Source organism: Streptomyces sp. OR43 (assembly GCF_008042275.1).
In the GTDB taxonomy this organism is placed as follows: domain Bacteria; phylum Actinomycetota; class Actinomycetes; order Streptomycetales; family Streptomycetaceae; genus Streptomyces.
In genome coordinates, this window is record NZ_RDBK01000043.1 from 2,195,182 (window position 1) to 2,291,239 (window position 96,058).

At 71.3% G+C, this 96,058-nt stretch carries 93 protein-coding genes and 2 pseudogenes; 46 read left to right on the top strand and 49 right to left on the bottom strand.

Going from position 1 to position 96,058, the window contains the following annotated elements; genetic code table 11:
* Nucleotides 1-147: 147 nt before the first annotated feature.
* A complete protein-coding gene (locus tag EAO72_RS28745) occupies nucleotides 148-957 on the bottom strand; it encodes a HEAT repeat domain-containing protein (protein WP_187285254.1) in 810 nt (269 codons plus the stop codon).
* Between the two features lie 105 nt (nucleotides 958-1,062).
* On the opposite strand from EAO72_RS28745, the gene EAO72_RS28750 reads away from it, so the two are divergent.
* A complete protein-coding gene (locus tag EAO72_RS28750) occupies nucleotides 1,063-1,515 on the top strand; it encodes a DUF3224 domain-containing protein (RefSeq protein ID WP_148020064.1) in 453 nt (150 codons plus the stop codon).
* Between the two features lie 108 nt (nucleotides 1,516-1,623).
* Here the strand turns inward: EAO72_RS28750 and EAO72_RS28755 are convergent, their stop codons facing one another.
* Both EAO72_RS28755 and EAO72_RS28760 read right to left on the bottom strand, forming a co-directional pair.
* Nucleotides 1,624-2,364: a DUF4232 domain-containing protein gene (locus EAO72_RS28755; RefSeq protein ID WP_148020065.1), complete on the bottom strand. Its 741-nt coding sequence runs from the start codon at nucleotides 2,362-2,364 to the stop codon at nucleotides 1,624-1,626.
* Nucleotides 2,365-2,416: 52 nt separating this feature from the next.
* Nucleotides 2,417-3,157: a DUF4232 domain-containing protein gene (locus EAO72_RS28760; protein ID WP_148020066.1), complete on the bottom strand. Its 741-nt coding sequence runs from the start codon at nucleotides 3,155-3,157 to the stop codon at nucleotides 2,417-2,419.
* Nucleotides 3,158-3,574: 417 nt separating this feature from the next.
* On the opposite strand from EAO72_RS28760, the gene EAO72_RS28765 reads away from it, so the two are divergent.
* Nucleotides 3,575-5,020 carry a helix-turn-helix domain-containing protein gene (locus tag EAO72_RS28765; protein WP_148020067.1) on the top strand — a complete coding sequence of 482 codons (1,446 nt, stop codon included), beginning with the start codon at nucleotides 3,575-3,577 and terminating at the stop codon, nucleotides 5,018-5,020.
* Nucleotides 5,021-5,109: 89 nt separating this feature from the next.
* Here EAO72_RS28765 and EAO72_RS28770 read toward each other — a convergent pair whose 3' ends face one another.
* The 3 genes from EAO72_RS28770 to EAO72_RS28780 all read right to left on the bottom strand — a co-directional run bounded on the left by EAO72_RS28770 (nucleotide 5,110) and on the right by EAO72_RS28780 (nucleotide 8,071).
* On the bottom strand, nucleotides 5,110-5,907 hold the full coding sequence (locus tag EAO72_RS28770) for a DUF4253 domain-containing protein (RefSeq protein WP_148020068.1): 798 nt from the start codon (nucleotides 5,905-5,907) through the stop codon (nucleotides 5,110-5,112).
* 9 nt (nucleotides 5,908-5,916) lie between these two features.
* Nucleotides 5,917-7,428, bottom strand: a complete 1,512-nt coding sequence (locus EAO72_RS28775; RefSeq protein WP_148020069.1) for a hypothetical protein — start codon at nucleotides 7,426-7,428, stop codon at nucleotides 5,917-5,919.
* A 268-nt stretch (nucleotides 7,429-7,696) separates the two neighbouring features.
* Nucleotides 7,697-8,071, bottom strand: coding sequence for an ATP-binding protein (locus EAO72_RS28780; RefSeq protein WP_410090546.1), 375 nt, complete (start codon nucleotides 8,069-8,071; stop codon nucleotides 7,697-7,699).
* Nucleotides 8,072-8,370: 299 nt separating this feature from the next.
* On the opposite strand from EAO72_RS28780, the gene EAO72_RS28785 reads away from it, so the two are divergent.
* Nucleotides 8,371-8,799, top strand: coding sequence for a hypothetical protein (locus EAO72_RS28785; protein WP_148020071.1), 429 nt, complete (start codon nucleotides 8,371-8,373; stop codon nucleotides 8,797-8,799).
* Between the two features lie 98 nt (nucleotides 8,800-8,897).
* On the opposite strand, the gene argS is transcribed toward EAO72_RS28785, so the two are convergent.
* On the bottom strand, nucleotides 8,898-10,670 hold the full coding sequence (gene argS, locus EAO72_RS28790; protein ID WP_148022097.1) for an arginine--tRNA ligase: 1,773 nt from the start codon (nucleotides 10,668-10,670) through the stop codon (nucleotides 8,898-8,900).
* Nucleotides 10,671-10,838: 168 nt separating this feature from the next.
* Here argS and lysS point away from each other — a divergent pair, with 168 nt between their 5' ends.
* Nucleotides 10,839-12,605: a lysine--tRNA ligase gene (gene lysS, locus EAO72_RS28795; protein WP_148020072.1), complete on the top strand. Its 1,767-nt coding sequence runs from the start codon at nucleotides 10,839-10,841 to the stop codon at nucleotides 12,603-12,605.
* A 146-nt stretch (nucleotides 12,606-12,751) separates the two neighbouring features.
* On the opposite strand, the gene EAO72_RS28800 is transcribed toward lysS, so the two are convergent.
* Both EAO72_RS28800 and EAO72_RS28805 read right to left on the bottom strand, forming a co-directional pair.
* Complete coding sequence (locus EAO72_RS28800) at nucleotides 12,752-13,690, bottom strand: ACP S-malonyltransferase (RefSeq protein ID WP_148020073.1); 939 nt, start codon at nucleotides 13,688-13,690, stop codon at nucleotides 12,752-12,754.
* A 288-nt stretch (nucleotides 13,691-13,978) separates the two neighbouring features.
* A complete protein-coding gene (locus tag EAO72_RS28805) occupies nucleotides 13,979-14,809 on the bottom strand; it encodes a UbiA family prenyltransferase (protein ID WP_187285255.1) in 831 nt (276 codons plus the stop codon).
* Between the two features lie 826 nt (nucleotides 14,810-15,635).
* On the opposite strand from EAO72_RS28805, the gene EAO72_RS28810 reads away from it, so the two are divergent.
* From EAO72_RS28810 to EAO72_RS28820, 3 genes are read left to right on the top strand one after another with little or no spacing between them, the layout of a single operon-like run.
* The gene (locus EAO72_RS28810) at nucleotides 15,636-16,283 is read left to right on the top strand and encodes a 4'-phosphopantetheinyl transferase family protein (RefSeq protein WP_148020075.1); all 648 of its coding nucleotides are present in this window, start codon (nucleotides 15,636-15,638) and stop codon (nucleotides 16,281-16,283) included.
* A 53-nt stretch (nucleotides 16,284-16,336) separates the two neighbouring features.
* Nucleotides 16,337-17,437, top strand: a complete 1,101-nt coding sequence (locus EAO72_RS28815; RefSeq protein ID WP_187285256.1) for a sensor histidine kinase — start codon at nucleotides 16,337-16,339, stop codon at nucleotides 17,435-17,437.
* Nucleotides 17,421-18,095, top strand: coding sequence for a response regulator (locus tag EAO72_RS28820; protein WP_261991659.1), 675 nt, complete (start codon nucleotides 17,421-17,423; stop codon nucleotides 18,093-18,095). Before EAO72_RS28815 ends, EAO72_RS28820 begins: the two co-directional genes overlap by 17 nt.
* Before the next feature lie 159 nt (nucleotides 18,096-18,254).
* On the opposite strand, the gene pdxR is transcribed toward EAO72_RS28820, so the two are convergent.
* Nucleotides 18,255-19,655: a MocR-like pyridoxine biosynthesis transcription factor PdxR gene (gene pdxR / locus EAO72_RS28825; RefSeq protein ID WP_148020077.1), complete on the bottom strand. Its 1,401-nt coding sequence runs from the start codon at nucleotides 19,653-19,655 to the stop codon at nucleotides 18,255-18,257.
* Nucleotides 19,656-19,762: 107 nt separating this feature from the next.
* Between pdxR and EAO72_RS28830 the strand changes: the two genes are divergently transcribed.
* From EAO72_RS28830 to EAO72_RS28900, 15 genes are all read left to right on the top strand, one after another.
* The gene (locus tag EAO72_RS28830) at nucleotides 19,763-21,103 is read left to right on the top strand and encodes a nucleotide sugar dehydrogenase (protein WP_148020078.1); all 1,341 of its coding nucleotides are present in this window, start codon (nucleotides 19,763-19,765) and stop codon (nucleotides 21,101-21,103) included.
* Nucleotides 21,103-22,257 (top strand): anthranilate phosphoribosyltransferase, encoded by a 1,155-nt coding sequence (trpD, locus tag EAO72_RS28835; protein ID WP_148020079.1) that lies wholly within the window; start codon nucleotides 21,103-21,105, stop codon nucleotides 22,255-22,257. The genes EAO72_RS28830 and trpD overlap by 1 nt, the downstream gene beginning before the upstream one ends.
* The gene (locus EAO72_RS28840) at nucleotides 22,257-23,054 is read left to right on the top strand and encodes an indole-3-glycerol phosphate synthase TrpC (protein WP_148020080.1); all 798 of its coding nucleotides are present in this window, start codon (nucleotides 22,257-22,259) and stop codon (nucleotides 23,052-23,054) included. The genes trpD and EAO72_RS28840 overlap by 1 nt, the downstream gene beginning before the upstream one ends.
* Entirely contained in the window at nucleotides 23,051-24,238 is a 1,188-nt protein-coding gene (trpB, locus tag EAO72_RS28845; RefSeq protein ID WP_148020081.1) for a tryptophan synthase subunit beta, read from the top strand. The genes EAO72_RS28840 and trpB overlap by 4 nt, the downstream gene beginning before the upstream one ends.
* Nucleotides 24,235-25,032 carry a tryptophan synthase subunit alpha gene (gene trpA, locus EAO72_RS28850; protein ID WP_148020082.1) on the top strand — a complete coding sequence of 266 codons (798 nt, stop codon included), beginning with the start codon at nucleotides 24,235-24,237 and terminating at the stop codon, nucleotides 25,030-25,032. Before trpB ends, trpA begins: the two co-directional genes overlap by 4 nt.
* Nucleotides 25,029-26,189, top strand: a complete 1,161-nt coding sequence (locus EAO72_RS28855; protein WP_148020083.1) for a DegT/DnrJ/EryC1/StrS family aminotransferase — start codon at nucleotides 25,029-25,031, stop codon at nucleotides 26,187-26,189. Before trpA ends, EAO72_RS28855 begins: the two co-directional genes overlap by 4 nt.
* Nucleotides 26,186-27,310, top strand: coding sequence for a DegT/DnrJ/EryC1/StrS family aminotransferase (locus EAO72_RS28860; RefSeq protein WP_187285257.1), 1,125 nt, complete (start codon nucleotides 26,186-26,188; stop codon nucleotides 27,308-27,310). Before EAO72_RS28855 ends, EAO72_RS28860 begins: the two co-directional genes overlap by 4 nt.
* Nucleotides 27,311-27,315: 5 nt before the next feature.
* The gene (locus tag EAO72_RS28865; RefSeq protein WP_148020085.1) at nucleotides 27,316-28,218 is read left to right on the top strand and encodes a sugar phosphate isomerase/epimerase family protein; all 903 of its coding nucleotides are present in this window, start codon (nucleotides 27,316-27,318) and stop codon (nucleotides 28,216-28,218) included.
* Nucleotides 28,211-29,518 carry a M20/M25/M40 family metallo-hydrolase gene (locus EAO72_RS28870; protein ID WP_148020086.1) on the top strand — a complete coding sequence of 436 codons (1,308 nt, stop codon included), beginning with the start codon at nucleotides 28,211-28,213 and terminating at the stop codon, nucleotides 29,516-29,518. The genes EAO72_RS28865 and EAO72_RS28870 overlap by 8 nt, the downstream gene beginning before the upstream one ends.
* Before the next feature lie 46 nt (nucleotides 29,519-29,564).
* Complete coding sequence (locus EAO72_RS28875; protein WP_187285258.1) at nucleotides 29,565-30,680, top strand: Ldh family oxidoreductase; 1,116 nt, start codon at nucleotides 29,565-29,567, stop codon at nucleotides 30,678-30,680.
* 53 nt (nucleotides 30,681-30,733) lie between these two features.
* Nucleotides 30,734-32,047, top strand: a complete 1,314-nt coding sequence (locus tag EAO72_RS28880; RefSeq protein ID WP_148020088.1) for a Gfo/Idh/MocA family protein — start codon at nucleotides 30,734-30,736, stop codon at nucleotides 32,045-32,047.
* Nucleotides 32,044-32,709: a phenylalanine--tRNA ligase beta subunit-related protein gene (locus tag EAO72_RS28885; protein ID WP_148020089.1), complete on the top strand. Its 666-nt coding sequence runs from the start codon at nucleotides 32,044-32,046 to the stop codon at nucleotides 32,707-32,709. Before EAO72_RS28880 ends, EAO72_RS28885 begins: the two co-directional genes overlap by 4 nt.
* Before the next feature lie 144 nt (nucleotides 32,710-32,853).
* Nucleotides 32,854-34,350, top strand: a complete 1,497-nt coding sequence (locus EAO72_RS28890) for an anthranilate synthase component I family protein (protein WP_261991660.1) — start codon at nucleotides 32,854-32,856, stop codon at nucleotides 34,348-34,350.
* Entirely contained in the window at nucleotides 34,347-34,946 is a 600-nt protein-coding gene (locus tag EAO72_RS28895; RefSeq protein WP_148020090.1) for an anthranilate synthase component II, read from the top strand. The genes EAO72_RS28890 and EAO72_RS28895 overlap by 4 nt, the downstream gene beginning before the upstream one ends.
* On the top strand, nucleotides 34,916-35,581 hold the full coding sequence (locus EAO72_RS28900) for a flavodoxin family protein (RefSeq protein WP_148020091.1): 666 nt from the start codon (nucleotides 34,916-34,918) through the stop codon (nucleotides 35,579-35,581). The genes EAO72_RS28895 and EAO72_RS28900 overlap by 31 nt, the downstream gene beginning before the upstream one ends.
* Before the next feature lie 121 nt (nucleotides 35,582-35,702).
* Here EAO72_RS28900 and EAO72_RS28905 read toward each other — a convergent pair whose 3' ends face one another.
* The 8 genes from EAO72_RS28905 to EAO72_RS28940 form a co-directional block, all read right to left on the bottom strand.
* Entirely contained in the window at nucleotides 35,703-36,974 is a 1,272-nt protein-coding gene (locus tag EAO72_RS28905; RefSeq protein ID WP_148020092.1) for an amidohydrolase family protein, read from the bottom strand.
* On the bottom strand, nucleotides 36,971-37,693 hold the full coding sequence (locus tag EAO72_RS28910) for a type 2 periplasmic-binding domain-containing protein (protein ID WP_148020093.1): 723 nt from the start codon (nucleotides 37,691-37,693) through the stop codon (nucleotides 36,971-36,973). Before EAO72_RS28910 ends, EAO72_RS28905 begins: the two co-directional genes overlap by 4 nt.
* Nucleotides 37,690-39,102: a phenylacetate--CoA ligase family protein gene (locus EAO72_RS28915; RefSeq protein ID WP_148020094.1), complete on the bottom strand. Its 1,413-nt coding sequence runs from the start codon at nucleotides 39,100-39,102 to the stop codon at nucleotides 37,690-37,692. Before EAO72_RS28915 ends, EAO72_RS28910 begins: the two co-directional genes overlap by 4 nt.
* A gap of 186 nt (nucleotides 39,103-39,288) precedes the next feature.
* Nucleotides 39,289-39,891 carry a phosphoribosylanthranilate isomerase gene (locus EAO72_RS28920; RefSeq protein WP_148020095.1) on the bottom strand — a complete coding sequence of 201 codons (603 nt, stop codon included), beginning with the start codon at nucleotides 39,889-39,891 and terminating at the stop codon, nucleotides 39,289-39,291.
* 86 nt (nucleotides 39,892-39,977) lie between these two features.
* Complete coding sequence (locus tag EAO72_RS28925; RefSeq protein ID WP_148020096.1) at nucleotides 39,978-41,255, bottom strand: MFS transporter; 1,278 nt, start codon at nucleotides 41,253-41,255, stop codon at nucleotides 39,978-39,980.
* Nucleotides 41,242-42,525, bottom strand: a complete 1,284-nt coding sequence (locus EAO72_RS28930) for an ATP-grasp domain-containing protein (RefSeq protein WP_148020097.1) — start codon at nucleotides 42,523-42,525, stop codon at nucleotides 41,242-41,244. The genes EAO72_RS28925 and EAO72_RS28930 overlap by 14 nt, the downstream gene beginning before the upstream one ends.
* 39 nt (nucleotides 42,526-42,564) lie before the next feature.
* Nucleotides 42,565-43,779: an ATP-grasp domain-containing protein gene (locus tag EAO72_RS28935; protein WP_148020098.1), complete on the bottom strand. Its 1,215-nt coding sequence runs from the start codon at nucleotides 43,777-43,779 to the stop codon at nucleotides 42,565-42,567.
* Nucleotides 43,776-44,792, bottom strand: coding sequence for a Gfo/Idh/MocA family protein (locus EAO72_RS28940; protein WP_187285259.1), 1,017 nt, complete (start codon nucleotides 44,790-44,792; stop codon nucleotides 43,776-43,778). The genes EAO72_RS28935 and EAO72_RS28940 overlap by 4 nt, the downstream gene beginning before the upstream one ends.
* Nucleotides 44,793-45,056: 264 nt before the next feature.
* Here EAO72_RS28940 and EAO72_RS28945 point away from each other — a divergent pair, with 264 nt between their 5' ends.
* Entirely contained in the window at nucleotides 45,057-45,827 is a 771-nt protein-coding gene (locus tag EAO72_RS28945; RefSeq protein WP_148020100.1) for a 3-oxoacyl-ACP reductase family protein, read from the top strand.
* Between the two features lie 71 nt (nucleotides 45,828-45,898).
* Here EAO72_RS28945 and EAO72_RS28950 read toward each other — a convergent pair whose 3' ends face one another.
* From EAO72_RS28950 to EAO72_RS29010, 13 genes are all read right to left on the bottom strand, one after another.
* The gene (locus EAO72_RS28950) at nucleotides 45,899-47,575 is read right to left on the bottom strand and encodes a phytoene desaturase family protein (protein ID WP_148020101.1); all 1,677 of its coding nucleotides are present in this window, start codon (nucleotides 47,573-47,575) and stop codon (nucleotides 45,899-45,901) included.
* 50 nt (nucleotides 47,576-47,625) lie between these two features.
* A complete protein-coding gene (locus EAO72_RS28955) occupies nucleotides 47,626-48,750 on the bottom strand; it encodes a beta-ketoacyl synthase N-terminal-like domain-containing protein (RefSeq protein ID WP_148020102.1) in 1,125 nt (374 codons plus the stop codon).
* A complete protein-coding gene (locus EAO72_RS28960; protein ID WP_187285260.1) occupies nucleotides 48,747-49,970 on the bottom strand; it encodes a beta-ketoacyl-[acyl-carrier-protein] synthase family protein in 1,224 nt (407 codons plus the stop codon). The genes EAO72_RS28955 and EAO72_RS28960 overlap by 4 nt, the downstream gene beginning before the upstream one ends.
* On the bottom strand, nucleotides 49,963-50,229 hold the full coding sequence (locus EAO72_RS28965) for an acyl carrier protein (RefSeq protein WP_148020103.1): 267 nt from the start codon (nucleotides 50,227-50,229) through the stop codon (nucleotides 49,963-49,965). Before EAO72_RS28965 ends, EAO72_RS28960 begins: the two co-directional genes overlap by 8 nt.
* Before the next feature lie 81 nt (nucleotides 50,230-50,310).
* Nucleotides 50,311-50,745, bottom strand: coding sequence for an ester cyclase (locus EAO72_RS28970; RefSeq protein ID WP_148020104.1), 435 nt, complete (start codon nucleotides 50,743-50,745; stop codon nucleotides 50,311-50,313).
* An 81-nt stretch (nucleotides 50,746-50,826) separates the two neighbouring features.
* Nucleotides 50,827-51,531 (bottom strand): 3-oxoacyl-ACP reductase FabG, encoded by a 705-nt coding sequence (gene fabG / locus EAO72_RS28975; RefSeq protein ID WP_148020105.1) that lies wholly within the window; start codon nucleotides 51,529-51,531, stop codon nucleotides 50,827-50,829.
* A gap of 106 nt (nucleotides 51,532-51,637) precedes the next feature.
* Complete coding sequence (locus tag EAO72_RS28980; RefSeq protein ID WP_148020106.1) at nucleotides 51,638-52,294, bottom strand: HAD-IA family hydrolase; 657 nt, start codon at nucleotides 52,292-52,294, stop codon at nucleotides 51,638-51,640.
* Entirely contained in the window at nucleotides 52,287-53,333 is a 1,047-nt protein-coding gene (locus EAO72_RS28985; protein WP_148020107.1) for an AfsA-related hotdog domain-containing protein, read from the bottom strand. The genes EAO72_RS28980 and EAO72_RS28985 overlap by 8 nt, the downstream gene beginning before the upstream one ends.
* A gap of 49 nt (nucleotides 53,334-53,382) precedes the next feature.
* Nucleotides 53,383-54,819 (bottom strand): MFS transporter, encoded by a 1,437-nt coding sequence (locus EAO72_RS28990; protein ID WP_148020108.1) that lies wholly within the window; start codon nucleotides 54,817-54,819, stop codon nucleotides 53,383-53,385.
* Complete coding sequence (locus EAO72_RS28995; RefSeq protein WP_261991661.1) at nucleotides 54,816-55,901, bottom strand: SMP-30/gluconolactonase/LRE family protein; 1,086 nt, start codon at nucleotides 55,899-55,901, stop codon at nucleotides 54,816-54,818. The genes EAO72_RS28990 and EAO72_RS28995 overlap by 4 nt, the downstream gene beginning before the upstream one ends.
* A 385-nt stretch (nucleotides 55,902-56,286) precedes the next feature.
* Nucleotides 56,287-57,723: a DUF2637 domain-containing protein gene (locus EAO72_RS29000; protein ID WP_148020109.1), complete on the bottom strand. Its 1,437-nt coding sequence runs from the start codon at nucleotides 57,721-57,723 to the stop codon at nucleotides 56,287-56,289.
* A 178-nt stretch (nucleotides 57,724-57,901) separates the two neighbouring features.
* Entirely contained in the window at nucleotides 57,902-58,711 is an 810-nt protein-coding gene (locus tag EAO72_RS29005; protein WP_148020110.1) for a DUF3558 family protein, read from the bottom strand.
* 127 nt (nucleotides 58,712-58,838) lie between these two features.
* Entirely contained in the window at nucleotides 58,839-59,726 is an 888-nt protein-coding gene (locus tag EAO72_RS29010; protein ID WP_148020111.1) for a DUF3558 domain-containing protein, read from the bottom strand.
* A gap of 170 nt (nucleotides 59,727-59,896) precedes the next feature.
* Here EAO72_RS29010 and EAO72_RS29015 point away from each other — a divergent pair, with 170 nt between their 5' ends.
* The gene (locus tag EAO72_RS29015) at nucleotides 59,897-61,090 is read left to right on the top strand and encodes an RtcB family protein (protein ID WP_148020112.1); all 1,194 of its coding nucleotides are present in this window, start codon (nucleotides 59,897-59,899) and stop codon (nucleotides 61,088-61,090) included.
* Nucleotides 61,091-61,135: 45 nt separating this feature from the next.
* On the opposite strand, the gene EAO72_RS29020 is transcribed toward EAO72_RS29015, so the two are convergent.
* From EAO72_RS29020 to EAO72_RS29030, 3 genes are all read right to left on the bottom strand, one after another.
* Nucleotides 61,136-62,020, bottom strand: coding sequence for a hypothetical protein (locus tag EAO72_RS29020; protein WP_148020113.1), 885 nt, complete (start codon nucleotides 62,018-62,020; stop codon nucleotides 61,136-61,138).
* A 158-nt stretch (nucleotides 62,021-62,178) separates the two neighbouring features.
* Nucleotides 62,179-62,940, bottom strand: a complete 762-nt coding sequence (locus EAO72_RS29025) for an SDR family NAD(P)-dependent oxidoreductase (protein ID WP_148020114.1) — start codon at nucleotides 62,938-62,940, stop codon at nucleotides 62,179-62,181.
* A 54-nt stretch (nucleotides 62,941-62,994) separates the two neighbouring features.
* A complete protein-coding gene (locus tag EAO72_RS29030) occupies nucleotides 62,995-63,330 on the bottom strand; it encodes a YnfA family protein (RefSeq protein WP_148020115.1) in 336 nt (111 codons plus the stop codon).
* Nucleotides 63,331-63,418: 88 nt separating this feature from the next.
* On the opposite strand from EAO72_RS29030, the gene EAO72_RS29035 reads away from it, so the two are divergent.
* Both EAO72_RS29035 and EAO72_RS29040 read left to right on the top strand, forming a co-directional pair.
* Complete coding sequence (locus EAO72_RS29035) at nucleotides 63,419-63,940, top strand: hypothetical protein (protein WP_187285261.1); 522 nt, start codon at nucleotides 63,419-63,421, stop codon at nucleotides 63,938-63,940.
* Between the two features lie 42 nt (nucleotides 63,941-63,982).
* The gene (locus EAO72_RS29040; protein ID WP_148020116.1) at nucleotides 63,983-64,471 is read left to right on the top strand and encodes a MarR family winged helix-turn-helix transcriptional regulator; all 489 of its coding nucleotides are present in this window, start codon (nucleotides 63,983-63,985) and stop codon (nucleotides 64,469-64,471) included.
* Nucleotides 64,472-64,485: 14 nt separating this feature from the next.
* On the opposite strand, the gene EAO72_RS29045 is transcribed toward EAO72_RS29040, so the two are convergent.
* The 5 genes from EAO72_RS29045 to EAO72_RS29065 all read right to left on the bottom strand — a co-directional run bounded on the left by EAO72_RS29045 (nucleotide 64,486) and on the right by EAO72_RS29065 (nucleotide 68,670).
* Complete coding sequence (locus tag EAO72_RS29045) at nucleotides 64,486-65,241, bottom strand: Mut7-C RNAse domain-containing protein (protein WP_148020117.1); 756 nt, start codon at nucleotides 65,239-65,241, stop codon at nucleotides 64,486-64,488.
* 62 nt (nucleotides 65,242-65,303) lie between these two features.
* A complete protein-coding gene (locus tag EAO72_RS29050; RefSeq protein WP_148020118.1) occupies nucleotides 65,304-66,143 on the bottom strand; it encodes an NAD(P)H-binding protein in 840 nt (279 codons plus the stop codon).
* A gap of 303 nt (nucleotides 66,144-66,446) precedes the next feature.
* Nucleotides 66,447-67,172 (bottom strand): hypothetical protein, encoded by a 726-nt coding sequence (locus EAO72_RS29055; protein WP_148020119.1) that lies wholly within the window; start codon nucleotides 67,170-67,172, stop codon nucleotides 66,447-66,449.
* A gap of 113 nt (nucleotides 67,173-67,285) precedes the next feature.
* The gene (locus EAO72_RS29060) at nucleotides 67,286-67,819 is read right to left on the bottom strand and encodes a GNAT family N-acetyltransferase (protein WP_148020120.1); all 534 of its coding nucleotides are present in this window, start codon (nucleotides 67,817-67,819) and stop codon (nucleotides 67,286-67,288) included.
* 29 nt (nucleotides 67,820-67,848) lie between these two features.
* On the bottom strand, nucleotides 67,849-68,670 hold the full coding sequence (locus EAO72_RS29065) for a helix-turn-helix domain-containing protein (RefSeq protein WP_148020121.1): 822 nt from the start codon (nucleotides 68,668-68,670) through the stop codon (nucleotides 67,849-67,851).
* 90 nt (nucleotides 68,671-68,760) lie between these two features.
* On the opposite strand from EAO72_RS29065, the gene EAO72_RS29070 reads away from it, so the two are divergent.
* Nucleotides 68,761-69,333 carry a TIGR03086 family metal-binding protein gene (locus EAO72_RS29070; protein WP_148020122.1) on the top strand — a complete coding sequence of 191 codons (573 nt, stop codon included), beginning with the start codon at nucleotides 68,761-68,763 and terminating at the stop codon, nucleotides 69,331-69,333.
* On the opposite strand, the gene EAO72_RS29075 is transcribed toward EAO72_RS29070, so the two are convergent.
* The 4 genes from EAO72_RS29075 to EAO72_RS29090 form a co-directional block, all read right to left on the bottom strand.
* A complete protein-coding gene (locus EAO72_RS29075; protein ID WP_148020123.1) occupies nucleotides 69,266-69,583 on the bottom strand; it encodes a hypothetical protein in 318 nt (105 codons plus the stop codon). The two genes, EAO72_RS29070 and EAO72_RS29075, sit on opposite strands and share 68 nt — an antisense overlap.
* 170 nt (nucleotides 69,584-69,753) lie before the next feature.
* Complete coding sequence (locus EAO72_RS29080; protein ID WP_148020124.1) at nucleotides 69,754-70,305, bottom strand: DUF3291 domain-containing protein; 552 nt, start codon at nucleotides 70,303-70,305, stop codon at nucleotides 69,754-69,756.
* A gap of 60 nt (nucleotides 70,306-70,365) precedes the next feature.
* Entirely contained in the window at nucleotides 70,366-71,082 is a 717-nt protein-coding gene (locus EAO72_RS29085) for a helix-turn-helix transcriptional regulator (protein ID WP_148020125.1), read from the bottom strand.
* 82 nt (nucleotides 71,083-71,164) lie between these two features.
* A complete protein-coding gene (locus EAO72_RS29090; protein WP_003968390.1) occupies nucleotides 71,165-71,602 on the bottom strand; it encodes a hypothetical protein in 438 nt (145 codons plus the stop codon).
* 279 nt (nucleotides 71,603-71,881) lie between these two features.
* On the opposite strand from EAO72_RS29090, the gene hemL reads away from it, so the two are divergent.
* The 7 genes from hemL to ccsB all read left to right on the top strand — a co-directional run bounded on the left by hemL (nucleotide 71,882) and on the right by ccsB (nucleotide 79,816).
* Nucleotides 71,882-73,198: a glutamate-1-semialdehyde 2,1-aminomutase gene (gene hemL, locus EAO72_RS29095; protein WP_148020126.1), complete on the top strand. Its 1,317-nt coding sequence runs from the start codon at nucleotides 71,882-71,884 to the stop codon at nucleotides 73,196-73,198.
* On the top strand, nucleotides 73,195-73,896 hold the full coding sequence (locus tag EAO72_RS29100) for a histidine phosphatase family protein (RefSeq protein ID WP_148020127.1): 702 nt from the start codon (nucleotides 73,195-73,197) through the stop codon (nucleotides 73,894-73,896). Before hemL ends, EAO72_RS29100 begins: the two co-directional genes overlap by 4 nt.
* Nucleotides 73,897-74,235: 339 nt before the next feature.
* Entirely contained in the window at nucleotides 74,236-75,498 is a 1,263-nt protein-coding gene (locus tag EAO72_RS29105) for a polysaccharide deacetylase family protein (RefSeq protein ID WP_148020128.1), read from the top strand.
* Between the two features lie 67 nt (nucleotides 75,499-75,565).
* Nucleotides 75,566-76,174, top strand: a complete 609-nt coding sequence (locus EAO72_RS29110; protein ID WP_148020129.1) for a TlpA family protein disulfide reductase — start codon at nucleotides 75,566-75,568, stop codon at nucleotides 76,172-76,174.
* A 4-nt stretch (nucleotides 76,175-76,178) separates the two neighbouring features.
* Complete coding sequence (locus tag EAO72_RS29115) at nucleotides 76,179-76,940, top strand: cytochrome c biogenesis CcdA family protein (protein WP_148020130.1); 762 nt, start codon at nucleotides 76,179-76,181, stop codon at nucleotides 76,938-76,940.
* Between the two features lie 6 nt (nucleotides 76,941-76,946).
* Nucleotides 76,947-78,737 (top strand): cytochrome c biogenesis protein ResB, encoded by a 1,791-nt coding sequence (gene resB / locus EAO72_RS29120; protein WP_187285262.1) that lies wholly within the window; start codon nucleotides 76,947-76,949, stop codon nucleotides 78,735-78,737.
* On the top strand, nucleotides 78,734-79,816 hold the full coding sequence (gene ccsB / locus EAO72_RS29125; RefSeq protein ID WP_148020131.1) for a c-type cytochrome biogenesis protein CcsB: 1,083 nt from the start codon (nucleotides 78,734-78,736) through the stop codon (nucleotides 79,814-79,816). The genes resB and ccsB overlap by 4 nt, the downstream gene beginning before the upstream one ends.
* A gap of 68 nt (nucleotides 79,817-79,884) precedes the next feature.
* Here the strand turns inward: ccsB and EAO72_RS29130 are convergent, their stop codons facing one another.
* The 3 genes from EAO72_RS29130 to EAO72_RS29140 all read right to left on the bottom strand — a co-directional run bounded on the left by EAO72_RS29130 (nucleotide 79,885) and on the right by EAO72_RS29140 (nucleotide 84,082).
* Nucleotides 79,885-81,450, bottom strand: coding sequence for an ABC transporter substrate-binding protein (locus EAO72_RS29130; protein WP_148020132.1), 1,566 nt, complete (start codon nucleotides 81,448-81,450; stop codon nucleotides 79,885-79,887).
* On the bottom strand, nucleotides 81,443-83,563 hold the full coding sequence (locus tag EAO72_RS29135; protein ID WP_148020133.1) for a hypothetical protein: 2,121 nt from the start codon (nucleotides 83,561-83,563) through the stop codon (nucleotides 81,443-81,445). Before EAO72_RS29135 ends, EAO72_RS29130 begins: the two co-directional genes overlap by 8 nt.
* Nucleotides 83,564-83,686: 123 nt before the next feature.
* Complete coding sequence (locus tag EAO72_RS29140; protein WP_148020134.1) at nucleotides 83,687-84,082, bottom strand: PLD nuclease N-terminal domain-containing protein; 396 nt, start codon at nucleotides 84,080-84,082, stop codon at nucleotides 83,687-83,689.
* A gap of 527 nt (nucleotides 84,083-84,609) precedes the next feature.
* Between EAO72_RS29140 and EAO72_RS29145 the strand changes: the two genes are divergently transcribed.
* The 4 genes from EAO72_RS29145 (at nucleotide 84,610) to EAO72_RS29160 (ending at nucleotide 88,575) form a co-directional block, all read left to right on the top strand.
* On the top strand, nucleotides 84,610-85,326 hold the full coding sequence (locus EAO72_RS29145; protein ID WP_148020135.1) for a lytic polysaccharide monooxygenase: 717 nt from the start codon (nucleotides 84,610-84,612) through the stop codon (nucleotides 85,324-85,326).
* A 129-nt stretch (nucleotides 85,327-85,455) separates the two neighbouring features.
* Nucleotides 85,456-86,913 (top strand): menaquinone biosynthesis decarboxylase, encoded by a 1,458-nt coding sequence (locus EAO72_RS29150; RefSeq protein WP_148020136.1) that lies wholly within the window; start codon nucleotides 85,456-85,458, stop codon nucleotides 86,911-86,913.
* Complete coding sequence (gene mqnP, locus EAO72_RS29155) at nucleotides 86,910-87,827, top strand: menaquinone biosynthesis prenyltransferase MqnP (RefSeq protein ID WP_148020137.1); 918 nt, start codon at nucleotides 86,910-86,912, stop codon at nucleotides 87,825-87,827. Before EAO72_RS29150 ends, mqnP begins: the two co-directional genes overlap by 4 nt.
* Nucleotides 87,828-87,909: 82 nt before the next feature.
* Nucleotides 87,910-88,575, top strand: a complete 666-nt coding sequence (locus EAO72_RS29160) for a UbiX family flavin prenyltransferase (protein ID WP_148020138.1) — start codon at nucleotides 87,910-87,912, stop codon at nucleotides 88,573-88,575.
* Between the two features lie 11 nt (nucleotides 88,576-88,586).
* Here EAO72_RS29160 and EAO72_RS43390 read toward each other — a convergent pair whose 3' ends face one another.
* Nucleotides 88,587-88,721: a hypothetical protein gene (locus tag EAO72_RS43390; RefSeq protein ID WP_261991664.1), complete on the bottom strand. Its 135-nt coding sequence runs from the start codon at nucleotides 88,719-88,721 to the stop codon at nucleotides 88,587-88,589.
* A 132-nt stretch (nucleotides 88,722-88,853) separates the two neighbouring features.
* On the opposite strand from EAO72_RS43390, the gene EAO72_RS29165 reads away from it, so the two are divergent.
* The 6 genes from EAO72_RS29165 to EAO72_RS29190 all read left to right on the top strand — a co-directional run bounded on the left by EAO72_RS29165 (nucleotide 88,854) and on the right by EAO72_RS29190 (nucleotide 94,165).
* Nucleotides 88,854-89,309: an Lrp/AsnC family transcriptional regulator gene (locus tag EAO72_RS29165; protein WP_148020139.1), complete on the top strand. Its 456-nt coding sequence runs from the start codon at nucleotides 88,854-88,856 to the stop codon at nucleotides 89,307-89,309.
* 49 nt (nucleotides 89,310-89,358) lie between these two features.
* Complete coding sequence (gene mqnE / locus EAO72_RS29170) at nucleotides 89,359-90,522, top strand: aminofutalosine synthase MqnE (RefSeq protein ID WP_148022104.1); 1,164 nt, start codon at nucleotides 89,359-89,361, stop codon at nucleotides 90,520-90,522.
* A 122-nt stretch (nucleotides 90,523-90,644) separates the two neighbouring features.
* Nucleotides 90,645-91,169, top strand: coding sequence for a GNAT family N-acetyltransferase (locus EAO72_RS29175; RefSeq protein ID WP_187285263.1), 525 nt, complete (start codon nucleotides 90,645-90,647; stop codon nucleotides 91,167-91,169).
* A 145-nt stretch (nucleotides 91,170-91,314) separates the two neighbouring features.
* Nucleotides 91,315-91,569 (top strand): DUF4229 domain-containing protein, encoded by a 255-nt coding sequence (locus EAO72_RS29180; protein WP_148022106.1) that lies wholly within the window; start codon nucleotides 91,315-91,317, stop codon nucleotides 91,567-91,569.
* 410 nt (nucleotides 91,570-91,979) lie between these two features.
* Nucleotides 91,980-93,320, top strand: a complete 1,341-nt coding sequence (locus EAO72_RS29185; RefSeq protein ID WP_148020140.1) for a dicarboxylate/amino acid:cation symporter — start codon at nucleotides 91,980-91,982, stop codon at nucleotides 93,318-93,320.
* A gap of 206 nt (nucleotides 93,321-93,526) precedes the next feature.
* Nucleotides 93,527-94,165 carry a TetR/AcrR family transcriptional regulator gene (locus EAO72_RS29190; protein WP_148022107.1) on the top strand — a complete coding sequence of 213 codons (639 nt, stop codon included), beginning with the start codon at nucleotides 93,527-93,529 and terminating at the stop codon, nucleotides 94,163-94,165.
* Here EAO72_RS29190 and EAO72_RS29195 read toward each other — a convergent pair.
* Nucleotides 94,110-94,949, bottom strand: a complete 840-nt coding sequence (locus EAO72_RS29195) for a MaoC family dehydratase (RefSeq protein WP_187285265.1) — start codon at nucleotides 94,947-94,949, stop codon at nucleotides 94,110-94,112. The two genes, EAO72_RS29190 and EAO72_RS29195, sit on opposite strands and share 56 nt — an antisense overlap.
* On the opposite strand from EAO72_RS29195, the pseudogene EAO72_RS29200 reads away from it, so the two are divergent.
* A pseudogene (locus EAO72_RS29200) lies at nucleotides 94,920-95,222 on the top strand (dehypoxanthine futalosine cyclase); the annotation flags it as partial. The gene EAO72_RS29195 and the pseudogene EAO72_RS29200 overlap by 30 nt on opposite strands.
* Nucleotides 95,223-95,233: 11 nt before the next feature.
* Entirely contained in the window at nucleotides 95,234-95,878 is a 645-nt protein-coding gene (locus tag EAO72_RS29205) for an imidazolonepropionase-like domain-containing protein (RefSeq protein WP_148020141.1), read from the top strand.
* A 23-nt stretch (nucleotides 95,879-95,901) separates the two neighbouring features.
* On the opposite strand, the pseudogene EAO72_RS44330 reads toward EAO72_RS29205, so the two are convergent.
* Nucleotides 95,902-96,058 (bottom strand): annotated as a pseudogene (locus tag EAO72_RS44330) (DUF3152 domain-containing protein); the annotation flags it as partial.

The window sequence follows — 96,058 nt, forward strand, 5'->3', positions numbered from 1 at the left end:
CATTCAGCAGGGCGGAAACATTCAGCAGGGCGGAAATCGACGCGCATGTCGCCAAGCGTCTGGACCGGCAGGAAATCCTGCACCGAGACGTGCCGCCGGGGAAGATCGTGTGGTGCGAGTTCGGCTGAAGGGGGATCGGGCGGCTCGTCAGGCCGGGTTCAGGCGGTCGGTGAAGTCGACCGCTTCACGTACGTCCTCGTCCGGGTCCTCGGAGAGACGTGTGAGGAGCTCGTCGACTCCGGGGGTACGCCAGCGGGCCACGGCCTCGACCAGGGCCACGCGGACGTCCGCGTCGGGGTGGTCGGCGAGGTGGGCGAGTTGGTCGATCGGTCCGCGTCGGCGGAAGCCGAACCAGTGGAGGGTCGCGCAGAGCTGTGCGGCGTCGCCGAGGGTGCCTGCTTCGGCGATCCGGCCGAGGAGGACGGAAGGCGCGGGTGCGGGCCCGTCCAGCGGATGCGGCCTGCGGCGGCGCAGGCGCTGGGAGCCGTACTCACCGCGTACCCGGCAGCCGTAACAGGTGCAGGGCGCCGTGCCGTTGGAGCCGGGGAAGTAGCGCCAGCCGGTGACCTGGCGGACCGTGTGCACGCGGTGGATCTCGGCCCGGGTCGCGGCCCGGGGCACGAAGACCTCCCAGCCGCGCGGGTCCTCCAGGGCGGCCACCCGGCGCACGGCTTCGCTCGCCGTGGTGAGGGTGTGGGAACGTTCCGGGCGGTTGCTGTAGTGGCCGACCGTGACGGGTTCGTCGTCCGGCAGCCGCAGGTGGACGGCGACGAGGCCGCGCGGGCCGCCGTGGCGGGCGAGTTCGCGCAGCCACTGGTGGGTCAGCGTGTAGGACGGCAGGACCGGGAAGCAAAACAGTCCCCTGTCGCCGTCCGGGCCACGACTGGCCGCCCGTATCCCCGACTTGCGGATGCGGGCCGCGTTGGCTGCGGGTGTCAGGTGGACGAACATGGCCATGGCGCCGATGGTAGAGGGATCGGTAGGTGTGCCGCCGTTGGTGGATGCGGCCCGCGTCTGCGGGTTCTAACCGCGTACACCGGCCGTGTCCTTACGATCGACGTCATGAGAGCCTCCGGAACCTTCACCGTGACCACGTTCGTCCCGGCCGATCTGAAGCCCGACCCCGAGGTGACCACCGCGCTCCCCGTCGGCGTCGCGACCCTCGTGAAGAGCTTCGAGGGCGAGATCACGGGGCGTTCGACGACCCTGTTCACCGCCGCCTTCGACCAGGCCGCCGGCGTCGGGACCTACGTGGCGATGGAGTCCTTCGAAGGTGCGGTCGGGGGTCGCGCGGGCACGTTCAACTTCGTGCACTCCGCCTCGACGAGCGGCGACGACCGCAGCAACGAGTTCTTCGCGATCGCGCCGGCCAGCGGGACCGGCGCGCTGGCCGGGATCCGCGGGGGCGGCGGGCTGGTCGTCGACGAGGACGGTACGCACCGGATCTGGTTCGATTTCGACTTCGACCCCGGGTCCGGCGCCGATTCCGGACCCGGCCGCGGCCAGGGCAAGTAGCGTCGCCGCCATGCACCCGTGTCGCGCGTGCGGAGTGGGCGTGACCGTTACGCGGACGGACCGGCCCTGCCCGCACGTGGCGGGGGACCGGTCCGGCTGGGGCGGGGCTCAGTAGGTGAGCGCGTCCGCCCGCTCGGCCTGCCAGTAGGTGACGAAGCCGTTGTCGTCCCAGTAGGTGTCGGACGGGAGCGTCAGGTTGACCGGGGTGCCCGTGGAGCCCTCGCCGCTCCTGCCGGAGAAGTGCACCTGGAGCCGGGTGCCCTTGCGCGGGGCCGGGCCGGCGCCGGGCTCGCCGGTCAGGCCGATGGCGGCGTACGCGGACTGGCCCGGGTCGAGCGTCACGACGGCCTGCGGTTGGCTGCTGTCCAGGACCGGGAAGACGGCCTGGGCGTCGTCGAAGCGGAGCCCCGGCGCGTAGTACGCGTAGCAGGGGCGGTCGCCCGTGTTGGTCAGGGTCAGCAGCAGGTGGTTGAGGGGGCGGCTCACCGTGGTGACGGAGGTCCGGGTGTTCCCGCCGTCGCATGTGACGGGGGTGCGGTCGGGCTTGGCGGTGCCGCTGCCGTTGCCTGTCCGCTTCGTGGAGCCGGTGGTGTTCTTCGCATCGCTCCGGGCGGGGGGAGCGGCGGTGTCCTTCGAGGTGCCGCCCGTGTCGGTGGTCTTCTCCTGCGGAGCGGCGGGCGCTGCCGGGGGAGGGGACTGCTTGACGGCCTGGTGGGCGGCGGCCGGAGCGGCGGCTCCCGCCTTGGCGCTTTCGCCGCCGGCGGTCTCAGTGCCGCACGCGGTGAGGGAGAGGGCGGCCAGGAGGGCGGTGGCGGCGAGGGCTGTGGTGCGGATGCGGTTGCTGCGCATGGTGGTGTTCCCCGTGTAGTCGTGCAGTGATGTGGTGGTGGTTCGCGGAGGCTCAGTAGGTGAGGGCGTCGTCCATGCTCATCTGCCAGTAGGAGACGGTCAGGCTGCTGTCCACGTGAACGCTCTTGGAGAGCGGCACGCCGACCGACGAGCCGGTGTTGTCGGAGTTGCCGTCGCGGTTCTGGAAGCTGACTTCCAGGTCCTTGGCGTCGTAGCCGTTCGAGCCGCTGCCGTCGGCGGACGAGGTCATGACGCCGGCGTATGCGGACTCGCCCGGGTTGATGGTCACCACGGCCTGCGGCTTGCTCTCGTCGAAGGTGTTCGGCACGGACTGGGCCTCGCCGAACTTCAGGTACGGGTAGTAGTAGGCGTTGCAGGCCTTCGAACCGGTGTTGGTCATCGTGAGCAGCATGTGGTTGACCGGGCGGCTCACCTCGGTGATCGACAGCTTGGTGTTCCCTCCGGTGCAGGTCACCGAGACCGCGTCGCCGCTGTCGCCGTTGCCGCTGTTGCCACCGTCGTCCTTCGGCTTCGCCGTGGACGTGCCGCCGCCGGAGCCCGAGCCGGTGGAGTCCTTGCCCTGGTCGGCGTCCGGGGCCGCCGTGCCCTTGTCGCCGGAGGATCCCGCGCTCTCCGCCGGGGTCTTCGAAGCGGAGCCGGCCGAAGCGGAGGGCAGGGCGTCGTACGGCTCCGGGTCGTCGCCCTGGCAGGCCGTCAGGGACAGGGAGGCGATCAGTGCGACGGCGCCGAGGGCGGAGGTGCGGGCGGCGCGGCGGAAGTTGAGAGTACGCATGAGAGAGATTTCCGTTCGTCGAGTGTTGCGGAGTGTGGGGCGCCGCTTTGGCGCACCGGGACCTGACGGATGTACTGGACAATGACGTGTGGTCAGAGGTGCCACAGGAGTGCGATGACGGTCGCGACAGAGGCGATCAGAACTCCTGTGGCGACTGCGTCGGTCAGGCTGAGTTGAGGACGAGTACGCACGGCGGCTCCCGGTGGCGGGCAAAGTTGGTGGGTGTACGAGTCGCGCTGCTCGCCCTTGCCGGGGTGCCGCTGCGGTGTGTTCCACCATCGTGTCGGGTCCGTGAATCCGGTGGCAACGGATCCCGGCCGGTACGGGACGCTGGAACGGAAAAACGGCCTCTGACCTGCGAAGACATCACCTGCCTGGGACGCCGTTCCGGGAGGGTAGGAGAGGGGAACGGTCAGGGTGAGCACGGAGATCCAGGACTTCGCGGCCTTGCTCAGGGGGCTGAAAGAGCGCTCCGGGCTGAGCTACGGAGCGCTCGCCCAGAAGCTGCACATGAGTACCTCCACGATTCATCGGTACTGCAACGGCGAGGCGGTCCCGCACGACTACGCGCCGGTCGAGCGCTTCGCGCGCGTGTGCCGTGCGACGTCGGACGAGCTCGTGGCGCTGCACCGGCAGTGGATCCTCGCCGACGAGGCGAAGCGGCGAGGTGCCCGGAGGGCCGAGGCTGTCGGGACGTTCGAGCCGTCGTTGGTGACGTCGGAGCTCTCGGCCCCGACGGCGGCGGAGCCGGTGAACCGGCATGAGCCGGGACCGGGGCAGGGGCCGGAAGGAGAACCGGAACGGGGAGCGGAAGCGGAAGGGAACGCGGAAGCGGAGGCGGCCCCCGACGCGACGGTGGCCGAGGACGTGACCCCGGATGTGCGGAGCGCCGGAGCCGCGCCGGTCCCGGGCCGGTTGTCCGGCAAGCGACTGCGGGTCCTGCTCGCGACCGCCGCTGTCGTGGCGCTCACCGTGCCCACGGCGTTGGCGATCAACCACTACTCGGGCGAGCGCACCCGCGAGGAGGGGATGGACACGCCCCGCAGCAGCGCACCGGTCACGCCGAGCCGGAGCGACAGCACGTCTCCGTCGCCGAGTCCTTCGAAGCCCTCGCCGTCCGCGACCAGCGGTTCCGCTTCACCCTCCGCCGCGGCCGCCAAGTCCACCGCCCCCCAGGGTGCGGACGGGAAGGCAGGGAACGGCGTCGGGTCCCGGGGGGTGCCGGTGACCGCCACTCTCAGTGCGTACAACTGGGACTGGCCCTGCGACCAGTACTTCCTGCTCGACCGCGACCCCAAGGGCATGCCGCCGGTGCCCGACACCGCGGACAGGGCCAGGCGCAACTGGGCGGCGCAGCTGGGCGGGGTGGACGCGGGGAAGATGCTGATCGAACTCACCCTGCAGGGAGCGTCGCAGCAGGCGGTCGTCCTGAAGGCGCTCCATGTCCGGGTGGTGAAGCAGGAGGCCGCGACCGACTGGCCCGCGTACTCGATGGGGGAGGGCTGCGGGAGCGGCATCGTGCCGCAGACGTTCAATATCGACCTCGACGACGGCCAGCCCGTATCGCGGCCGGTCGCCGGCGAGGACGCGGGCAAGGTCGTTGCGGCGAAGAACTTCCCGTACCGGGTGAGCTCCACCGACGTGGAGGTGTTCCACCTCGACGCGCACACCGAGGACCACGATGTGACCTGGTACCTGGAACTGGAGTGGTCCAGCGGGGACCGGAGCGGGATGCTGCGCATCGACGACAACGGCAAGCCGTTCCGTACGAGCAGCATGAAGGACCGGCCCGTGTACGAATATCGGCATGACACTGCCGAGTGGGAGGACATCGCGGAGTCGCTGGAGGGCCAGGGCAGCTGACCTCCGCCTCGGAGCTCGTACCCGAAGCCCGAAGCCGGGGGCACGGGAATCAGGGACAGGGCTTGGGCAGGGATGCTTCTTCCGAGAGATCAGTCCCACCAGAAGGCCCAGGTCTGCTGGTTGAGCACCGCCTTCTCCGCGTAGGCGTCCAGGCTGTTCAGCGTGGACTGCTGGATGTTGTCCGGGCAGAACGCGAAGTGCTCGGCGGCCAGGGCCTCGGACTCGGCGATCGTGGTCGGCGGGCGGCTCACCGAGACGACCATCGTGTCGAACCCGAGCACCACGACCCGCGCTCCGAACCGGTCCTCCCAGGAGCGCAGCACCGCGCAGAGCCGCGCCACGTCGTTCTCGTGGTTGAGCGGTCCCGACCAGCCGATCGCCGCCGGTATGTCCGCGCTGCGGCGCGCGGGCACGAGGCCCGCCCGCAGTCCGGTCATCGGGCTGCTGGTGTCGGTCAGGAAGTCCGCGAGGCCCGCCGCCGACGTGTCCGGGTCCTCGGCCGCCGCCTCGGCCGGGACGGGGGCGAGCCCCGGCCAGTCTGCCGAGGACTCGTCGAGGCCCAACTCCTCCGGGGCGTACGCCTCCCAGGCCTCGCTCAGGACCTCTTCGGCGTCATGGTCGCCGGGGTAGGAGGTCCTGGCCGGGCCGAGGTCCCACGCCTCGGGCCACTGGTCGCGCATGCCGCCGTCAATCAGTACGGGCAGCAGGCCCACGGGCCGTCCGGAGGTGCGCAGGGCGGTCCAACTGCCGGGGGACGCGGGCGCGTCCGCGTACCAGAGCAGGGGCTCGTGCCAGACCTCGTCGATCGTGGCGTCCACGAAGGTGCCGGGTGGCAGGTGCAGGTCTGCGTCGGCCGGGGAGCTGAGTGGGTTCGGGAGTGTCGCCATGGAGGAACTCTAGGCGCCGCCTCTGACAGTCGCCCCCGTCCCCACGGGCATGGGGGCGGAGGCTTCCGTGGCCCCGGACGTGTCCTCGTGGAGGATCGCGTCACGCGCCGTGCGCGTGGTCTCGGCGGCGGTGTCGTGGTCGAGACCGGCCTTGTTCATGACGATGATGCCGAGGCTGCCCCGGTCGGCCCAACTGCACGCCGTGTGCGCGCCCTCCTTCTCCAGATCGGTGGCGTACGAGACGCAACGCAGTCGTCCGCCGCGGGCGCCTGGGGGCGCGTCCCAGATCGCGTCGATGGTCGATGCGGATTCGGCGAGCCCCAGTTCGTAGCCCTCGACCAAGTCCGACGGTGCGTTGTGCAGGTCGCCGAGTCCTCCGTAGATGAATGCGACGGGCTGGGCGCCGTTCTCCGCCGGCTGCTGGACGGTTCCGTAGACGTACGAGAACGAGTCGTCGAAGGCCTCCGTCCACAGCGCGAGCGTGCCGTCGTCGTCACCGTCCACGGCGGTGAGCAGGGGGGCGCCGAGAACAGTGGCCGGTGGCGTGGCCACGTAGCGCGGGTAGTCCGTGTTCTCCGCGGTCTTCCACAGCAGCGGCGAGGCCGCCGCGCCGAGCACGATGGCCAGAACCGCCAGGTTCACGGCGAGTTGACGGGAGCCGAAGTCGGGCGGCGGCGGCAGGGGGCTGACCGGCGGGTTCGCCGCGTCCGGGGGCGCGAGGAGGCGGGCCGCGCCTCGGGCCTGGGCGTGGCGCTCCAGAGCTCGCAGGGCCATGCCCGGCACGAAGAGGAGGGCGGCGATCAGGGCGACCCAGTCCGGCAGGTGGAACGCGGCCCGGACGACCGTCAGCGTCGCCGCGACCGCCGTCACGATGAGCAGGGACGCGAGCGGTGCCCGCACGTGGGCCAGGAACAGCCGGCGGCCGGGGCGGGTGAGCGCCGTGAGTGTTTCCGCGCGCACCGCCAGGCGCTCGTCGTACGGGTACTCCGCGGCCTGTTCCTCGGCCAGGCGGGCCGCTTCGGCGAGGTCGGGGGTGTGGGCGAGAGCGGCGCGGACGTCATGGCGCTGGATGTGCGCGGCAGTGGCCTTCGGCAGGGCGCCGGGGCCCGGGAGCACCATGATCTCGCCCCGGGCGTGCCGGTCCACGTGCAGGGCCTGTGGTGAGCCGGGGGCCAGCTCCATGATCCGGGCCGCCAGCACGGGGCCGCGGGCGTGGCGGCCGGGGCGGTCGAGGGCGTCGGATTCCAGGCAGAGTTCGGCGTACGCCGTGAGCAGGCCGAGGTCGTCGGGGAAGGCGTCCAGGCCCTGGCGGTAGGCGCGTTCGGCCTCGTCGTCGTGGTCGTCCTCGTTCTCGGCGGCGTGGGCCCGGCCCAGCAGGAGGTAGAGCGCCGGGTCGGGGCCGTATCGTTCCAGCGCGGCGGTCGCCTGCGCGCGGGCGTCGGCCGGTCTTCCGCCGTTGAGAGCGGCCTGCGCCGCCGCTGTCGCCTCTTCGGGCGACGAGTCGTGTTCGGTGTCCTGCATGAGATCCCCACCCCTGGTGACGCGGCCGACAAGAGATCGGCCGCGTCACTATCGCCTGTCGGCTGAAGGCCGGTCAATGGCTGCCGAGGGAAGAGTTCGCAGGTCGGGCGCGGTGCGGGGCGGTGGCGCCGGCGGTCGGCAGCCGGTTGCCGTGACGCTGTATTGCGCTGTGCCGTGTGAATGGCCGTTCCGGTGCCGGAATTCCCGGGTTTTCCCGGTGAGTTGAGTCGTGCCGCCAAGGAGAATCCGGGCGGGAATTCCGCTGCGGTCAGCGCGGCAGTACGGCAAGAATGATCTTTCCCTCGCGGCCGAGCGGGCGGATGGTCACCCGATGGGCCAGCCGAAGGACCATCGGCCAGCCGAAGCCGCCCGTCCGGCCGCTCATGTCAGGGACGCGGGACTGCGGATGTGCGGGGCTCGGGTCGGCGACGCGGACGTGCAGGCTGCGGCTGTCGGCTTTGAAGGACAGGGCGGTGACCGCTCCGGCGTGCTGGATCGCGTTCGTGACCAGCTCCGACGAGAGCAGCAGCAGATTCTGGACGGTGCGCGCCGACGGGGCGGGGTGCAGCCGCGCCGCGAAGTCGGCGGCTGCCGCGCGTGCTTCCGCCGCTCGGTGGGGTGGCGGTACCGGACATCGCGCGATCTCCCTCCCGGTGGAGGAGCTGCCGGTCGGGGAGGTTCCGGTGGAGATGACTCGTGTGGACGTGACTCCGGTGGAAGTGACTCCGCCGGAGGAAAGGGGAGCGGCGCGCTGTTTCGTCATGTGGTCTCACCCCGTGAGTCGTACGTGGAGGCCGGTTCTCGCTGCGTGTACCCGGGGTATTTCGGTGTATCCGAAATTCTCCGGGCGAGAAAAGCGCGAGGAGGAAATGCGTGTCCTGCGGATTTCCGGGCACGTGTGTGCCTGACGCATCTGATGATCCGCTGCGAAGGGAACGCACCATGAACGAGTCCGTCGAACGCGTGCCGGACTCGACTCCGGTCGTCGTCGAGCCCGTGCCCGATCTCCAGCTCCAGCTGCTGATCCAGCTCCTCGACCGGGAGATGCGGTCCGGGCTGCCGCTCACGCTCACCCTTCCGGCCGGTGTGCTGCACGGCGATGTGATCGGCCACGAGGCGTGGAAGGCCGAATGGGCCAGGAGCCTGCGCCAGGTCGAGGGTGAGGGTGCCAACCTCATCGCGGAGTTCCCCGAGACGGTGGATCAGGGGATCAACGAGCTGCGGTCCGACGAGGACGTGCGGCAGCTGCCCCGCTGGATCCATCTGCGGGACGCGACGCTCGTCCTCGGAGGATCGGCCCCGATCGGGCTGCCGTTGTGGCGCGGCCGGCTGGCGGACGTGTCCGGGTGGGCGCTCGGGCGGCCCGAGTAGAGCAGCAGGGCCCTCTCGTCCGGAGCAGGCCCGAGACGGACGGAAAGACGACGGGGCCCGGCACACCGAAGTGTGCCGGGCCCCGTCCCTGTCCGTGCTCAGAGGCGCTCGGGGGTCCTGATGCCGAGCAGGGCCATGCCCTTGTGCAGGGTGCGGGCGGTGAGGTCGCAGAGGAAGAGGCGGTTCTCCACGACCTCGGCCGGGTTCTCGTCGCTCAGGACGTGGCACTGGTCGTAGAACGTCGTGTAGAGCGAGGCGAGCTGGTAGAGGTACGCGGCCAGCTTGTGCGGCTCGTAGCCCGCCGCCACCTCGGACAGCACCTCGCCGAACTGGTCCAGGTGCAGACCGAGCGCCCGCTCGGCCGGGGCCAGTTCCAGCTCCGGGTGCGCGACCGGCTTCGCGTCGCCGGCCTTGCGCAGGATGGAGCGGATACGCGCGTACGCGTACTGGAGGTACACCGACGTGTCGCCGTGCAGCGACACCATCTGGTCCAGGTCGAACTTGTAGTCCCGTACGGCGGAGGTCGACAGGTCCGCGTACTTCACGGCGCCGATGCCGACGTACCGGCCGTTCTCGACGATCTCCTCCTCGGAGAGGCCGATCTTCCCGGCCTTCTCCCGGACGACGGCCGTCGCCCGCTCGACCGCCTCGTCGAGCAGGTCCTCCAGCCGGACCGTGACGCCCTCACGGGTCTTGAACGGCTTGCCGTCCTTGCCGAGCACGGTGCCGAAGGCCAGCTGGTGCGTCGTGACGCCGTCGTTCAGCCAGCCGGCCCGGCGGGCCGTCTCGAAGACCATCCGGAAGTGCAGGGACTGCCGCACGTCCACCACGTACAGCAGGGTGCTCGCCTTGAGGTTCTGCACCCGGTCGCGGACCGCGGAGAGGTCGGTGGCCGCGTAGCCGTAGCCGCCGTTCGTCTTCTTGACGATCAGCGGGGTCGGGTTGCCGTCCGGGCCCTTCACGTCGTCGAAGAAGACGCAGAGCGCACCCTCGGAGCGGACGGCGACGCCCGTCTCCTCCAGGATCCGGCAGGTCTCCTCCAGCATGTCGTTGTACCCGGACTCGCCGACGATGTCGGGGTCGTTGATCTTCATGTCGAGCTTGTCGAAGACCGAGTAGAAGTAGATCTTCGACTCGTCGACGAACCGCTGCCACATGGCGAGCGTCTCCGGCTCACCGGCCTGGAGGGCGACGACCCGGTCCCGTGAGCGGTTCTTGAACTCCTCGTCGGAGTCGAAGAGGGCCCTGGACGCCTTGTAGAGCCGGTTCAGGGACGACATGGCGGCTTCGCCGTCGGCCTTGTCGTCCTCGTGGTTCAGCTCGTCGGGGTGCTCGATCAGGTACTGGATGAGCATGCCGAACTGGGTGCCCCAGTCGCCGATGTGGTGCCGGGGCACGACGGACTCGCCGGTGAACTCCAGGATCTGCACCATCGCGTCGCCGATCACGGCGGACCGCAGATGTCCGACGTGCATCTCCTTGGCCACGTTCGGCTGGGCGTAGTCGATGACGGTCGTGCCGGCCGAGGCGTTGTACGGCACGCCGAGCCGGTCCTCGTCGTCCGCGGCACGGGCGGCGAGCGTCTCGATGATCGCCTTGTCCGAGAGCGTGATGTTGAGGAAGCCGGGTCCGGAGACCTCGATGTCCTTGATCAGGTCGCTCGCCGGGAGGGCGCCGGTGACCTGGGCGGCCAGCTCGCGCGGGTTGCCCTTGAGCTTCTTGGCCAGCGCCAGGATGCCGTTGGCCTGGAAGTCGGCCCGGTCGCTTCGGCGCAGCAGCGGGTCCGCGGTACCGGCATCCGGCAGAGCTGCCGTCAGGGCGTCCGCCAGCTGCTGCTGGAGCGTGGAAGCGAGGGAAGTGACCGAGGCCATGAGCTGGCTGCCGTTTCCGTAGGGGTACAAGGGATGACCCCAAGTATCCCACGGGCTGTAAAGCGGTTTACGCCTCCGGCCGCGCGTCCCCGTAAAGCCGTTTTCGCGCTGTGGGTGGTACCTGGGAGAATGGTCCTCGCCCCTATGAGTCCTACAAGAGAGAAGGACGTGCCGACCGTGGCTCAGAGTCAGAGCAGCACCGAGACCGACTGGGTCTCCCGCTTCGCGGACGAGGTCATCGCCGAATCGGAGCGTCGTGCGCCTGGCAAACCGGTCGTCGTCGCGTCCGGCCTCTCCCCGTCGGGCCCGATCCACCTGGGCAACCTGCGTGAGGTCATGACCCCGCACCTGGTCGCCGACGAGATCCGCCGCCGCGGGTACACCGTCCGGCACCTGATCTCGTGGGACGACTACGACCGCTACCGCAAGGTGCCGAACGGGGTCGAGGGCGTCGACGCGTCCTGGGCCGAGCACATCGGCAAGCCGCTGACCTCGGTCCCCGCCCCGGCCGGGTCCGCGTACGCGAACTGGGCCGAGCACTTCAAGGCCGCCATGACGGCGGCCCTGGACGAGCTGGGTGTCGAGTACGACGGGATCAGCCAGACGGAGCAGTACCTGGCGGGGACGTACCGCGAGCAGATCCTGCACGCGATGCGCCACCGCGCGGACATCGACGCCGTCCTGGACCGCTACCGGACCAAGAAGGACCCGGCGGCCGGCGGTGCCAAGGGCGGCAAGAAGCCGCAGCAGCAGAAGAAGGTCGACGAGGCCGAGCTGGAGGCCGAGGCGGGCTCCGGTGCGGCGAGCGAGGACGACGGCAGCGGCGGCTCGGCCGGCTACTTCCCGTACAAGCCCTACTGCGGCAACTGCGAGAAGGACCTGACGACGGTCACGTCGTACGACGACGAGAGCACCGAGCTGAACTACACCTGCACGGCCTGCGGCTTCGCCGAGACGGTGCGGCTCAAGGAGTTCAACCGCGGCAAGCTCGTCTGGAAGGTCGACTGGCCGATGCGCTGGGCGTACGAGGGCGTGATCTTCGAGCCGAGCGGGGTGGACCACTCCTCGCCCGGGTCGTCGTTCGTCGTCGGTGGCCAGATCGTCCGCGAGATCTTCGACGGGGTGCAGCCGATCGGACCGATGTACGCGTTCGTGGGCATCTCCGGCATGGCGAAGATGTCCTCCTCCAAGGGCGGTGTGCCGACCCCGGCCGACGCGCTCAAGATCATGGAGGCGCCGCTGCTGCGCTGGCTGTACGCGCGCCGCAGGCCCAACCAGTCCTTCAAGATCGCCTTCGACCAGGAGATCCAGCGGCTCTACGACGAGTGGGACTCGCTGGGCCGCAAGGTCGCCGACGGTTCCGTGCTGCCGGCGGACGCCGCCGCGTACGCCCGGGCCATCGGTACGGCCGCCGGTGAGCTGCCGAGCACGCCGCGGCCGCTGCCGTACCGGACCCTCGCGTCGGTCGCCGACATCACGGCCGGGGCCGAGGACCAGACGCTGCGCATCCTCAGCGAGCTGGACCCGGACAACCCGCTGACGTCGCTGGACGAGGCCAGGCCGCGGCTCGACCGGGCCGAGAACTGGATCACCACCCAGGTACCGGCCGAGGCGCGCACCGTCGTCCGGAGCGAGCCGGACAAGGAACTGCTCGGGTCGCTGGACGAGCAGGGGCGCGAGTCGCTGCGGCTGCTCCTGGAGGGGCTGGACTCGCACTGGTCGCTGGACGGGCTGACCACGCTCGTCTACGGCGTGCCGAAGGTGATGGAGGGGCTGGAGGCCGATGCCAAGCCGACGCCGGAGCTGAAGGCGGCCCAGCGGTCGTTCTTCGCGCTGCTGTACCGGCTGCTGGTCAGCAGGGACACGGGTCCGCGGCTGCCCACGCTGCTGCTCGCGGTGGGTGCGGACCGGGTGCGGACGCTGCTGGGCGCCTGACCGCGTACGTACGCAGGGCGAAGGGCCGTCACCCGGGGATCCGGGTGACGGCCCTTCGTTTTCCCCCCGCGCGGGGGACGTCGCGGGGGGTGCGCCTCACGGGAGTGAGGCACGTGCGGGGGTTCTCGTGGCGTGCGGTGGCGGGGTCAGGCCGTGGGGGCCAGGGAGGCCTGCGGGTCGGAGAACGTGTCGCGGGGGACCCGGGGCACGGTGGCCTTGGCGAGGCCCGTCAGGGTCCTGCCCGGGCCGATCTCCATGAGGCGGTCGCAGGCCAGCTCCGTGGTGAGGGTGTGCAGCGTGTCCGCCCAGCGCACCGGTGCCGTGAGCTGGTGGCGGAGCAGTTCGGCCCAGTGCGGCCCGCCGCGGTGGGCGCGGGCGTCCACGTTGGAGACGACCGCGGAGTGGCCCGGCATGAACCGGGCCGTGGCCAGGGCCGCGGCGAACGGCTCGACCGCTTCGGCCATCAGCGGGGTGTGGAAGGCGCCGCCGACCGTCAGGGCCACCACCTTGGCCGCCCCTGCCCGTTCCGCCGCCCGGGAGCAGCGTGCCACGTCGGCCGCGTGGCCCGCGATCACCGTCTGCTGCGGCGAGTTGAGGTTCGCCACCCACACCTGGCCGCCGTCCGCGTGGGTCTCGTCGACCAGGTGCTGTGCCTGTGCGGCGTCCAGGCCGAGGATCGCGGCCATCGCCCCGTCCGCCCGGGCGCAGGCCGTCCGCATGGCCGCGCCGCGTGCCACGATCAGCCGGACCGCGTCCTGCGGGTCGAGGATTCCGGCGGCGACGAGTGCGGAGTACTCGCCCAGGCTGTGTCCGGCGCAGGCGCCGGGGAAGGCGGCCAGCGGGTGCTGGTGGCGCAGCTCCGTCAGCGCCACCATGGCCAGGGTGAAGGTGGTCAGCTGGGCGTTGTCGGTGCGCCGCAGCGTCTCGGTGCCGGCGTCCAGCAGCAGGGCCTCCATGTCCCGGCCGGCGGCCTCGGAGACCTCCGCCACCACGGACCAGCCGGGGGTGCGGTGCCAGGGCAGGCCCATGCCAGGACGCTGCGCTCCCTGGCCGGGGAACATGAGCGCCAGTCGGGTGCTCGCCATCGTCTTCCGTCTCCTTCCTGCGGCCGGGGGCGATATGGCACTGCGTGGCGGGTGACGCGTCACCGTCCACTGACACGCGTTCCCCGCCACTGGCGTCAGTGACTTTCCCATTCCCGGATTCCGCGGTCCGGATCGCATTGTTGCGATCCGTTGCTTTCTCCGGTGATGAAACCACTTCAACCACCCTGCCAGGACTGTGCGTTGCACTTGAGTGGTGGCTGAATGCGCCTTTGGGAGGGGGAGTGTTCCTTTGTGTTTCCGGGCCGGTTCCGCGTGTTGACCCGAATATCAGGCGACGGCCTGGCCGAGCAGGGCCAGATGTGCGCAGTGCTGCGTGACCATGAAGAAGCGGTACGGGCGGCGGCGCAGATGGCGGTCGTCGGTGGCGTGGCCCGCGAGCGTCACGGCGGCCAGGGCCAGGCCGCCCACCAGGACCACGCAGGCGGTGGGCAGTTGCTCCGGTGCCCAGCGCAGCGTCCCGGCGGTGAAGAAGGTGCCCACGGTCACGGCGCCGGCCGCGACGAGGACGCGGGTGCGGCGTTCGCCCAGGGTGACGGCCCAGGTGCGGCGGCCGGCCGCGGTGTCGCCCTCGATGTCGGAGAAGTCCTTGGCGACCGCGCCGACGAGCGCCATCCACAGGGACATGGCGAGGGCCGTGAGGAACAGCGCGGGTGAGCTCGGCGAGACGCCGAGGGCGAGGGGCCCGGCGGCGTAGGTGAGCAGTCCGGAGAGGAACACCACGCCCATCGCCGCGGGTGTGCTGTTCTTCCAGACGGTGCGGGGCGCGGAGTAGGCGTGCCCGAGCAGGAGCATGGCCGTGCACAGGAGCAGGGGGCCGAACCCGGCGCACGCCGCGCATATCAGCGAGGCGACGGCCGCGCCGCGGGCGACGAGCAGCGCGGTGTGGCGGGGCAGCCGGCCGCTCGCTATCGGGCGGGCCGATCCGTTGACCTGGTCCTCGTGGTAATCCATGCATCCGTTGTAGAGATAGGTGTAGAAGATGGCGCCGAACCATGCGAGGGAGCCGAACGCCGCCTGGAGAACCGATCGGGCGCCGAGGTCCGGATCCGCCGCGAGCGCCAGTGCGATACCGGCGAAATAACGGAGCTGGAAGGCCATCAGAACGGCGGGGCGGGATTCTTCGATGCAGAGTCGCAGAATGCTTGGATTCCGGTACTTCGGACCACTGGGTGCAGTCACAGGCAGTGGCCGTATCGTCGCCATAGGCATGCCCAGGAGCCTAGGCATGGGCAGGGGTACCTGACTGTTCTGCAAATGAGCCATGGCTACCACTAAAGAGGCATGGAATACCGGCGGGTCGGATTCCGAATTCCACCCGCGCCGGAACGGGCCGTGCCGGAGCCGACTGTGCGGAACTGGCCGTGCCGGAAGCGGCTGTGCGGAACTGGCCGTGCCGGAAGCGGCTGCGCCGGAACTCTGCGCCGGAACTGGTCGTACCGGAACCGGCTGTGCCGGAGTCCTATGCCTCTGTTCCGGTAAGCCTGCTGTGCCTCGGGTGCCTCTGTTCCGGTAAGCCGCCGGTGCCTCTGATGCCTCCGTTCCGGAATGCCGGTCAGCCGCTGGAGTCCGGTGCCTTCGTTCTGGTACGCCGGTCCACCGCCGAAGTGGACCCCCCGCCCGTCTCCCGCCCGCGCTTCGCTGGTGAGCAGGCGGGCGCCGTCGTTTCCGGCACCCCGCTTCCCGTTATGGGCCGTTGGCAGCCCTGGTCCGTTTCCGACCCCGGGAAGCCATCATGCGTACCCTCCTGTCCCCGTCCCTGTCCCCGTCCACGTCCCCGTCCCTGTCCCCGTCCACGTCCCTGTCTCCGTCTCTGTCCCCGCCCCCATCCGCTCCGTCCCCCTTCCCGGGCATCTCGGTTCTCGCGCCGGGGGAGATCCATGTCTGGTCCGTCCCGCTGGACCAGGTGCCGCCCGAGCGTGCGGAGATGGTCCTCGATCCCGGTGAACGCGCCCGTGCGGCGCGGATCCGTCATCCCCGCGCGCAGTGGCGCTACCGCCGGGCGCACCTCGCGCTGCGTACCGTGCTCGGCGGCTACCTCGGCGTCGCGCCCGGTCTGCCGCGCTTCACCCGGCGCTGCCCCGAGCCGGAGGTGTGCGGCGGCTGCGGCCGCGGACGGCCCGTGCTCGTGGACGGGCCGTGGCCCGATCTCGGCTTCAGCCTGTCTCATTCAGGAGCCGCGGCCCTGGTGGGTGTGGCCGGGGCGCCGGGCTCGGTCGGCGTGGACGTCGAACGGCTCCGCGCGACCTTCGACTGGGGCCGGGTGCCCGCGGTGGGGACGCAAGACCGGATTGCCGGATTCCGCACCTGGACCGCGGTCGAGGCGGTGGGCAAAGCGGCGGGAACCGGTCTGCGGATCCCGGTCTCGGTCGGCGCTCCCGAGGCGGGCGGACTGCGGCGCGCGCGCCGGTCAGGCGATTTGGCCGACTGGTACGTTCACTATGTGGACTGCCCCGACGGATATGTGGGTTGCGTCGCCACGGCGATGCCAGAGGCCGCGGTAAGCGTTTTCTCGTGGCCGTCAGGTGACTTGTCTCAGAACGTGGACGGGTGGAGCCGTGTTGACATTCCGTAACCGTACGATGATGATCCGACAGTCGGTTTCTGATGAGGGTGGGGGCTCTTTTGATGCATTCCGGTTTTGTTGAATCCGACACAGCCGAACAACTTCTGGGCCGGACACCTGAATTACTGTCCGACTACCGGGGCCGGCTCCAAAAGATCAAAAGCCCCCTGGTCGCCACCGAAGAGACCTGGCACACCTGTGCGCTGCAAGCCGAGCGGATCATCCGGGACTGCGCGGACAGCCTGCGCAGCGGCCGGGCCGACGTGCGCGACCGGCTGATCCAGCAGGTCGAGGGCCTGGGTGTGGCGCGGGCGACGCAGGGCATCGACGCCGTCCACTCCATCCGTGCCGGGATGATGCTCTTCGACATCGTCTTCGACGCGCTCGGGAAGGCGATGGTCGACTCGCCCGCCGCGTTCGACGGTTTCCAGGCCGGTGTGCGCACGTTGCAGCAGGGCATCGGCAGACGGCTGGAGGCCGGCGCGATCGGCCATGACACCTATCTGCTGAACACGGTGCGGGAGGTCAACGCCGCCAGTCAGCGGCAGCTCGCCCGAGAGATACACGACCACCTCGGCAACCACGTCAGTCTCGCCCTGCGCCGTATCGAGCTGCACGAACTGACCTGGGAATCCAGCCCCGACGAGGTCGCCGTACGGATCGGAGCCGTCAAGGACACCCTCACCGAGGCCCTCGGCATCATCCGCGACCTGGTGACCCAGCTGCGCCGTGCCGATCGCGAAGGCACGTTGGAGTCGGCGTTCGCCGCGTTCCTGGAATCGATGGAGATCACCCCCTCCAAGGTGCGGATCAAGGTCAACGGCAGTGAGGAGTGGGCCCCGCAGGACGTGCTCGACGAGGTGTTCCTCGTGGTGCGGGAGTGCCTGCGCAACTCCCTGGCGCACGCCGAGGCCGAGCATGTGCTCGCGACGGTGGACATCGCACCGTACAAACTGCAGGCGCTGATCGAGGACGACGGACGCGGCTTCGACGTCTCGGAGGTCGCCACGGCAGGCCGGGCCAACGGGATCGCGTCCTGCACCGAGCGGGTCGAACTGCTCGGCGGCACCATCCTGTTCGACAGTGCGCCCGAGGGCACCCGGGTCACGCTCACGATCCCCTTGATGGACCTCCCAGGTGATTCCGTTGAACGCGCGACCTGAACTGATCCGCATCCTGGCGGCCGACGACCACACTCTGCTGCGTACGGCGCTGGCCGAACTGCTCAACGCCGAGGACGACTTGCAGGTCGTCGCCCAGGCGAGCAGCGGGCGGGGGCTCGCGGAGCTGGTGGAGCGGCACCAGCCGCACGTACTGCTCCTCGACGTCGAGATGCCGGACCACCACCCCAGGGCGGCGGTACGCGGGCTGCTGGAACGTTTCCCCAGCCTGCGGATCATCATCCTCACCATGTACGACGACCAGCCGCTCGTCCATGAGCTGCTGCAACTGGGTGCCCGGGGCTATCTGCACAAGAGCGTCTCCCGGGCGGCCCTGCTGAGCGCGGTCCGCAACGCGGCGCGGGAGGACGACCAGATCACCATCCTGGTGCCGCGCTCGGGCTACACGGCGGGCGGTGACCAGGCGCACGACCAGGAGGCCGGTCCGGTGTCGCCGCGTGAGCGCGAGGTGCTGACGTGCGTCGCGGAGGCCATGAGCAACCGGCAGATCGCCGCCAGGCTCGGCATCACCGAAGGCACCGTCAAGCGTCACCTGCGCAATATCTTCGACAAGCTGGACGCGGTGTCGCGCATCGACGCGGTGAACAAGGCACTGGCCCAGAAGCTCATCGCGGCGCCCCGGGGCCGTTCGATGCGCTGAGACGCGCTGAGACGCGCTGAGGAGCGGGGCTCAGCGGCGGCGCTGAGGGCAGGCGCTGAGCAGCGGCGTGGAGGAGTGGGCCTGAGCGGCGGCGCTGGGAGCGCTGAGCGGCGGGCGGCGGCTCAGCCGCGGCGGGCTTCTCCGTACGCGCGCGGCGGCTCAGCCGCGGCGGGCTTCCTCGTACGACGCGCCGATGGCCGCCACGGCCTCGGAGATGCCGGTGAGCGGCAGTGAGCCGTATCCCAGGAGCAGGCCCGGCTCACCGGGCGGCCCGCCGAAGCGGAACGCCGCGCCGCTGCGGACCAGGACCGAGCGGCGCAGGGCGCCGTGCACCACGGCCGCCTCGTCGGTGCCCGGGGGCAGTACGGCGTAGCTGTGCAGGCCGGCCGCGCAGCCGATGATGCGGGCCTCGGGCAGGGACTCGTGGACGGCCGCGGCCAGTGCCTCGCGGCGGGAACGGTAGCGGGAACGGACCCGGCGCAGGTGCCGGTCCAGCAGGCCGCTGCGCATCAGCTCGGCGAAGGCCAGCTGGGTGAGGGTGTCGGAGCCCTGGTCCTGGCGGGAGCGGACCCGTTCCATCAGGGGGTACAGCTTCGGGGGTATCGCCAGCCAGCCCAGCCGCAGGCCGGGGACCAGGACCTTGCTCGTGGTGCCCGCGTAGACCACCCGCTCCGGGTCGCCCTCCTGCAGTGCGGTGGGCCTGACCCCGCGGTCGAACCAGAACTCGCCGTCGTAGTCGTCCTCGATGATCCAGCCGTCCCGGGCCCGCGCCCAGGCCAGGAGCTGCTCGCGGCGCTCCGGCGACATCATGACCCCGGTCGGGAACTGGTGCGCGGGGGTCACCAGGACCGCGCGGGCGCCCGAGCGCTCCAGGGCCTCGACGATCAGGCCCTCCTCGTCGACGGGGACCGGCAGCGGGGTCAGCCCGGTGTCCAGGATGAACCGGCGCTGGCCGCTGTGGCCGGGCTCCTCGATGGCCAGTTCATGGATGCCGAGGCGCTGGAGGGAGTCGGAGAGCAGGGCCAGGCCCTGGGCGAATCCGGCGGTGACCATGACCTGGCCGGGCTCGGTGTGCACCGAACGGACCCGGCCCAGATAGCCGGAGAGTTCGTTGCGCAGCTCGGCGATGCCGGCGACCGGGGGGTAGTCCATGCCTTCGCGGCCGACGTTCTGGAGCACCTTCGTATAGGAGTTGAGCCACTCCTGGCGCGGGAAGTTCGACAGGTTCGCTATGCCGACCCGCAGGTCCCAGCGCGCGCTCGTGGCCGGGCGGGAGTCCAGCAGGGAGGTGTCGCCGACGCTGTCGGGCATCTTCCGGGCCACGTGGGTGCCGGATCCGCGGACCGCGTCGAGATAGCCCTCGGCGATCAGCTGCTCGTACGCCTCGACCACCACGCTGCGCGAAAGGCCCAGGTCCAGGGCGAGTTGGCGGCTCGACGGGAGACGTGCGCCCGGGTGCAGGACACGGTCCTCGACCCGGGTCTTGATGGCGTTCTGGAGCTGTGCCGTGAGCGGTACGGCCGAGTCCCGGTCCACTTGCACCGACAGATGCCAGGCCATCTGGTCTGCTCCGTCTCCCCCGCAGTGGTCTGGGTGGTCCCCCTCGCCCACTGGCCTACTTGATCACGCCAACGGCCTTTATTTATAGCACTCAGAGGGAGAACCCCATGGCTGAAATGACTGGCGTACTCGCTCCCGTGATCCATGGGCGGGACGGCGCGAGCGTCTTCGACGAGAAGATCGAACGCCGCACCCTGCGGGTGGGAATCGTCGGCCTCGGATACACCGGTCTGCCGCTCGGTCTCGGATTCGCCGCCGCCGGTCTTCCGGTGCTCGGCATGGACACCGACGCCGAGCGGGTCGACCGGGTGGCGCGCGGCAGCTCGTATCTGCCCGATGTGAGCGACAGTGAACTCGCCTCCGTGGCCTCCCGGTTGAAGGCGACCACCGAATCCGGGGAGCTGGCGGGATCGGACGTCCTGATCGTCTGCGTGCCGACCCCGGTCACCGGCGACCAGCAGGCCAACCTGGACTACGTGCAGGCCGCGATGGACTCGGTGGCTCCGCTGCTGCGCCGCGGCACGCTGCTGATCCTGCAGTCCACGGTCCCGCCGGGCACCACGGCGGCCGCCGCGGCCGCCCTGGCCCGCACCACCGGCCTGGAGCCGGGCACCGACTTCCACGTGGCGATGGCCCCGGAGCGGGTCGACCCCGCCAACACGAGCGGCTGGAGCCTGTCGAACACCCCGAAGGTGGTGGGCGGCCTCACCGAGGAGTGCACCCGCCGCGCGGCGGCCCTGTTCGGGCTGGTCTGCGAGACGGTCGTCCCGGTGTCCCGTACCGAGGTCGCCGAACTGTCCAAGGTCTTCGAGAACACCTTCCGGCTGGTCAACATCAGCCTCACGCTCGAACTCTCCGACCTGTGCCGTCAGTTGGACATACCGGTCCGCGAGGTGATCGACGCCGCGTCCACCAAGCCGTACGGGTTCCTCGCGCACTACCCGGGTCCGGGTGTCGGCGGTGAGTGCATCCCGGTCGACCCGCTGTTCCTGCGGGAGGCCGCGGACCGGGCCGGCACCGGGATGAAGCTGGTGGCCGCCGCGTTCGAACGCGTGGAGCAGCGGCCGTGGCAGGTCGTGGAACGGCTGGCGGAGCTGGTGGAGGCGCGCGGTTCCGCGTTGCGCGGCGCCAAGGTGCTGGTGGTCGGCGTCAGTTACAAGTCGGGCGTCGCCGATCTGCGCAACGCGCCCGCCCTGGACGTCATCCGCGGTCTGCGTGCCGCCGGCGCCGTCGTCTCGTACCACGACCCGCTGGTCCCGGACCTCGTCGTCGACGGGGAGCCGGTCACCGCGGCCGACTGGGCGGTGGTGGAGCTGGCGCAGCTGGACGCGGCCGTGATGGTCACCCCCGTGCCCGGCCTGGAGCAGGACCTGCTGTGGGGCATCCCGCCGGTCGTGCTCGACACCCACAACAAGCTCGCGGCGGCCAGCAATGTGGCGGTGCTCTGATGGCGGCCACCCTGCTCGCCGGCCGTGCGCTCCCCACCGTCACCCGGGACGCGGTCGCCGGCCGTACGGTGTCGTCGGAGGCGGCCCGGGCGGCTGTGGCGGAGCTGCTGGACGAGACCACGGACGAGGTGGACGCCGCTGCCTTCCTGACCGCGGTCGCGGTGGGCGGGGCGAGCCCGGTCCTGGTGGCGGCAGCGGTCCGGGCGGTGCTGGCGGTGGCCAGGCCGGTCGCCTGGACGGGTCCGGCGGTCGATGTGGTCGGCACCGGCGGTGACGGCAGCGGCTCGGTCAACATCTCCACGCTGGCCGCTCTGGTCGCCGCCTCCGCCGGGGCGACCGTGGCCAAGGCCGGTAACCGGGCGGCGACTTCGCAGTGCGGGAGCGCCGACCTGCTGGAGGCCCTCGGGATCGGCCTGGACGCCGGGGAGCGCATCCCGGAGCTGCTGGCCGAGCACCGGTTCGCGTTCCTCTTCGCACCCGCGCTCCATCCGGCGCTGCGCAGGCTCGCCCCGGTCCGCCGCCGACTCGGCTTCCGCACCCTGTTCAACCTGTCGGGCCCGCTGGCCAACCCGGTCCCGCTGACGGGCCGGCTGATCGGCACCGCGACCCGGCAGGACCAGGAGGTCCTGGCGCAGGCCGCGCTGCTGCTCGGCCACCGGCGGACCTGGGTCATCCAGGGCTTCGACGGGATGGACGAGCTCACCACCGCGGGCCCCGCCCGGGTGCTCCGGGTGGACGGCGGCGAGCTCACCGAGTTCACCGTCGACCCGGCCGGGCTGCCGCTGAGCCCGGCGGGCCGCGCCGAGCTGGCGGGCGGTGACGCGGCACGCAACGCGGTCCTCGCCCGCCAGGTCCTCGACGGGACGGCCCCCGCGCCGCTGCTGGACACCGTGCTGCTGAACGCGGCGGCCGTGCTCCAACTGTCCGGTCACGCACCGGACATGGCGTCCGGCGTCGCCCTCGCGCGCAGCGCCGTACAGCAGGGAGCCCCGGCCGCTCTGGCCGACCGGCTCGCCCGCACCCCGAACGCCCCGGCCGCCGGCGCCAACCCGCTCACCCGGGTCGCGGCGACCACCGCGGCCCCCGTGACCACTGCGATCACCCCGGTCCCCGCGATCACCCCGACCACCGCGACCACCCCGGAGACCCTGTGATGGCCACCCACCTCGACGACATCGTCGCCGCCAAACGTGCCGCCTGGAGCGGCCCGGCGGCCGCCGACGCCGCAGCCCGCGGCCGCAGGACGCCCGCCGTACCGGGCCGGTTCGCCGCCGCACTCGGCGGCCCGGAGGTCTCGGTCATCGCCGAGATCAAGCCCAAGTCCCCGTCGAAGGGACAGCTGCTCGACCCCGCGCTGGCCGTGCCCACCGCCCGGAGCTATATCGCGGGAGGCGCCTCGGCCATCTCCGTGCTCGCCGACACGCCCTACTTCGGCGGTTCGCCCGAACTGGTCCGCACGGTCGCCGAGCACCCGGACGTCACCGTCCCCGTCCTGTTCAAGGACTTCCTGGTCGACGTCCGCCAGGTGACGCTCGCCCACGACAGCGGCGCCGACGGCATCCTGATCATCGCCCGCGCCGTCGACGACGCGCTGCTGACCGACCTGGTCCGCACCGCGCACGGCCTCGGACTCGACGCCTTGGTGGAGACCTTCACCGAGGACGAGGTGGACCGGGCGCTGACCGCCGGCGCCCGCATCGTCGGCATCAACAACCGGGACCTCCAGACCTTCTCGGTCGACCTGGACACCTCGGCCAGGCTGCGCCGCGACATCCCGCGCGGCGTGCTGACCGTCAGCGAGAGCGGCCTGTCCGGCCGCCCCGACATCGAACGCATCGCCGCGCACGGCTTCGACGCCGCGCTCATCGGCGAGTCCCTGCTCAGCAGCCCCGACCCCGCCGCCCAGCTGCGGTCCTACACCGGGGTCCAGATTCTGGAGGTGGCCTCGTGAACGGCCGATTCGGCGAGTACGGCGGACAGTTCGTCGCGGAGACCCTGGTGGGCCCGCTTCAGGAACTGGAGGAGGAGTACCAGAAGGCGCTCCTGGACCCGGAGTTCACCGCAGAGCTCGACAGGCTGCTCAAGATGTTCGTCGGCCGGCCCACGCCGATCACCGAACTGCACCGGCTCGGGGCCACGGAGAACGGCGTCAAGCTCTGGCTCAAGCGCGAGGACCTCACCCACACCGGCGCGCACAAGATCAACAACTCCATCGGGCAGGCGCTGCTCGCCCGCCGCCTCGGCAAGAAGCAGATCATCGCCGAGACCGGCGCCGGCCAGCACGGTGTGGCCGTGGCCGCGGCCTGCGCCTACCTGGGCCTCGAAGCGACCGTCTACATGGGCCGGGTCGACGCCGAGCGCCAGGCGCCCAACGTGCAGCGGATGGAGCTGCTCGGGGCCCGCGTCGAGCTGGTCGACCTGGGCACGGCGACGCTGAAGGACGCCATCAACGCGGCGATCCGCGAATGGATCGCCCGCCCCGACACCACGCACTACCTGCTCGGCTCGGTCGTCGGCCCGCACCCCTTCCCGACCATCGTGCGCAACTTCCAGTCGGTCATCGGCCGCGAGGCCCGCGCCCAGTTCCTGGAGGCGAACGACAAGCTGCCCGACGCGGTCGTGGCCTGTGTCGGCGGCGGCTCCAACGCGGCCGGGATGTTCAGCGCCTTCCTCGACGACCCGGTCCGCCTCGTCGGCGTACAGGCCGCCGGTGAGGGCAAGGGCGGGCAGGGCGGACACGCGGCCCCGCTGCTCTACGGCGACCCGGGCGTGCTCCAGGGCACCCGTACCTATCTGCTCCAGGACGACGACGGGCAGATCCAGCTCACCCACTCCATCGCTCCCGGACTGGACTACGCGGGCGTCGGCCCCGAGCACTCCCACTACAAGGACACCGGCAAGGTCGAGTACATCTCCGCCTCCGACAACGAGGCCCTGGACGCGTTCGTCGCGCTCAGCTCCCAGGAGGGCATCCTCCCGGCCCTGGAGTCCGCGCACGCGGTGGCCGGCGCCCTGAAGGTGGCCCGCCAGTGCGCGCCCGGCTCCACCGTCCTCGTCAACCTCTCCGGTCGCGGCGACAAGGACCTCACCTCCGCCATGGCCGCCCTCAAGCAGCGTGAGGAGAACGCCCGATGAAGCGCATCGAACAGACCTTCACCGACAACCGGACCAAGGACGAGACCACCCTCGTCGCCTACATCACCTCCGGCTACCCGCTGCTCGGCGAGACCGTCGGCCTGATCTCCGCCGCCGTGGAGGCCGGCGCCGACGTGATCGAGCTCGGTGTGCCGTTCTCCGACCCGCTGGGCGACGGCCCGGTCATCCAGGCCACCGGCCAGGCCGCCCTGGACACCGGCACCACCGCCGCCGCCACCCTCGACGTGGTCGCCGAGGCGCGCGCCGCCGGCGTCGAGGCGCCGATCGTGCTGATGGGCTACTGCAACCCGTTCCTGCGCTACGGCCTGACCCAGCTGTACGACGACGCACGGTCGGCCGGCGTCGACGGGTTCGTCGTCCCCGACCTGCCGGTCAGCGAGGGCGCCGAGTGGCTGGCGCACGCCGAGGCGAACGAGCTGGGCCAGACGTTCTTCACCGCTCCCGGCAGCTCGGCGGAGCGCATCGCGGCCTCCGCCGCCGCCTCCCGCGGCTTTCTGTACGTCCTTGCCGCCAACGGCGTCACCGGCGTCCGCAAGGACCTGGACCCTGGCCTCGACGCCTATCTGGAGCGGGTGCGGGCGGCCGGCGACACCCCGATGGCCGTCGGCTTCGGGATCTCCCGCCCGGAGCACGTGGCGTCGCTGCACGGCAAGACGGACGGCGTGATCGTGGGCAGCGCGCTGCTCCAGGCCATCGGCGCCGCCCGCGACGCGGCGGGCCGCCGCCAGGCCGTCACGGGGCTGATCTCCTCCCTCAAGGCGGCCACGCGATGAGCGACGCCACCGCCATCCCGTTCTTCAGCGGGGCCGCCTCCGCCCGCCGGGACCGGGTCCGGCTGGAGGCCATGGTCCGCCAGGTCGCCGCCTCCGGCCGGTTCACCTCGGGCCCGGTCACCGCCGAACTGGAGGCCGCGATCGCCGCACGCACGGGCGCCCGGCACGCGGTGGCCGTCGCCAACGGGACCGACGCCCTCGTGATCCTCCTCCGGGCGGCGGGCATCGGCCCCGGCGACGAGGTCATCGTGCCCGCGTACACCTTCTTCGCCACCGCTTCGTGCGTCCTGCACGTGGGCGCCGAGCCGGTGCTCGTGGACGTGCTGCCCGGCAGCTACGCGATGGACCCGGCGCGTGCCGAGGCCGCGATCACCGAGCGCACCAAGGCGATCATGCCGGTCCACCTGTTCTCGCAGATGGCCGACATGGAGACGCTGAAGGACCTGGCCGACCGGCACGGGCTGCTCCTCCTGGAGGACAGCGCCGAGGGCATCGACATGCGGGCGGGCGGAGTCCACGCCGGCCTGTGGGGCAGCGGCGGGGTGCTCTCCTTCTTCCCCACCAAGACCCTCGGCTCGCTCGGCGACGCCGGGATGCTCCTCACGGACGACGACGACATCGCCGCGTCCGCCCGGCGGCTGCGCCTGCACGGCCAGGGCACGGACGGCGCGTACGACACCGACGGTGCGTACGTCTACCAGGACATCGGCTACAACAGCCGCTGCGACGAACTGCAGTCGGCGTTCCTGCTGCACCGACTGGAGCGCCTCGGCGAGGAGATCGGGCGGCGATCCGAACTGGCCGCCCGCTACGACCGGCTGCTCGCCCCGCTCGCCGGGACGGTGACCACGCCGTGGATGGCACCCGCCAAGACGCCGGGCAACCAGGTCTATTACGTGTACCTGATCGAGTGCGACCGCCGCGACGAGCTGGCCGCCTACCTGGAGGCCCACGGGGTCGGGACCGAGGCGTACTACCCGCGCCCGCTCACCCAGCAGCCGCTGCTCGCCCCGCTGCCCGGCTCCCGCCACCCCGTCCCGGTGTCCGACGCGTCCGCGCGGCGCGCCCTGGCGCTGCCCCTCTACCCCGACCTCACCGATGAGCAGGCCGACCGCGTCGCCGCCCTCGTCCACGCCTTCTACGGAGCCGCATCGTGACCACCGTCATCCCGTACTTCGACTGGCCCGCCCGCTCGGCCGACTGGGCCGACGACCTCGTGGAGGTCTTCCAGGAGGTCGCCGAGAGCGACGAGTTCATCCTGAAGTCGCGTGTCGAGCGGCTGGAGGCGGAGATCGCGGAGCGCACCGGAGCCGCGCACGCCGTCGCCGTCGCGAGCGGCACCGGAGCGCTGACCGTGATCCTGGCGGCGCTCGGCCTCGGCGACGGGGACGAGGTCGTCACCCCCGCGTTCTCGTTCGTCTCCACCGCCTCCACCGTCGCCCTGCGCGGCGCCCGCCCCGTCTTCGCCGACGTCGAGTACGAGACGGGCCTGCTCGACCCGGCCGCCGCCGAGGCCGCCGTCACCCCGCGCACCCGGGCGCTGCTGCCGGCCTATCTGTTCAGCGGCTCCCCGAAGATGGGCGCGTTCGCGGAGATCGCCGCCCGGCACTCGCTGCACCTGGTCGAGGACAGCGCGATCGCGCTGGGCGCCGAGGTGGACGGCAGGCCCGCGGGCCGGCACGGGCACGCCGGGGTCTACTCCTTCTTCCCGGCGAAGCCCGTCGGCGGCMTCGGCGACGCCGGGATGATCGTCACGGACGACGACGACCTCGCCCGTACCGCCCGGATGCTGCGCAACCACGGCCAGCCCGCCGGCAAGCGCTTCTACCACGAGCTGCTCGGCTTCAACTGCCGGATGGACGAGCTCACCGCCGGCTTCCTGCTGCGCAAACTCCCGCACCTGGACCGGATCCTGGAGAGGCGCCGCGAGATCGCCGCCGTCTACGAGGAGGGCCTGCGCCCGCTCGCCCCGGCGCTGCTTCCCCCGCCGGCCGGGTTCGAGGGCCGCTCCGTCTACACCTACGTCGTACGGGCCCAGCAGCGCGAGGCACTGCGCGCCCACCTGGCCGGCCAGGGCATCGAGACGGCCGTCTACTACCCGCGCCCGCTCCACCTGCAGCCCGCGTTCGCGCACCTCGGGTACGGGCCCGGTGACTTCCCCGTGGCCGAGCAGCTCTCCCGTGAGGCGCTCGCCCTGCCCCTGCACCCGGACATGGCGCCGGGCGCGGCCGAGCAGGTCGTGGCCGCCGTCAGCCGCTTCTACGCAGCGGGGAGGTGAGCGCGGTGTCTGTGCCGGACCTCCTGGGCGTCACCGCGGACCGGCTGTGCGGCATCGGGGACGAGGCCGCCCCCGACCTGGCAGGCCAACTGGCCATCCACCACGAACTGGGCATGGACGCCGTCGAGTTGCGCACGATCGACGGCCTCGGACTGCACGAGCTGCCCGCCGGTGACGCCGCCGACCTGGCCCGGCGCACCATCGTCGCCGGTCTGCGGGTGCCGGTCGTGGACACCCCGGTGGGCTCCTGGTCCACCACCGTCGCCACCGGCATGGACGGCGAGCTCGCGGCGCTGGAGCGCTCCGCGAAGGCCGCGGCGCTGCTCGGCTGCGACCGGCTGCGCGTCATGTCGTACCCCAACGACGGCCGGCCGGAGCGCGAGTGGCGCACCGAGTCGCTCCGCCGGATGCGGACGCTGACCCGGGAGGCCGAGCGCCTCGGCGTGACCCTGCTGCACGAGAACTGCCAGGGCTGGGCCGGGCAGAGCGCCGCCCACACCGTGCGCATGCTGGAGGAGGTCGCGAGCCCTCACCTGCGGCTGCTCTTCGACACGGGCAACGGACTCGCCTACGGCTACGACTCCCTCGACTTCCTGCGCCGGGTGCTGCCGTGGGTGGAGCACGTGCACATCAAGGACGGGATCCGCTCCGGCGGACAGGCCGAGTTCACGATGCCCGGCGAGGGCACGGCCCGCGTCGCCGCGTGCGTCCGGCTGCTGGAGGAGCACGGCTACCGCGGCTACTACAGCCTGGAACCCCATCTGGCCCACATCCCGCACCTCGGCCTGTCGGGCGACCCGGCAGCGCTCGCCGACGGCTATCGCGCTTACGCCCGGCGCTGCGCCGCGCTGCTCGGCATCGACTTCAAGGACAGCCGTACGTACTGGGAGGAGAGCCACCATGGCTGAGACGGCCCGCACGACCCGCACCGAGGGCGGCCTCGTGGCCGCGGACCTCCAGTGGCTGACCGAGCTGATGGCCGTCGACTCGGTCTCGCCCCTGGAGGGCGGGCCCCTGGACGGGGCGGCCCGCGCGCAGCGGGTGTTCCTGGCCGGCGCCACCGAGCGCGGCTTCCGCACCGTGCTGCACGCACCGCCCGCGGCCGGACTGCTGGCGCGCCCCGAAGTGCCGGCCACGGTACGGGAGGCGGCCGGCCGGGACCTGTCCGCGTTCCTGGACGGGCAGCCCTCCGTGGTGGTCGCCTACGGTTCCCCGCAGCCGCAGGAGCGCCGGCTGGTCGTGAACTTCCACATGGACACGGTCGGCCCGCACGTCCCGCCGCGGCTGGAGGGCCGGGTCCTGCACGGCCGGGGAGCCGTCGACGACAAGGGCCCGGGGGTCGCCGCCGCGGCCGGGATCGCCGCCGCCTTCGCCGAGAACCCGGGGCTCGACGGCCGGATCGAGGTGCAGATCGCGTCCGTGCCCGGTGAGGAGGGCGGTGCGATGGGCACGTACGGGACGCGTGCGCTGGTCGACGCCGGATACACCGGCCGCCTGATGGTGTTCGCCGAACCGACCGGCAACACCTTCATGGACGGCTGCACCGCGGCGATGACCCCGCGGATCACGGTCACGGGCCAGGACTCCACCGACGACCACCCCGCGGACGGGCACAACGCCACCGTGCTGCTGGGCTTCCTCGCGGACTTCCTCGCCCGCCGGCTCGGCCCGCTCGCCCACGGCATGGGCGCCAAGCTCTGCGTATCGGGCCTGCACACCGGCAACGCGCACAACCGCGTGTACGGCGCGGGGCAGTTGCTCCTCAACATCGCCTACCCGGCGACCGAGCAGGCCGAACTGCTCGCCGCCTCCCTCGAAGTGCTGATCGAGGAGGCCCGTACCGAGTTCGCCCATCTGCACGCCCACGACCCGTTCAGCCGCCGCACGGTGAAGGACTGGCGCCGCATCGTCCGCCTCGACTGGCTGAAGCAGGGCCTGCCCACCCTGAACAACCGCGACCCCGAAGCCGAACTCGTCCTGAACGAGGCCGGGTTCGTCCGGCACGACGGGCTCGCCGACGGCTCCGCGTTCACCTGTGACGCCATCTGGGCGCCGGGCCCCGGCCGCTATGTCGTCGCCTGCGGCCCCGGCCGCCTCGATGCCAACGGGGCGCACACCGACGACGAGTTCGTGGACCTGGACGACCTCGACACGTACGCCCTGCGCATCAAGGACCTGGTGCACGCGTTCGCCGCGCACACCGCCTGAACCTCCCCCTTCGTTCCCTTGTCTCTTACGAACCAGAGGACCTGCCATGACCGTCCGTGTTCCCCTCGCCGAGCTCACCACCTTCGTCCGCACCGTCCTCACGGAGTGCGGCCTGGACACCGACGCGGCACGTACCGCCGCCGACGTCATCACGTACGCCGACGCGAACGGCTTCACGACCCACGGCACCAACGGGCTGGTGAACATCTACGCACCCCGGCTGCTCGACGGCCGGATCGACGCGGGCGCCGCCCCGCGCATCGTGCAGGAGACCGCCGGGGCCGCCCTGCTCGACGGGGACCGCGGGCTCGGCCTGGTCACCATGGACCTGGCCATGGACATCGCCATGGCCAAGGCGCGGCAGACCGGCATCGGCATGGTCGCCGTCCGCAACAGCACCCACTTCGGCAGTGCCGGCTACTACACGCAGAAGGCGGCCGCCGCCGGGCTGATCGGCCTGGCGATGACGAACTGCGGCGCCCAGGGCGTCGCCCCGCCGCTCGGCGGCACCGTCCGGATGCTCGGCACCAACCCGCTGAGCGCGGCCGTCCCGGTGACCGAGGGCGCGCCGTTCGTCCTCGACATGAGCACCACCGTGGTCGCCACCGGCAAGATCAAGGCCGCCCACCGGGAAGGCCAGGAGGTTCCGCAGGAGTGGCTGGTCCGCCACGACGGCACGCCGACCTCCGACCCGGCCGACTTCATGGCCGAGGAGGCCGACGTCGCCTGGCTCGGCGGCCCCGCCGCGACCGGTGGCGCCAAGGGCTTCGGGCTCGCCCTCCTGGTGGACCTGCTGTGCGGCCCGCTCTCCGGCGCGGCGTACGGCCCCCGGCCCGGTGTCCTGAAGGGCGAGCCGGCGGGCGACGACAACGTCGGGCACACCGCGATCGTGATCGACCCGTCGGCGTTCGGCTCCGCCCACGCCATCGCCGCCGAGAACCGGATCCTGCTCGACACGGTCGCCGGCTCCCCGGCCGCCGCGTACGCGACGCGCGGCGTCACCTACCCGGGCGCCCCCGAGGCCCTGCGGTACGCGCAGTCGCAGCGCGAGGGCGTCGAGCTGCCGGACCCGGTGGCCGAGGGTCTGGCCGCGCTCGCCGAGCAGCTGACCGTCCCGGCGCCCGCCGCGCTGACCGGACGCAGCCTCCAGCCGGTCGCCTGACCCGGCGCCCGCACGCAACCCACCACGAGACACACGGAAAGGACCGAACCGTCATGCGTATCGGAGTCATCGGAGCAGGCGTCATCGCGCCGTTCTTCCTTCAGGCCATCGAGGACGACCCCGAGCTGCGGCTGACCGCCGTCTGTGACCTCGACCGGGCGAAGCTGACCGGATTCCCGCCGGGAACCGTCATGTTCACGGACCACCGCGAGCTCCTCGCCTCCGGCCTGGTGGACGGCGTCGTCGTCACCCTGCCCAACCACGCGCACGCCCCCGTCGTGGCCGACGCCCTGCGGGCCGGTGTGCACGTGTGCTGCGAGAAGCCGCTGACCGTCCACGCCGCGGACGCGCACCGGCTGGTCCAGCTGGCCGACGAGCACGGCGCGACCCTGTTCACCGCCTTCCACCGCCGCTACAACACCCATGTCCAGGACCTGGCGGAACGGCTGCCGGAGCCCGCGCTCATCTCGCACGTCACCAGCCGCTACCAGGAGAAGATCGAGGAGCACACCGGCGCCGACCGCTGGTACCAGGACCTCGACCGCTGCGGCGGCGGCTGCATCATCGACAACGGCCCCAACGCGCTCGACGCCCTGGAGACCGTGCTGGGCCCCCTCACGCTGACCGACGCCACGATCGGCGACGTCAAGGCGGGCGTCGAGTTCTGCGCCGAACTCGCCCTGGCCACGGCCGGCGGCATACCCGTCCACGTGGACCTGGACTGGGCCCTGGAGACCGGTGAGCGCAAGGACATCACCGTGCACCTGAAGGACGGCCGGGAGCTGCACGCCGACATGCTGGACGGCTTCGAGGCGTTCAAGTCCTCCCTCGACCACGAGTACGCGGGCATCATGGCGGACTTCCACCGGGTCGTGCGGGACGGACGCAGCGGACCGGACCGGGGCCCGCACATCGTCGACCTCGTCGAGGAGGCGTACGGCATCGGGCGGACCAAGGAGCAGCGGCTGCGGATGTCCGCCAAGGAGCCGGTTTCGGCCCACTTGGTGAAGCTGCTGTTCCACCGGCGTACGGACCGCGGGATGCGGCTGTCGCCCTGGCAGTCGCGCTGCGTGCGGGCCGGCGACGTCCACGAGCTGGTCACCACGACCGACCGGCCCTCCGCCACCGGGGACCGCGTCGACCACGTGGGGTTCCTGGGCTTCGCCGAGTTCCCCTCCGGCACGGTCATCGACCGGGGCGACGTGGTGTCGGGCCCGCACGGGCCGATCGGACGGGTGGCCGGATTCGACGAGTGCCACGCGCCGAACCACTACAACATCCTCATCGACACCGAGCGCGTCCTCACGGCCGAGGACCTGGATCTGCAGACACTGGACACCTTCACCTTCTCCGGAGGAACCCGATGACCACCCCCACCTTCCGCAAGGTCGCCGTGACACCCGAGGCCCGCGCACTCGTGCCCGGCGTCCAGGTGCTGACCCTGGAGGCGCAGATCCCCGCCGCCGGCCCCGCACCGGCCGACGAGGTCTGGGCCGAGGCGCACGCCCAGTGGACCGGGGCGAGCCGCGCCGAGGTACGCGCGGCCCCGAACGTCACCGCCTACCGGGAGTTGAGCCGTCTGATCGGCAGCCACCCCGACAAGCGGCCGCCCTCCGTGCAGGCGCTGATCGACCGGGGGCTGCGGGCCAAGCCGCTCGGCGCCTGGCCGAAGATCAACCCGGCCGTCGACGCGGTCAACGCGGTGGCGGTACGCGACCTCGTCGCTCTCGGCCTCTTCGACCGGGACATGCTGGAGGGCGAGGTCGCGCTGCGGCTGACCGACGGCACCGAGGAGTTCACCGCTCTCGGCGCCGACGGGCCGGTGACGCTGGAGGCGGGCGGTCTGGTGCTGGCCGACGAGAAGCGCGTGCTGTCGCAGTTCGCGCACCGCGACGGCGTCCACCAGGCGGTGACCGCACAGACCCGCAGGGTGCTGCTGCTGGCCTGCTCGGTCCCCGGCGTCGACGAGGACACCTGCCGGGACGCGCTGCTGGCCGCCGCCGCGCTCCTGGGCGGAACGGCGCCGTAGGGGCGGCCCCCGGGGTCTCCCGGGCCGGGCGGTCAAGTGGTCCGCCGCCGGCCCGGAACAGTGGACTGCCGGGCGGGGACGCGCTGTTGGTTGGCTGGAACCGAGCCGCTGACCGACCCTCGTCCCGAAAAGAGACCGCCCACGATGACCATGACCGCCGTCGAGCCCGCCGCACCACCACCCGGGGCGGTCGCCGTACCCCTGCGGGTGACCGTGGCGCGCACCCCGTTGCCGCCGCACGCCCCGCTCGCCCTGGGCGCCGAGCTGCGCCGGCTGCTCGGCGAGGACCAGGTGTTCCTCTTCGAGAGCCTGGCCGGACCCGACGAGGACTGCCGGTTCGCCGCGGTCGGCGCCGAGCCGCTGGCCCGGATCACCGTGCGCGACGGACGGATCGGCCTGGACGGCGTCCCGGAGCTCGTGGCGCGGCTGCGCCCGCTCACCGACCGCGCCCGCGGCGACGTCCGGCAGCTGCTGGAGGCGGTGAACGGGGCCTTCGCCGTGGAGACCGACGTCCCGCTCGACACCTACGCCTTCGGGTTCCTCGCCGTGCTCGGCTACGAGGCCGCCTGGCACCTGGAGCAGCTGCCGCCGCGCGCTCCCGGCCACGACCCGGAGATCACCCTCACCCTCTTCCGGTACGTCGTCTCCTACAACCTGGCGACCGGCGAGAGCCACGAACTACTGGCGCGGGCGCCCGAGTTCGGCGGCCCGGGCATCCTGGGACCTGATCTCGCCGCACTCGTCTCCACCCTGCCGCCCGAGCCGGAGACGGCCCCCGTGCCGCCCGCCCCGCCGGCGTACCGCGTGCGCCGCACCGTCGGCCGGGACGCGTTCACCGACCGGGTGCGCCGCTGCCTGGAGCACATCAGGGCGGGCGACGTCTACCAGATCCAGATCGGCCACCGCATCGAGGTGAGGACCCCGCTGCCGGCCATCGACGCCTACCGCCGGCTGCGCCGGAGCAACCCGTCGCCGTACATGTACCTGGTCCCGTGGGCGGGCCGCACCCTGGTCGGCGCCAGCCCCGAACTGCTGCTGCGGATCGAGGGCCGGACCCTGGCGATGCGGCCCATCGCCGGCACGACCGCCCGGGCCGCCGACCCCGCCGAGGACGCCCGCCGCGTCGCCGCGCTGCACGCCGACGAGAAGGAACGCGCCGAGCACATCATGCTCGTCGACCTGTGCCGCAACGACGTCGCCCGGGTTTCCGTGCCGGGCACCCTCGCCGTCGAACGGATGATGGCCGTCGAGCACTTCGCCCAGGTCCACCACCTCGTCTCCACGGTCCGCGGCGAACTGGCCGACGACGCCGACGTGTGGTCCGCCCTGCGCGCCACCTTCCCCGCGGGCACCATGACCGGGGCGCCCAAGGTCCGCGCCATGGAACTGATCCAGGAGATCGAGGGCCGGCCGCGCGGTGCCTACGCGGGCGCGCTGGGCCTGATCGACGTACGCGGGCAGGCGGCGACGCTCGCCCTGTGCATCCGTACCGCCGTCCACGACCCCGACACCGGGACGTACGCCCTCCAGGCGTCCGCCGGCGTCGTCGCCGACTCCTCGGCCGACGGCGAATGGCGCGAGACCCTGATCAAGATGAGCGCGGTGTACGCCGCCCTGACCGGCGAGGTGCTGGGCGCATGAGGATCCTGCTCGTCGACGCACGCGACAGCTTCGTCCACATCATCGACCACTATCTGCGCGAGCAGGGCGCCCGCACGGACGTCGTCACCGCGCTCGCCCACTCCCCGGCCGAACTGGACGCCCGCCGCCCCGACGCGGTGGTCCTCGGCCCCGGCCCCGGCCACCCGGCCGACTCCGGCCACCCGGAACTCGTCCGCCACTTCGCCGGCCGGGTACCGCTCCTCGGGATCTGCCTGGGCCACCAGGCCATCGGGCTCGCCTTCGGCGGCCGGATCGAACGGGCCGCGCGCACCGTGCACGGCAAGACCAGCCGCCTCGACCATGACGGCTCCGGGATCCTCGCGGGTCTCGCCGATGGCACCGAGGTCACCCGCTACCACTCACTGGCCGTCGCCGACCCGCTGCCCGACGACCTCCTGGTGACCGCACGGGCCCGCGAGGACGGCTGCGTGATGGGGCTGCGCCACCGCCGGCTGCCCGTCGAGGGCGTGCAGTTCCACCCCGAAAGCATCACCACACAGACCGGATCCGCGTTCATCGCCAACTTCCTCGAAGGGATACAGCCATGGTCGACCACGGTCCCTGGGCGTCGATAGCCGCCCTGAACGGCTCCGAACGGCCCGACGGACTCACCGGAAGGGTGCTGCGCATGCTGGCGGCCCAGGCCGCCGAGCACGGCGTGCACCTCGACGTCATCCCGCTCGCCGAGTACGACATCACCCCCTGCGGGCCGTGCGGCGACTGCAATGTGCGCCCGCTGCCGTGCGCCCTGGACGACGACGTGCCGGCCCTGGTGGACCGCCTGGTGCGGGCCGACGGGGTGCTGTACGCGGCGCCGGTCCACGGCTTCGGGCTGGCGGGCGTCATGCAGAACTTCATCGAGCGGGCCGGGGTCGGCCATCTGCGCTTCGACCGCCCGCTCGCCAACAAGGTGGCCGGCGTCGTGGTCACCGGCCGCCGCTACAGCCACGATCGGGTCTACGGGCAGCTCATCGACAACGTCCTGCTCAACCGGATGATCGTGCCGGGCAGCGGCTTCCCCGCCTTCGTGCACGACCAGTTCGCCCCGGGCGAGGACCAGGAGGGCCTGGCCGCCGCACGTGGACTGATGGACCGGATGATCGACCTGATGCGGATCCTGCTCCTGCCGCACGGCGGCCGCGGCGACACCGCCCGGCTGCTGTCGCTGCCCCGCAACGAACGAGCCGGACTGCTCAGCCCCACGGGGTGAACAGCCCGGCTCCGGAACGGGATCCGGGCTGCTCGGCCCCACGGGGTGAACAGCCCGGCTCCGGAACGGGATCCGGGCTGCTCGGCCCCACGGGTGAACAGCCCGGCCGCGACCGGGGGGTTCAGGATGCCGGCGGCGCCACCGGACCCGCCGCGTGCCGCCCGCCGACCAGCACCGACCGCAGCGCCTCCTTGTCCTGGAGCACCGTCAGGTCCGCCGCCGGATCGCGGTCCCACACCACCAGGTCGGCCAGGCGGCCCGGCGCCACCACTCCGGCGTCCGCGCCGCGCCCGGCCAGCTCGGCCCCGTGGGCGCAGGCCCACTTGATGACCGTCTCGGGCGCGATCCCGGCCCGCTCCCCGTACATCACCAGCTCGTCCGCGTACGTCCCGTGCGGGGTCCAGGCGAAGCCGAAGTCGTCACCCGGCACGATCTTCATGCCGCGGGCCTCGGCCGTCGGGAGGAAGCGCAGGGTGTTCTCGATCTCGTCCCGGAAGTCCAGCGACTCCAGATAGTCGGGAGCCTTGCCGAACCGCTCCCCGAGCGCCAGCAGCCGGTCCGGCTGGAACAGGCTCGGCACCACGAACACGCCCCGCTCGGCGATCTCGTCGAGCGCCCGGTCGTCCGCGTACGTGGCGTGGTCGATGACGTCGACGCCGGCGGCCAGCGCGTTGCGGATGCCGGCCAGGCCGCGGGAGTGCGCCCGCACCCGGGCGCCGCGCCGGTGCGCGGTCTCCACGACCGTGGTCAACTCCTCGCGGGTGAAGAGCAGTTCCTCGGAGCGGGCGTTGGGGAACGTGTCGTCCCCGGAGGAGAACACCTTGATGATCTCGGCGCCCTCGTCGATCTCCTCCTCGGTGTACTTCACCAGGTCGCCCAGGACGTCCACGACCGGCATCAGCTCGCGCGGCATCCGCGCCTTGAGCTCGGGCGAGCGCCGTCCCGGCGGCCCCGACACCATCAGGTCGCGGCTGCACGGAGTGATGCGCGGGCCCGCGATGACGCCGGACTCGATGGCGTTCTTCAGCGCCATGTCGATCCCGGCGACCGACCCGGCCCCCACGAACGCCGTGTAACCGCAGCTCAGCAGGTCCGCCGCGTGCCGGGCGGCATGCAGCGCGACCTCGGGCACCCGGTACTTGAACAGCGTCTCGCGGCCGGTGGTGACATTGACGTACGCGATGTGGGTGTGGCCCAGCGTCATGCCGGGCAGCACGGTGGCCCCGGCCAGGTCCCAGTGGACGAAGCCGCCCTCGGCGGGGGCCTCGGAGGCCGGCAGCACGGCCTCGATCCGTTCGCCCGACACCAGGACGGAGCGGGCGGGCAGCGAGGCGCGGCCCAGCCCCTCCTGGACGGTGACGTCGTGCAGCAGCAGTCGGCGGTCAGTGGTCACGGCCGGCTCCCCACGGACGTCCGGGCATCCTCAAAACGGGCCAGTACCGCGGGCCCGAACACCATCCACACCATGGGGACGCCCGGCCGCGAGACCTGGAACTCCAGCCGGTGCGCGACGCGTCCCGGTTCGTTGGTGACGGCGGCGTCCGCGCGTCCCTCGGCGACGAGCTGGGCGGCGTGGATCGTGGACTCGGCCGGCACCCAGGCGATGTCGTAACCGCCCCGCCCGCCCTCGGCCCCGTCGAGCAGCTCCACCAGACGGCGGGTCTCGTGCAGGGTCGCCAGGCGCAGGACGCCCTCGCGCAGCCCCGAAGGGCCGGAGGCGATGCCGTACTCGGGGGTCGGCGTGGAGAAGGTGGCGTCCAGCCGCAGCCGGGGCGACCAGAAGAAGCGGGTCGCGCACTCGGCGGCGCCCGGCACCAGGGCGTAGGCGGGACCGCCGCGGCTGCCGACGGCGGCGAGCAGCTCCTCGAAGGAGTCGTACGGCACGGGTTCCACCACGGGGCCGCCGAGGTGGGCCAGCCGGTACCCGAGACGGGAGAGGGCGACCATCGACGTGGTGCCGTCGGGGCCGAGCGTGCCGACCCGCAGGGTGCCGGGCCGCAGCAGCGGCGAGTGGGGTATCCGGGCGGGCTCCCACAGGATGGGGAACGGCGTCGTGTCGGAGTCGTCGCCGTCGCCGAGGACGTCCTGGGCGCGGAACAGGGGCTCGGTCATGCGCGGTGCCCCCGGGCCCCGGCGAGCCGGCGGGCGGCTGCCGTCTCGTGGTCGATCGGCGCACGCCGGTCGTGGATGCGCGCCGCCTTCCAGCTGACGAAGGCGCCGGTCGTGGTGACCGGGTCCAGTTCGCTCGGCAGCTCCACCCGGCAGCGCACCCCGAGCGCGTCGGCGACCCGTGCCGCGTGGGCGGCCTCCAGTCCCGGCACGCGCCCGTCGGGCAGGTCGAGCCGGACGGTGATCAGGTCCTCGCCGTCCTCGGCGCGGTCGATGACGACCTGGTAGCCGTAGCTGTGGTCGATCCGGCGCAGGACGGCCCGCTCGATCTGCCAGGCCTGGAAGCTGTGACCGCCGAGCACGATCCGGTCGCGGGTGCGGCCGACGACCCGCATGACGGGGCCCCGGATGCCACAGCCGCACACGTTGCCGGAGAGCTCGACCAGGTCGCCGGTCCGGTAGCGGATCAGCGGCTTGATGCCGTCGATCAGCATCGTGACGACCAGTTCGCCGGTGCCCAGGTCGCCGAGTGCGGCACCGGTGTCCGGATCGACGAGCTCGGCGATGTAGTTGGGCCGGGCCAGGTGGAGCCGGCCGTGCGCGCAGGCCGAGGCGATGACCAGGGTCTCCTGGGAGCCGTAGAGCGCGTTGTACGTCCGCGCGCCCCACGCCTGGTCGATCTGGCGGGCCAGGTCGGGCGTGCACATCTCGCCGGTGACCAGGAAGACCTTCACGGCGAAGTCGCGGCGCGGGTCGAGCCCCTGCTCACGGGCGGCCCGCGCCAGCGAGAGCGCCACGTTCGGCGTGCAGAACACGACGTCCAGGGCCAGGTCCCGCATCAGCTGGAGGGCCTTGGGGAAACCGATGACGGGGGAGTACGGCCAGATCTTGGCGACGGCCGAACCCACGTTGCGGGCCACGTCACCGAGGGTGTCGCCGAGCGAGTGGACCTCGGTGGGACCCATCACGCCGACGCGCGGGGCCCGGTCGCCGAAGACGTCCGTGAAGATGTTCCGCCAGCTCTCCGTCACATGGGCGTTGGAGGCGATCACCTCGCGCGGGTCACGGGGACAGGGCGTGGCCGGTCCGGTGGTGCCGGTGGTCTCGTAAAAGAAGCAGGCCTCGTCGAGATCACGGCTCAGCACGTCGGACATGGCCGTGCGCAGATGGTCCTTCGTGGTGAAGGGCAGCGAGCGCACGTCGTCGAGGGTGAGCCGGGCGGCCGGCACACCGGCCAGGTGCCGGGCGTAGAAGGGCGAGCCGTCCTGCGCGAGCGCGACGACCTCGCGCAGCTGCCGCTGCGCCCACGTACGCCACTCCTCCTCACCGAGTTCACCCGCGGTGTACCGGTCGTGCAGCGTCAGATAGCGCTCGATGAAGTCGCGGTGCTTCCCGGATGTGGGCAGCCACATGGATCCCCCAGGTGATTCGGCGGGTGCGGTGGACGTCAGTGCCGTGCACCGGGCACAGGGCCGGGTGCGCCCGTACGCGTCCGGGAAGCGGCTATCCGATACTGCGGTCCGCACCGAGGAGCCCTCAATTAGCCTTAGGAGACAGTCCCTTCGCTCTTGGTGGCAGTGCGCCGGGGCGCGCGTCGGTCATGCGGCCGCCTTCTTGGCCGCGGTCACGAACTGCCTGATCAGCTCCGGGTCCTTGACGCCGCGGGTGCGCTCGACGCCGCTGGAGACGTCCACTCCCCAGGGCCGCAGACCGGCGACGGCCGCGGCGACGTTGTCCGGGGCGAGACCGCCGGCGAGGAGCCACGGGCCGGTGGGCGGGACGCCGAGCGCGGCCGGGTCCCAGCGCTCGCCGGAGCCGGGCCGGGGCGAGTCGATGATCAGCAGGTCCTCGCCGTACGCACCGGTCTCCAGCGGCGCCCCGCCCTCCGGCGAGGTGGCCCGGATCAGCCGGAACCCGTCGGCGCGCAGCGCGGCGAACGCCTCGGGGGGCTCCGCGCCGTGCAGCTGCACGGTGTCGACGCCCGCTTCGGCGGCGGCCCGGCGCACCTCGTCGAGCGGCTCCCCACGGAACACGGCGACGGTGGCGGTCCCTTCCGGCACCAGGGCGGCCAGCGCGCGGACGTCGGCGGGAGCGACCCGGCGGGGGCTCGGTGTGAGGACGAAGCCGATAGCGTCGGCCCCGGCCTCGACCGCGGCCGCCACGTCCTGCGGGCGGCTCAGGCCGCATACCTTGACGTACATGTCTTCTCCTGGATCCGGAACGTGAACGGGAACGTGCACGGGGACTTCGGTGCTGTCGGGGTCATCCATGCTGTCAGGCCCGGTGCTCAGGACCGGACGGCGGTGCGGGAGCACAGGAAGACCACGGCCGCGGCGGTCAGCCCGCCCGCCGTGAGGGCCAGCGCGGTCCGCGGACCGGCCGCGGACGCGAGCAGCCCGCCGAGCAGCCCGCCCACCGGGATCACCGCCCAGGTGAGGAACCGGAAGGTGGCGCTGACCCGGCCGATGAGCTCGGGGGGCACGGTGGCCTGGCGCAGCGTGATCGAGTGGATGTTGAAGATCGCGATGCCGAAGCCGTTGAGGACGTAGCCGGCGCCGAGGAGCGCGTATCCGGGCCCGGTTCCGGCCCCGGCCGCCAGCGGCAGCAGCAGGGTCGCCGAGGAGGCGATGGCCATGCCGGACACCATGGCGCGGCCCACGCCGAGCCGCTTCCCGAGCCGGCCGGCGGACAGTGCGCCGCCGAACGCGCCGATGCTGCCGACCGCGATGACCAGGCCGAGGCCGGCCGGGCCGAGATGCAGGACGCGCAGCGCGTAGAGCGGGAAGACGACCAGGACGACGTCCCAGAGCAGGTTGTACAAGGAGGCGTGCAGCATGATCACGCGCAGCAGCCTGCTGTCGAGCGTCATGCGCAGCCCCGCGGCGATGTCCTTGCGCACGGAGGACCGGGCGCCTGCCGCGCGGACCGGCCGGGTCTCCGGGGTGCGGATCCGCAGCAGCATGGCCGCGCCGAAGAGGTAGCCCAGGCAGTCGACCAGGATGGCGACGGGCGCGGTGAGCACCTGGATCAGGGTCCCGCCGAGGCCCTGTCCGGCGGTCTCCGCGACCGAACGGCTGGCCTGGAGCTTGCTGTTGCCCTCGACCAGCTGCTCCTTGGCCACCAGGGACGGCACGTACGCCTGGTAGGCCACGTCGAACAGGGCGGTGAGCACACCGGTGGCGAACGCGACGGCGCACAGGGCCCAGATGCCGAGCCCGCCCAGCCAGGCGAGCAGCGGCACCGCGGTGAGGATCGCGGCCCGCCCGAGGTTGGCGGTGATCAGGAGCGGACGGCGGCGCACCCGGTCGGCCAGCACCCCGGCGAACAGGGTCACGCACAGCACCGGCAGGTACTGGGCGCTGTTCAGCAGTCCCAGCTGGGCCGGGCTCGCGTCGAGCAGCACGATCGCGGTGACCGGCAGGGCCAGTTCGGTGACCCGGGAGCCGAGCAGGGAGACCGTCTGTCCGGCCCACAGCCGGCGGAAGTCCCGGTGGTGCCAGAGCCCGCGGGGCGGTGGTTCCGGGGCCGGGGGCCCGGCCCGGTCGAGGAGCTCAGCCGACGACATGGACGGCCTCCCGGGTCGCCGGGCCCCGGGCGTCGGCGGGCTGCTCGCCCTGCGGATGCCAGTCGAGCCGATAGGCGGCGAGCGTCTGCCGGATGGCCTCCTCGACCTGTTCGGAGCGCTCGGCCCGGTAGCGGAACGTGCCGGCGGTGTGGACCGCGCCGCCGTTGCCGCTGAGCACCGTGCCGGGCGGCGGCAGGGTCTCGGAGCAGAGCGCGGGCACCCGGCCCACCAGCGAGGTCACCGCGTCCACGACGGCCGGGCGTACGGGCGGCTCGGGCATCATCAGATAGCCGGCGACCGGACCGTCCAGGTCCATCGGCGCGATCGTCATGTCGTCGCCGAGCTGTACCCGTGCGGAGGCGGCGACCAGGTCGACGCCGTAGACCTCCTCCCAGATGACCCGGACCTGACCGCCGCCGGCCCGTGCCCCGATCTCCAGGAACACCAGCTCGTCGCCGTCGCCCGAGGGCCGCGGGGCGCGGAAGACCTCCAGGTGGAAGACGTCGTCGGTGAGGTCCAGGGCGGCGCACACGCGCTCGGCGAAGCCGGTCACGCGCTGCTCGAAGTCCCGGTCGTCGTTGGCGACCGAGCTGAAGGCCGTGCCGGTGGCGAAGTCGAGGCAGCTGCCGCCGCAGCGCCAGGACCGCGAGGTGAGCAGTCTGCCGCCCCGCATCACCCCGTCGATCTGGTAGAGCGCCCCGTCGATGAACTCCTCGCACTGGGCGTCGGCGAGACCGCCTTCGTTCAGCAGGGCGTCCAACTGCGCCTCGGAGCGCACCACGTGCACGCCCTGGCTGTCGGCGCCCGCGCGCGGCTTGAGGACGAACGGATAGCCGTGCCGTGCGGCGAACTCCCGCACCAGGCCGGCCGTGGGTGTCTCCCGGAAGTCGGGCACCCGCAGCCCGGCCGCCGCGACCAGGCCCTTCATGACGACCTTGTCCCGGACGGCGGCGACCTCCTCGGGGCCGCGGCCCGGGATGCCGAAGTGCCGGCGGATCTCGCCCGCGGGCTCCAGGTCGAACTCGGAGAGCGCGAGGACATGGGTGAACGGGCCGTACAGCTCGACGAGTTCGGCGGTCTGCGCCAGGACCTCGGCGGTGTCGGAGAGGTCGTCCAGCACACGGATGTCCTCGGCCAGCTCCCCGTCGAGCGGCGTACGGCCCGCCGCGGTGGTCAGATAGGCGACGCGGTCTTCGGTGTGGTCGAGGTAACGGTGGTACTCCGCGAAGGAGTTGGTCCAGCGGTTGAGGATGAGGACATGGCGGTTCATCGGGTCTCCGGATGGTTCGTGGACGGTCCTGCGGAGGGATCAGCTGAAGGTCACGGCACGTTCGGCGCGCCGCAGCACCCTCGCCGTCTCCCGGTACGAGGCGCCCGCGGCGAGCACGTAGCCGAGCCGGCCGGCCGAGCTGCCGGGATCCGGCAGGGCGCTGCCCGGCGGCAGGAGGACGCCTATCTCCCGCACCCGCGGATCGGACTCGATCACCGGGTCGACGCGGAACTCGCGGTAGGTGTCGAGGCCGGGCCGCAGGAAGTAGCGGATGCCGGCCCGGGTGCCGGTTCGGGACACGGCCGGTTCGGGGTTGGGCAGGCCCAGGTAGCAGCGCAGCATGATCTCGTACAGATCGTGGCCGCAGGCCAGGCGCAGCAGGTCGGGGATGCGGTCGCCGGGCAGCCGGGCCGCGACCTCCATCAGCAGCGGGCCGCGCGCGGACATCCGCAGCTCGGCGTGGAAGGGCCCGATGCCCAGCGCGACGGCGTCCAGGACGCGGGCGATGTACGTCCTGATCTCCCGGGCCGCCGACGTCTTCAGCTGGGCGGGCACGATGTGCCCGACCTCGACGAAGTGCGGTTCGGCCCCGAGGATCTTCTCGGTGATGCCGAGGATGTGCACCTGGCCGTCCTCGACGTATCCCTCGACGCTGTACTCGGGCCCCTCGACGTACTCCTCGACCAGCACCAGTCCGAGCCCGCCGCGCGAGCCGTCGGCCCGGCCGGAGCGCAGCGCCCGGCGGAACGCCGCCACGGCCTCCGCCTCGCTGCCGGCCCTGCGGACGTCGAGGCTTCCCGACTGGTCGACCGGCTTGACCACGCACACCGGCCCGAGTTCCGCGTAGGCGGCGGCGGCCGACCGGGCGCCGGAGACGATCCGGTACCGGGGCTGGTCGAGCCCCGCCGCGTCAACGGCCCGGCGCATCCGGTGCTTGTGGCGCAGGAACTCCACTCCCGCCGGATCGATGCCGGGCAGGCCGAGCGCGGCGGCGGCGTGGGCGGCGAGCGAGACGAAGTGCTCGAAGCCGGGCAGGACCGCGTCCAGCGGTGTTTCGGCGTGCAGGGCGCGGATGAGGCCGAGTACGGCGGCCTGGTCGGAGGTGTCCGCGGTGATCACCCGGTCGGCCTTGGCCGGGGCGGTGCCGGGTCCGAGGCCGGCGGTCAGTACCAGGGCGGTGTGCCCGAGTTCATGGGCGCGGGTGACCAGTTCCAGTCCGGAGGAGCGGGGCTCGATGATCAGAACGGTGCTCATGCTGCTTCCTGCGGGGCCGGGGTGGAGGAGTCCGCGAAGGCGGCGGCGCGGGCGGTGTCGAGGAGTTCCATGGACTCCAGGTGCAGGGCGAGGTCGCTGCGCGGCGCCGGGGCCTCACCGCGGAAGTGGGCGTACGCCTGCTCGATGAACCGGGTCAGCGGGGCGTCCTGGACGACCTTGCGGACCGGCCGGCCGGCGATGCGGACCTGGCCGAAGTCGTCGTCGCCGGAGACGGGGTAGTCCGCCACGAGCGTGCCCTCGGTGCCGTGGATGTGCAGCCGCCGCCGGCGTACCGGCGAGGCCAGATCGGTGTACAGCGTGGTCCGTACGCCGGAGGTGTGCCGCAGCGTGACCTCGGCACCGCCGAGGCGGGCCAGCCGGCCGGCGGGCAGCGGCAGGTCCCAGCCGCGCGAGCCGGTGACCTCCGCGACGGGCCCGGCGAGATGCAGGGCGAGCAGCAACTGGTGCGGCAGCTCGACCTCGAAGGCACTGCCGTGCCCCTGGGTCTGCAGCGAACGGCGGAAGCGGGGCTTGCTCTGCTCCATGTGGTACGAGACCGGCTCACCGATCGTCCCCGAGGCGACGAGCTCCTCGGCGGCCTCGGTGACCCTGCTGGCCGGCCAGACGCTCATCGGCAGGACCACGGCCCCGGTGGCCTCCGCCAGGTCCACCAGATGGGCGGCCTCCTGCACGGTGTGCGCGATGGGCTTCTCCAGGATGAAGTGCTGTGCCCCGACGTGCAGGAGCTGCTCCAGGCAGTCCCGGTGGGCGTCGGGCGGCACCGCCACGTGGAAGACGGCGTCGGCCACCCGGTGGCCGGCCGCCCACAGCGCCGTCACGGCGCCGCGGATGTCCGGCACCCATTCCCCTCCCGCCACCTCGGCGGGGCGGGGATCGACGGCGATCACCGTCGACCGGCCGCCCGTGATGTCCCGCAGCGCGCGATGGTGCAGATCGCGGCCCGCGTGTCCGTATCCGACGATGACGGAAGGTGAATTGCCTTTCTTCCTCATCTGTTTACCGCCCTTCGCTGTCGTAGTGAAAGGAGCTTCGCAGCGGGCCGGGAGAGACTTCCAGGCCAATTCTCCGGACCCTTGGCGGACCACTTGCGGGGATTTCCCGCGCCTGGTCGTGCCTGGTCGTGCCTCGAAAGGAACAGAAGGGGTGCCGAGGTGGTATCGGTCGGGCCGCATTGTCAACGGGGGTGCTGGATAGGCTTGTTCGACGTATTCGAAATTGCGCCATCCAGTCAATTCGGCAGGAGAAGGAGTCAAGTGATGAGCCTTGAAGGCCGGGTCGCCCTGGTCACCGGTGGTTCCCGTGGCATCGGACGGGCCATCGCGCTCCGTCTCGCGGCCGACGGTGCCGCGGTCGCCGTGAACTACCGCTCCCGCAAGGACGAGGCCGAGCGCACGGTCGAGGAGATCGCCGCCCTGGGAGGACGGGCGATCGCCCTTCAGGCCGACGTGTCGGACCCGGACGCCGCCCAGCGGCTGGTGGACGAGACCATCGCCGGGCTCGGCGGGCTGCACATCCTGGTGAACAACGCCGGAGTGGCGCAGGACGGGCTCATATTCGACCAGGCGCCCGAGGACTGGTGGGAGGTGCTCAAGGTCAACGTCGGCGGCGTCTACCACTGCACCCGGGCCGTCGCCGGTCACTTCATGTCCCAGCGCGACGGCAACGTCATCAACATCTCCTCGGTCATGGGCGAGGGCGGCTGGGTCGGGCAGTCCAACTACTCCGCCTCCAAAGGCGCCGTCAACGCCTTCACCCGGGCCGCCGCCGTCGAACTGGCCCGCTTCGAGGTCCGGGTCAACGCGGTCCTCGCCGGCTTCACCACCACTGACCTGATCGGCGGACTGCTGGAGAAGGACGGTGGCAAGGCCATCAAACGGCAGCTGCCGCTGCGCGAGTTCGCGACTCCGGAGCAGGTGGCCGGCGCGGTGTCCTTCCTGGCCGGCGAGGACTCCACGTACATCACCGGTGAACTGCTGCGGGTGGACGGCGGCTGGGCCGGCCAGCTCGGCCTCGGCCGGGCGAAGTAGTCCGCCGGCACCGCGCGGGAACGCGGGAGGCCCCGGGGAGGATCTCCCCGGGGCCTCCCGCGCTTCTTCCATCAGCCGATCCGGGCCAGACCGCGGGCGCCCTGCCGGGCGGAGCCGCGGGAGACGGCCAGCGGGTCCCAGCCCTCCGCACGTTCCGGCAGGAGGTCCGGGTCGCCCAGGAGCGCGCCCCGGTGGACCTCGGCCATCAGGCCGCGCCCCAGGAGCTGGCCGGCCAGCGCCATACCGCCGGCCGCGGAGCCCGTGATGCCGGTGCCGTGCCGGGTGTTGGTCCCCACCATGTGGAGGCCCTCGATGCTGGTGCGGGTGTCGGGGCGGCTGCCCGTGCCACCCCACTCGGCCAGCCCGTACGGGGTCCCGCCGGTGGCCAGCGTGTAGCGCTCGTGGGTGATGGGGGTCGCCGTCTCCAGGTGCACGATGTGCTCGCGGAACGGGCCGAGTGCCTCCTCCGCCGTGCTCAGCATCGCCTCGGTCAGCTCGGCCTTGCGCCGCTGGTAGCCCTCGTTGCGCCGGTAGCGCTCACCGGCCGCCGGACCCCTGTCCACCCCCCAGTACTCGTACCCGGGCGGACACAGCGTCATCACCTGGAAGTTGCTGTGCCCCGGCGGGCAGACGGCCGCCGTACCCGGGTCCTTCAGCGAGGCGAACGACGCGAAGAGGAAGGGCACCGGACTGATGGTCTCCTGCGCCACCTGCTCGTAGTAGGCCTCGATGTCGTCGTCCCGGTACCACCACAGATTGGCGTTCGGACGGGCCGGCAGCTCCCGGTCCGTGGCGATGTAGAGCGTGGCCAGCGGCAGCGCCATCTTCGCCTGCCGGGTCCTCGACACCACCCGGCGGCCGAAGTGCTCCTCTCCCACCAGGTCGAACACGGTCCGCGCATAGTCCGCGTTCGACACCACCAGAGGAGCGCGGTGGACGGCGCCGCCCGTCATCCCCACCCCGGTGACCTTGCCGTCCTCGACGAGGATGCGCTCCACCCGGCTCTTCGTCCGCAGCTCCCCGCCGTGCGCCTCCAGCGCCTCGACGAGCGCCGCGGCGAGCACCTGGCCGCCGCCCTCGGGGTAGTACGCGCCCCGCAGATAGTGGTCGGTGACGGCGGCGTGGGTGGAGACGGTGGCCTGGCGCGGGCCCATCCCGTAGTTGGGTGACTGCGCGGCGAGCACGGTACGCGCCCGTGGACCCAGCCCGCAGTGGTCGAACAGCTCGGCGAGCGTACGGCGGCCCCACTCGGCGGTGACCGGGGTACGCGCCAGCAGGTCGGCCAGCGACGGCTCACCGTCCGACAGCATCATCGAACGGGTTTCCGCGCCGACGGCCGCGCAGATCCGGGTGAACCGCTCGATGCCCTCCCGCTGTGCCGGCAGCGCCTGCGTCAGCCGCTTCGTGTACGCCTCCCAGCCCACCGGCACGTCGACCGTGAGACCGGGCAGCACGATCCGGTCGAAGCCGCCCCGGTCCATCTCCCGGTACGTCACCCGGCCTTCGAGCCCCAGCCCGGAGAAGATCGCCGGCAGCAGCCCGCCCGGACCGCAGTCACCCAGGTAGTGGACGCCCACGTCGAACTCGTAGGCCCGGCGGCGGCGGAACACATGACTGTTCCCGCCGGCCACGTCGTGCTGCTCCAGTACGAGGACGCGGCGGCCGCTGACGGCCAGGTACGCCGCACACACCAGGCCGCCCATGCCGCTTCCGACGACGATGGCGTCCCACTCATCCCGCTTCACCATGCGGCTCAACCGTCCTGTTCCTGTAGGCGGGGCTCACGTTCCTGTGCGGGTCAGACCCGCTCGCGTACGACCAGCGCACCGGCGTTGCCGTCGTGGCCGACCGAGGTGATCAGACCGATACGGGGCTTCCCGCTGCCCGGGGAGTCCTGCCAGCGGGCGAGGAGTGCCGCGAGCTGCATGGCCCCGCCGGCGCTGTACGTCTCGCCCAGCACCTCGGTGATCCGCACCGGGTCCGGCAGCCGGCCGAGGGCGAGCCGCACGGCACGCTCCTCCACCCGGTCGAGCCCGATGTGGTCACCGGCGCCCAGCGACACGTCGGCCACGTCCCCGGCCGTCACCGCGCTGCGCTCCAGGGCCCGGCTGATCGCGGTGACCAGGCCGTTCGTCAGACCGCGGCCGAGCCCGGTCCGCCGGTTGACCCCGGTCCAGCCGAAGAAGCCGACCTCGCAGGCCAGCAGCTCCGCGAGGACCGGTTCGCCGGCGGACTCCTCGGCCCTGACGACGAAGACGGCGCTGCCCTCGCCGACCGGAGCGGCCTCCCGCAGCGTTCCCGCGTGGTGCCAGGCCCAGGCCGTCGGGGCGCTGAGCTCCTCGGCGCCGCCGACGAGCAGTTCCCCGGCACGCCCCGCCGCCATGGCGAGCCTCGCGTGCCGGAAGGCGTAGAGGCTGGCGCTGCGGCCGCCGGCCACCGTGGCGTTCAGGCCCTTGAGCCCGTGCCGGATGGCCATCTGGCCGGCGCTGCAGTTCATGACGCTGCCCGCGAACTTGCCCGGGTTGATGAGATAGGGCTTGTCGAGGGTGAGGGTGTCGTACAGCAGGTCGGAGTAGCCGGCGATGGAGCCGGTGTTGGTGGCCAGCACCACGCCGGTCCTGGCCGGGTCCGTACCGGCCGCGGCCGGTCCCGCCGCTTCCAGGGCCTGCTTGCAGGCGACCAGGCTCAGCTGCGCCAGCCGGTCCAGGTTCTTGATTCCCTTGCGGCCCAGGTGGTCGGCGGCGCTGAAGCCGGGGACCGGCCGCAGCGGACGCGGCGGGTAGGCCGCGTCCGCCTCGGCGGTGGACTCCGGCGCCGCGCTCCGGGCCGTCGCTCCGGCCAGGGGCGCCAGCCCGTAGCCCGCGCTGGAGACCACTCCGGCGCCGACGACCGGCAGGGGCTGCACGGGCGCGGCCGTGGTCACAGGTACCTCCCGAGGATGGTGATGACGTTGTTGCCGCCGAAAGCGAAGCCGTGGTTCTGGACGATCTCCACCCGGGCGTCCCTGCCCCGGCCCGGGACGCAGTCCACGCCGGGGCCGAGCTCCGGGTCCGTCTCGACCAGGTTCGCGGTCGGCGGCAGGAAGCCCTGCTCCAGAGCCGTGCAGCAGGCGATGGCGCCGAAGCCGCTGGCCGCGCCCATGGTGTGGCCGAGCATCGACTTGATGGAGCTGATCGGGGGCAGCCGGTCACCGAAGACCTGGCGGACCGCCCGGACCTCGGTCGCGTCGTTCGTCGGCGTGCCGGTGCCGTGGGCGCAGATGTAGTCGATCTGGTCGGGGACGACGCCCGCGTTGCGGTGCGCCGCCCGGATGCAGTCCGCGATGCTCGTGGCGTCCGGGTGCACCATGTGGGAGGCGTCGCAGTTCGCCGCGTAGCCGAGCACCTCGGCGTAGATCCGGGCGCCGCGGGCGAGCGCGTGGTCGAGGGGTTCGAGCAGCAGCGCGGCCCCGCCCTCGCCGGTGATGATGCCCGAACGGTTCGCGTCGAACGGCTGCGGCAGGTCCTGGGCCATGGCGCCCAGGGCGTAGAACCCGGCATGGGTCAGCCGGTTCACGGAGTCGGCGCCGCCGGCCAGCATGAAGTCGGCCTCGCCCAGGCGCACCATGTCGAAGGCGTACCCCAGCGCGTAGTTGCTGGCCGAGCAGGCCGTCGGGATGGTCTGCGCGTCACCGCTCAGGCCGAGTTCGGCGTTGACGGCGCCCGCGATCTGGCCGGCGGGCAACTGCCCGACGAGGCGGGGCTCCAGGCCCTTCAGGCCCTGGGTGACCCACTGGCCGCCCAGGCTCTGGGCCACCGCGGACTCGCCGCTGGTGGTGCCCATGATGGAGCCGGACCGGCCGGCGGAGAGCAGCTGGGGGTCGATGCCGGAGTCCTCGACCGCGAGCCGGGAGGCGGCGGCGGCCAGGAGCGCGCTGCGGCCCCAGCGGTCCGGGTCGAGGTGGTGCAGGAGGGCGGCCGGGTCGAAGTCGTCGACCTCGGCGGCCTTGCGGCTGGGGAACGGTGTGGCGTCGAAGCTGCGGGCCGGCCCGATGCCGACCCGGCCCGCCCGGAGGGAATCGGCGAAGTCCCGCACGCCGATTCCGACCGGGCTGACCGCTCCGAGCCCCGTGATGACGACTCGGCGCAAGGTCGGCTCAGGCATTCCGCGCGCATCCCTCGACGGCGAGGAGCAGCGTGCGGAGCGTGGTCAGGGACTCCAGCTCCTCCTTGGGAAGGACGAAACCGAGTTCCTTCTCTATTCGGGAGACGACGGTGATCAGCGTGAGCGAGTCGCTGTCGTAGTCCTCGATGAACAGACCGTCCTCGGTCAGCTCACCGTCTTCCAGTTCCAGTTCCTCGTTGACGATGTCGATGACGCGGGTCCGCAGCTCGGCATCCAGTTCCACGGTCTGCACGGTCATGGTGGTGGGTCCTTTCGAAAGGAGCGAACGTGAAGGGGTGGCGCGACAGGTCTCAGGAAACGGGCCGGAAAGGCCGGGTGATCAGACGGCGGCCGGGGTCGGCGGCACGAGGGTGATGGCGCCGATCTGCGTCAGCAGCAGCAGGTCCTGGCGGAAGCCCCAGTGCTCGACGACCTTGCCGTTCTCGATCCGGTAGATGTGGGTCTGCTCGACGTCCACGTCGCGCCCGGTCGGCGCGATGCCGAGGAAGTCGCCGGTGTGCTTGCCGGTGAAGCGCAGCCGCAGGACGGCGCGGTCACCCTCGGAGAAGCTGTCCAGGTGCTCCCACTTGGCGCCCTCGAACGCGCTGTGCACCCAGCGTGCGGTGCCCAGGTAGCCGTAGGGGCCGTTCGGGACGCCGGCCTGCGCCTCGTAGTCGACGAAGTCGTCGGCGACGTACTTGAGTGCAGCCTCTTCGCTCAGGTCGTTGAAGATCTGGCCCATGTTGATGGAGAGGTCGAGTGCTTCGGTGCTCATCTGATGACTCCTCGAACGGTGGGGAGGGAACCCGGGGAGATACCCCGGAAATCTGTCGTTCGCCGGCCCGGACGGGGTGGCTCAGTGCCCGGCGCCCAGGCCGCCGGTGACCGGGATGACCCCGGCGGTCACGTACGAGGCTTCCTCGCCGGCGAGGAAGCGCACGGCCGCGGCCACCTCCTCGGGGGTGCCGGTGCGGGCCAGCGCGGTCCTGGCCAGGGCGGCCTCGCGGCGCGCGTCGGTGACGTGCTCGACCATGTCGGTCTCGATCATTCCGGGGGCCACCACGTTCACGGTGACGTTGCGCCGGCCGAGCTCGATGGCCAGGGAGCGGGCGAACCCGATCAACGCGGCTTTTGCGGAGGCGTAGTTGGTCTGCCCCGGCGCGCCGGACATGCTGTTGATGGACGACATGTAGATCAGCCGGCCCCAGCGGGCCTTGATCATCGCCGGGACGACCTCGCGGGTGACGCTGACCGCGGCCTGGAAGTTGGTCTCCATCACGGCCCGGAAGTCGTCCTCCGGCATGCCGATCAGCAACTGGTCCCGCGTGATACCCGCGTTGGAGACCAGGACCTCCACGGCACCCTGCTGGATGGACACCTCCTCGACGGCGGCCTTCACCTGCGCCGGGTCGGTCACATCGCACCGTACGGCGAAGAAGCCGGGCGGCGGCGGCGTGCTGTGGTAGGTGACGGCGACCTTGTGGCCCTCGGCCGCCAGAGCCCGCGCGGTGGCGAGCCCGATGCCCCGGTTTCCGCCGGTGACGAGTACGGAGCGGCTCATATGCACTTCCTCCTGGTGAGGTGCCGCGGGCCGGCCGGACGAGGCCGGAGCACGGTCGGGGTCGGAGTCGGGGGCGGAGACGGGGAAGGGGACGGCGGACGGTGCGTCACGCGAAGTCCTCCCACAGGGAGGCGAGCCGGTCACCGGCGCTCTCGGCATCGGTGAACAGCACCGACTGCCAGCCGGCCGCCTCGGCACCCGCGCAGTTCTGCGCGAGATCGTCCACCAGCACACAGCGCTCCGCGGCCACACCGGCCCGCCGCGCCGCCAGTTCGAACATGCCGGGCGACGGCTTGCGGTGGCCCACCTCGAACGACAGGATCACGTCGTCCCAGAGCCCGTCCGGCTCGATCATGCGCCGCCAGTACGGGTCCCAGGCGGGCACCATGTTGGACAGCATCCCGACGAACGCCCCGCGCTCCCGCGCCTTGCGCAGCTGCGCCAGCCAGTCGTGGTTGGTCTCCCGGCCGTCGAACCAGGCGTCCGCCATCGTGGTGAGGCGGAGCGTGACGCCGTGCTCGGCCTCCAGCACATCGCCGATCTCCTGGAGCCACGCCTCCTCGGTCACCACCGGGGTGTCGATCGGCTCCATGATGTCGCAGGTGCCGTAACGGGCCGTGACCGTGGCCAGGGCGCGGCCGAGGACCTCCTGGTCGAGGCCCATCGACGCGCAGAACGTCTTCATCGTGTGGGCGAGCGGAGGCGTCAGAACCCCGCCGAAGTCCGACCAGACGGCCAGCCGCGGTGCTGAGGTGTCAGACATGCCGGCTCCCGGAGACGTGGTCGACGTACGAGACATCGGCCACGGCGACGGTCAACTCCGCGATCTCCTGCGCGTCCTGGTGGAATCGGACCCGTATCGCGTGCTGCCCGGCGCCCGCGGGAGCCGGGGTCGCGGTCGCCGTCAGAGGGATGTCCAGCTCCGCGAATCGCTCGAACCCGCCCTCGTAACCGATCGCGCACAGCGAGCCCGAGCCGGACGCGGCGGCCCGGCCGGTCCCGGCGGACGCCGCCGTCAGCAGCGCCAGCTGGCGGGCCGCCTCCACCAGCGTCATGGCCGGCAGATGGTCGTAGACGTGGTCGAACAGCGCCGGGTTGTCGAAGCGCGGTACGACCCGGGCCGTCACGGAACCCGCGGTGAACTCCGGCTCCGTGAGCACGACGTTCAACGGGTTGTCACGGCCCACCAGCTCCGGCGCCACCCGCCCGACGTCACCCGGCGCCTCGGTGAAGTCCGAGCTCAGCGGCGCGGGCGTGCCGCGCTGCGCGTGGCGCAGGATCTCGTTCTCGTCCCCCTTGAGGAAGAGCACGTCCATGGAGTGATCGGCGACATGCACGTCACCCATGAAGATCCGCTGCTCCAGCCGGCCCTTGCGGTAACGCCCGCTGTGCCGGGCGGTCTTGCCGAAGAAGTCCGTGTCGACCCTCGGCGGCCCCGGCTCGCCGCCGATCCGCAGCGCGTGCAGGTTCCGCAGGGAGAACTGGAAGGCGTGCACGATGGCCATCGTTCCCGCCGGAACACCGGCGTTGGTGTGGGAACCGGCGATCGCCGACTGCCGGCCCGCCTCCAGCAGCAGCAGGGAGTCGTGCAGTTTCGGCCGCTGCCGGTGGTCGCTGTAGTAGAGGTGGGTGAGCGGCAGGTGGATACCCGCGGTCACCGCCATCGGCCGCAGACTCCTGACGTCCGTGACGAAGACCTCGGAGATGGCGGAACGGTGGGCGAGCGAGCGCTCGATCGTGCGGCCGTACTCGATGGCCGGAGCCACGGACGTCGTGGCGTCTTCCAGCACCTGGGTGGTCATCGGTTCCTCCGAACCAGTTCTCGGGGTGGTCTGCCGGGACTCGGACCGGTCAGCCGACCGGGACCGACACCGCGCTGTCCTCGGCCGCCTCGTCGCCGGCACGCTCCGCGCTCCGCCGGATGAACATGCCGCTCACCGCGCCGATCATCACGACGGCCACACCGATCCACAGAGCGGCCTCCAGCCCGTCGGTGAACGCCGCGGCCGGATCGCCCGAGGTGTTGTCGGCGAACTGCCGGCTGAACACGGTGGTCAGCGCCGCCACACCCAGCGCGCCGCCGAACTCACGGCTGGTGTTGTTGGCACCGGACGCCTTGTTCTGCTCGTTCTCCGGCACCGCCGAGATCACCGTGGCGGGGTTGCCCGCGAAGACCAGGCCCATACCGATACCGGCCAGCGCCAGCGCCGGCACCATCGCGCCGTACCCGACGTCCGGCGTCACGACCAGGGCGATCCAGCCCAGGCCGACCCCCTGAAGGGCGCAGCCCGCCGCCTGGAGCACACCGCCGCCGATCCGGTCCACGAACTGGCTGGCGACCGGCACCACGAACATCGGCGCCAGCGTCCACGGGATGGTGCGCAGACCCGCCTCGAACGGGGAGTAACCCATGGGGCCCTGAAGGAACTGCGTGAGGAAGAAGATCGACCCGAAGACACCGAAGTACATCGTGATCGACACCACGTTGCTCAGCACGAACGCCGGCGCGCGGTACATGTGCGCCGGGATGAGCGGGAACCTGCTGTTGCGCTCCGACACGATGAACCCCACCGCCAGAATCACCGTGAGGGACAGCCCGGTCAGCGTGGTGGCGTGCGTCCAGCCGTGGTCGGCCGCCGACACGATGCCCCAGACCGCCGACACGACCGAAGCGGTCACCAGCACCATGCTCGGGACGTTCAGGCTCCGTTCCTTGCCGCGGCTCTCGCTGACCGCCCACAGGGCGAGCGGCAGAGCGATCACACCGACCGGCACGTTGATCCAGAAGATCCAGCTCCACTCGATCTTCTCGGTCACCAGACCGCCCGCGAGCGGACCCGCCGCGATACCGAGTCCGTTGACACCGCCCCACACACCGACGGCCAGGTTCCGCTGCGCCCGCGACACCGCGCCGACCGCCAGCGTGAGCGAGACCGGGAGAATGGCCGCCGCGCCCGCACCCTGGAAGACCCGGGCGATCACGAGCGTCACGACCGAACCGGCCATCGCACACGCCACGGAGGACAGGGTGAACAGGGCGATGCCGCTCAGGAACACCCGCCGGCGCCCGAACCGGTCACCCAGCGCCGCACCCGCCAGCAGCAGACCGGCGAAGGCCAGCACATAGCCGTTCATCACCCACTGCAGCTCCGACTGCTTCACGTCGAAGTCCTGGCTGATCTCCGCCAGCGCGTTGGTGACGACGAGATTGTCCAGCGAGACCATGAACATGGGCAGAGAGGTGGCGACCAACGCCCAGAGAACGCCTCGGCTCTTGGTTGTCGTCATCGGATGATCCCCTTGCTGCTCGTGGAGTTGCTGGTCGTGGAGTGCCCGTGCCGCACCGGGCCCGAGCAGGGAAGGCGACGCAGGACGATCCGGTCCGAGGTCTCCCCGACCAGCACCGTCCCCACCTCACCGCTGAGCACGTAGTCGCCGTACGGCGTCACCGCCACGGTCGTCGGGCCGCCGACCGGCCACGGGTCCACCCGCGAGCGGACCGAGGCACTGCGCCAGCCGTCGCGCGAACCCACGACCTTGACGGCGTCCACGCCACCCGGCGCGCCGACGGCGGCACCGATGGAGTTGGTGACGACGACCAGGGAGCCGTCGGGACGCAGCCCGAGCCCGTCCGTGCCCACCAGCGGCTCGCCGAGGTCCACCTCGGCCACCTTGCGGCCCGCCGGGGCGTCGGGACGGATCCTGAACATCCGGCCGTCGTCGTAGCGCACGGCCAGCAGATAGCCGTCCGGGTGCCACACGATGCCGTTCAGACCGACGATCTGCGCGGCGAAGCGGGGATCGCTCACCACCGGGGTGACACGCCCGGCGAGGTCGATCCGCTGAAGGGTCTGCGACACGGAGTCCGTGACGTAGATGTTGCCCTGCGGATCGAAGGTCAGGTCGTTGGCGAACGTCCGGGGGAGCCCCTGGGCGACGTCGATACGACGCTGCAGCTTGCCGGTGTCCAGGGCGAACACCGCCACACCCGAGGTGGGCGGCTGATCCCCGACCTCCAGGCGCTGACGGATCCAGAAGTCGCTGTACGCGACGAGGATGCGGTTGCGCGCGGTGTCCACCCGGACTCCGAGCGTGGACACCATGCCGATGCTCGGCGCGAGCTCCTCGACGGTGCCGTCCAGCCGGATCACCGAGAGGGTGCCCTTCAGGGCGGAGCCGACCAGGAAGGCGCGGCGTGTGGGGTCCCAGGCGACACCCTCCGGGTAGACGTCGGCCGCCCGGGTGTCGATCACGTCCGGACCGGTGTGTCGGCCGGCGGCCGAGGCCGCCGGGGCGGGCGAATTCGCCAGGGCGGGGGCCGGGAGGGCAATCGGCGCGATCGCCGTGAGAACGGCCGCGGAGGCGAGCACGGCTCTTAGCGGAAGGGCGCGGGACACGGTGTTCCTCTCATGGTGGGCCGGCCGGGTCCGGACTCCGTGAAGTGAGGGAATACGGGTGCACGGAGCATGCGAATTCCGGCGGCGCGACGGACAACGTGAAATCAGCTGATTTCCGTGACGCGTGAATCGCCGGGGCGCTTCCACTGCGGCACACCATCGAATCTAGGTCGGCCGCCGCGCGATATGTAGAGGACCTAGGACGTACCGGGAATACCTCTTTCGAGACATTCCCCGGCCACGGATATCCGCGCGGACCTGCGCAAACGCGCACGGCTGAGGGCCGCCACCCCGGTGATGCGGGTGACGGCCCTCAGCCGTTGTTCTTTTCGCCTGCCGTCGTCGCTCTATGTCCCGATCACGCGATGTGGTCGGCCTCGAGTTCGGCGTGGTAACGGTTCTTGAAGCCCTGGATCAACTGGCGGAGCAGAGCCGCACTGCGCGGGTGCCGCACGTTGTGCCCGTCCGACAGATGTATGTCGAGGACCTCGATACTGGGGTACGTGCTGTGCTGCGTCACGAACGCGGCGAAGACCTCGTACGCGATCTCGCTGAACTCCGCGTCCTCCTGCGCCCACTCCTCGGCCCACTCGTCAGCGGCCTCGACGACGGCCTTCGGCTGCTGCTCCTGCACCGGGAACCGCTCCTGCACGGGCCCCTGCTCCTGCACGGGCCCCTGTTCCTGTCCCTGCTCCGGAGCCTCTTCGGCCTCCGGTGCCATCGGCATCTGCTCCGTACGCTGCCCGGGCACCGCGCCGATCGTGCCGACGTTGCCCAGCGGCCGCGTGCGGCCCCCCGGACCCGACGGGATCATCACCGGGGTGGGCTCCAGGCCCTCGACGTACATCGGGTTGTACGAGCCCTCGTACGCCGCGTCCGGCACCTGCGCCGCGAACCACGGGCTGTCATGCGTGCCGGGCCCTTCCGCGAACTGCTGCTCCTCGGCCCACTCACCGGGAACCGTCTTGGCGTACTGCTCCTGCTGAACCGGCTGCTGCTGCGGGTTCTGCGGGTTCTGCCGGGGGTCGTACGCGAGCTCCGGCTGCGGGGCCGCCTCCACGACGGATGCGGGGGCCTGGGCCCTCGCTGGATCGGGGGCCGGGGGCAGCAGGGCCGGTTCGATGCCGGCCGCGGCGAGTCCGGCGGGGCCCGTCTCGGCGAGCGGGACGCCGTACTTGGCGAGGCGGAGCGGCATCAGCGACTCGACGGGTGCCTTGCGGCGCCAGCTGCGGCCGAAGCGGGCCTGGAGGCGGGCCTGGTAGATCAGCCGGTCCTGTTCGAGCTTGATGACCTGCTCGTACGACCGCAGTTCCCACAGCTTCATCCGCCGCCACAGCCGGAACGTGGGCACGGGGGAGAGCAGCCAGCGGGTGAGGCGGACGCCCTCCATGTGCTTGTCGGCGGTGATGTCGGCGATCCGGCCCACGGCGTGGCGGGCGGCCTCGACGGAGACGACGAACAGCACCGGGATCACGGCGTGCATGCCGGTGCCCAGCGGGTCGGGCCAGGCGGCGGCGCCGTTGAACGCGATCGTCGCCGCGGTCAGCAGCCACGCGGTCTGGCGCAGCAGCGGGAACGGGATGCGGAGCCAGGTCAGCAGCAGGTCCAGCGCGAGCAGGACGCAGATGCCGGCGTCGATGCCGATCGGGAAGACGACCGAGAAACCGCCGAAGCCCTTCTGCTCGGCGAGCTCGCGCACGGCCGCGTAGGAACCCGCGAAACCGATCGCCGCGATGAGTACCGCACCGGCGACCACGAGCCCGACGAGTATCCGGTGAGTGCGTGTCAGCTGCATCGCGGCCACCCGCGACCCCTCCCCAATTCTTTGTCCCCGACGTCCGTTCCAGCGGGACGACTTCGAGATCCGGCGGGCACAGCCTGGCACATGCCGGAGCCTGCTGTTGCGCGGGGAGGGGCGAAGCCCGGTTCCCGGGCGAGGACCGGGCTTCGTCGCAGGGGAGGGCCGGGGGCGGTCAGCCCGTCTTCGTGGCGGAGGCGGAGGCCTTGGCGGAGGCCTTGGCCGAGGCGGACCCGGAGGGCTTCGGCGAGCCGCTCGGCTGTCCGGCGTCGTTGGCGGCGGCCACCGAGGCGACGGCCTCCTTGGCGGCCTTCTCGGCACCCTTCAGGATGTCCGCGGCGGACGGGGTCTTTGCGCCCGCGTAGCCCGCACCGTTGTAGTTGACGGTGACGACGACGTTGCCCGTACGGGCGATGACCGTGACGTACTTGAAGTCCTCACCCGTCTTGGTGAGGTCGTACGTGACCTTGGTGGCCTCTTCGCCGATCGAGCCGGCCGGGGCCGGGGCGGTGGCGAGCTTCTTCGCACCCTCGGCCGCCTGGGCCTTGGCGACCTGCTTCGTGTAGTCCGCCTGGGCGCGGTCCGCTCCGCTGCCCAGGGACTGGTCGGAGGCGAAGCGGGTGAAGCCGACGTCGAGCCAGCGGTACTGGGAGCCCTTGACGCCGTTGTCGTCGAGGCCGTTCCAGGAGCAGCCGCCGCGCGCGGCGGTGTCGCTGGACTTGCCGCGCGTACCGCTCTTGTTCTTGGCCGAGGGGACCAGGGACTTGACCGTCTTCGTGGTGAGCGACTTGCACGGGTCGGGCAGCGCGGCGAACTTCGCCGGTGCGACGGCCGGTTCGGTCTTCGTCGCGTCCGGTGCGGCGGACGACGAGGAGGCGTCGTCCTTCTTCCCGTCGGAGTCCGACGAGCAGCCGGCGACGACGAGCATCACCGGGACGGCGGCGCAGGCGAGTATGCGGGTGAGTCGCGGGGCTGATCGGTGCATGGTTCCTTCACTCGGGTGGCACGGCGGTCGGGCGGGTGGTCCGGAGGGCCACGGTACGACGGACGGGTCCCGGACGCCGCCTCGGCCGGGAGTCCCGGAGGGCGGCCCGTGGCGGCCGGGGGCGGGGTTACTCGCTGAGTCCGTTGACCAGCTTCTCGCCCAGGGCCTGGGCCTTCTCCTGCAGTTCCTTGCTGTCGGGGACCTCGGTGGAGAGGGCCGGCTGCGCGGTGTACCGGATGGTGACGATGACGTTCGATGTGCGGAATACCACGCTCACCGTGCGCTGCTGTGCGGCGGAACCTGCCGGAGTGAGCAGATCGTCCAGAAACGCGCTGTCCCCGAGTGTGTCGAGGACGCGGGGCCGGAGGTTCTCGGCGGGGCTGCCCGCCGTGCCGCCGTCCGCGGCGTCCTCCGTGCCGCCGGCCGCGTCGCCGCTGCCCGTACCACCGTCCGCGTCGGCGCCCGGGCTGCTCTCCGGGCCGGTGCCGGCGCCCGGCGTCGCGTCCGTCTTCCCCGGAGGCGAGCCCTCGGACGAGACCGGGGCCTTCCCCGTCTCCTTCTCCGTGCCGTCGGACGGCACGGAGGCCGAGGGGAGGTCCGCGGCCTCCTCCTTCTTCGCGTACACCTCGCGGGCGCGGTCGTCGTCGCTCACGGCCGGGTCGTACGAGACGACACGCTCGAAGTCGAGGGTGACGCTGCGGGAGGCGTCGGCGGCCTCGGACTTCCAGCTGCAGCCGACACGACGGTCCGTGTCGAACGTTCCGGCGGGCGTGCCCTCGTACACCTGCTCCTGCTGGACCTCGGGCAGTTGCGCGGCGCCCGGCAGCAGGTCCTTCAGCGTGGCGAGCGGGATGGCGCGGCAGGCCTCGGGCAGGGTGCGGTACTTGCCCGGGGGCGCGGCGGAGGCGGACAGGGTGCCGGGCTTGCTGTCGGTGGCGGATGCGTCGCCTTCGGTGCCGGCACTGCAGCCGGCGACGAGTGCCACGATCAGCACGGCGCCGGGTACGTACGCCATTCGTCGCACGGTCCTGGGCTCCCTTCGCGCGAAAAACGGTTGCCGCTCGATGGCGGCCGATGGACACAATGTGTATCGCACGCGCCGCCGTGAATGCCGGTCGACCGACTCATTTGCCGACCTTGGCACCGGTTTTGCGCTTTCAGTCTTTTCGGGGGAATCGAGGGGTTATGTCGTATGTAGAGGTACCGGGCGCGAAGGTCCCCATCCGTATGTGGGCCGATCCGGCCTCGGTCGAGGACGTCGCCATGCAGCAGCTGCGCAACGTCGCCACCCTGCCATGGATCAAGGGCCTGGCCGTGATGCCGGACGTCCACTTCGGCAAGGGCGCCACGGTCGGCTCGGTGATCGCGATGCACGGAGCGGTCTGCCCGGCGGCGGTGGGCGTGGACATCGGCTGCGGCATGTCCGCGGTCAAGACCTCGCTGACCGCCAACGACCTGCCCGGGGACCTGTCCCCGCTCCGGTCGAGGATCGAGGAGGCCATTCCGGTGGGCCGGGGGATGCACACCGACCCGGTCGACCCGGACCGGCTGCGGGACCTCGCGGCGACCGGCTGGGACGACTTCTGGGGACGGTTCGACGGGGTGGCCGACGCGGTCAAATTCCGTCAGGAACGTGCCACGAAGCAGATGGGAACGCTCGGCGGGGGAAACCACCACATCGAGGTCTCGCTGGACGAGGTCGGCGCCGTGTGGCTGACGCTGCACTCCGGGTCGCGTGCCATCGGCAAGGAACTCGCCGACTTCCACATCGGCCAGGCGCAGCGGTTGGCGCACAACCAGGGTCTGGTCGACCGTGACCTGGCTGTCTTCCTCGCAGACACCCCGCAGATGGCTGCCTACCGCAACGACCTCTTCTGGGCGCAGGAGTACGCGAAGCACAACCGCGCGACGATGATGGCGCTCCTGAAGGGCGTGGTGCGCAAGGAGTTCAAGAAGGCGAGCGTGGCCTTCGCCCAGGAAGTCAGCTGTCACCACAACTACGTGGCAGAGGAGCGGTACGGGGGTATGGACCTGCTGGTCACCCGTAAGGGGGCGATTCGGGCGGGCAGCGGTGAGCTGGGGATCATTCCGGGCTCCATGGGCACGGCCACGTACATCGTGAAGGGCCTCGGCAACGAGAAGGCGTTCAATTCCGCCTCGCATGGGGCGGGCCGTCGAATGAGCCGTAACGCGGCCAAGAAGCGGTTCTCGACACGCGACTTGGAGGAGCAGACACGGGGCGTGGAGTGCCGCAAGGACTCCGGAGTCGTGGACGAGATCCCGGGCGCGTACAAGCCGATCGAGCAGGTCATGCAGCGGCAGCGCGACCTGGTCGAGGTGGTTGCGAAGCTGAAGCAGGTCATCTGCGTGAAGGGCTGAAGCGTGGGTGGAGGCCGCCTCGGGCGGCCTCCACCCACGCTTGGGCTACTGGCTGGGCGTCGCGTCAGCGGGTGGGGAGACCTGGCCGGATTTCAGCCGCCACAGCCGCACCGAGCAACTGGCCTCGCTCCGGTCGAGTTCAGGCGCCGCAGCGGCGGCGCTGTCCAGCCGGATGAGGACTTCGTCCTCCCAGGGCTTCCAACGCCGGTTCTTCCCGCGGGGCTTCACCCCAGGAGGGCGCTGCCAGGCGAAGACGGCTCCGGCAGCCTCCTGTTTGCGGCGCAGCGCCAGGCAGTCGGGGTAGTAGAGGTGTTCGGCCAGGCGTACGGCGGCTTCCATGGTGTACATGACGTTGTAGATGCCGTCACGAGCGTTGCGTTTGATGTAGCGCTGAGCCCCGGTCACCTGCTTCGCGTAGAAGCAGAGGAAGGCCCCCACGGCTGTGCTGGCCGTGGTCAGGGAAATGAAGGGGAATCCCTGGCCGGTGATGCCCACCGAGCCGTCGGCGTCGATGACTCCGCGAAGATAGTCGCGGGCTGAGAAGTCCACCCGGGGTGGTGTAATGCGCCGCGACTTGTGCCCGTAGGGGATCCCCAGCTCATTGATCAAGGACCTGGCATCCAGGGAGCAGACGGACCAGATCGCCGAGTGGTGACGGTCGGAGAAGTTAGTGGCCCGGATGCGCTCGGTGATGCTGCTGTTGTACGGCGTCAGCCGCTGGAACTCACGGAGAATCGCGACATCTCGCACGTTGATTTCGACGGTCAGGCGCCCCTTTTGGCCGGATCCGGCGGAGAGATGGCCGTCTGCTTGGACGAAACCGAACATATAGCTGTACTCGGGATCGGTGAGGTCCATGAACCCTGTTGAGCGAGGAACGAGATCGCTGACTTCGAAGAGTGCGGGCGCGTTAAGGTCGTGCTCAGCCACGGGAAGCCTCAGTTCCTTGGTGGTGAGGCTCTCGGCCGGGACTGTAATCCCGGTCGAGGGCCGTCCGGCATGAAGGTGTGACCGAGCGTATGCGGGGCGGGCGATGCCGCTTCGAGTGATCGAAGAGATTCGCCCGGAAGGGTGATACGTGACGTTCGTCAGACCGTGCGGTGGACCTTCGAGTTGGAGGCCTGGGCGCGGGGGCGGACCACCAGGAGGTCGATGTTCACGTGGCTGGGGCGGGTGATGGCCCAGGTGATCGTGTCGGCCACGTCGTCCGCGGTGAGCGGGGCGTCGACGCCGGCGTAGACCTTGGCGGCCTTCTCCGTGTCGCCGCGGAAGCGGGTGGTGGCGAACTCCTCCGTCTTGACCATGCCCGGGGCGACCTCGATGACGCGGACCGGGGTGCCGACGATCTCCAGGCGGAGGGTCTCCGCCAGGACGTGCTCGCCGTGCTTGGCGGCCACGTAGCCGCCGCCGCCCTCGTACGTGGAGAGACCGGCGGTGGAGGAGAGGATGACCACCGTGCCGTTGCCGCTCGCGGTGAGGGCCGGGAGCAGGGCCTGGGTGACGTTGAGCGTGCCGATGACGTTGGTCTCGTACATCTGACGCCAGTCCGCCGGGTCGCCGGTGGCCACGGGGTCGGCCCCGAGCGCGCCGCCCGCGTTGTTGACGAGGACGGCGAGGGTGCGGAACGCGGTGGCGAACTCGTCGACCGCGGCGCGGTCGGTGACGTCCAGGGCGTAGGCCGTGGCCTCGTGGCCCGCCTCGGTGATCTCGGCGGCGAGCGCCTCGATGCGGTCCTTGCGGCGGGCGGTCAGCACCACGCGGAAGCCGGCTGCCGCCAGCTGCCGGGCGGTCGCGGCGCCGATGCCGCTGCTCGCTCCGGTGATGACGGCGATGGGGGATGCGGCGGCCATGGCGGGCTCCTCGGACAGCTGATCGGTACGGGCCCAGGATAGGCAGGGACGCGGTCAGTGGTTGCGGGGGGCGTACATGATCACGGCCATGCCGGCCAGGCAGATCAGTGCGCCCGTGACGTCCCAGCGGTCGGGGCGGTAGCCGTCGGCGGCCATGCCCCAGGCGATCGACCCCACGACGAAGACCCCGCCGTACGCGGCGAGCACCCGCCCGAACTCGCCGTCGGGCTGGAGTGTGGCGACGAAGCCGTAGGTGGCCAGAGCGATGACGCCCCCGCCGATCCAGGCCCAGCCGCGGTGTTCCCGGACTCCTTGCCACACGAGCCAGGCGCCGCCGATCTCGAAGAGGGCGGCGACGACGAAGAGGGCGAGGGAGCGGATCACGGACATGGGGGAAGGGTGCCATGGCCGCGGATCCGAGACGCGCCGAACAAGTGGGTAAATATGGATAATTCGTGATGATCTGTATCTTCAGGGCATGGTAGTGACGCGTAAGGCTCTGCTGGGGGTGGCCGCCGCGGCGGCGATGGCGTCGACGGTGGCGCTGGGTGCGGCCGGGACGGCCGCGGCCGTCGGTGCGCCCTTCGGTACGCCTCCGGCGCGGAACGTCGCGCCGGAGGCGGATGTTTCGCACCACGGGCATGTCTCGCTGTGGGGGTCCGGGCTCGGGATCTTTCTGCGCAGCGAGAACCGCGGGCCGGCGGATCTGGACGGAGCGACCGTGCGGCTGCGGATCTCCGTACCGCTGGCGGGCCGCCAGCGGCTGCCGCAGGAGTGCCTGCGGGCCGACCGGACGACCGTGCTGTGCCGGACGGGCGCATTGCACGCGGACGGCTCCGAGCAGCGGCAGCTCGCCCTCGAACTCCGGCTCGCGGGCCGGCCGGCCGAGGTGGTCGTGCGGATCGACACCGTGTGGAACGGCGGGGCGACGGACCGGGACGCGAAGAACAGCGAACACGAGGTGCTGGCTCTCGCCACCGGGGACGAGTACGTGTTCTGAGCGGTGAGGGCCGGGGCGGTGTCTGCTCCGTACACTCTCTGCATGCCGCAGAAGTCATCCGCTCCCCGGCGCAGCGCCCTGCTGGCCGAGCTGGCCGTCACCTCGCGCCGCTACATGGCCTCGTACGCGCTGTTCAACCAGGCCGTGGCCGACCATCTGGGCCTCCATCCCACGGACCTCCAGTGCCTCAACCTGCTCGGTCTGGAGGCCGGGCCCGTCACCACGGGCCGCGTCGCGGAGCTCACCGGGCTCACCACCGGCTCGGCGACCCGGCTCGTCGACCGGCTGGAGCGGGCCGGGTATGTGACCCGCGCGCGGGACACGGCGGACCGGCGGCGGGTGCTGGTCACGACGGTTCCGGAACGGATGGTGGAGTTCGGTGCGGTCTGGGAGCGGCTGAACGGTGGCTGGGCGGCGCTGTTCGACACGTATGACGACAGCGAGGTCGCCTTCCTCATCGCTCATATGCGGCGGACCGTGGAGCTGAGCGCCGCGCAGGTCGGGAAGCTGCGCGACGGCGACGCACCCTGACGCGGGGCGCGGAATCAGGTGCCCGACGGTCCGGGGCCGGTCAGGGCACTGCCGAAGTCGCGGACGGCTTCGTCGACGATCGCCTCCAGGCGGGCGTGGTGGGCGCCGCGCCAGTAGACCCGGCCGCACTCCGTGCACTGCGCGAAGACGTCGTAGGACTTCTGTGTTCCGTGCTCCAGTTGCCCGCTGACGGAGTCCTTGTCGGCCGCCGCCAGCGGCCCGTTGCACGCCGTGCACCGCGTCCACGGGGCGAGGTCCGGCGCGAACCGTTCCAGCACGTCCCGCAGCTGCTCCTCGGGGCGGTCGCTGTAGACGTACGCCCCGGCCCAGATCTCCCGCCGGTGCAGCAGTCCGCGGTCCCGGGAGAGCAGGACCCGCCGCTCCTTCGCGGAGCGGGTGGCCAGTGCGGGGTCGCCGATGTCCTCGCTCTCGTACGCCGCGTCGACCCCGAGCAGCCGCAGCCGCCGAGCGAGGGTGCCGAGGTGGACGTCGAGGAGGAAGCGCAGGGGTGCGCCCGGTACCTGCTGTGGGCGCCGGACGGCCCGGACCTCGACCTGTTCGCCCGTCGCGGGGATGTGTGACACGGGCACGGGGTTTCCGTCGACGAGGAGTTGGCCGGCCTCGGTGAGCGGGACGCCGAGCGACTCCACCACGTGGCCGAGGGTCGACGAGCCGTCGGTGGTCACGGCGGTCCGGCCGCGGCGGCGTTCGTGCGCGACGAAGACGCGTAGCTCGGGGGCGACTTCGAGGTGGATCTCGGGTCCGTTCACCTGGTCAGGATGCCATTGGGGCGGGGGGCGCAGCCACGGGATTCGGTCGGGTCGCGTGGGCGTCAGGCGCGGAAGGCGGCGGCGTGGCCGGCGGCCCACGCCGTGAACGTACGGGCCGGACGGCCGGTCAGTTTCTCCGTCTCTCCGGTGACTTCGGCGGCGGAGCCGTCCGTGGCGGCCCAGTAGTCGAGCAGCCCCTCGGCGATCTCCTCGGGCATGTAGGGGGAGACGGCGGCCTTCCAGTCGGCCCTGGTCACGGTGCGGACGGTGACGGGGCTGCCGGACGCGGCGGCCAGGATCTCGACCTGTTCGGCCGCGGTGAGGGATTCGGGGCCGGTCAGGTGGTACGCCGAGCCCTGGAGCCGTGCGTCGGTGAGGACGGCGAGCGCCGCCTCGGCGATGTCGGCCTCGTCGATGGGGCTGGTGCCGCTGTTCGGGTACGGCAGTTCGACGGGGCGGCCCGACCGGATGGCTTCCGACCACTGGTGGGCGTTGCCCGCGAAGGTGCCGGGGCGCAGCAGGGTCGCGGTGAGGGGCGAGGCGGTCAGCGCCTGCTCCACGGCGTGGGGGGAGGCGGCGATCGGGTGGGAGCCGGCGTCCGGGTCGAGGACCCAGCTGGAGGAGAGCAGGGCGATGTGCGCGACGCCGGCGGTCTGCGCGGCGGCGAGGAACTCGGTGATGTGGGACGGCTCGGCGTAGAGGAAGACGGAGTCGACGCCCTTCAGGGCGGCCGGGAAGGTGCTGGGGTCGCCGAGGTCGCAGGCTACGGACGGGATCCCGGCGGGCAGGTCAAGGCCGTCCGGGTTGCGGGATCCGGCGCGCACGGCGTGGCCGCCCGCGTGCAGGAGCGAGACGAGCGCGGAGCCGACGCGGCCGCGGCTGCCGGTGACGAGGGTGAGCATGGTGAGGGAGCTCCAAGGAGGAAGGACGGGAGGCGGGTGCCGTGCGGCACCACCGCGTCAACTGTGCCACACATTTGCTGTGCGGCGCAGATAAATATGCGGCGCGAAGCAAATGTGTGGCACAGTTGACGCGGTGGTGCCGCACGGCACCCGCCTCCCGTCCTTCCTCCTTGGAGCTCCCTCACCATGCTCACCCTCGTCACCGGCAGCCGCGGCCGCGTCGATTCCGCCCCTGACCGAAAGGCGGCCCCATGGCCACGGCGGCCCTTCTCTGTATCGGACTGGCGCAACTCGCCCTGGCGGTCATGGCTTTCGGGGCCGGCCGGGGATCCGGGCCGGGCGCCGGATGGTGGATCGGCATCCTGGGGTGCGGCCTCGCCTATGACTCGCTCGTCGTGGCAGCCGGGCGCCGGCCGTGCGGGGGTCCCGGAGCGCGGCCACCAGGCCGGCGAGCATCAGCGCCTCTCCCGCGTTCCCGAGAAGCGGTACGGAGAAGGCGAACGCGGACGCGACGAACACGGCGCCCGCGCCGAGGGCGGTCCATCGCACCGCGTCCCGGACCCAGGCCCGCACTCCGATCCCGAGCAGCACCAGGATGCAGAACACGGCGGCCACGGGTGCGCCGTGGTCCCCGGCGGCGACGTACCTCAGGGTGCCCGCCCAGCGGCGCGGTTCCAGGGTGAGCCCGGGCAGTGTGAGCAGTGCGCCGGCCACGGCCGACGCCCCGGCCACCAGCCAGGCTGTCGTCAGGGTCCGCGGTCGGGGTCCGAGCAGCAGCGTTCCGCAGACGATCACGACCGGGGTCAGCACGGCGTGGACGACGAACCGGCCCACGTTCAGCGTTTCCAGCGCCACCCCCTCGCCCACGGCCGCCCCGGCCGCCACGACGAGCGAGTCATAGGCGAGGCCGCACCCCAGGATGCCGATCCACCATCCGGCGCCCGGCCCGGATCCCCGGCCGGCCCCGAAAGCCATGACCGCCAGGGCGAGTTGCGCCAGTCCGATACAGAGAAGGGCCGCCGTGGCCATGGGGCCGCCTTTCGGTCAGGGGCGGAATACCGGCGCCCGTTCCCGGGAGGCCGAGCGTATGCCCGGTTCGCCTGGCGGAACAGTGTTTCCCCTGAACCGGCATGCCTTACGCCCTACCGCCGTTCCGGATGGAGGTCCAGCCGCCAGTCGTTGGTCAGCAGCGGGTGTCCCGGCGGGTACTCGATCTCGCACTCGCCCCTCAGCAGGAACCCCGCCCTGCGGCACACCCCGTTCGACGCGGCGTTGTCCACGGACGGGTAGGCGTGCAGATAACGGTGTCTGCGCGCGGCGCGCGCCTGCGCGGCCACGGCCGCCGTCGCGGCCGACGCGATGCCCCGGCCCTGGAACTCCGGGAGAACGGCCCACCCCGTCTCGTACACCTCCCGGCCCTGCCAGGTGCGCTCCCAGAAGCCGATGGTGCCCACGGCGTCGGCCTCTGCGGGCAGCGCGATGCGGTACATCCTGCCGCGGCCCTCCCGGTCCGCACTCAGGGCCACGTAGCGGCCATGACGCGCGATGAGCTGCTCCGGGGACTCGGGGCCGCCCAGATGGTCCATCAGCTCCGGTGCGTTGGCACGGCGGAGCAGTTCCAGGTCGCTGTCCGACCAGGGCTCGATCCGTACGGATGGTGCTTCGGCGCGCTCCATCTCTGCACTGTAGGACGGGGCACTGACATTCAGAGGGCACCCAGCACGGTCGGCGGGACGCCGACCGTCGCGGTGAAGTCCCTGACCAGGTGCGCCTGGTCGCTGTAGCCGAGATCCGCGGCGAGTCCCGCCCAGTCCACCGCCGGGTCCGACTCGGCGCGTTCCAGCGCCTCGTGGATGCGGTAGCGCAGGATGACCCACTTGGGGCCGACGCCCACGTACGTGGCGAAGAGCCGTTGCAGCGACCGCACCGACAGTCCCTCGGACCGGGCCAGTTCACCGACGCGGCGGACCGTGCGGTCGGTGCGTACGAGGTCGACCAGGGCCATCGCCCGCTCGGCCTGCGGATCCGGCCGGGGGCCGAGTGCCAGCAGGTACGCGTCGAGCGCCGCGACCCGTGCGTCCTCCTGCCCGGGGTCCAGTACGGCCGACGGCGGGGCGGGCGGCGTGAAGACCTCGGCGGCCGGGACCCGGCGGCCCGTCCAGTCGGACACCGGGCGGTCCGGTGCGAACGGCCGGAAGCCGCCCGGCCGGAACTGCACACCGCAGACCCGGCCCCGCCCCTCCAGCTTCTGCGTGAAGAGCTCCAGGCCGATGCCCGAGACCTCCGCGAACCCGGCGTCCTCGTCCCCGCAGCCCGCGTACCGCTCGAAGACCAGGTTGACGCTGGGGTGCGGGACCAGATGGGAGGCGTACGGCTCGCGCAGATCCCAGTCGATCAGCCAGTAGTGCTCCAGGTACGGGCGCAGCGCGGGGGCGGGCTCGCGGCGGCGGAAGCGTACGTGGGTGAACAGCTCGGGGGCGGCGACGATGCCCCGGGTGTCGCGTCGGGGACCTCGGGAGCCGGACATGGTTCCCGATCCTAGGACCCGGCCCGTGTTCGTGTCCCGGCTGTCGCGTTTGTTCAAGACGCCGGACGTCGCCGGACGCAGGGTCGGAGCATGAAGAAGATCAGTGAATTGCTGGACGCGGCGGCCGGCGGCGCGCTGCCGGTGGTCCGGGGGATCGACGACAGCCGGCTGGCGGACCCCACGCCGTGCGCGGAGTACGACGTACGGGCCCTGGTCAGCCACCTCTCGCAGGTGATCGGCAACTTCACCGCGCTCGCGGCGAAGCGGGACGCGGAGTTCGGTGAGACCCCGGACGCGGTCACCGGGGACTGGCGGGAACGTTTCGGCGAGGAGACGGCCGCGCTGGTCGCGGCGTGGGCGGCGCCGGGCGCGGAGGAGGGGACCACGGGCGCCATGGGGTTCCCCGCGCGGACGGTCGGACACATGGTGCTCGGTGATCTGACGGTGCACGCGTGGGACCTGGCACGGGCCACCGGCCAGGGGTTCGAACCGGACGCGGACGTGGTGGACGAGCTCGGCCCCGTCATGGCGGCGATGGCTCCGAAGGCCCGCGAGGCGAAGGTGTTCGGCGAGCCCTTCCCCGTACCGGACGGGGCTAGCCCCTTTGCGCGGGTGCTGGCGCTGACCGGTCGTGATCCGGGCTGGCAGCCGCCCCGGGCGTGACGCCGGTGGCCGGAACGCGCGTGTCCGCCGCCGTCGGGCCGTCGTAGAGCGTGCCGAGCGTCGCGTAGGCGCCGTCCACGATCTGCTCGGCGTCCACGAGCATCGCGCGCTCGGCGAGCCGGGCGGCCTGGTGGGTGTACGGGGACGGCGGCGCCGGGTGCCGGCGCCGCCACCAGGTATCGCATGCCGCGTAGATGCCGGAGGCGAAGACCAGCACGGGGATGGACAGGGCCAGCAGAATGTCGCCCATGGCAGGCCTCCTTCAGTGTCGATGCCTCCTGCATCGGCAGGTTCGGCAGGTCTACTGAAGATCATTCTTCGGCCAATGAATGGCCGGATACGGCTGGCTGGCGAACACCCTTCGTGCAGGTCACCGCAGGGGGTGACGCCGGCTGGACCGTGTGTTCGGCGGCGGCCCGCTCAGCGGGGTGCGTGTTCGGCGGGCGTGCGTTCAGTGGGCGTGTGTTCCGTGCGGGACGGGGTGCCCTGGCGGGCGTGCGCGGCTTCGGCGGGGGAGCCGGACGGCGGCGGGTGCGGCGCCCGGAAGGTGAAGGCCTCGGGTCCTTCGCCCTGCTCGCGGATCAGGGCGATACGGCTCATCGCCTCCGCCATGCCCGGGCGGTGCCCCGCGGGGACCCACCACAGCGCGACGGAGACGTCGGCGAGGCGCTCGAACCAGTCACGGCGGCGCGCGAGCACCTTGAGGTGGTCACTGCGGTACGTGTAGTTCCGCAGTGCCTCGACCGATTCCCAGACCGAGCAGTTGATCAGAAGCAGGTCGTCGTCGTGCTCGGGGCGCAGGTTCGTCGCGTCGGCTCCGCTGTCGTCGACCATGCGCCAGACGAAACCGGGGGCCTGGTCGGCGACGGCGTTGATCTCCTGGAGCTGGGCGACGAAGCCGGCCAGCTGGGGGCTGTCGAGTGGGGCAAGCATGCGCCCGACGTTGACTTGGGCAAGGTGGAAGTCGCTCACGGGGGCAAGCATGCCCGGGTGAACCTTCTAAAGTCAACGAATGCTGTTTTTAGACTTCGGCTACGGTTCCGTGTGCGGCGTCGGTGCGGCTGCGGCGACTTCCGGTTCGGCGCCCGGCCCCGTCCCCTTCGCGGTTTCGAGCGCGACGCAGCACCCGTGCGGAAGGGGGTCCATCGCCGCGCTCCAGTCCCGGCCGCCGGGCAGCCCCTTGAGCAGGCCCTCGATTCCTGCCAGGTTCATCCCGCAGACCAGGGCGGGGAACTGATCGGCCAGCGCATGGAAGGGGCAGTTGTTCAGCCGGAGCGTCCCCTCGTCCCAGAACGGCTCGTAACCGCGCGCCCGCAGGACCTCGACCGGATCCGCGTCGCACCCCGGGGCACCGCCCGAGGCCTCCCCGGCAGCCCTGGCCGCCGCCTGCAGTTCCCCGTCGAGCCCGGCCCGCTCCACCACCTCGGCCAGCAGCCGGCTCGCCGAGTCGTAGGAGCGGGGCGGCACCGACACCGTGCGCTCGCCGTCGGCCCTCCGGTACAGCTTCGAGGGCCGCCCGGACCCCGGGCCGCTGCGCCCCGAAAGCCGCCGGAAGCACACCTCCAGCAGGCCGGCCTCGACCAGCTTGTCCAGGTGGAACGCGGCCAGCGAACGGGAGATCCCGACCGCCTCGGCCGCGGCGTCCCGGCCCACCTCGCCCGGCGTCCCCGAGACGTGCCGGTACAGTCCGCGTCGCACCGGGTCCCCCAGTGCGACCAAGGCCTCCAGGGCGTCATCCTCGCTGCTCACGGCGCAATTCTATAACTAACGGCGATTGACGAAGGGGTGACTTCGACGGGCCCGCTCACGCGGGTCGCTCCGCAGGCGCGGGTCAGGGCCAGACCAGGCAGTACGCCTGATGCCCCGCGTCGTGGAGGCGGTGGCTGAAGTCCTGCCACTCGTGCAGCAGCTGATAGACGTTGAACGCGTCGCGCGGGCCGCCGCGGTCCGGGACCGTCGACCAGATGAAGGCCGCGGCACCCACGGACTCCTCGCCGACGCCGCGCAGCGGGTCCACGACCGTCATGGGGAGCTTGACCACCGCGTAGTCGGGGTGCAGCACAACCAGCTCCAGCGGCGGGACCTTGTGCAGGGGTATGCCCTGTATGCCGGTGAGGACCATCGCGGCGACCGTCTCCGGCTTGATCTTGGTGAACATGCCGCCCATGCCCAGCTCGTCGCCGCCGAGCTCCTCGGGCCGCATGGAAATGGGCACACGTGCGGCAGTCGCGCCGTCCGGGGCCCCGAAATACTTGTAGGTCACCCCCATCCCGCCACTGCTCCTGCTTCCGGCTCCGACCTGCGCACCGCCGGCCTGTATGCCCTGCTTGCGCTCAGCCTCGCGCCGGTGCCGACCCCGCCGGGCAGGCTCGGGCCCCAGGTCGTCGGTGCCTTCGCCCACTTCGCCACCGCGATGCATATCTCATCCACCCGACTACTAACTAGGAGACACAGCCCCCGCCGCGCAACCCGATCATCGTGTCAGTGACCTCCCCCGCGAACGTCCGGTGAAACACCCGTCCGCAAGACCGTCCGTGGCTCTGACACCATGGCATGTGTGAGCTTTCCTTATAGCGCCCCAGTTTCGCAGACGCTTTTCGACCGCGCGTCCCTCGTGACGCCCGGTGGCGTGAACTCTCCCGTACGTGCCTTCCGGGCCGTGGGCGGTACGCCCCGCTTCATGGTCTCCGGTACCGGTCCGTACCTCACCGATGCCGACGGTCGTGAGTACGTCGACCTCGTGTGCTCGTGGGGGCCGATGATTCTCGGCCATTCCCACCCCGCTGTCATCGCCGCCGTCCAGGAGGCCGTCGCCCGCGGCACCTCCTTCGGTACGCCCGGCGAGGGCGAGGTCGCGCTCGCCGAGGAGATCGTGGCCCGGGTCGAGCCCGTGGAGCAGGTACGGCTCGTGTCGTCCGGCACCGAGGCGACCATGTCCGCGATCCGCCTCGCCCGTGGCTTCACCGGCCGGGCGAAGATCGTGAAGTTCGCCGGTTGCTACCACGGCCACGTCGACGCGCTCCTCGCCGCCGCCGGGTCCGGGCTTGCGACCTTCGGGCTGCCGGACACGCCGGGGGTCACCGGCGCCCAGGCCGGCGACACGATCGTGCTGCCGTACAACGACCTGGAGGCCGTGCGGGCCGCCTTCGCCGCGCAGCCCGGAGAGATCGCCTGTGTGATCACCGAGGCGTCGCCGGGCAACATGGGCGTCGTGCCACCGCTGGACGGTTTCAACGCGGGGCTGAAGGAGATCTGCGCCGCCAATGGTGCGCTGTACATCTCGGACGAGGTCATGACCGGGTTCCGTACGTCGAAGGCCGGCTGGTTCGGCGTCGACGGGGTGCGGCCCGACCTGATGACGTTCGGCAAGGTCATGGGCGGCGGCTTCCCGGCCGCGGCGTTCGGCGGCCGCGCCGACGTGATGGCGCACCTGGCCCCCGTCGGCCCCGTCTACCAGGCGGGCACCCTCTCCGGTAACCCGGTCGCGACCGCCGCCGGTCTCGCCCAGCTGCGCCTGCTGGACGATGCCGCGTACGCGAAGGTCGACGCGGTCTCCGCGGAGATCCGGGGGCTGGTGAGCCAGGCCCTCGACAAGGAGGGGGTCGCGCACACCGTGCAGGCCGCGAGCAACATGTTCTCCGTCTTCTTCACGGACGGTCCGGTCCGCACGTACGACGACGCCAAGCGGCAGGAAGCCTTCCGCTTCACCGCGTTCTTCCACTCGATGCTGGCGCAGGGTGTCTACCTCCCGCCGTCCGCGTTCGAGTCGTGGTTCGTCTCCACCGCCCATGACAGCCGGGCCGTCGAGCGGATCGCCGCCGCGCTGCCCGCCGCAGCCCGCGCCGCATCGGAGGCCACCGCATGAGCGAGACCAGCAGCAACGCCGGACGCAGGGACATCACCGTCGTCCACCTGATGCGCCACGGAGAGGTGCACAACCCGGAGGGCGTGCTGTACGGGCGCCGCCCCGGCTACCACCTCTCCGAGCTCGGCCGGCAGATGGCCGACCGGGTCGCCGAACACCTGGACAAGCGCGACATCACGCATGTCGTCGCCTCCCCGCTGGAGCGGGCCCAGGAGACGGCGACGCCGATCGCCAAGACGCACGGCCTGGACCTCGCCACCGACGAGCGGCTCATCGAGGCCGCCAACGTCTTCGAGGGCAAGACCTTCGGCGTGGGCGACGGGGCGCTGCGCAAGCCGGACAACTGGAAGCACCTGACGAACCCGTTCCGGCCGTCGTGGGGTGAGCCGTACATCGAGCAGGTCGTACGGATGATGGGCGCCCTGGACGCGGCGCGTGACGCGGCGCGCGGTCACGAGGCGGTGTGCGTCAGCCACCAGCTGCCGATCTGGATCGTCCGCAGCTTCGTGGAGCGGCGGCGGCTGTGGCACGACCCGCGCAAGCGCCAGTGCACGCTCGCCTCGCTGACCAGCTTCACGTACCAGGGCGACAAGATCGTGTCGGTCGGGTACGCGGAGCCGGCCCGGGATCTGGTGCCGGCGCATCTGCTGGCGGGGGCGAAGCCGGTGAAGGGGGCGTCGAAGGGGTTCGGCGCGTAGCCGGCCGTTGGCCGGGGGTCTCTCGGTTCGGGCCCGCCCCGGTTCGGCCGGTGGGCGGGCCCGGGTGCGACCTGGTGACCGTTTTGTCCTCAAACGCCGGACGGGCTTGATTGGCCCGCTGATCATTTCGTGGGCCGACCGGGCGGAATTCTGCCGTCCGGGGTTTCGGCCTGCCGTGTTTCGGGCGGTTTCGGAGTCGATCTTGCGTTCGGTCATGGCTGGGGTCTGGTTCCGCAAAGAATTGTGTGCTAATTCGAGGAACCCCCGTGTTGCTTCACCCATCTAAGCCTTTGCCAGTTTGTATGGACTTGAGGCAAAACGACCGCAGATGGGAACAGCATGCGCGACATCAGCCGAAGGGGTTTGCTCGGAGCCGGTCTTGGGGCCGCGGCCGCCATCGGGGTGGCGGGCTGCAGTTCCTCCGGCGGGTCCGATACGGGTGGGGCGGGCCCGGACAAGGGCGCCAAGGGCGAGAAGGGGGCCGACGGCGCGGTCAAGGGCAACGGGCCCGCGAAGAAGGACGTCCGCGCCATCGGTGACGGTTCCACCGCGGACACCGGGAAGCAGCCGCACCAGCCGTCCGCCCCCGTGCCGCTCGAACCCGGGCAGAAGCCGCCGCAGTTCGTGATCTTCTCCTGGGACGGCGCCGGCGAGGTCGGCAACGGGCTGTTCCCGCGTTTCCTGGAACTCGCCAGGGAACACGACGCGAAGATGACCTTCTTCCTCTCGGGGCTGTATCTGCTGCCCGAATCGAAGAAAACCCTCTACCGTCCGCCCAACAACCCCATCGGCGCCTCCGACATCGGTTATCTCACCGACGGGCACATCAAGGAGACGCTGAAGGGCGTGCGCGAGGCCTGGCTCGACGGCCACGAGATCGGCACGCACTTCAACGGGCATTTCTGCGGCGGCTCCGGATCGGTGGGAAACTGGTCGCCCTCCCAGTGGCAGAGCGAAATCGATCAGTCGATCTCCTTCGTCACCGAATGGCGCACCAACACCGGCTGGACCGACCTCGATCCGCTGCCTTTCGATTACCGCAAGGAACTGGTCGGCGGCCGTACCCCCTGTCTGCTCGGACAGGACAATCTGCTGCCCACCGCGAAGAAACTGGGCTGGCGCTACGACGCCAGTTCGCCCGGCGGCACCCAGGTGTGGCCCACCAAGCGCATGGACGTCTGGGACCTGCCGCTCCAGGGCATCCCGTTCCCCGGGCACAGCTTCGAGGTCCTCTCCATGGACTACAACATCCTGGCCAACCAGTCGCAGAATTCGACCAAGGGAATGCCGTCCCGGTATCCGGGCTGGCGGAACCAGGCCACCCAGTCGTACCTCAGCGGTTTCCAGCGCGCGTACGAGACGAACCGTGCGCCGTTCTACATCGGAAACCACTTCGAGGAGTGGAACGGCGGCATCTATATGGATGCGGTCGAGGACGCGCTCAAGCACATCGCGGGGAAGCCGGATGTGCGCCTCGTCTCCTTCCGGCAGTTCGTCGACTGGCTCGACGTCCAGGACCCGGCGGTGCTCGCGAAGCTTCGTACGCTGGAGGTCGGTCAGGCCCCCGAAGGCGGCTGGAACGCGTTCTTTAAACAAGCCTGACAACGGGCTTTACGGGCACCGAGGGGGGTGCCCAAGATCCCCGGAACCGCCATGCGAAACTTTTCACATGAGCTATGGCCGCGCATCCCGACGCCGCTTCACCCTGCTCGCCGCCCCCGCGGCGGCCGTCGCGCTGGCACTGACGCTGAGCGCGTGCAGTTCGGACAGCGAGACCGGTGGCGGCGGCGACACGAACTTCGTCACCGGCAACGGCGGGATCTCGACCGCGGCCAAGGGCGAGCGGGCCGAGGCGCCGAAGATCGACGGCAAGAGCCTGGACGGCGAGAAGCTCGACCTCGCCGACTACAAGGGCAAGGTCATCGTCCTCAACGCCTGGGGCTCGTGGTGCGCCCCGTGCAGACTGGAATCCAAGTACTTCAACAAGGTGGCCAAGGAGACGAAGGACCAGGGCGTCCAGTTCGTCGGGGTCAACACCCGCGACCCGGAACCGGCCCAGGCCATCAGCTTCGAGAAGGACTTCGGGGTCACCTACCCCAGCTTCTACGATCCGACCGGCAAGCTCCTGCTGCGGTTCCCCAAGGGAACCTTCAGGTTGCAGTCCATCCCGTCGACCGTCGTCATCGACCGGGAGGGCAAGCTGGCCGCCCGCGTCGTGGGACCGCTCGACGACACCAAGCTGCGCAAGATGCTCGACCCCCTGATCGCGGAGAAGTGATCAGGTGATCACGCTCGCCGCCGCCACGCAGAACGAGACGGTCCTGAGCGGGGCACTGCTGGTGGCCCTGCCCATCGCCCTGCTCGGCGGGCTCGTCTCCTTCTTCTCGCCGTGCGTCCTGCCGCTGGTGCCCGGCTACCTCAGTTACGTCACCGGGGTCAGCGGCGCCGACCTGGCGGACGCCCGGCGGGGGCGCATGGTCGCGGGCGCCTCGCTCTTCGTGGCCGGCTTCACCGCCGTGTTCGTCTCCGGCGGCGCGCTCTTCGGCTACTTCGGCGACACGCTCCAGGCGAACAGCGGGCCGCTCACCAAGGTCCTCGGCGTGCTGATGATCCTCATGGGGGTCTTCTTCATGGGCCTGATGCCGTGGATGACGCAGCGCGAGTTCCGCATCCACAGGAAGCCGGTGACCGGCCTGGTGGGCGCCCCGCTGCTCGGAGCGCTCTTCGGGATCGGCTGGACGCCGTGCCTCGGCCCGACGCTGAGCTCGGTGAGCATGCTGGCGATGGACCAGGGCACCGCCGGACGCGGGGCGATACTGACCGTCGCGTACTGCGTCGGCCTCGGCCTGCCCTTCGTGCTCGCGGCCGTCGCCTTCCGCAAGGCGCTCGGCGCGTTCGGCTGGGTCAAGCGCCACTACGCCTGGGTCATGCGCATCGGCGGCGGCATGATGATCGTGACCGGGCTGCTGCTGCTGACCGGCGCGTGGGGCAGCATGATGCAGGAACTACAGGGCTGGTCCGCCGGCTTCACGGTGGGGATCTGAGTACCGATGAGCAACACCACGTCCGACCCGTCGTCCCAGGAGCGCGAGCGCCCCGATGAGCGGGAGGTGCGCGCCGAGCAGGACCGGGAGACCGCCCGGGAGCTCGGCGCCGCAGGCTCCCAGCTCTCCACCGCCCCCCGCGAGGAGGCCCTGGCGAGCCTTCCCGCCATGGGTGTCATCGGCTGGATCCGCTGGTTCTGGCGGCAGCTGACCTCCATGCGGGTCGCGCTGATCCTGCTCTTCCTGCTGTCGCTCGGCGCCATCCCCGGCTCGCTGATCCCCCAGAACAGCGTCGACGAACTCAAGGTGCAGACCTTCAAGGGGCTGCACACCACCGTCTCGCCGATCTACGAGAAGCTCCAGTTCTTCGACGTCTACAGCTCGGTGTGGTTCTCCGCGATCTACATCCTGCTGTTCGTCTCCCTCATCGGCTGCATCGTGCCGCGCACCGGCACGTTCATCGGCCAGCTGCGCAGCCGTCCGCCGCTTGCACCCAAGCGCCTGACCCGGCTGCCCGCGTACACCACCTGGCGCACCGAGGCGGAGCCCGCACAGGTCCACGAGGCCGCGCTCGCGATGATGCGCAGGCGCCGCTACCGGGCCCACGTCGACGGGGACGCGGTCGCCGCCGAGAAGGGCTATCTGCGCGAGGCCGGGAACCTGATGTTCCACATCGCGCTCATCGTGATGCTGGTGGCCTTCGCCTGGGGACAGCTCTTCAAGTCCGAGGGCGCCAAGCTCGTCGTCGAGGGAGACGGGTTCTCCAACACGATCACCCAGTACGACAACTTCAAGTCCGGCTCGCTCTTCGACAACGACGGGCTGGTCCCCTTCAGCTTCACCCTCGACGACTTCATCGGCACGTACGAGCGCAGCGGCCCGCAGGTCGGTACGCCCCGGACGTACGAGGCGCACGTGACGTACTCCGACGGCGCCTACGGCAAGCCGAAGAAGAAGGTCATCAAGGTCAACGAGCCGCTCGTCGTCGACGGTACGAAGGTCTATCTCAACGCCCACGGCTACGCGCCCGTCGTCTCCGTCAAGGACGGCAGGGGCAAGGAGGTCTACAAGGCCGCCGTGCCGCTGCTGCCGCTGGACAACAACGTCACCTCGTCCGGTGCGATCAAGGTGATGGACGGCTACCGCGACAAGAACGGCAAGAAGGACCAGCTCGGCTTCCAGGCCTTCTTCGTGCCGACCTTCGCCGGCAGCGGCAAGGGCACGATGTTCTCGCAGTTCCCCGCCGCCGACATGCCGGTCCTGGCGCTCAACGGCTTCCACGGCTCGCTCGGCGTCGACTCCGGACTGGCGCAGAACGTCTACCAGCTCGACAAGTCGAAGATGAAGGAGTTCAAGGACTCCAAGGGCGAGCAGCTCAAGCAGCGGCTGCTGGTCGGCGAGACGATGAAGCTGCCCGACGGGGCCGGCTCCATCACCTTCGAGGGCCTCCAGGAGTGGGCGAGCTTCCAGATCTCGGAGCAGCCCGCCAGCGGATGGGCGCTCACCGGAGCCATCGGCGCGATCGCCGGACTGGCGGGCTCGCTGTTCATCCAGCGCCGCCGGGTCTGGATCCGTGCCGTACGCGGCGCCGACGGCGTCACCGTCGTCGAAATGGCAGGGCTCGGCCGCAGCGAGTCCGCGAAGCTTCCCGAGGAGCTGGCCGATCTCGCGGTCACGCTCAACGCCGTCGCGCCCACGGCGCCCGGCCCAGACACCGACCCCGACACCGATCCGGATTCCGGCACCCACGTCGTCGCCGCGTCCTCCGCAGAACCTTCCGAAGGGGCTGAGAAGTGAATCTCGCCGCCGCAACCAACGAGAACCTGGCACATACCAGCAATGTGCTGATCTATTCGTCGATGGCCGTCTACACCCTGGCCTTCTTCGCACACATCGCGGAGTGGGTGTTCGGGTCCCGCAGCAAGGTCGGCCGCACCGCCGCCTCACTGACGACCGAGCAGGCCGCCGCCGCCGGCACGGTGAAGGTCCAGGTCGCGCAGAAGGGCGGCACCGCCGTCCTGGAGCGGCCGAAGATCGTCACCCGGTCCGCGGCCGGATCGCGCGACGTCCCGGACGGTCCCGGCGCCGCGGGCGGCACCTTCAAGGGCGACCTCTACGGGCGGATCGCGGTCTCCATGACCGTGCTCGCCTTCCTGATCCAGGCGGGCGGGGTCATCGCCCGCGCGCTGTCCGTGCAGCGCGCCCCCTGGGGCAACATGTACGAGTTCTCCATCACGTTCTCCACGGTGGCGGTCGGCGCGTACCTGGCCCTGCTGGCCCTGAAGAAGAACGTCCGCTGGATGGGCCTGATCCTGATCACGGCCGTCCTGCTGGATCTCGGCCTCGCGACCACGGTGCTCTACACCTCCAGCGACCAGCTGGTGCCCGCACTGCACTCGTACTGGCTGTGGATCCACGTCTCCACCGCCATCATCTGCGGCGCCGTGTTCTTCATCGGCGGCATCGGCACGCTCATCTACCTCTTCCGCGACAGCTACGAGAGCAAGCTCGCCAACGGGCAGGAGCCCGGCGCGTTCGCCCACTCCGTGCTCTCCCGGATGCCGTCCGCGTCGAGCCTCGACAAGTTCTCGTACCGGATCAACGCGGCGGTCTTCCCGCTGTGGACGTTCACGATCATCGCGGGCGCGATCTGGGCCGGTGACGCCTGGGGCCGCTACTGGGGCTGGGACCCGAAGGAGGTCTGGTCCTTCATCACCTGGGTCGCGTACGCCTGCTATCTGCACGCCCGCGCGACGGCCGGCTGGAAGGGCCGCAAGGCCGCCTACCTGGCGCTGATCGCGTTCGGCTGCTGGATCTTCAACTACTACGGCGTCAACATCTTCGTCACCGGCAAGCACTCCTACGCCGGCGTCTGAGCCGCCCGCACCGCACGGCTGCCCGTCCCCGCTCCGGCGGGGGCGGGCAGCCGTTTCGTTCTCCGGGGTCAGGGCGCCGACGAGGGCGGCAGGCACTGCTCCTTCGGCGGCGCGCCCTCCGGCCACGCCAGCGCCGAGAACCGCTGGTGCGGCGGGTCCGGCGCCAGCTCCACCACCGGTACGGCCTTGTTGTACGGGTTGCCGTGGTTGTCCAGGCAGATCCAGCCGCTGGCCCCCCGCACCCGCAGCGACCCCTTCACCCGGGGCCACTGGCCGCCCACGTCCGCCAGGTCCGGCAGTTCCTTCCCGTCCGTGGTCGCCCGCCGGATCCCCGCCACCGCCAGCGTCATCGCGTCATGGGCGATGATCAGCTGGCCGTCCGTCAGGTCGTCGTGCGCGGTCGGACCGATCGGGCCGGCCGGCTTCTTCGCCAGCTCGGCCAGCAGACCCGTGAACGCCCGGTAGTCCTGTGCCGAACCACCGGTCGGCTGCTTCTTGCCGGCCGCCACCGCGGGCCAGGCGTCCGGATGCGCCAGCGAGGCGTAGCGGACCGTCACCTTGCGCCGCAGCGCGTCGCGGTCGAGCTTCTTGTCGTCGCCCAGATAGGAGCCCTCGTCCCCGGTGAGGACCGTGAACCGGCGGCTCTGACAGCCGCGCGCCCCCAGCGCGTTGACGAACTGGCGCAGCTGTACGTGGCGCCCGGCGAAGAACACCGTGTCCGCGTCGGTGTCGCAGATGAGATGGGTGATCTGCTCGAACGTGTTGGCCGTGGTCCCCTCGTCGTACGGGTCCTCCCGCGAGGTGAACAGCTCCGGTTCGTACTTCGAGCCCTTCAGCAGGGTGCTGAACGCCGACTTCAGGGTGTCCGTGTAGTGGTCGCCGCTGCGGGTGTCCTGCACCAGCAGCGCCTTGTCCGCCTCGACCTCGCCGAACGAGGCGAGGGCGCGGGCCTCGTCCCGGTTGGTGGGGGACACCCGGGCGAGGCCCGGGAACGGGTCGCCGGAGGGGCCGTTGGCGATGTCGTCGGCGGTGATCGTGGAGCCCACGACCGGAATCCCGGCCCCGGTCAGCTCCTTCACGGCCTCCTTGGCCTGCGTACTGCTGATCGCGACCCCGGACACCGCGCGCAGCCGGTGCGGGGCTCCCGTCATCGTCAGCAGCCGGTCCACCACCGGACGCCACCGCAGGTTGTTGCTCCCGGTGTTGGCGAGCACCACCCGGATCTGCGGAACCTGCCCGTTCGCCCGGTGGTTGGACCGGTACTGCGCGGCGAACGCGCCCTGGAGCTCGTGCAGCACCTTCGTCCGCATGGACGTGTCGGTCGAGGTCAGCGGGAGCAGCAGCGCGACGGTCGCGTACCCGCCCGCCTTCAGTGAGCTGTTCTCGCGGCCGATCGCCGCGGCGACCTCGGTCAGCTGTGACTGCCCGAAGTCGTAGCCGTCCCCGGACACCCCGACGCACTCGTCGCTGCCCTGCGGCCGGGAGACCCCCGTCGCGCAGGACCGGTCCTCGGGCTCGGTCAGCCGGTCCGCCCCGTACCAGCCGGCCGTGACCAGCAGGGCGCCCACGACGACCGAGGTGATGATCTTCTGCCGGGTGGTCCACCACAGCCGGTACCGCAGCGGGTTACGCATCCGGGCCACCGCCCCCCGGACCCGGCTGCCCGGCCCGGGCGGGCACGGGCGCGCCCGGCGGCATGGACAGGGCCCGCCAGTCCCGCAGATCGCGCGGCCAGTGCGTCGCCGCGTCCCAGAGCACCGCGTGCCCCGTGGGATGCCTGCCGGACAGCTGCCGCAGCTCGTGCGCCATCTTGTCGATCACCTCTTCGTCGGGCAGGGCCAGCGGATCGGACAGCAGCCAGACGGCGTGGAGCAGCCGCCGCAGCTGCAACTGGAGTTCGACGGCCCGCTCGTCGAGCCCGGCGAGCGCGTCCCGTTGCTCGTCGGAGGCCGCCGCCCGGCCCAGCGCGACGGCCCGCCGCGGATCGGGGCCCGTGCTGCCGGGCGGGCGGGGGCAGGGGGCCGAGGCGATGAAGCGCAGCGCGCCGAGCCAGCTCAGCACGTCGGGCCGGGCGAACTGCACCCGCAGATGCGTCACACAGTCCTCCGCCGCGCCCAGCACCAGCTCCTGGTGCAGCCGGTGCGGTTCGCTCGGGCAGCTGCCCCCGGCGGCGTACGCCGAACGCAGCGTCTCGTGCACCGCGCGCCACGCCGCGTAGTACGGCGGGTCGTCGTCCTGGAACCGCAGCCGGTGCAGGAGCAGCGACCGCAGCAGCGGATCGGCGACGAAGTGCTCCGGCCCCACCGGCCAGTCCTCGGACCGCAGCGCGTCCCGTACCCGCAGCGCCACATCGCCGTCCAGGGACTCCCCGCGCAGCCGGGTGGTGGCCAGCAGGCGGGCCGAGTCCTCGCCGTGCGCGGCGGCCAGCACGCTCAGTACGTCCGGGCGCTGTCCGGGCAGCAGCCGCTCCAGCAGTTCGTCGGCGACCCGGACCGGCGGCCGGTCCTCCCGCAGCTCCACCGTGCGCTCCAGCAGCGACCCCGGCACCAGGTCGCCCGGGTCCGGTGACTCGCCCGCCGCCTGCGCCAGCAACGCCACCCCCAGCGGCCGGCCGCCCGTCAGCCGGTGGACGCCGCGCGCCAGCCCGGCCGGGGTGCGGCCGTGCGGATCGTGCCGGTCGAGCGCGGAGCGCACATGGGCGGCGTCCAGCGGGGTGAGGCCGACGGCCAGGATCCCGGACGTCACCTCCGTGCCGCGGACCCAGTGCGAGGCGTGCGCGACCTCGGGCAGCCTTCGGCGCACCGCGTGGCTCAGGCCCGCGTGGTCGTGGACGCGCGAGGACGCGAACACGGCGATCTGGTCGCGCACACCGCCCGCGCGCTGCCGGAGCAGGGGTTCGACGAGTTGCCGGCCCAGCGGGGTGTGGGCGTTGTCCAGGAGCAGGACCGGGCGGCCGCGCCGGGCGCCGCGCGCCATTCCCCGGTAGGCCCGGACCAGGTCCTCGACCAGGGCCAGCACCAGGTGGTCCTCGGCGCGGCGACGCAGATCGCCGCCGCGTTCGAAGTCGACCGCGAGCTGCCGCAGGCCGATGCGCCCGTTGCCGCCCGCGTGCGGGTAGGTGCCGTACCAGTCCGCCGAGCGCCGCTGGAAGCGGCTGAACGTCTCTTCCAGGACCGTTTCCACGGTCGCCTCGGCGACCATGCCGGCCATCGGCGCCATCGAGTCGAACGCCCCGGCCGCGAGCTTCGTCAGGACCTTGGTGACCCAGCCCGTCGCGGTGTCGGCCCGGGTGTCGAGCGTCGCCAGCACGGGGCCGAGTGACTGGAGGTCGCGCTGGGCCCGGGACTCGTCCTCCCGCCGCCAGGACACCGAGGCCACCGCGACCAGGCCCAGGCCGAGCCGGGGGAACTGCACCGGGCGGGCCGCGTGCACCCGCGCCGTGAGTTGGGTGGCCAGTTCGGGAAGCACGCCCGTGACGGGTGTCCAGCCGGGTCCCGGGTCCGCGGGCGGCCGTACGGCCTCGCAGTCCACCAGGGCGACCGGGGTGATCTCCCGGTACAGGCTGCGCAGTTGCTTGAGCACGGCCGTCTTGCCCATGCCCCGGCCGCCGGTCAGCACCGCGACGGGCGGGTCGTCACCGTGTTCGCAGGTGACCCGCCGCGAACCGTGGGGAGTGAGACCGGTCAGCCGCGCCGCAAGTCCGTCGTCACCGAAAATTGCCTCGCGCCCGTACAGGTCTCGCTCCACAGCACCCCCAGCACCGCAGCCCACCCGATCTGTCACTCCGTCAACACGAGGATATCGGCCGGGTGTTGGAGGGGGGTGAAGATTTTCGAACGATCGCGACCGGGTGCTGCGGCGGGCCCGGGATCAGGAAGCGGGCGGGGTCGACTCCGGACCGCTCTCCCGCCGCTTGAGCTCGTCCTCGCGGCGGCGCAGGTCCGCCTCCCAGTCCTTGAGGACGGCCTCGTCCTTCTCGTTCTCGTCCTTGAGCGACTTCAGGAAGTCGGGGTTGTCGTCGGGCGCCACCCACCGCTGACGGTGGTTGCGGTGCCATTCGGACGGCGTACGGCCTCCGTCGGGCACCTGGCGCAGCTTGCCCGCGGCCAGCCACACGATCGGGCCGACGATCCAGAACAGCAGGATGATGAAGACCCAGGCGACCTTCGGGAGGTGCTTGGCCTCGTCCTCCGGGGTGTTCAGGCAGTCGATGAACGCGTAGATCGTCAGCGCCAGAGGCAGGAGATAGATCAGGGCCCGGAGCATGGTGGAGAGGTCCCCCCGAGGAGAGTTGGCGGGGCGATGCCCCGCCCCGGTGACGCGCCCAGAGTAGCGGGTGCCCGTTACGTCCTCGGGGGGAGCGGGCCGGGGTGCGGGGCCCGGCCGGGCGTGACCGGGCGGCTGCCGTCCGAGGCGTCGCCCATTCCTCGCTCTTCTCCCCGAAAGGCCGCATAGCCCTCGCGCGGGGCCCGGCTTCTCGTCCCGACACCAACCCCCTTCCCAGTAGGGGGTGTTGGGGGAGGACGCCGCGTGCGATGTCGGGGCGATCGACGGCTGTGCGTTCTCTTGACGGGCGCCCCGCCCCGAGTATGGTCTAGACCTAAAGGTGAGCCCCGGTCGACAGTGCGTGACCGGTGGCGCGCGAAGGGTCTGCGGGGCGGCGCCCCCCTCGCCACCGGCCGCACCCGTGTGTTCACCGTGCGCGGTACGCCTCACGCCACGGGACCACGCCGGTGCGGGCGCGTCCTGATGCTGCCGTTGCCGTCGGCAGCCCCTTCAGCGAAGGAGTTGGCATGAACGCCAAGCGAAGACTGGCTCTCGTGATCGGTGCGGGGATCGCCCCCCTCATCGCGGTGGCCCTGCCCGCCACCACAGCGAGTGCGCACGGATACGTCTCCTCACCCCCGAGCCGCCAGGCCCAGTGCGCCGCGGGCACCGTCCCCTGCGGTCAGATCAAGTACGAACCGCAGAGCGTCGAGGGCCCGAAGGGCCTGCGGAGCTGCAGCGGCGGAAATTCCCAGTTCGCCGAGCTCGACGACGACAGCAAGGGCTGGAAGGTCACCCCGGTCGCCGGTTCGGCCGACTTCTCCTGGGCGCTGACCGCCCGGCATGCCACGAGCACCTGGCAGTACTACGTCGGCGGCACCAAGGTGGCCGAGTTCAACGACGGCGGTGCCCAGCCCGGCGCCACAGTGACCCACCACGTGAACTTCGGGTCCCTCTCGGGCAAGCAGAAGGTCCTCGCGGTCTGGAACGTCGCCGACACGTCGAACGCCTTCTACGCCTGCATCGACGTGAACATCGGTGGCGGCGGCACCGACCCGGGCGACCCCGGCGATCCGGACCCGGGCGACTGCGCGGCATCGGGCTGGGAGGCCGGCCGGATCTACAACGGCGGCGACACCGCCTCCCTCGACGGCCACACCTGGCGCGCCAAGTGGTGGACCCAGGGCGAGCAGCCCGGCACCACCGGGGACTGGGGTGTCTGGGAAGACCTCGGCACCTGCTGACATCCACCCCGGAACCATCGGCGGCCGCATCGCGGCCACGGGACGCCCACTCCCGTGGCCGCGATGCGGCACGGCCGACGCGGGGGAGCCCCGGCAGCCTGCGGCAGGCGGGATGTCAGACTGGACGGCATGGCTTACGACGATCTTCGTTCCCTCCTCCGGGCCCTGGAGCGCGAGGGCGAGCTCAAGCGCATCAAGGCCGAGGTCGACCCCTACCTGGAGGTCGGTGAGATCGTCGACCGGGTGAACAAGGCCGGCGGACCCGCGCTGCTCTTCGAGAACGTCAAGGGCTCCTCGATGCCCCTGGCCATGAACGTCTTCGGCACCGACAAGCGCCTCCTCAAGGCCCTCGGGCTCAAGTCCTACGCCGACATCAGCGACAAGATCGGCGGACTGCTCAAGCCCGAACTGCCGCACGGCTTCGTCGGCGTACGGGAGGCCTTCGGCAAGCTCGGCACGATGGTGCACGTACCGCCGAAGAAGGTGAAGTCCGAGAACGCCCCCGTCCAGGAGGTCGTCCTCACCGGCGACGACGTGGACCTGGACCAGCTGCCCGCGCTGTTCACCTGGCCCAAGGACGGCGGCTCCTTCTTCAACCTGGGGCTCACCCACACCAAGCACCCCGAGACCGGCGTCCGGAACCTCGGGCTCTACCGCCTCCAGCGCCACGACCGCCGCACCATCGGCATGCACTGGCAGATCCACAAGGACAGCCGCAACCACTACCAGGTCGCCGCCAAGCGCGGCGAGCGGCTGCCCGTCGCCATCGCCTTCGGCGCGCCGCCCGCGGTCACGTACGCCTCCACCGCCCCGCTGCCCGGCGACATCGACGAGTACCTCTTCGCCGGGTTCATCCAGGGCAAGCGCATCGAGATGGTCGACTGCAAGACCGTCCCGCTCCAGGTCCCGGCCAACGCCGAGGTCGTCATCGAGGGCTGGCTGGAGCCCGGCCAGATGCTTCCCGAGGGGCCGTTCGGCGACCACACCGGCTTCTACACGCCGCAGGAACCGTTCCCCGCACTGACCATCGACTGCGTGACGATGCGGAAGCGGCCGCTGCTCCAGTCCATCGTCGTCGGCCGTCCGCCGACCGAGGACGGTCCGCTGGGGCGGGCCACCGAGCGGTTCTTCCTGCCGCTGCTCAAGATCATCGTGCCGGACATCGTGGACTACCACCTGCCCGAGTCCGGTGGCTTCCACAACTGTGCGATCGTCTCGATCGACAAGAAGTACCCCAAGCACGCGCAGAAGGTGATGAGCGCGATCTGGGGTGCGCACATGATGTCGCTGACGAAGCTGATCGTCGTCGTGGACTCCGACTGTGATGTCCACGATCTGCACGAGGTGTCCTGGCGGGCCCTCGGCAACACCGACTACGCACGTGACCTCACCGTCGCCGAGGGCCCGGTCGACCACCTCGACCACGCCTCGTACCAGCAGTTCTGGGGCGGCAAGGCGGGCATCGACGCGACGAAGAAGTGGCCCGAGGAGGGCTACACCCGGGACGGGGGCTGGCCGGACATGGTCGAGTCCGACCCGGACACGGCGGCGAAGGTCGACCGCCGCTGGAAGGAATACGGACTGTGAGCGCCGCCGAAGCGACCCTGGGCTCCGGCCCCGCGCAACCGAACAGCAAGGTCAAGGCGTTCCTGCGGCTGGTGATGATCGAGCACTCGGTCTTCGCGCTGCCCTTCGCCTACATCGCCGCCCTGACCGCGATGTTCCTGGACGACGGGTCCGTCCAGTGGACGACGCTGCTGCTGGTCACCGTCGCGATGGTCGGACTGCGCACGTTCGCGATGGCCGCGAACCGGATCATCGACCGCGAGATCGACGCCCGCAACCCGCGCACCGCCGGCCGTGAGCTGGTGACCGGCGCGGTGTCGGTGAAGTCGGCGTGGACGGGCGCGCTCGTCGCCGTCGTCGTCTTCCTCGGCGCGGCGGCGCTGCTGAACCCGCTCTGCCTGGCCCTGGCGCCCGTCGCGGTGATCCCGATGGTCGTCTACCCGTACGGCAAGCGGTTCACGAACTACCCGCACGCCATCCTCGGTATCGCCCAGGCCATGGGCCCGGTCGGGGCCTGGCTGGCGGTGACGGGCAGCTGGTCGTGGGACGCGGTCATCCTGGGGCTCGCCGTCGGTGTGTGGATCGGCGGCTTCGACCTGATCTTCGCCTGCCAGGACGTTCAGGCCGACCGCGCCCACGGCGTGCTGTCCGTCCCGGCGCGCTTCGGTGTCCCGGCGGCGCTGTGGGGCGCGCGGGTCTGCCATGTGGTGACGACGGGCCTGCTGGTCTGGTTCGGCCTGGCCACGGAGGCCGGGCTCTTCTACTGGGTGGGCATGGTGATCGTCGCTGTGGCCTTCGTGTACGAGCACCGGGTGGTGCGGCCCCACGATCTGTCGCGGCTGAACCGGGCGTTCTTCCAGGTCAACGGGTTCATCGGGATCGCGCTCTTCGCGTGCGCGCTGCTGGACCTGCTGGTGCGCGGCCTGACGGTGTAGGGCCCGCCGGACGTCCCAACTCCTGACGCGCCACCGGATCACGGCGCCGGATAGGCTCAGGGGTGTGGATTCCGGGACTTCAGTGACTCAACCGCAGCGAAAGCCTTGGATTGTCGGGGTTTCGGGCGCTTCGGGCACCCCATTCGCCGCGTCCGTGCTGCGCGGCCTGCTGGCCGCGGGGGAGAGCGTCGATCTGGTGGTGAGCCGGGCCTCGCGGCTGACGCTGCTGGACGAGACCGGGATCGCGTTCCGCGACGCGCACTGGCGGGAGGACCTGGCCGGCTGGCTGGCGCGGGGGGCGGACGGGAAGCCGCACACCTTCGACGTGGACGTGTCCGGCGTACGGCACTGGGCTGCCGGCGATCTGGCCGCGGGGCCGTCCTCGGGGTCGTACCCGGCCAAGGGGATGCTGATCGTGCCCGCGTCGACGGCCTGCGTGGCCGGGGTGGCGCTCGGGCTCTCGAAGGACCTGCTGCAACGGGCCGCGAGCGTGACGCTCAAGGAGCGGCGGAAGCTGGTCGTCGCGGTGCGCGAGACCCCGCTGAACGGTCAGACGCTGCGGCACATGGTGGCCCTGGACGAGGCGGGCGCGGTCGTGCTGCCCGCCTCTCCGGCGTTCTACGCGGGGGCGACGCACATCCAGGACCTGGTGGATTTCGTCGCGGGACGGGTGCTGGACGCGGCAGGGGTGCCGCACCGGTTGTACCGCCGCTGGGAGGGAGAGCTCGGTGGCGGCTCTCGCGGCTGACCCGGGTCGGGTCAGCGCTTCTTGGAGGCGCGCAGCTTGCGCGTCAGGCCGGCCCGGTGGGCCGTGGCGGGCTGGTGGGCACGCGAGCGGTTGGCCAGGTCCTGCAGCTCGCGCATCCGGGCGTAGGCCATCTCGATCGTGTACACGGTGTATCCACTCCTGAAGATTCGAAAGCATTTTTTGGAAGTTCGGAAAGATTTGCAGGCCGTGAAGCCCGCATGCCTTAGATTCTACACGTAGACTCGCGAAACTGCTGAACAATGGAAGGTTTCAGTCACATGGACGCGGTGGACAGGCAGCTCATCCAGGCCCTCAGGGAGAACGGCAGGGCCTCGTACGCCGAGCTGGGGCGGCTCGTCGGGCTCTCCGGGCCCAGCGTCACCGACCGCATCAACCGGCTGGAAACCGCCGGTGTCATCACCGGCTACCGCGCCACCGTCGACGCGGCCTCGCTCGGCCTCGGGGTCACGGCCCTGATCGGCATCTCGCTCTCGGACGCCGCCGACCACGAGGACGTGGCCCACCGGCTGAAGGACCTCGCCGAGATCGAGGACGCCTGGTTCATCGCCGGCGACGACTCCTACATGCTCAAGGTCCGGGTCGGCGACGTGGACGGCCTGGAGAAGACCATCCGCCGGCTCAGCGGTACCAAGGGCGTATCCCGGACGCGTACGACGATCGTGCTCTCCACCAAGTGGGAGAACCGGGTCGGAGACCTCCCGGAAGAGGGCTAGGCGTACGGTGATCTGAGTCTGTTACGAAGAGGAAATGGGAGGCGCCCTAGTGGACGCGGGACTCAAGCGCGAGCTGGAGCAGAAGGTCCGGGACGGCGAACGACTGTCCCGCGAGGACGGGATCGCGCTCTACGAGTCCGACGACCTGGCCTGGCTGGGCGGGCTGGCCCATGAGGTGCGTACGCGGAAGAACGGCGACGTCGTCCACTTCAACGTCAACCGCCACCTCAACATGACCAACGTGTGCACCGCCTCGTGCGCGTACTGCTCCTTCCAGCGCAAGCCGGGGGAGAAGGACGCGTACACGATGCGCATCGAGGAGGCCGTCCGCCTCGCGAAGGCGATGGAGGGCGAGAGCCTCACCGAGCTGCACATCGTCAACGGGCTGCACCCCACCCTCCCGTGGCGCTACTACCCGCGTTCGCTGAGCGCGCTGAAGGAAGCGCTGCCGCAGGTCTCCCTCAAGGCGTTCACCGCCACCGAGATCCACCACTTCGAGACCATCTCCGGGCTCTCCGCCTCCGAGATCCTCGACGAGCTCATCGAGGCCGGTCTGGAGTCGCTGACCGGTGGCGGCGCGGAGATCTTCGACTGGGAGGTCCGCCAGCACATCGTCGACCACGCCACCCACTGGGAGGACTGGTCGCGCATCCACCGGCTCGCGCACGAGAAGGGGCTCAAGACCCCGGCGACGATGCTGTACGGGCACATCGAGGAGCCCCGTCACCGCGTCGACCACGTGCTGCGGCTGCGTGAGCTCCAGGACGAGACCGGCGGCTTCCAGGTCTTCATCCCGCTGCGCTACCAGCACGACTTCGTGGACATGAAGGACGGCAAGGTCCGCAACAAGCTCCAGGCGCGGACGACGATGGCGACCGGCGCCGAGGCGCTGAAGACCTTCGCGGTCTCCCGCCTGCTGTTCGACAACGTCCCGCACGTCAAGGTCTTCTGGGTGATGCACGGCGTGCAGACCGCCCAGCTGGCCCTCCAGCACGGTGCGGACGACATGGACGGCTCGGTCGTCGAGTACAAGATCACGCACGACGCGGACAACTACGGCACGCCGAACAAGCTGGGCCGTGAGGATCTGCTGGACCTGATCCGCGACGCCGGCTTCCGGCCCGTGGAGCGCAACACCCGGTACGAGATCATCCGCGAGTACCCGGGCCCGGACGCCGGGCGGCGCGAGTCGCCGCAGCCGATGCGGGTCTGACCCGGCGCGCGCCCTGTCGCGCGCAGTGCTGAACGAAAGCTCCGGCCGCCGTCCCCGGCCGGAGCTTTCTCGCGTTCCGGACGGTGGTTGAGCAGAGGGCAAGTAATGGTTAATCTGCTCCTATGGCGCTTACATTTGAGCTGGACCCGAAGTTCGACCGGTCGGTCCGGGACGGCATAGCCGAGCTCTGGGCCGATGTGTCCAACGCGGGCGGCGCGGTGGGTTTCGTGCCGCCCGTGACGGCCGAGGACGTGCGACCGGAGCTGGTCAAGCACCTCGTGTCCATGGCCGAGGGGCGCACCCGGATCCTCGTCGGCTACGACGAGGAGGGCGCCATCGCCGCCACGGCCTTCCTCACCCACAACACGCACCGCCTGATGGCGCACTGGCTCTGGATCTACACCGTCATGGTCCACCCCCGCCACCAGGGCCGCGGCTACGGCCGCGACCTGATGGCCGCGGCCGCCGACGCCGCCCGCTCCATCGACGGCATCGAGGCGATCCGCCTCACCTGCCGCGGCGGCACGGGCGCCGACCGCTTCTACGGCGCCTGCGGATACAAGGAGGTCGGGCGGGTGCCGGGGGCGATCCGGGTGGCCGACGGCGACGACCGCGACGACGTCATCATGCTGCTGCCGCTCGGCTGAGCCCGCCCCCGGCGGGCAGTTGGCGCAGCCCTCCGAACTGATCGATTGTGGGGCATGCTTCACTGGTCGGGCAGGACTGTCGTACGTAGAGAGAAGGCCAGCTGTGTCCGCTGCCAAGCCGAGCGCAACCGTCCGGTACACCGCGATGCGTCTGAGCATCTTCGTCGGCTGCCTCGTCGTCGCCGCCATCGCCGTCAACTTCGGGCTCATCCCCTCCGGCGCCGGGGGATCCAACATCGTCTGGGTCGTCCTGCTCGCGCTGGTGCTCTCCGCACCGCTCAGCTACGTACTCCTGCGCAAGCAGCGCGACGAGATGTCCGAGCAGATCGTGTCCTCGGTCGACCGCGCCAAGGCGCGTCTTGAGGCCAACCGCACCCGCGAGGACAGCGTCACCCAGTAAGGAGGGCGTGAGGGCGAAGTAAGGACTTTGTAAGCTTCCTCACACCCCTCGCCTTTCTCCTCGAAACCCCAGCACCGGAGCGCGCGCTCCTGTACTGGGGTTTTCGCGTTCCCGGGAGGCGGGAGAGGGCCCGCGGCCCACCCCTCGGGACCAAAGAAGACCTTTGAGGTTCTCAAAGTTCAAGTGTTAACGTGTTCGACATGAAGACAGCTGTGCGCCTGCGACCTGCCACGAGCATCCCGCTCGTGGAGCGCCTGCATGTCGATCTCTGCCGCTGTATGTCCGCGGTCTGTTGCCGCAACGTCTGATACCGGCATCACAGCGGCGCCGCCCCTGACGCGGGCGCCGCACCCCGTCCCCTCCGCACACCGTCCCCGTGCGTCCCGATGCGTCACATCTGGAGTGTGTCCGTGTCCGCGAACCCCGCGTCCACCACCGCTGAGCCCTCCGGCTCCGGCTTCCGCATACCCAAGGTCCCCTTCTGGGCCCAGATCGTCGCCGGCCTCGTGCTCGGCGTCCTGCTCGGCTGGCTCGCCCGCAGCCAGGACATCGACTGGCTCTACACCACCCTGGACAAGGTCGGCCACATCTTCGTCCAGCTGCTGAAGCTGGCCGTCGCGCCCCTCGTCTTCTTCGCGATCCTGGTGTCGATCACCAACCTGCGCAAGGTCAACAACGCCGCCAGGCTGGCCACCCGCACCCTGCTCTGGTTCATGATCACCTCGCTCATCGCGGTCGCCATCGGCCTCGCGATCGGCCTGATCACCAACCCGGGCTCCGGCACCGGCCTCACGCCCAAGGACGGCAAGCTCCCCGAGCACTCCGGCTCCTGGCTCGACTTCCTGACCGGCATCATCCCGGACAACGTGATCACGCCGTTCACCGAGCTGAACGTCCTCCAGATCGTCTTCATGGCCGCCGTCGCCGGTATCGCCGCCCTCCAGCTCGGCGAGAAGGCCCAGCCGATCCTCACCCTCAGCGAATCGGTCCTGGAGCTCCTCCAGAAGGCCCTGTGGTGGGTCATCCGCCTCGCGCCCCTCGGCACCGTCGGCCTCATCGGCTACGCCATCGCCGACTACGGCTGGGACCTGATCGGCAAGTACGCGACCTTCACCGCCGACGTCTACATCGGCTGCGCCCTGGTGATGTTCGGCGTCTACCCGCTGCTGCTCGCCACCGTCGCCAAGGTCAGCCCGCTCCAGTTCTTCAAGGGCGCCTGGCCCGCGATCCAGCTGGCCTTCGTCTCCCGCTCCTCGGTCGGCACGATGCCGGTCACCCAGAAGGTCACCGAGCGCCTCGGCGTCCCGAAGGAGTACGCCTCCTTCGCCGTTCCGTTCGGCGCGACGACCAAGATGGACGGCTGCGCCGCGATCTACCCGGCGCTCGCCGCGATCTTCATCGCGCAGATCTTCGACGTGCAGCTGGGTGTCGGTGACTACATCCTCATCGCGTTCGTCTCGGTGATCGGCTCGGCGGCCACCGCCGGTCTGACCGGCGCCACGGTCATGCTGACCCTCACCCTGTCGACGCTGGGCCTCCCGCTGGAGGGCGTCGGCCTGCTGATGGCCATCGACCCGATCCTGGACATGATGCGGACCGCCACGAACGTGGCCGGCCAGGCACTCGTCCCGGTGATCGTCTCGGCCCGCGAGAAGATCCTCGACCACGACGCGTACAACTCGGCCTCTTCCTCCCCGGTCGACGACGAGGTGCGCGACACCGAGCCGGAGCGCGTGCCGGTCGCCGCGTAACCGCACACGCGTGATCCACAGGAGCGCCTCCGGTCCCCACGGGCCGGGGGCGCTTCCGTGTGTCGTGGGGGCGGTGACTTCCGGCCGTCCCGGCCGGGAGGCGTCTGCTCCGTACGACGGTGGGGCGCCCCGCGCCGTACGCTTACCGCGGAGTAGCGCATCGGGGGCGGGAGGAAGTCGACGTGGGTGCTGTGAAGAGCAAACGGATGCCGCGCGCGGTGCGTGAGCAGCAGATGATGGACGCCGCGGTGCGGATCTTCGGGCAGCGCGGATTCCGTGCGGCCTCGATGGACGAGATCGCCGAGCTGGCGGGCGTGTCCAAGCCGTTGGTCTACCTCTACCTGAATTCCAAGGACGAACTCTTCTCCGCGTGCATCGCGCGTGAGTCGAAAGCGCTGGTCGCGGCCGTGCAGGCGGGTGTGCAGCCGGGGCTGCCGGCGGACCGGCAGCTGTGGGAGGGGCTGCGGGCGTTCTTCACGCACACCGCGGAGAACCCGGACGGCTGGGCGGTGCTCTACCGGCAGGCGCGGACGCACGGGGAGCCGTTCGCCGGTGAGGTGAACGTGATGCGTGAGGAGATCGTTGCGTTCGTGACGGGTCTGATCGGCGCCGCGGCGCGCGAGGCGCACCATGATCCGGCGCTTCCCGACCGCGATGTGACGGGGCTGGCGCAGGCGTTGGTGGGCGCCGCGGAGGCGCTCGCCGGGTGGGCGAACGAGACTCCGGGTGTCTCGGCCAAGGAGGCGGCGGCCACCTTGATGAACTTCTCCTGGGCCGGTCTGGAGAACCTTATGAACGGCCGCCCGTGGCAGCCTCCGGGGCCGTCGGCGTCGTCGTCCCGGTGAGGTGAACGCGTCCGCCGTCGCCGCGCAGCTGGAAGGCGGCGCCGTCCGAGGCGTAGGTGACGGTGCCGGGCAACAGGACGGGGGCCCTGAAGTCGGCCCGTACCGAGTGGACGGAGTGGGCCGGGTCGGGCTGCGGGGCTTCGGCGAGGCAGCGGGCGACGGTCCACATACCGTGGGCGATGGCGCGGGGGAAATCGAACAGCCGGGCGGTCAGCGGGTACAGGTGGATCGGGTTGCGGTCGCCGGAGGCGGCCCCGTAGCGCCGTCCGAGGTCGGCGGGCAGCCGCCACTCGGCGACGGCGGGGAGTGCCGGTTCGGGTGCGGCGGGGAGTGCTGGTTCGGGAGCGGCGGCGGGCGACGGTCCGGGAGCGGCGGAAGGTGACGGTCCGGGTGTGGCCGGGGCCGTGGGCGTCCGGGGCGTGTGGCGGGACAGGTATCCGCTGCGGGACTCCCACACCAGCTCGTCGGCGAGCCTCGCCTCCGTGACCACGGTGACCTCGGTGCCGCGCCGGTGTGGCGTCAACGCCTCCGCGTACACGGTGAGTTCGAGGCGGTCGATGACCTTCTGGGTGACCGGCATCGTGCCGACCGAGGAGCGGGAGACGAAGGCCAGCTGGATCGCGGGCCAGGCGCCCTTGAAGAACTGGAGCGGGCTGACCTTGGCGACGGTGGCGAGCAGCAGCGGGTAGACGCCGAACATCACCAGGGCGCAGCCGATGTAGACGTCGGCGGTGAAGGTCGCGTACTTGCCGATCAGGTCGAGGTCGGCCAGCTGTCGCTGCACTACGGCGCGGACGACCTCGGCTCGATCATGCTGGAGGAGAACGTCGTCTCCTCCGCCGGTGCCAAGCACCGCTCCAACCGGCTGGAGATCATCGACCTGATCCGCAAGGCGGACCGCGTCCCGGCCCAGCGCGCCACCACGTACGAGCACCTCGTCGTCCACGACGACCCGGCGAACGACCCGGTCGACGAGCGCGTCGTCTCGCACATCTCGTCCACCGCGATCGAGGGCGGCACGGCGCACCCGGAACTCAAGCTCCTCAACGCCAACTAGGGTCTGTCCCCTTGCTGACGATTCACGCCGCCGCCCTGCTCCTGCCGGGCGGCGGCCGTGCACCCGTGCCCGGCGGGGCGGTCGCCGTGCGGGACGCGGTGATCGCGGACTTCGGACCGTACGGGGAACTGGCCGCAGCCCACCCCGCCGCCCGGGTCCGGCGCTGGCCCGGCGTCCTGGCCCCGGGCCTCCTGCAACGGGACGCGGTCCGGCTGCTGGAGGAGTCGTACTTCCCCGATCCGCGTGAGGCGGACACCCTGGGCACGGAGCCGCTGACCGGCGAGGCACTCGACGCGCTCGGGCCGGACGACACCTGGCGGGCCGGCAGCGTGCGGCGCGGGCTGCACCGGATGCTCCGCCACGGCACGACCGCGGCGACGGCCGCTCCCACCGCACCGCCCGCCCTGATCACGGCCATGCGCCGCTCCGGGCTGCTGGTCACCCCCGCTCCGGAGCGTCCGGGCGCCGCGCCCCGGCTCGATCCGCTCGCCGGGGCCGCGACCGTGGCCGACGCGATGGCGGCGCCGCTCGCCGCCGGGGCACGGGCGGACCTCGCCGCCTTCGACGTACCGGACGAGGAAGCGCTCCTCGCGGCGGGCGCGGCGAGCTGTGTGGCGACGGTGGCGGCGGGACGACTGGTGTTCCGGGGCCGGTAGGCACCGGGCCCTGCCCGACGGTGTCACGGCACCGAAGGGCCGCCGAGGTACTTCCCGTCGGCCGCGTACGGCCAGGCGTTGGCGACGCATCCCTTGAGGCCGTCGATCTGCTGCATCATCGCGGGCGCGGGGCGGCCCTTGCCGGGGCAGGTCTCGTGGCCGTGGCCGAGCCAGTGGCCG

Bases quoted from the DNA above. Each gene is read 5' to 3' on its own strand.
- EAO72_RS28745 (WP_187285254.1), bottom strand. From the start codon at position 957: ATGGCCATGTTCGTCCACCTGACACCCGCAGCCAACGCGGCCCGCATC.
- EAO72_RS28750 (WP_148020064.1), top strand. From the start codon at position 1,063: ATGAGAGCCTCCGGAACCTTCACCGTGACCACGTTCGTCCCGGCCGAT.
- EAO72_RS28755 (WP_148020065.1), bottom strand. From the start codon at position 2,364: ATGCGCAGCAACCGCATCCGCACCACAGCCCTCGCCGCCACCGCCCTC.
- EAO72_RS28760 (WP_148020066.1), bottom strand. From the start codon at position 3,157: ATGCGTACTCTCAACTTCCGCCGCGCCGCCCGCACCTCCGCCCTCGGC.
- EAO72_RS28770 (WP_148020068.1), bottom strand. From the start codon at position 5,907: ATGGCGACACTCCCGAACCCACTCAGCTCCCCGGCCGACGCAGACCTG.
- EAO72_RS28775 (WP_148020069.1), bottom strand. From the start codon at position 7,428: ATGCAGGACACCGAACACGACTCGTCGCCCGAAGAGGCGACAGCGGCG.
- EAO72_RS28785 (WP_148020071.1), top strand. From the start codon at position 8,371: ATGAACGAGTCCGTCGAACGCGTGCCGGACTCGACTCCGGTCGTCGTC.
- argS (WP_148022097.1), bottom strand. From the start codon at position 10,670: ATGGCCTCGGTCACTTCCCTCGCTTCCACGCTCCAGCAGCAGCTGGCG.
- EAO72_RS28800 (WP_148020073.1), bottom strand. From the start codon at position 13,690: ATGGCGAGCACCCGACTGGCGCTCATGTTCCCCGGCCAGGGAGCGCAG.
- EAO72_RS28805 (WP_187285255.1), bottom strand. From the start codon at position 14,809: ATGGCCTTCCAGCTCCGTTATTTCGCCGGTATCGCACTGGCGCTCGCG.
- EAO72_RS28810 (WP_148020075.1), top strand. From the start codon at position 15,636: ATGGTCCTCGATCCCGGTGAACGCGCCCGTGCGGCGCGGATCCGTCAT.
- EAO72_RS28815 (WP_187285256.1), top strand. From the start codon at position 16,337: ATGCATTCCGGTTTTGTTGAATCCGACACAGCCGAACAACTTCTGGGC.
- pdxR (WP_148020077.1), bottom strand. From the start codon at position 19,655: ATGGCCTGGCATCTGTCGGTGCAAGTGGACCGGGACTCGGCCGTACCG.
- EAO72_RS28830 (WP_148020078.1), top strand. From the start codon at position 19,763: ATGGCTGAAATGACTGGCGTACTCGCTCCCGTGATCCATGGGCGGGAC.
- trpD (WP_148020079.1), top strand. From the start codon at position 21,103: ATGGCGGCCACCCTGCTCGCCGGCCGTGCGCTCCCCACCGTCACCCGG.
- EAO72_RS28840 (WP_148020080.1), top strand. From the start codon at position 22,257: ATGGCCACCCACCTCGACGACATCGTCGCCGCCAAACGTGCCGCCTGG.
- trpA (WP_148020082.1), top strand. From the start codon at position 24,235: ATGAAGCGCATCGAACAGACCTTCACCGACAACCGGACCAAGGACGAG.
- EAO72_RS28855 (WP_148020083.1), top strand. From the start codon at position 25,029: ATGAGCGACGCCACCGCCATCCCGTTCTTCAGCGGGGCCGCCTCCGCC.
- EAO72_RS28870 (WP_148020086.1), top strand. From the start codon at position 28,211: ATGGCTGAGACGGCCCGCACGACCCGCACCGAGGGCGGCCTCGTGGCC.
- EAO72_RS28875 (WP_187285258.1), top strand. From the start codon at position 29,565: ATGACCGTCCGTGTTCCCCTCGCCGAGCTCACCACCTTCGTCCGCACC.
- EAO72_RS28880 (WP_148020088.1), top strand. From the start codon at position 30,734: ATGCGTATCGGAGTCATCGGAGCAGGCGTCATCGCGCCGTTCTTCCTT.
- EAO72_RS28885 (WP_148020089.1), top strand. From the start codon at position 32,044: ATGACCACCCCCACCTTCCGCAAGGTCGCCGTGACACCCGAGGCCCGC.
- EAO72_RS28890 (WP_261991660.1), top strand. From the start codon at position 32,854: ATGACCATGACCGCCGTCGAGCCCGCCGCACCACCACCCGGGGCGGTC.
- EAO72_RS28895 (WP_148020090.1), top strand. From the start codon at position 34,347: ATGAGGATCCTGCTCGTCGACGCACGCGACAGCTTCGTCCACATCATC.
- EAO72_RS28900 (WP_148020091.1), top strand. From the start codon at position 34,916: ATGGTCGACCACGGTCCCTGGGCGTCGATAGCCGCCCTGAACGGCTCC.
- EAO72_RS28910 (WP_148020093.1), bottom strand. From the start codon at position 37,693: ATGACCGAGCCCCTGTTCCGCGCCCAGGACGTCCTCGGCGACGGCGAC.
- EAO72_RS28915 (WP_148020094.1), bottom strand. From the start codon at position 39,102: ATGTGGCTGCCCACATCCGGGAAGCACCGCGACTTCATCGAGCGCTAT.
- EAO72_RS28920 (WP_148020095.1), bottom strand. From the start codon at position 39,891: ATGTACGTCAAGGTATGCGGCCTGAGCCGCCCGCAGGACGTGGCGGCC.
- EAO72_RS28925 (WP_148020096.1), bottom strand. From the start codon at position 41,255: ATGTCGTCGGCTGAGCTCCTCGACCGGGCCGGGCCCCCGGCCCCGGAA.
- EAO72_RS28930 (WP_148020097.1), bottom strand. From the start codon at position 42,525: ATGAACCGCCATGTCCTCATCCTCAACCGCTGGACCAACTCCTTCGCG.
- EAO72_RS28935 (WP_148020098.1), bottom strand. From the start codon at position 43,779: ATGAGCACCGTTCTGATCATCGAGCCCCGCTCCTCCGGACTGGAACTG.
- EAO72_RS28940 (WP_187285259.1), bottom strand. From the start codon at position 44,792: ATGAGGAAGAAAGGCAATTCACCTTCCGTCATCGTCGGATACGGACAC.
- EAO72_RS28945 (WP_148020100.1), top strand. From the start codon at position 45,057: ATGAGCCTTGAAGGCCGGGTCGCCCTGGTCACCGGTGGTTCCCGTGGC.
- EAO72_RS28950 (WP_148020101.1), bottom strand. From the start codon at position 47,575: ATGGTGAAGCGGGATGAGTGGGACGCCATCGTCGTCGGAAGCGGCATG.
- EAO72_RS28960 (WP_187285260.1), bottom strand. From the start codon at position 49,970: ATGCCTGAGCCGACCTTGCGCCGAGTCGTCATCACGGGGCTCGGAGCG.
- EAO72_RS28965 (WP_148020103.1), bottom strand. From the start codon at position 50,229: ATGACCGTGCAGACCGTGGAACTGGATGCCGAGCTGCGGACCCGCGTC.
- EAO72_RS28970 (WP_148020104.1), bottom strand. From the start codon at position 50,745: ATGAGCACCGAAGCACTCGACCTCTCCATCAACATGGGCCAGATCTTC.
- fabG (WP_148020105.1), bottom strand. From the start codon at position 51,531: ATGAGCCGCTCCGTACTCGTCACCGGCGGAAACCGGGGCATCGGGCTC.
- EAO72_RS28980 (WP_148020106.1), bottom strand. From the start codon at position 52,294: ATGTCTGACACCTCAGCACCGCGGCTGGCCGTCTGGTCGGACTTCGGC.
- EAO72_RS28985 (WP_148020107.1), bottom strand. From the start codon at position 53,333: ATGACCACCCAGGTGCTGGAAGACGCCACGACGTCCGTGGCTCCGGCC.
- EAO72_RS28990 (WP_148020108.1), bottom strand. From the start codon at position 54,819: ATGACGACAACCAAGAGCCGAGGCGTTCTCTGGGCGTTGGTCGCCACC.
- EAO72_RS29000 (WP_148020109.1), bottom strand. From the start codon at position 57,723: ATGCAGCTGACACGCACTCACCGGATACTCGTCGGGCTCGTGGTCGCC.
- EAO72_RS29005 (WP_148020110.1), bottom strand. From the start codon at position 58,711: ATGCACCGATCAGCCCCGCGACTCACCCGCATACTCGCCTGCGCCGCC.
- EAO72_RS29010 (WP_148020111.1), bottom strand. From the start codon at position 59,726: ATGGCGTACGTACCCGGCGCCGTGCTGATCGTGGCACTCGTCGCCGGC.
- EAO72_RS29015 (WP_148020112.1), top strand. From the start codon at position 59,897: ATGTCGTATGTAGAGGTACCGGGCGCGAAGGTCCCCATCCGTATGTGG.
- EAO72_RS29025 (WP_148020114.1), bottom strand. From the start codon at position 62,940: ATGGCCGCCGCATCCCCCATCGCCGTCATCACCGGAGCGAGCAGCGGC.
- EAO72_RS29030 (WP_148020115.1), bottom strand. From the start codon at position 63,330: ATGTCCGTGATCCGCTCCCTCGCCCTCTTCGTCGTCGCCGCCCTCTTC.
- EAO72_RS29035 (WP_187285261.1), top strand. From the start codon at position 63,419: ATGGTAGTGACGCGTAAGGCTCTGCTGGGGGTGGCCGCCGCGGCGGCG.
- EAO72_RS29040 (WP_148020116.1), top strand. From the start codon at position 63,983: ATGCCGCAGAAGTCATCCGCTCCCCGGCGCAGCGCCCTGCTGGCCGAG.
- EAO72_RS29050 (WP_148020118.1), bottom strand. From the start codon at position 66,143: ATGCTCACCCTCGTCACCGGCAGCCGCGGCCGCGTCGGCTCCGCGCTC.
- EAO72_RS29055 (WP_148020119.1), bottom strand. From the start codon at position 67,172: ATGGCCACGGCGGCCCTTCTCTGTATCGGACTGGCGCAACTCGCCCTG.
- EAO72_RS29060 (WP_148020120.1), bottom strand. From the start codon at position 67,819: ATGGAGCGCGCCGAAGCACCATCCGTACGGATCGAGCCCTGGTCGGAC.
- EAO72_RS29065 (WP_148020121.1), bottom strand. From the start codon at position 68,670: ATGTCCGGCTCCCGAGGTCCCCGACGCGACACCCGGGGCATCGTCGCC.
- EAO72_RS29070 (WP_148020122.1), top strand. From the start codon at position 68,761: ATGAAGAAGATCAGTGAATTGCTGGACGCGGCGGCCGGCGGCGCGCTG.
- EAO72_RS29075 (WP_148020123.1), bottom strand. From the start codon at position 69,583: ATGGGCGACATTCTGCTGGCCCTGTCCATCCCCGTGCTGGTCTTCGCC.
- EAO72_RS29090 (WP_003968390.1), bottom strand. From the start codon at position 71,602: ATGGGGGTGACCTACAAGTATTTCGGGGCCCCGGACGGCGCGACTGCC.
- hemL (WP_148020126.1), top strand. From the start codon at position 71,882: ATGGCATGTGTGAGCTTTCCTTATAGCGCCCCAGTTTCGCAGACGCTT.
- EAO72_RS29100 (WP_148020127.1), top strand. From the start codon at position 73,195: ATGAGCGAGACCAGCAGCAACGCCGGACGCAGGGACATCACCGTCGTC.
- EAO72_RS29105 (WP_148020128.1), top strand. From the start codon at position 74,236: ATGCGCGACATCAGCCGAAGGGGTTTGCTCGGAGCCGGTCTTGGGGCC.
- EAO72_RS29110 (WP_148020129.1), top strand. From the start codon at position 75,566: ATGAGCTATGGCCGCGCATCCCGACGCCGCTTCACCCTGCTCGCCGCC.
- resB (WP_187285262.1), top strand. From the start codon at position 76,947: ATGAGCAACACCACGTCCGACCCGTCGTCCCAGGAGCGCGAGCGCCCC.
- EAO72_RS29130 (WP_148020132.1), bottom strand. From the start codon at position 81,450: ATGCGTAACCCGCTGCGGTACCGGCTGTGGTGGACCACCCGGCAGAAG.
- EAO72_RS29140 (WP_148020134.1), bottom strand. From the start codon at position 84,082: ATGCTCCGGGCCCTGATCTATCTCCTGCCTCTGGCGCTGACGATCTAC.
- EAO72_RS29145 (WP_148020135.1), top strand. From the start codon at position 84,610: ATGAACGCCAAGCGAAGACTGGCTCTCGTGATCGGTGCGGGGATCGCC.
- EAO72_RS29150 (WP_148020136.1), top strand. From the start codon at position 85,456: ATGGCTTACGACGATCTTCGTTCCCTCCTCCGGGCCCTGGAGCGCGAG.
- EAO72_RS29165 (WP_148020139.1), top strand. From the start codon at position 88,854: ATGGACGCGGTGGACAGGCAGCTCATCCAGGCCCTCAGGGAGAACGGC.
- EAO72_RS29175 (WP_187285263.1), top strand. From the start codon at position 90,645: ATGGCGCTTACATTTGAGCTGGACCCGAAGTTCGACCGGTCGGTCCGG.
- EAO72_RS29180 (WP_148022106.1), top strand. From the start codon at position 91,315: ATGCGTCTGAGCATCTTCGTCGGCTGCCTCGTCGTCGCCGCCATCGCC.
- EAO72_RS29190 (WP_148022107.1), top strand. From the start codon at position 93,527: ATGCCGCGCGCGGTGCGTGAGCAGCAGATGATGGACGCCGCGGTGCGG.